This window comes from Mycobacterium sp. NGS68 (genome assembly GCF_059812195.1).
Genome location: NZ_JCALCE010000011.1, coordinates 1 through 114,896, shown reverse-complemented (window position 1 = coordinate 114,896; position 114,896 = coordinate 1). Strand labels below are relative to the sequence as shown.

General features: G+C 69.0%; 106 protein-coding genes, 1 pseudogene and 3 riboswitches (1 of these 110 running past the window's edge). Of the genes and pseudogenes, 42 read left to right on the top strand and 65 right to left on the bottom strand.

What is annotated here, in order from left to right:
• Positions 1-64: the start of a bacterioferritin gene (gene bfr / locus AC5Y5V_RS14455; protein ID WP_499936153.1), read on the bottom strand. Its footprint begins 416 nt before the window's first position; only the first 64 of its 480 coding nucleotides appear in the window; the start codon lies at positions 62-64; the stop codon falls past the left edge of the window.
• A 273-nt stretch (positions 65-337) separates the two neighbouring features.
• On the opposite strand from bfr, the gene AC5Y5V_RS14450 reads away from it, so the two are divergent.
• Complete coding sequence (locus AC5Y5V_RS14450; RefSeq protein ID WP_499936149.1) at positions 338-526, top strand: (2Fe-2S)-binding protein; 189 nt, start codon at positions 338-340, stop codon at positions 524-526.
• A gap of 402 nt (positions 527-928) precedes the next feature.
• Here AC5Y5V_RS14450 and AC5Y5V_RS14445 read toward each other — a convergent pair whose 3' ends face one another.
• Positions 929-1,693, bottom strand: coding sequence for an enoyl-CoA hydratase/isomerase family protein (locus tag AC5Y5V_RS14445; RefSeq protein ID WP_499936145.1), 765 nt, complete (start codon positions 1,691-1,693; stop codon positions 929-931).
• 106 nt (positions 1,694-1,799) lie between these two features.
• Here AC5Y5V_RS14445 and AC5Y5V_RS14440 point away from each other — a divergent pair, with 106 nt between their 5' ends.
• Positions 1,800-2,636, top strand: a complete 837-nt coding sequence (locus tag AC5Y5V_RS14440) for an SDR family oxidoreductase (protein WP_499936141.1) — start codon at positions 1,800-1,802, stop codon at positions 2,634-2,636.
• 54 nt (positions 2,637-2,690) lie between these two features.
• Here AC5Y5V_RS14440 and AC5Y5V_RS14435 read toward each other — a convergent pair whose 3' ends face one another.
• The 3 genes from AC5Y5V_RS14435 to AC5Y5V_RS14425 are packed head-to-tail and all read right to left on the bottom strand — an operon-like array spanning position 2,691 to position 4,787.
• Positions 2,691-3,134 carry a TIGR03618 family F420-dependent PPOX class oxidoreductase gene (locus AC5Y5V_RS14435; RefSeq protein WP_499936139.1) on the bottom strand — a complete coding sequence of 148 codons (444 nt, stop codon included), beginning with the start codon at positions 3,132-3,134 and terminating at the stop codon, positions 2,691-2,693.
• Positions 3,131-3,841, bottom strand: a complete 711-nt coding sequence (locus AC5Y5V_RS14430; RefSeq protein WP_499936135.1) for an EthD domain-containing protein — start codon at positions 3,839-3,841, stop codon at positions 3,131-3,133. Before AC5Y5V_RS14430 ends, AC5Y5V_RS14435 begins: the two co-directional genes overlap by 4 nt.
• A gap of 10 nt (positions 3,842-3,851) precedes the next feature.
• The gene (locus AC5Y5V_RS14425) at positions 3,852-4,787 is read right to left on the bottom strand and encodes a hydrogen peroxide-inducible genes activator (protein WP_499936132.1); all 936 of its coding nucleotides are present in this window, start codon (positions 4,785-4,787) and stop codon (positions 3,852-3,854) included.
• A gap of 108 nt (positions 4,788-4,895) precedes the next feature.
• Here AC5Y5V_RS14425 and AC5Y5V_RS14420 point away from each other — a divergent pair, with 108 nt between their 5' ends.
• Genes AC5Y5V_RS14420 through AC5Y5V_RS14410 form a run of 3 tightly spaced genes read left to right on the top strand, consistent with a single transcriptional unit; the run spans position 4,896 to position 7,316 of the window.
• Complete coding sequence (locus tag AC5Y5V_RS14420) at positions 4,896-5,483, top strand: peroxiredoxin (RefSeq protein WP_499936129.1); 588 nt, start codon at positions 4,896-4,898, stop codon at positions 5,481-5,483.
• The gene (locus AC5Y5V_RS14415; RefSeq protein ID WP_499936125.1) at positions 5,480-6,013 is read left to right on the top strand and encodes an alkyl hydroperoxide reductase; all 534 of its coding nucleotides are present in this window, start codon (positions 5,480-5,482) and stop codon (positions 6,011-6,013) included. Before AC5Y5V_RS14420 ends, AC5Y5V_RS14415 begins: the two co-directional genes overlap by 4 nt.
• A gap of 10 nt (positions 6,014-6,023) precedes the next feature.
• Entirely contained in the window at positions 6,024-7,316 is a 1,293-nt protein-coding gene (locus AC5Y5V_RS14410) for an alpha-amylase family glycosyl hydrolase (RefSeq protein WP_499936123.1), read from the top strand.
• Here the strand turns inward: AC5Y5V_RS14410 and AC5Y5V_RS14405 are convergent.
• Complete coding sequence (locus tag AC5Y5V_RS14405; protein WP_499936121.1) at positions 7,313-7,747, bottom strand: DUF1810 domain-containing protein; 435 nt, start codon at positions 7,745-7,747, stop codon at positions 7,313-7,315. The genes AC5Y5V_RS14410 and AC5Y5V_RS14405 overlap by 4 nt on opposite strands.
• Before the next feature lie 60 nt (positions 7,748-7,807).
• Here AC5Y5V_RS14405 and AC5Y5V_RS14400 point away from each other — a divergent pair, with 60 nt between their 5' ends.
• Positions 7,808-9,025 carry an alpha-hydroxy acid oxidase gene (locus tag AC5Y5V_RS14400; protein WP_499936119.1) on the top strand — a complete coding sequence of 406 codons (1,218 nt, stop codon included), beginning with the start codon at positions 7,808-7,810 and terminating at the stop codon, positions 9,023-9,025.
• Between the two features lie 25 nt (positions 9,026-9,050).
• Here the strand turns inward: AC5Y5V_RS14400 and AC5Y5V_RS14395 are convergent, their stop codons facing one another.
• Positions 9,051-9,284 carry a hypothetical protein gene (locus AC5Y5V_RS14395; protein ID WP_499936114.1) on the bottom strand — a complete coding sequence of 78 codons (234 nt, stop codon included), beginning with the start codon at positions 9,282-9,284 and terminating at the stop codon, positions 9,051-9,053.
• Between the two features lie 169 nt (positions 9,285-9,453).
• Between AC5Y5V_RS14395 and AC5Y5V_RS14390 the strand changes: the two genes are divergently transcribed.
• From AC5Y5V_RS14390 to AC5Y5V_RS14355, 8 genes and pseudogenes are all read left to right on the top strand, one after another.
• Positions 9,454-10,008, top strand: a complete 555-nt coding sequence (locus tag AC5Y5V_RS14390; RefSeq protein WP_499936111.1) for a CGNR zinc finger domain-containing protein — start codon at positions 9,454-9,456, stop codon at positions 10,006-10,008.
• 98 nt (positions 10,009-10,106) lie between these two features.
• On the top strand, positions 10,107-12,428 hold the full coding sequence (gene lon, locus AC5Y5V_RS14385) for an endopeptidase La (protein WP_499936108.1): 2,322 nt from the start codon (positions 10,107-10,109) through the stop codon (positions 12,426-12,428).
• 9 nt (positions 12,429-12,437) lie between these two features.
• Positions 12,438-12,830, top strand: coding sequence for a nitroreductase family deazaflavin-dependent oxidoreductase (locus tag AC5Y5V_RS14380; protein WP_499936104.1), 393 nt, complete (start codon positions 12,438-12,440; stop codon positions 12,828-12,830).
• Between the two features lie 10 nt (positions 12,831-12,840).
• Positions 12,841-13,173 (top strand): TfoX/Sxy family protein, encoded by a 333-nt coding sequence (locus AC5Y5V_RS14375; protein WP_499936100.1) that lies wholly within the window; start codon positions 12,841-12,843, stop codon positions 13,171-13,173.
• Positions 13,174-13,207: 34 nt separating this feature from the next.
• Positions 13,208-13,852, top strand: coding sequence for an endonuclease (locus AC5Y5V_RS14370; protein ID WP_499936098.1), 645 nt, complete (start codon positions 13,208-13,210; stop codon positions 13,850-13,852).
• Positions 13,853-13,859: 7 nt separating this feature from the next.
• Positions 13,860-14,585 (top strand): annotated as a pseudogene (locus tag AC5Y5V_RS14365) (DUF72 domain-containing protein).
• Between the two features lie 24 nt (positions 14,586-14,609).
• Positions 14,610-15,842, top strand: a complete 1,233-nt coding sequence (locus AC5Y5V_RS14360; protein WP_499936095.1) for an NAD(P)/FAD-dependent oxidoreductase — start codon at positions 14,610-14,612, stop codon at positions 15,840-15,842.
• Between the two features lie 118 nt (positions 15,843-15,960).
• Positions 15,961-16,302 carry a hypothetical protein gene (locus AC5Y5V_RS14355; protein WP_499936091.1) on the top strand — a complete coding sequence of 114 codons (342 nt, stop codon included), beginning with the start codon at positions 15,961-15,963 and terminating at the stop codon, positions 16,300-16,302.
• A gap of 36 nt (positions 16,303-16,338) precedes the next feature.
• Here AC5Y5V_RS14355 and AC5Y5V_RS14350 read toward each other — a convergent pair whose 3' ends face one another.
• Positions 16,339-18,438: an NAD-dependent epimerase/dehydratase family protein gene (locus AC5Y5V_RS14350; protein WP_499936088.1), complete on the bottom strand. Its 2,100-nt coding sequence runs from the start codon at positions 18,436-18,438 to the stop codon at positions 16,339-16,341.
• A 127-nt stretch (positions 18,439-18,565) separates the two neighbouring features.
• A complete protein-coding gene (locus AC5Y5V_RS14345; RefSeq protein ID WP_499936086.1) occupies positions 18,566-20,053 on the bottom strand; it encodes an acetyl-CoA acetyltransferase in 1,488 nt (495 codons plus the stop codon).
• 202 nt (positions 20,054-20,255) lie between these two features.
• Between AC5Y5V_RS14345 and AC5Y5V_RS14340 the strand changes: the two genes are divergently transcribed.
• Genes AC5Y5V_RS14340 through AC5Y5V_RS14325 form a run of 4 tightly spaced genes read left to right on the top strand, consistent with a single transcriptional unit; the run spans position 20,256 to position 25,002 of the window.
• On the top strand, positions 20,256-21,104 hold the full coding sequence (locus AC5Y5V_RS14340) for an SDR family oxidoreductase (protein ID WP_499936084.1): 849 nt from the start codon (positions 20,256-20,258) through the stop codon (positions 21,102-21,104).
• A gap of 43 nt (positions 21,105-21,147) precedes the next feature.
• On the top strand, positions 21,148-23,517 hold the full coding sequence (locus AC5Y5V_RS14335; protein ID WP_499936080.1) for a phosphoketolase family protein: 2,370 nt from the start codon (positions 21,148-21,150) through the stop codon (positions 23,515-23,517).
• 45 nt (positions 23,518-23,562) lie between these two features.
• Positions 23,563-24,237, top strand: a complete 675-nt coding sequence (locus tag AC5Y5V_RS14330; protein WP_499936078.1) for an MOSC domain-containing protein — start codon at positions 23,563-23,565, stop codon at positions 24,235-24,237.
• A 30-nt stretch (positions 24,238-24,267) separates the two neighbouring features.
• Positions 24,268-25,002 carry a CPBP family intramembrane glutamic endopeptidase gene (locus AC5Y5V_RS14325; RefSeq protein WP_499936076.1) on the top strand — a complete coding sequence of 245 codons (735 nt, stop codon included), beginning with the start codon at positions 24,268-24,270 and terminating at the stop codon, positions 25,000-25,002.
• A gap of 6 nt (positions 25,003-25,008) precedes the next feature.
• On the opposite strand, the gene AC5Y5V_RS14320 is transcribed toward AC5Y5V_RS14325, so the two are convergent.
• The 6 genes from AC5Y5V_RS14320 to modA all read right to left on the bottom strand — a co-directional run bounded on the left by AC5Y5V_RS14320 (position 25,009) and on the right by modA (position 30,376).
• Positions 25,009-26,010: a zinc-binding alcohol dehydrogenase family protein gene (locus tag AC5Y5V_RS14320; RefSeq protein WP_499936073.1), complete on the bottom strand. Its 1,002-nt coding sequence runs from the start codon at positions 26,008-26,010 to the stop codon at positions 25,009-25,011.
• A 27-nt stretch (positions 26,011-26,037) separates the two neighbouring features.
• The gene (locus AC5Y5V_RS14315) at positions 26,038-26,337 is read right to left on the bottom strand and encodes a GlsB/YeaQ/YmgE family stress response membrane protein (protein WP_499936436.1); all 300 of its coding nucleotides are present in this window, start codon (positions 26,335-26,337) and stop codon (positions 26,038-26,040) included.
• A gap of 88 nt (positions 26,338-26,425) precedes the next feature.
• Entirely contained in the window at positions 26,426-27,637 is a 1,212-nt protein-coding gene (locus AC5Y5V_RS14310; RefSeq protein ID WP_499936071.1) for an alanine and proline-rich secreted protein Apa, read from the bottom strand.
• 88 nt (positions 27,638-27,725) lie between these two features.
• Positions 27,726-28,823: a sulfate/molybdate ABC transporter ATP-binding protein gene (locus AC5Y5V_RS14305; RefSeq protein ID WP_499936069.1), complete on the bottom strand. Its 1,098-nt coding sequence runs from the start codon at positions 28,821-28,823 to the stop codon at positions 27,726-27,728.
• A complete protein-coding gene (locus AC5Y5V_RS14300; protein WP_499936066.1) occupies positions 28,820-29,614 on the bottom strand; it encodes an ABC transporter permease in 795 nt (264 codons plus the stop codon). Before AC5Y5V_RS14300 ends, AC5Y5V_RS14305 begins: the two co-directional genes overlap by 4 nt.
• 6 nt (positions 29,615-29,620) lie before the next feature.
• Complete coding sequence (gene modA / locus AC5Y5V_RS14295) at positions 29,621-30,376, bottom strand: molybdate ABC transporter substrate-binding protein (RefSeq protein ID WP_499936064.1); 756 nt, start codon at positions 30,374-30,376, stop codon at positions 29,621-29,623.
• Between the two features lie 169 nt (positions 30,377-30,545).
• On the opposite strand from modA, the gene AC5Y5V_RS14290 reads away from it, so the two are divergent.
• The 3 genes from AC5Y5V_RS14290 to AC5Y5V_RS14280 all read left to right on the top strand — a co-directional run bounded on the left by AC5Y5V_RS14290 (position 30,546) and on the right by AC5Y5V_RS14280 (position 33,724).
• A complete protein-coding gene (locus AC5Y5V_RS14290; RefSeq protein WP_499936062.1) occupies positions 30,546-31,223 on the top strand; it encodes an SDR family oxidoreductase in 678 nt (225 codons plus the stop codon).
• 50 nt (positions 31,224-31,273) lie between these two features.
• The gene (locus AC5Y5V_RS14285) at positions 31,274-32,191 is read left to right on the top strand and encodes an LLM class F420-dependent oxidoreductase (protein WP_499936060.1); all 918 of its coding nucleotides are present in this window, start codon (positions 31,274-31,276) and stop codon (positions 32,189-32,191) included.
• A gap of 141 nt (positions 32,192-32,332) precedes the next feature.
• On the top strand, positions 32,333-33,724 hold the full coding sequence (locus tag AC5Y5V_RS14280; protein ID WP_499936058.1) for an NAD(P)/FAD-dependent oxidoreductase: 1,392 nt from the start codon (positions 32,333-32,335) through the stop codon (positions 33,722-33,724).
• On the opposite strand, the gene AC5Y5V_RS14275 is transcribed toward AC5Y5V_RS14280, so the two are convergent.
• On the bottom strand, positions 33,721-34,137 hold the full coding sequence (locus tag AC5Y5V_RS14275; RefSeq protein ID WP_499936056.1) for a PaaI family thioesterase: 417 nt from the start codon (positions 34,135-34,137) through the stop codon (positions 33,721-33,723). The two genes, AC5Y5V_RS14280 and AC5Y5V_RS14275, sit on opposite strands and share 4 nt — an antisense overlap.
• A 383-nt stretch (positions 34,138-34,520) precedes the next feature.
• Here AC5Y5V_RS14275 and AC5Y5V_RS14270 point away from each other — a divergent pair, with 383 nt between their 5' ends.
• The 8 genes from AC5Y5V_RS14270 to AC5Y5V_RS14235 all read left to right on the top strand — a co-directional run bounded on the left by AC5Y5V_RS14270 (position 34,521) and on the right by AC5Y5V_RS14235 (position 46,240).
• Positions 34,521-34,937, top strand: a complete 417-nt coding sequence (locus tag AC5Y5V_RS14270) for a BlaI/MecI/CopY family transcriptional regulator (RefSeq protein ID WP_499936053.1) — start codon at positions 34,521-34,523, stop codon at positions 34,935-34,937.
• A gap of 14 nt (positions 34,938-34,951) precedes the next feature.
• Positions 34,952-35,902, top strand: coding sequence for a M56 family metallopeptidase (locus tag AC5Y5V_RS14265; RefSeq protein WP_499936051.1), 951 nt, complete (start codon positions 34,952-34,954; stop codon positions 35,900-35,902).
• A gap of 105 nt (positions 35,903-36,007) precedes the next feature.
• Positions 36,008-37,477, top strand: a complete 1,470-nt coding sequence (gene gnd / locus AC5Y5V_RS14260) for an NADP-dependent phosphogluconate dehydrogenase (protein WP_499936049.1) — start codon at positions 36,008-36,010, stop codon at positions 37,475-37,477.
• A gap of 20 nt (positions 37,478-37,497) precedes the next feature.
• On the top strand, positions 37,498-38,934 hold the full coding sequence (locus AC5Y5V_RS14255; protein ID WP_499936046.1) for a GuaB1 family IMP dehydrogenase-related protein: 1,437 nt from the start codon (positions 37,498-37,500) through the stop codon (positions 38,932-38,934).
• Positions 38,935-39,064: 130 nt separating this feature from the next.
• Positions 39,065-40,441: a hemolysin family protein gene (locus AC5Y5V_RS14250; RefSeq protein WP_499936043.1), complete on the top strand. Its 1,377-nt coding sequence runs from the start codon at positions 39,065-39,067 to the stop codon at positions 40,439-40,441.
• The gene (locus AC5Y5V_RS14245) at positions 40,438-41,490 is read left to right on the top strand and encodes a hemolysin family protein (protein WP_499936039.1); all 1,053 of its coding nucleotides are present in this window, start codon (positions 40,438-40,440) and stop codon (positions 41,488-41,490) included. Before AC5Y5V_RS14250 ends, AC5Y5V_RS14245 begins: the two co-directional genes overlap by 4 nt.
• A 269-nt stretch (positions 41,491-41,759) precedes the next feature.
• The gene (locus AC5Y5V_RS14240; protein ID WP_499936434.1) at positions 41,760-43,961 is read left to right on the top strand and encodes a malate synthase G; all 2,202 of its coding nucleotides are present in this window, start codon (positions 41,760-41,762) and stop codon (positions 43,959-43,961) included.
• A gap of 68 nt (positions 43,962-44,029) precedes the next feature.
• A complete protein-coding gene (locus AC5Y5V_RS14235) occupies positions 44,030-46,240 on the top strand; it encodes a substrate-binding domain-containing protein (RefSeq protein WP_499936036.1) in 2,211 nt (736 codons plus the stop codon).
• A gap of 19 nt (positions 46,241-46,259) precedes the next feature.
• On the opposite strand, the gene AC5Y5V_RS14230 is transcribed toward AC5Y5V_RS14235, so the two are convergent.
• Positions 46,260-47,126: an alpha/beta fold hydrolase gene (locus AC5Y5V_RS14230; protein WP_499936034.1), complete on the bottom strand. Its 867-nt coding sequence runs from the start codon at positions 47,124-47,126 to the stop codon at positions 46,260-46,262.
• A 40-nt stretch (positions 47,127-47,166) separates the two neighbouring features.
• On the opposite strand from AC5Y5V_RS14230, the gene AC5Y5V_RS14225 reads away from it, so the two are divergent.
• A complete protein-coding gene (locus AC5Y5V_RS14225) occupies positions 47,167-48,030 on the top strand; it encodes a haloalkane dehalogenase (RefSeq protein ID WP_499936032.1) in 864 nt (287 codons plus the stop codon).
• An 18-nt stretch (positions 48,031-48,048) separates the two neighbouring features.
• Here the strand turns inward: AC5Y5V_RS14225 and gcvP are convergent, their stop codons facing one another.
• The 12 genes from gcvP to AC5Y5V_RS14165 all read right to left on the bottom strand — a co-directional run bounded on the left by gcvP (position 48,049) and on the right by AC5Y5V_RS14165 (position 61,518).
• A complete protein-coding gene (gene gcvP, locus AC5Y5V_RS14220; RefSeq protein ID WP_499936029.1) occupies positions 48,049-50,859 on the bottom strand; it encodes an aminomethyl-transferring glycine dehydrogenase in 2,811 nt (936 codons plus the stop codon).
• Positions 50,860-50,898: 39 nt separating this feature from the next.
• Positions 50,899-51,016, bottom strand: a riboswitch (glycine riboswitch).
• Positions 51,017-51,114: riboswitch (glycine riboswitch) on the bottom strand.
• Between the two features lie 103 nt (positions 51,115-51,217).
• Positions 51,218-51,844 (bottom strand): MerR family transcriptional regulator, encoded by a 627-nt coding sequence (locus AC5Y5V_RS14215; protein ID WP_499936027.1) that lies wholly within the window; start codon positions 51,842-51,844, stop codon positions 51,218-51,220.
• Between the two features lie 251 nt (positions 51,845-52,095).
• Positions 52,096-52,590 carry a bifunctional nuclease family protein gene (locus AC5Y5V_RS14210; RefSeq protein ID WP_499936025.1) on the bottom strand — a complete coding sequence of 165 codons (495 nt, stop codon included), beginning with the start codon at positions 52,588-52,590 and terminating at the stop codon, positions 52,096-52,098.
• 119 nt (positions 52,591-52,709) lie between these two features.
• Entirely contained in the window at positions 52,710-53,468 is a 759-nt protein-coding gene (gene ftsR / locus AC5Y5V_RS14205; RefSeq protein WP_499936023.1) for a transcriptional regulator FtsR, read from the bottom strand.
• Positions 53,468-53,929, bottom strand: coding sequence for a glycogen accumulation regulator GarA (garA, locus tag AC5Y5V_RS14200; protein WP_499936021.1), 462 nt, complete (start codon positions 53,927-53,929; stop codon positions 53,468-53,470). The genes ftsR and garA overlap by 1 nt, the downstream gene beginning before the upstream one ends.
• 185 nt (positions 53,930-54,114) lie before the next feature.
• Complete coding sequence (gcvH, locus tag AC5Y5V_RS14195) at positions 54,115-54,513, bottom strand: glycine cleavage system protein GcvH (protein WP_499936019.1); 399 nt, start codon at positions 54,511-54,513, stop codon at positions 54,115-54,117.
• 27 nt (positions 54,514-54,540) lie between these two features.
• Entirely contained in the window at positions 54,541-55,368 is an 828-nt protein-coding gene (locus AC5Y5V_RS14190; protein WP_499936017.1) for a DUF881 domain-containing protein, read from the bottom strand.
• Complete coding sequence (locus AC5Y5V_RS14185) at positions 55,365-55,697, bottom strand: small basic family protein (protein WP_499936015.1); 333 nt, start codon at positions 55,695-55,697, stop codon at positions 55,365-55,367. Before AC5Y5V_RS14185 ends, AC5Y5V_RS14190 begins: the two co-directional genes overlap by 4 nt.
• A gap of 52 nt (positions 55,698-55,749) precedes the next feature.
• A complete protein-coding gene (locus AC5Y5V_RS14180; protein ID WP_499936013.1) occupies positions 55,750-56,676 on the bottom strand; it encodes a DUF881 domain-containing protein in 927 nt (308 codons plus the stop codon).
• A complete protein-coding gene (locus AC5Y5V_RS14175) occupies positions 56,669-57,268 on the bottom strand; it encodes a CDP-alcohol phosphatidyltransferase family protein (protein ID WP_499936011.1) in 600 nt (199 codons plus the stop codon). The genes AC5Y5V_RS14180 and AC5Y5V_RS14175 overlap by 8 nt, the downstream gene beginning before the upstream one ends.
• 104 nt (positions 57,269-57,372) lie before the next feature.
• A complete protein-coding gene (secA2, locus tag AC5Y5V_RS14170) occupies positions 57,373-59,820 on the bottom strand; it encodes an accessory Sec system translocase SecA2 (protein ID WP_499936009.1) in 2,448 nt (815 codons plus the stop codon).
• Positions 59,821-59,874: 54 nt separating this feature from the next.
• A complete protein-coding gene (locus AC5Y5V_RS14165; RefSeq protein WP_499936006.1) occupies positions 59,875-61,518 on the bottom strand; it encodes an acetolactate synthase in 1,644 nt (547 codons plus the stop codon).
• Between the two features lie 68 nt (positions 61,519-61,586).
• Here AC5Y5V_RS14165 and AC5Y5V_RS14160 point away from each other — a divergent pair, with 68 nt between their 5' ends.
• On the top strand, positions 61,587-63,506 hold the full coding sequence (locus tag AC5Y5V_RS14160) for an ABC transporter ATP-binding protein/permease (protein ID WP_499936004.1): 1,920 nt from the start codon (positions 61,587-61,589) through the stop codon (positions 63,504-63,506).
• Between the two features lie 105 nt (positions 63,507-63,611).
• Here the strand turns inward: AC5Y5V_RS14160 and AC5Y5V_RS14155 are convergent, their stop codons facing one another.
• The 3 genes from AC5Y5V_RS14155 to AC5Y5V_RS14145 form a co-directional block, all read right to left on the bottom strand.
• Complete coding sequence (locus tag AC5Y5V_RS14155) at positions 63,612-65,111, bottom strand: FAD-binding protein (protein ID WP_499936002.1); 1,500 nt, start codon at positions 65,109-65,111, stop codon at positions 63,612-63,614.
• Entirely contained in the window at positions 65,108-65,614 is a 507-nt protein-coding gene (locus AC5Y5V_RS14150; RefSeq protein WP_499936000.1) for a VOC family protein, read from the bottom strand. The genes AC5Y5V_RS14155 and AC5Y5V_RS14150 overlap by 4 nt, the downstream gene beginning before the upstream one ends.
• 134 nt (positions 65,615-65,748) lie before the next feature.
• Positions 65,749-66,453, bottom strand: a complete 705-nt coding sequence (locus AC5Y5V_RS14145) for a TetR/AcrR family transcriptional regulator (protein WP_499935997.1) — start codon at positions 66,451-66,453, stop codon at positions 65,749-65,751.
• Between the two features lie 111 nt (positions 66,454-66,564).
• Between AC5Y5V_RS14145 and AC5Y5V_RS14140 the strand changes: the two genes are divergently transcribed.
• On the top strand, positions 66,565-67,011 hold the full coding sequence (locus AC5Y5V_RS14140; protein ID WP_499935995.1) for a nitroreductase family deazaflavin-dependent oxidoreductase: 447 nt from the start codon (positions 66,565-66,567) through the stop codon (positions 67,009-67,011).
• Between the two features lie 3 nt (positions 67,012-67,014).
• Here AC5Y5V_RS14140 and AC5Y5V_RS14135 read toward each other — a convergent pair whose 3' ends face one another.
• Together AC5Y5V_RS14135 and AC5Y5V_RS14130 are read right to left on the bottom strand one after the other, a co-directional pair.
• Entirely contained in the window at positions 67,015-67,692 is a 678-nt protein-coding gene (locus AC5Y5V_RS14135) for an Rv1815 family serine proteinase (RefSeq protein WP_499935993.1), read from the bottom strand.
• Positions 67,693-67,767: 75 nt separating this feature from the next.
• A complete protein-coding gene (locus AC5Y5V_RS14130) occupies positions 67,768-68,742 on the bottom strand; it encodes a sterol desaturase family protein (protein ID WP_499935991.1) in 975 nt (324 codons plus the stop codon).
• Between the two features lie 81 nt (positions 68,743-68,823).
• On the opposite strand from AC5Y5V_RS14130, the gene AC5Y5V_RS14125 reads away from it, so the two are divergent.
• Positions 68,824-69,741, top strand: coding sequence for an alpha/beta hydrolase fold domain-containing protein (locus tag AC5Y5V_RS14125; RefSeq protein WP_499935989.1), 918 nt, complete (start codon positions 68,824-68,826; stop codon positions 69,739-69,741).
• Positions 69,738-70,937, top strand: a complete 1,200-nt coding sequence (locus tag AC5Y5V_RS14120) for an NAD(P)/FAD-dependent oxidoreductase (RefSeq protein WP_499935987.1) — start codon at positions 69,738-69,740, stop codon at positions 70,935-70,937. The genes AC5Y5V_RS14125 and AC5Y5V_RS14120 overlap by 4 nt, the downstream gene beginning before the upstream one ends.
• A gap of 243 nt (positions 70,938-71,180) precedes the next feature.
• Here the strand turns inward: AC5Y5V_RS14120 and AC5Y5V_RS14115 are convergent, their stop codons facing one another.
• From AC5Y5V_RS14115 to fdxE, 25 genes are all read right to left on the bottom strand, one after another.
• On the bottom strand, positions 71,181-71,885 hold the full coding sequence (locus tag AC5Y5V_RS14115) for an MgtC/SapB family protein (protein WP_499935984.1): 705 nt from the start codon (positions 71,883-71,885) through the stop codon (positions 71,181-71,183).
• Between the two features lie 97 nt (positions 71,886-71,982).
• Positions 71,983-72,297, bottom strand: a complete 315-nt coding sequence (locus AC5Y5V_RS14110) for a DUF732 domain-containing protein (RefSeq protein WP_499935981.1) — start codon at positions 72,295-72,297, stop codon at positions 71,983-71,985.
• Positions 72,298-72,302: 5 nt separating this feature from the next.
• Positions 72,303-73,691 (bottom strand): PPE family protein, encoded by a 1,389-nt coding sequence (locus AC5Y5V_RS14105; protein WP_499935979.1) that lies wholly within the window; start codon positions 73,689-73,691, stop codon positions 72,303-72,305.
• Positions 73,692-73,716: 25 nt separating this feature from the next.
• Positions 73,717-74,016: a PE family protein gene (locus tag AC5Y5V_RS14100; RefSeq protein WP_499935977.1), complete on the bottom strand. Its 300-nt coding sequence runs from the start codon at positions 74,014-74,016 to the stop codon at positions 73,717-73,719.
• 34 nt (positions 74,017-74,050) lie between these two features.
• Positions 74,051-75,307: a PPE family protein gene (locus tag AC5Y5V_RS14095; protein ID WP_499936432.1), complete on the bottom strand. Its 1,257-nt coding sequence runs from the start codon at positions 75,305-75,307 to the stop codon at positions 74,051-74,053.
• A gap of 606 nt (positions 75,308-75,913) precedes the next feature.
• Positions 75,914-76,240 carry a DUF732 domain-containing protein gene (locus tag AC5Y5V_RS14090; protein WP_499936427.1) on the bottom strand — a complete coding sequence of 109 codons (327 nt, stop codon included), beginning with the start codon at positions 76,238-76,240 and terminating at the stop codon, positions 75,914-75,916.
• Positions 76,241-76,280: 40 nt separating this feature from the next.
• Positions 76,281-77,684, bottom strand: a complete 1,404-nt coding sequence (locus AC5Y5V_RS14085; protein ID WP_499935975.1) for a PPE family protein — start codon at positions 77,682-77,684, stop codon at positions 76,281-76,283.
• 12 nt (positions 77,685-77,696) lie between these two features.
• Positions 77,697-78,962: a PPE family protein gene (locus AC5Y5V_RS14080; RefSeq protein WP_499936424.1), complete on the bottom strand. Its 1,266-nt coding sequence runs from the start codon at positions 78,960-78,962 to the stop codon at positions 77,697-77,699.
• Positions 78,963-79,028: 66 nt separating this feature from the next.
• A complete protein-coding gene (locus AC5Y5V_RS14075; protein WP_499935972.1) occupies positions 79,029-79,328 on the bottom strand; it encodes a PE family protein in 300 nt (99 codons plus the stop codon).
• A 682-nt stretch (positions 79,329-80,010) separates the two neighbouring features.
• Positions 80,011-81,180: a PPE family protein gene (locus AC5Y5V_RS14070; protein ID WP_499935969.1), complete on the bottom strand. Its 1,170-nt coding sequence runs from the start codon at positions 81,178-81,180 to the stop codon at positions 80,011-80,013.
• 14 nt (positions 81,181-81,194) lie between these two features.
• Positions 81,195-81,494: a PE family protein gene (locus AC5Y5V_RS14065; protein WP_499935967.1), complete on the bottom strand. Its 300-nt coding sequence runs from the start codon at positions 81,492-81,494 to the stop codon at positions 81,195-81,197.
• 270 nt (positions 81,495-81,764) lie between these two features.
• Positions 81,765-81,940, bottom strand: a riboswitch (M-box (ykoK) riboswitch).
• Positions 81,941-82,040: 100 nt separating this feature from the next.
• Complete coding sequence (locus AC5Y5V_RS14060; protein ID WP_499935965.1) at positions 82,041-83,249, bottom strand: PPE family protein; 1,209 nt, start codon at positions 83,247-83,249, stop codon at positions 82,041-82,043.
• Between the two features lie 12 nt (positions 83,250-83,261).
• A complete protein-coding gene (locus tag AC5Y5V_RS14055; protein WP_499935963.1) occupies positions 83,262-83,384 on the bottom strand; it encodes a hypothetical protein in 123 nt (40 codons plus the stop codon).
• Between the two features lie 415 nt (positions 83,385-83,799).
• Positions 83,800-85,632, bottom strand: coding sequence for a type VII secretion AAA-ATPase EccA (eccA, locus tag AC5Y5V_RS14050; RefSeq protein WP_499935961.1), 1,833 nt, complete (start codon positions 85,630-85,632; stop codon positions 83,800-83,802).
• Positions 85,629-86,828, bottom strand: coding sequence for a type VII secretion protein EccE (eccE, locus tag AC5Y5V_RS14045; protein ID WP_499935959.1), 1,200 nt, complete (start codon positions 86,826-86,828; stop codon positions 85,629-85,631). The genes eccA and eccE overlap by 4 nt, the downstream gene beginning before the upstream one ends.
• 13 nt (positions 86,829-86,841) lie before the next feature.
• A complete protein-coding gene (gene mycP, locus AC5Y5V_RS14040; RefSeq protein WP_499936422.1) occupies positions 86,842-88,677 on the bottom strand; it encodes a type VII secretion-associated serine protease mycosin in 1,836 nt (611 codons plus the stop codon).
• On the bottom strand, positions 88,655-90,166 hold the full coding sequence (eccD, locus tag AC5Y5V_RS14035) for a type VII secretion integral membrane protein EccD (RefSeq protein WP_499935957.1): 1,512 nt from the start codon (positions 90,164-90,166) through the stop codon (positions 88,655-88,657). The genes mycP and eccD overlap by 23 nt, the downstream gene beginning before the upstream one ends.
• Positions 90,167-90,340: 174 nt before the next feature.
• Positions 90,341-91,243, bottom strand: a complete 903-nt coding sequence (locus tag AC5Y5V_RS14030) for an ESX secretion-associated protein EspG (RefSeq protein ID WP_499935953.1) — start codon at positions 91,241-91,243, stop codon at positions 90,341-90,343.
• An 86-nt stretch (positions 91,244-91,329) separates the two neighbouring features.
• Complete coding sequence (locus AC5Y5V_RS14025) at positions 91,330-91,614, bottom strand: WXG100 family type VII secretion target (RefSeq protein WP_067928241.1); 285 nt, start codon at positions 91,612-91,614, stop codon at positions 91,330-91,332.
• Positions 91,615-91,664: 50 nt separating this feature from the next.
• Positions 91,665-91,961 (bottom strand): WXG100 family type VII secretion target, encoded by a 297-nt coding sequence (locus AC5Y5V_RS14020; RefSeq protein WP_499935948.1) that lies wholly within the window; start codon positions 91,959-91,961, stop codon positions 91,665-91,667.
• Positions 91,962-92,256: 295 nt separating this feature from the next.
• Positions 92,257-92,556: a PE family protein gene (locus AC5Y5V_RS14015; protein WP_499935946.1), complete on the bottom strand. Its 300-nt coding sequence runs from the start codon at positions 92,554-92,556 to the stop codon at positions 92,257-92,259.
• Between the two features lie 384 nt (positions 92,557-92,940).
• A complete protein-coding gene (locus AC5Y5V_RS14010; protein WP_499935943.1) occupies positions 92,941-94,164 on the bottom strand; it encodes a PPE family protein in 1,224 nt (407 codons plus the stop codon).
• A 35-nt stretch (positions 94,165-94,199) separates the two neighbouring features.
• Positions 94,200-94,499 carry a PE family protein gene (locus AC5Y5V_RS14005; protein ID WP_499935941.1) on the bottom strand — a complete coding sequence of 100 codons (300 nt, stop codon included), beginning with the start codon at positions 94,497-94,499 and terminating at the stop codon, positions 94,200-94,202.
• Between the two features lie 161 nt (positions 94,500-94,660).
• Positions 94,661-95,893, bottom strand: a complete 1,233-nt coding sequence (locus AC5Y5V_RS14000; protein WP_499935939.1) for a PPE family protein — start codon at positions 95,891-95,893, stop codon at positions 94,661-94,663.
• A gap of 445 nt (positions 95,894-96,338) precedes the next feature.
• Complete coding sequence (gene fdxE / locus AC5Y5V_RS13995) at positions 96,339-96,533, bottom strand: ferredoxin FdxE (protein WP_499935937.1); 195 nt, start codon at positions 96,531-96,533, stop codon at positions 96,339-96,341.
• Positions 96,534-96,700: 167 nt separating this feature from the next.
• Between fdxE and AC5Y5V_RS13990 the strand changes: the two genes are divergently transcribed.
• Positions 96,701-97,897, top strand: a complete 1,197-nt coding sequence (locus tag AC5Y5V_RS13990; protein ID WP_499935935.1) for a cytochrome P450 — start codon at positions 96,701-96,703, stop codon at positions 97,895-97,897.
• Here AC5Y5V_RS13990 and eccCa read toward each other — a convergent pair.
• Both eccCa and eccB read right to left on the bottom strand, forming a co-directional pair.
• On the bottom strand, positions 97,887-102,047 hold the full coding sequence (gene eccCa, locus AC5Y5V_RS13985) for a type VII secretion protein EccCa (RefSeq protein ID WP_499935933.1): 4,161 nt from the start codon (positions 102,045-102,047) through the stop codon (positions 97,887-97,889). The genes AC5Y5V_RS13990 and eccCa overlap by 11 nt on opposite strands.
• Positions 102,044-103,564 (bottom strand): type VII secretion protein EccB, encoded by a 1,521-nt coding sequence (gene eccB, locus AC5Y5V_RS13980; protein WP_499935930.1) that lies wholly within the window; start codon positions 103,562-103,564, stop codon positions 102,044-102,046. Before eccB ends, eccCa begins: the two co-directional genes overlap by 4 nt.
• 299 nt (positions 103,565-103,863) lie before the next feature.
• Between eccB and malQ the strand changes: the two genes are divergently transcribed.
• From malQ to AC5Y5V_RS13960, 4 genes are all read left to right on the top strand, one after another.
• Positions 103,864-106,017 carry a 4-alpha-glucanotransferase gene (gene malQ / locus AC5Y5V_RS13975; protein WP_499935928.1) on the top strand — a complete coding sequence of 718 codons (2,154 nt, stop codon included), beginning with the start codon at positions 103,864-103,866 and terminating at the stop codon, positions 106,015-106,017.
• A 19-nt stretch (positions 106,018-106,036) separates the two neighbouring features.
• Positions 106,037-106,504 carry a nuclear transport factor 2 family protein gene (locus AC5Y5V_RS13970; protein WP_499935925.1) on the top strand — a complete coding sequence of 156 codons (468 nt, stop codon included), beginning with the start codon at positions 106,037-106,039 and terminating at the stop codon, positions 106,502-106,504.
• Between the two features lie 115 nt (positions 106,505-106,619).
• A complete protein-coding gene (locus AC5Y5V_RS13965) occupies positions 106,620-108,368 on the top strand; it encodes a molybdopterin-dependent oxidoreductase (RefSeq protein WP_499936419.1) in 1,749 nt (582 codons plus the stop codon).
• Positions 108,369-108,429: 61 nt separating this feature from the next.
• Positions 108,430-108,723 (top strand): LapA family protein, encoded by a 294-nt coding sequence (locus AC5Y5V_RS13960; protein ID WP_499935922.1) that lies wholly within the window; start codon positions 108,430-108,432, stop codon positions 108,721-108,723.
• 21 nt (positions 108,724-108,744) lie between these two features.
• Here AC5Y5V_RS13960 and AC5Y5V_RS13955 read toward each other — a convergent pair whose 3' ends face one another.
• From AC5Y5V_RS13955 to AC5Y5V_RS13945, 3 genes are all read right to left on the bottom strand, one after another.
• A complete protein-coding gene (locus tag AC5Y5V_RS13955; RefSeq protein WP_499935919.1) occupies positions 108,745-109,110 on the bottom strand; it encodes a hypothetical protein in 366 nt (121 codons plus the stop codon).
• Between the two features lie 22 nt (positions 109,111-109,132).
• On the bottom strand, positions 109,133-109,561 hold the full coding sequence (locus AC5Y5V_RS13950) for a type II toxin-antitoxin system Rv0910 family toxin (RefSeq protein ID WP_499935915.1): 429 nt from the start codon (positions 109,559-109,561) through the stop codon (positions 109,133-109,135).
• 88 nt (positions 109,562-109,649) lie between these two features.
• On the bottom strand, positions 109,650-110,210 hold the full coding sequence (locus tag AC5Y5V_RS13945; protein WP_499935912.1) for a hypothetical protein: 561 nt from the start codon (positions 110,208-110,210) through the stop codon (positions 109,650-109,652).
• A gap of 220 nt (positions 110,211-110,430) precedes the next feature.
• On the opposite strand from AC5Y5V_RS13945, the gene AC5Y5V_RS13940 reads away from it, so the two are divergent.
• Together AC5Y5V_RS13940 and AC5Y5V_RS13935 are read left to right on the top strand one after the other, a co-directional pair.
• Positions 110,431-112,305, top strand: coding sequence for a DUF4407 domain-containing protein (locus tag AC5Y5V_RS13940; RefSeq protein ID WP_499935909.1), 1,875 nt, complete (start codon positions 110,431-110,433; stop codon positions 112,303-112,305).
• A gap of 173 nt (positions 112,306-112,478) precedes the next feature.
• Positions 112,479-112,919: a DUF6941 family protein gene (locus AC5Y5V_RS13935; protein WP_499935906.1), complete on the top strand. Its 441-nt coding sequence runs from the start codon at positions 112,479-112,481 to the stop codon at positions 112,917-112,919.
• A gap of 11 nt (positions 112,920-112,930) precedes the next feature.
• Here the strand turns inward: AC5Y5V_RS13935 and AC5Y5V_RS13930 are convergent, their stop codons facing one another.
• On the bottom strand, positions 112,931-114,157 hold the full coding sequence (locus tag AC5Y5V_RS13930; protein ID WP_499935903.1) for a cytochrome P450: 1,227 nt from the start codon (positions 114,155-114,157) through the stop codon (positions 112,931-112,933).
• 194 nt (positions 114,158-114,351) lie between these two features.
• Here AC5Y5V_RS13930 and AC5Y5V_RS13925 point away from each other — a divergent pair.
• Positions 114,352-114,896 (top strand): TetR/AcrR family transcriptional regulator (locus tag AC5Y5V_RS13925; protein ID WP_499935900.1); only part of this gene is annotated, 545 nt, incomplete at its 3' end.

Sequence of the window (114,896 nt, the reverse complement as noted above, 5' to 3'; positions counted from 1 at the left end):
TGGCGGTCAATTCGCTGGTCAATTGCTCGTTGAGCAGGCGCAGAACATCCGGATCACCTTGCATGTCCACTCCTCGGCTGTGGGGGCGTAGTTGTGCTGCGGCAGGTGGGCTGGGCTGGAGCACCACCGCGCCGGTCGGGCTGCAACCGACGTGCCGGGTTCAAATCTAGTCCAGTGGGAGTCGGCCGGCGCGATGATTCCTGTCCGGTCGGCGCGTCACGGACCGGCAAAGTTTCGGGCGCGGGTCGTTACTTAGGTTAGACTCCACTAATCTACTTAGGTTAGACTCCACTAACATGCGGCCCGTTCGGTTCGTCGTCGTCACCCAGGGGTTTTGATGTACGTATGCCTGTGCGTCGGGGCCACCAACCACACCGTTTCCGAGTGTGTGGCGCGGGGGGCGTCGACGTCCAAGGAGGTTGCCGCGGCGTGCGGTGCCGGTGCGGACTGCGGGCGCTGCCGGCGCACGCTGCGGGCGATCATCGCCGCCGCGGCCCAGCTCGAGCAGGCCGTTCCAGCGGGCTAGTTGCCCGGTGCTCGCCGCGACACTTAACCTACGCACACGACGCGCCGGGACGGGTGTGCGTGGATTAAGTTTCGAGCCGCTCGCCGGCGGGCGGACGCCGCCGTCGCCGCCTCGTCGCCGCGACACTTAACCTGTGCACACGACACGCTGGGACGGGTGTGCGTGGATTAAGTTTCGAGCCGCTCGCCGGCGGGCGGACGCCGTCGTCGCCGCCTCGTCGTCGCCTGCTCGCCGCGACACTTAACCTAGGCACACGACACGCCGGGACGGGTGTGTGTGGATTAAGTCTCGAGCCGCTCGCCGGCGGGCGGACGCCGCCGTCGCCGCCTGGTCGTCGCGAGGTCGTCGCGACACTTAACCTAGGCACGCGACACGCCGGGACGGGTGTGCGTAGTTTAAGTCTCAGCGCGGGACGGCCCGGCCCTGGTTGAAATCCGCCAGCGCGGCGGCATTCGCCTGTGTCCCCATCAGCTCGGCGAAGTGCGCGTTTTCCCGGGTGGTCGCGGCCAGGATCTCCGGACGGACCGGTTCGACGATCGTGTGCTTGACCGCCATCAGGCTCGAAATCGGCCGGGCGGCGAGCACTTCGGCGTGCCGACGGGCTTCGGGCAGCAGCTCGTCGGGTTCGCAGACCCGCCACACCAGGCCCATTCGAAGCGCCTCGGCGGCGTCGACCCACTCCGAGGACATCAACAACCACGCCGCGTTCTGCCGGCCCACCAGCTGCGGCAGCAGGTACGACGACGCCGCCTCGGGCGCCACACCGAGGCTGGTGAACGGGCATTTCAGGCGCGCGGTTGACGACATGAAGGCCAGGTCGGCGTAGCCGAGGATGGTCGCGCCGATCCCCACGCCGACGCCGTTGACCGCGCAGATCAACGGCTTGGGGAACCGGCCTAGCGCGTCGATCAGGCCGGGGAAGCCGTACTTGCCGGGGGTGAAGTTCGGGTCGGTGATGCGGGCCTGCATCTCGGCGAGGTCGGTACCGGCGGAAAAGCCGCGGCCGGTGCCCGTCAGCAGGACGACCGCGACCTCCGGATCGTCGGCGGCGTCCAACAGGGCCTGCGCGGTGGCGTCGTAGAGGGCCTCGTTGAAGGCGTTGAGGGCCTCGGGCCGGTTGAGCGTGAGGGTGCGCACCCGGTTCTGGTCGTCGATCTGCAGCATCACGAGTTGCCAACCTATCACCGCCGAGCAGACGCAAAAGCCCCCATTTCGTGCCGAAATGAGGTGCTTTTGCGTCTGCTCGGCGGCCCGCGGTGAGGTAGGAAAAGGTATGTCGCAATATTTGAAAGACAAGGTCGTCATCGTCACCGGCGCAGGCAGCGGGTTCGGCAAGCTGATTTCCGAGAAGTGCGCCGCCGGGGGCGCGAAAGTCGTCGGCGTGGACGTCAGCGCCGAAAACCTCAACCAGGTGTTCGACGGCATCCGGGCCGCCGGCTTCGAAGGCACCGCCCAGGTCGCCGATGTTACCGACATCGGCCAGGTCAAGGCGGCGGCGCAGCACGCCGTCGACACCTACGGCGCGATCGACGTGATCGTCAACAACGCGGGAGTGATGCCGCTGGCGTTTTTCGCCGACCACGAACGCGCCTGGGAGAAGTGGCACAAGGCGATCGACATCAACATCAAGGGCGTCGTGAACGGCATCTCGGCCGTCTACGACACGATGATCGCGCAGGGCCGGGGGCAGGTCGTGAACATTTCGTCCATCTACGGCAACGCCGGAACCGAAGGCTCCGGCGTGTACAGCGCGACCAAGGCGGCCGTCGATGTGCTTTCCGACTCGTTGCGGGTCGAGGCCCAGGGCAAGATCAAGGTGACCACGGTCAAGCCGACGGGCGTGCTGGGCACCAATCTCGCCAGCGGCGTCGTCAACGAGGCGGCGGCCGTCGGCATCGCCGGGCATAAAGCCGCCCAGTTCTTCGAGAATGTCGCCGGTCTGCAGAGCGGGGGCCTACGGCCTGAGCAGACCGACGTGGACTCGGTGCAGTACTGGCTGATCACTCCCGACGACCTGGCGAACGCGGTGGTGCACGTCATCGATCAGCCCTGGGGAATCAACCTGAGCGACATCACCGTGCGGGCCAGCGGCGAAAACTACATCTACTGACCCCGGCGAGCATTTCGGGCCGAAATAGGGGGCTTTTGCGTCTGCTCGGCACATTTAGCCGTTGCTGTACACCCGGGTCGGGGCGATCAACACGACGGCCCTACGCTCGGCGGCCATCACCCGGTCGTACTCGTCCCAGTCGTCGTGGGTGCCGCCGGCGGCGGTGAACACCTCGCGCAGCAGCAGCCGCAACCGGTCAGGCTCGGCCAGCCAGGGCGCGGCGTCGTCGGGGCCGGCCAGCTCCGCGCGGCCCTCGACCGTCGCCCACTGCCAGCCCTTCTTGAACGTGACGGCCAGGGGCGGCCGCGCCCGCAGATTGGCGAGCTTGACCTTGCCGTAGGTGGTGAACCCCAATACCTGTTCGCCGCTGTCCGGATGCGGCAGCAGGCCGACGTTGACCAGCGACGCCTGCACGGTCCCGTCGGCGCGGACGGTGGATACCACCGCCAGGCCGCTTTCATCCGCGGCCAGCGCCACCGCGTCGTCGAGTGTGGTCATGTGCTCGCCCCTTCGAACGGTGTCTTGAACACGTAGCGGCTGGTCGGCACCGTGTCGATGTTCTCGTTGGCGCCGAATGCGGTGGTGCTGGCGATCATTCGGCCCAGCCGGTGCTGCAGGTCCGCGTCGTCCGCCGCGCCGAAGAACGCCTTGAGGTCGGTGACCGCCTCGTCGGGGAACAACTCCTCGACGATCCCCGCGATTCCCGGGGCGTCCGGTGTGAGGGCCCGGACCACCCAGTTCTGGGTGTAGCCGAACGTCGACTGGGTCTCGATGGCCACCGGTGTGTGGTCGCGCTGCCAGCGGGTCAGCCAGGTGTCGAGGTCCATACCGTCCGGGCGGCGCAGCAGCGCGATGTTGGCTAAACCCGGTGTGCGCGCACCGGATTCGGTCGTCGGGCCGGGCAGCGGGACGGACTCGGTCACCAGGTAGGCGCTGAGCCGTTCGCATTCCGCGGCCAGCACGCCCAGCGCCGCCGTTGCCTGTTCCCCGTAGCACTGCTGGGTCCACAGGCTCACGATCGCGGCCACCGGCGGGTCCAGCGTCGTCAGGGTCATCAGCGAGTGGCGCACCGCGCCGTCGCGCACGTTGATGGTCAGACCGCGCACGCCCAGCGCCAGCAGCTCCTCGGCGACCGGTCCGCGTTGGCGGGCGCACCAGTCGTCGGCCGCCTCGGCGCGCCGCAGCACGGCGATTACCTTCTCCATGAAGCTGAACTTAACGCGTCAGGCGCACGGGTTGTTCGGCGCTGACCAAGTCTCCGATCGCCGCGGCGAGCCGCCGGTAGGCCTCGTCGCGCCCGCTGGACGTCCGGAACACCAGCCCGATGCGACGCCCCGGCCGGGGCGCGGCGAACCGCGCGAGCCCGAGCCGGCTGCGCGCCGACTCCACCGACACCGCGCTCTCGGGGATCAGCGTGACCCCCAGTCCCCCGGCGACGCACTGCACGGCGGTCGCCAGCGAGGCCGCCCTGGTGTCGGCCAGTTCGGCCTGGACCCCCGCCTGCCGGCAGAAGTCGAGCGCCTGGTCACGGAGGCAATGGCCCTCGTCCAGCAGGAGCAGCGGCAGTTCCGCGAGCACCGCGGACTGCACCCGGCGCCTGTCGGCCAGCGGGTGGCCGACGGGCACGGCCAGCACGAAATCCTCGTCGTAGATCGCCACCTCGGTGACTCCGGTCGAATCGGCCGGCAATGCGATCAGCGCCGCGTCCACGGAGCCCTCCCGCAGCATCGTCAGCAGGTCCTCGGTCCGGTCTTCGATCACCCGCAGCGTCAGGTCGGGCAGGCGGCCGGCAAGCCCCGCCAACAGCGTCGGCAGTACGTAGGGGGCCACCGTTGGTATCAGGCCCAGCCGGACGGTGCCGTGCAGCGGGTCGGCGATCCCCGCGGCGGCCACGCTGAAGGCCTCCGCCGCCTCCACTGCCGCCCGTGCCAGCGGCAGCAGCTGGGCGCCTTCGGCCGTCAGGAAGACTCGGCGTGTGGATCGCTCGACCAGGCGGGCGCCGAGGCCCAGCTCCAGCGCGGCCAACGCCTGCGACAGCGTCGACTGGCTCACCTCGAGAGCCGTTGCCGCACTGCCGAAATGCTGCCTGTCCGCCACCGCGACGAACGCCCGCAGCCCGGCCAGGGTGGGCTGGTAAGTCTTATCGGTCATGCCTATCAGTCTAGTGGGACAAATCACCTTTACTTCATAGCGGGCGCAGAGCACCATGGGAGAAGACCATATTTCTTGATTGAATCCAGAATCCGATAAAGGAGCGATATGTCCCTGTTGACGATTGGCGACCAGTTCCCGGCCTACCGCGTGACCGCGCTGATCGGGGGCGACCTCTCGCAGGTCGACGCGCAGCAACCCGGAGACTACTTCACCACGGTCTCCAGCGACGACCACCCCGGCAAGTGGCGCGTCGTGTTCTTCTGGCCCAAGGACTTCACCTTCGTGTGCCCGACGGAGATCGCGGCGTTCGGCAAGCTCAACGACGAGTTCGAGGACCGCGACACGCAGGTGCTCGGTGTCTCGATCGACAGCGAATTCGTGCACTTCCAGTGGCGCGCACAGCATGAGGAGCTCAAGAAGTTGCCCTTCCCCATGCTCTCGGACATCAAGCGCGAGCTCGCGCAGGCCACCGGGGTGCTCAACGCCGACGGGGTCGCGGACCGGGTGACCTTCATCGTGGACCCCAACAACGAGATCCAATTCGTCTCCGCGACAGCGGGATCCGTCGGCCGCAACGTCGACGAGGTGCTGCGGGTGCTGGACGCCTTGCAGAGTGACGAGCTGTGCGCCTGCAACTGGCGCAAGGGTGACCCGACGCTGAACGCCGGTGAGCTGCTGAAGGCCTCCGCATGAGCGTCGAAAATCTCAAGGCCGCGCTGCCCGACTACGCCAAGGACCTCAAGCTCAACCTGGGCTCGATCACCCGCAGCACCGCGCTCACCGAGGAGCAGCTGTGGGGCACCCTGCTGGCCAGTGCCGCCGCGACGCGAAATGCGCAGGTGCTGGCCGAAATCAGCGCCGAGGCGGGCGACTACCTGTCCGCCGAGGCATACCAGGCCGCGCTGGGCGCGGCGTCGATCATGGGCATGAACAACGTGTTCTACCGCGGTCGCGGCTTCCTCGACGGCCGTTACGACGACCTGCGCCCGGGGCTGCGGATGAACATCATCGCTAATCCCGGTGTGGACAAAGCGAACTTCGAGCTCTGGAGCTTCGCGGTCTCGTCGATCAACGGCTGCTCGCACTGCGTGGTCGCCCATGAGCACACGCTGCGCGAGGCCGATGTGAGCCGGGAGGCCGTTCTGGAGGCGCTGAAGGTCGCGGCCATCGTTTCGGGGGTGGCCCAGGCGGTCAGCACCGCGCAGGCGCTGGCCCCGATCTAGCCTGGAGGCCATGCCGTCCTGGATTGAGCACGCGATCTGGTGGCAGGTCTATCCGCTGGGCTTCGTCGGCGCGTATCCCGCCGACCAGCCGCCGCAGCCGGGTGAGCATCGGTTGCGGCGGCTGGTCGGCTGGTTGGATCACGCCATCGAACTGGGCGCGTCCGGCATCGCGCTGGGCCCGATATTCGCCTCGCGCACCCACGGCTACGACACCACCGACCACTACCGCATCGATCCCCGGCTCGGCGACGACGCGGACTTCGACTACCTGATCGCGCAGGCGCGTGCCCGCGGCCTGCGGGTGCTGCTCGACGGCGTGTTCAACCACGTCGGCGCGGACTTCGCCCGCCACCGCGAGGCGCCCAACGACGACGCGGCGGCCCGCTGGTTCCGCGGGCGCCCGGGCCACTTTCACACCTTCGAAGGCCACGCCGGGCTCATCACCCTCAACCACGACAACCCCGAAGTGATCGACTACACCGTCGACGTCATGTCGCACTGGCTTGACCGCGGCGCCGACGGCTGGCGGCTGGACGCGGCTTACGCCGTGCCGGAAGCGTTTTGGGCCGCCGTGCTGCCCAGGGTGCGCGAGTGCCATCCCGACGCCTGGTTCGTCGGCGAGCTGATCCACGGCGACTACGCCGCGGTGGTGGACGGCGCCGGCTTCGACTCGGCCACCCAGTACGAGCTGTGGAAAGCGATCTGGAGCAGCCTGAACGACGGCAACTTCTTCGAGCTGGACTGGGCGCTGCAGCGACACAACGAGTTTTTGTCCCGATTCGCCCCGCTCACCTTCATCGGCAATCACGACGTCACCCGCATCGCCAGCCGCCTGCAGCGGCACGAGCACGTGGCCCACGCCCTGGTGATCCTGCTGACGGTCGGCGGGGTGCCCAGCGTGTACGCCGGCGACGAGCTCGGGTTCCGCGGCGTCAAGGAAGAGCGGTTCGGCGGGGACGACGCGGTGCGACCGGAGTTCGGTGCTCCCCCGCTGCCGCTGGACGAATCCGGCGCGCGGACGTGGGCGCTGCACCAACACCTCGTCGGGCTACGTCGCCGGCACCCGTGGCTGCACGCCGCGACGACCACCGCCGAGCAACTCGAGAACCGGCAGTACGTCTACCGGACCCAGCGCGGCGACGACGCGCTGCTGGTTGCCCTCAACATCGGCGACGAGCCGATGCGCGTGCCGCTGGGTACCGCCGGGGCGTACGTGCTGGCCGGATCGGCGGCGCCGCCGCAGGAGCTCGTCGACAAGGTCGTGGTCGAGGCGCACGGTTGGCGGATCCTGCGGCCCGCCTAACGCTTGAGCTGCGCCACCGTCACCGGGTCGTGCTCGCCGCTGTAGTAGCGGGTGAGCAACGCGAGGAAGTCCTCATTGTCCTCGGTGGCGCAGGAGAACAGCGTCATCGACGAACACAGCTTGAGGTCGTCGGGCGAACCGAAGATCTCGTTGATCGAGCGGCCCTGCACCTGGTTGACCAGTCGCGCGCACTCGTGCAGCCGCGGCCCGAGCACGTCATGCCGCAGATACGCGGCCGCCTCCTCGAGCGAGGAGATGCCGTAGCGCGCCGCCATCGAACTGTGGCCCAGCCCCCGTAGTTGCGGGAAGACGAACCACATCCAGTGGCCGAGCTTGCGTCCGGCGCGCAATTCTTCGACCACGTCGTGGTAGATCGGCGCCTGCGCGTCGACGAAACGGTCCAGGCCAAAAGGGTCGCTTGCCGATTTCATATCTCCACGGTTGCACACTGGTTAGATAACGCAGGTCAGCACCGGTAGAGACGGGATGCAATGGCGGTCAAACGACAGGTGCCTAAGGTCCGCGACCTGGCACCGCTAATCCAGTTCAAGCGGCCCGAGTTCAATCGCACCAAGCGCCGCCTGGACGCCGCACTGACGATCGAGGACCTGCGGCGCATCGCCAAGCGGCGCACCCCCAAAGCGGCGTTCGATTACACCGACGGCGCTGCCGAGGACGAACTGTCCATCCAGCGCGCTCGGCAGGCCTTTCTGGACATCGAGTTCCACCCGACGATCCTGCGCGACGTCAGCACCGTGTGCACGGGCTGGAACGTCCTGGGCCAGCCGGTGGTCTGGCCGTTCGGCATCGCGCCCACCGGGTTCACCCGGCTGATGCACACCGAGGGCGAGATCGCCGGCGCCCGGGCGGCGGCCGCGGCGGGCATCCCGTTCGCGATGTCCACGCTGGCCACCAGCGCGATCGAAGACGTGGTGGCCGCGGCGCCGCAGGGCCGCAAATGGTTTCAGCTCTACATCTGGCGCGACCGCGAGCGTTCGATGGCGCTGATCAAGCGTGCGGCCGATGCGGGTTTCGACACCATGCTGGTCACCGTCGATGTTCCGGTCGCCGGCGCCCGCCTGCGCGACGTCCGCAACGGCATGTCGATTCCGCCGGCGCTGACGCTGCGGACCGTCCTCGACGCGCTGCCGCACCCACACTGGTGGTTCGACCTGTTCACCACCGAGCCGCTTTCCTTCGCCTCGCTGGACCGCTGGCCGGGCACCGTCGGCGACTACCTGAACACGATGTTCGACGCCAGCGTGACGTTCGACGACCTCGTCTGGATCAAGGAACAGTGGCCCGGCAAACTCGTCGTGAAGGGGATTCAGACGCTGGATGACGCCCGTGCCGTCGTCGAGCGCGGCGTCGACGGCATCGTGCTGTCCAACCACGGTGGTCGGCAACTCGACCGGGCGCCGGTGCCGTTCCGCCTGCTTCCGACGGTGGCTCGCGAACTGGGTAGGGACACCGAGATCCTGATGGACACCGGCATCATGTCGGGCGCCGACATCGTCGCCGCGATCGCGCTGGGGGCGCGGTGCACGCTGGTGGGCCGCGCCTATCTGTACGGGCTGATGGCCGGCGGCGAGGCGGGCGTCCAACGGGCGATCGAGATCCTGCAGGGTGGTGTCGCCCGGACCATGGCGCTGTTGGGTGTCAACTGCCTCGAAGAGCTGTCGCCTAAGCACGTGACCCAGTTGGGCTGACGCGGCGTTGGGTTAGAGCGGTCGGTCAGCGGTCCTGCGAGTGGTTCGCCTGGCCGGCCAGCGCGGTCCATAAACCGCGGTCCAGCTGCGTCCGGAGACCCGGGCTCTGGGCCGGGGGCGTCTCCTGGCAGCCGCAGCTCAGCTGGGTGAACGGGTTCACGTGGGTTTCCGACGGGGCCGGGTCTGCGCCGGTCGGCGGCGCCACCACGACGAATGAGCCGAGCACGAAGGCCCCGCTCATCAGCAACTTCGCTATCACGTCAAGACCCCTTCCGCCGCCCCACCACCGTAGAGAAGGCCGGTGGTTACTCGCCGAATGCGCGCGGGCGTGTCGTTCACTTTTCGTTCACTTTACGTTCACTCCACCGTCAGGGGAAGCGCGACTGTAGGGTGTAACCACATTGGATGGTTACTTACTGCTTGAAACGGTGAACTTTCGGCATCTCGGCGGCCGCGTATGCCTGGACTTCGTCGGCACGCTGACACACCGGGGCGGCGCGAAGGCCGAAGAATTGTTGACGGACCCGCCGCGCCTGTCGGAATGGGCCACGCAGGCCGGACTGGTGGACGCCGGTCTCGCGGTCACGCGCGACGACCTGTCCGTCGCCGTCGCCCTGCGCGAGGCGGGCTATCGGGTCGTTTCCGCGCGCCTGCTCGGTGGCCGGCCCGACGCCGCCGACGTCGACCTGGTCAACGAGTGGGCGTCGCGGCCGCGCCTGACGCCGCATCTGCGTCTGGACGGCTCGGTAGGCCGGGCCGGCTCGGCGTCGCAGCTGTTCGCGACGCTGGCCGCCGACCTGGTGGAACTGCTGGGCGGACCCGACATCGCGAAGGTCAAGCAGTGCTCCCACCCCGGCTGCACGCTGTTCTACGTCGACGCGTCGCGGGCGCAGAACCGGCATTGGTGCGGCATGCGCTCCTGCGGTAACCGCGCAAAAGTCCGGGCGTTTCGCGCCCGCCAGCGCGCGGCCGCACAGCCCTAACCGCCGAACAGGCTGGCCGCAGTCGGCGGGAGGCCCGTCGGGAACAAACCGGGACCCCCCAGGGTTGAGCGCAAGAGACTTAACCTTGGGAGGACTTAGTGGCTGAAGCCAAGTCAGTGCCGGTGTTGTTCATCACCGACACCATTGTTTTGCCCGGCATGGTGGTGCCGATCGCGCTGGACGACGCCGCGCGCGCCGCGATCGACGCCGCTCAGGCGAGTGAATCGGGGCAATTGCTGATTGCGCCCCGCCTGGAAGACCGGTATCCGACACACGGCGTGATCGCGAAGATTCTGCAGGTCGGGCGCATGCCTGGGGGCGGCACCGCGGCAGTAGTGCGCGGCGAGCGCCGGGCGCACATCGGCGCGGGCGCCAGCGGCCCGGGTGCCGCGTTGTGGGTCGAGGTGACCGAGATCGCGGACCAGGACGTGACCGACGAAGTCAAGGCGCTGGCCGCCGAGTACAAGAAGCTGCTGCTGGCCATGCTGCAGCGGCGCGAGGCCTGGCAGATCGTCGACCACGTCAACAGCCTGACCGACCCGTCGGCGCTGGCCGACACGGCCGGCTACGCGTCCTACCTCACCGACGTGCAGAAGCGGCAGCTACTGGAGACGGCCGACGTGGCCGATCGGCTGCGCGTGCTCATCGACTGGACCGGATCGCACCTGGCCGAGGTCGAGGTCAACGACAAGATCGCCGAGGACGTGCGCGACGGCATGGAGAAGACGCAGAAGGAGTTCCTGCTGCGTCAGCAACTGGCCGCGATCCGCAAGGAGTTGGGCGAGGGTGAACCCGACGGCTCCGAGGATTACCGCACCCGGGTCGAGGCCGCCGACCTGCCCGACAAGGTCCGCGAGGCCGCGCTGCGCGAAGTCGGCAAGCTGGAACGCGCGAGCGACCAGAGCCCGGAGAGCGGCTGGATCCGTACCTGGCTGGACACCGTGCTTGACCTGCCCTGGAACACCAGGACCGAGGACTCGACGGACCTCAAGGCGGCGCGGGAGATCCTCGACGCCGACCACCACGGGCTGGATGACGTCAAGGACCGCATCGTCGAGTACCTGGCCGTGCGGGCCCGTCGCGCCGAGCGCGGGCTGCAGGTCGTGGGCGGGCGCGGCTCCGGCGCCGTGATGGTGCTGGCCGGTCCCCCCGGCGTCGGCAAGACGTCGCTGGGCGAGAGCGTCGCACGGGCGCTGGGCCGCAAGTTCGTCCGCGTCGCCCTGGGCGGCGTGCGCGACGAGGCCGAGATCCGCGGGCACCGGCGCACCTACGTCGGCGCGCTGCCGGGCCGCATCGTGCGCGCCATCGGCGAGGCCGAGTCGATGAATCCCGTTGTGCTGCTGGACGAAATCGACAAGGTCGGCTCCGACTACCGCGGCGACCCCAGCGCGGCGCTGCTGGAGGTGCTCGACCCCGCGCAGAACCACACCTTCCGTGACCACTACCTGGATCTGGACCTGGACCTGTCGGACGTGGTGTTCCTGGCCACCGCCAACGTGATCGAGAACATCCCGTCGGCCCTGCTGGACCGCATGGAGCTGGTGCAGATCGACGGCTACACCGAGGACGACAAGGTGGCCATCGCCCGCGACTACCTGCTGCCGCGGCAGCGCGAGCGCGCGGCGCTGGGCGACGACGAAGTGACGGTGACCGACGCCGCGCTGCGCAAGATCGCCGCCGACTACACGCGTGAACCGGGTGTGCGGCAGTTCGAGCGGCTGCTGGCCAAGGCGCTGCGCAAGGTGACCACGAAGCTGGCGGAGACCGATGAGCCGATCACGGTCGACGAGCCGGACCTGGTCGGTTACCTGGGCCGGCCGCGGTTCACGCCGGAATCGGCGGAACGCACGGCGGTGCCGGGCGTGGCGACCGGTCTGGCCGTCACCGGCCTGGGCGGCGATGTGCTCTACATCGAAGCCGGCGCCACCGACGGCGAGCCGGGATTGCAGCTGACGGGTCAGTTGGGCGACGTGATGAAGGAGTCGGCGCAGATCGCGCTGTCCTACGTGCGCTCGCACGCCGACGAGTTGGGTGTCGATCCGACGACGCTGGACCGGCGCATCCACGTGCACGTGCCGGCGGGCGCGGTGCCCAAGGACGGCCCGTCGGCCGGTGTGACGATGGTGACCGCGCTGGTGTCGATGGCCACCGGGCGCCAGGTGCGTTCCGACGTCGGGATGACCGGCGAGGTCACGCTGAACGGCCGGGTGTTGCCGATCGGCGGTGTCAAGCAGAAGCTGCTGGCCGCCCAGCGTGCCGGACTGTCAACGGTTTTCATTCCGGCCCGCAACGAGCCGGACCTGGATGACGTGCCGGCCGAGGTCCTGGACGCGCTGACGGTCAAGCCGATGACGGATGTCGCGGAGATCGTCGCGCAGGCGCTCGAGTCCGCAGGGGAGGCGGCCAGTCTGGTCGCCTGAGGGCGCTGCATGTTGAATGGACCCGTGAGTCTGAAACGACAGCTGGTCCACAGCGTGCAGCGGCGGCTGGTCAATCCGATCGGTAGACAGCTACCGGTGACGATGCTGGAAACCAAGGGCCGCAAGTCCGGGCAACCGCGGCACACCGCCGTAGGCGGCAAGGTGATCGACAACCAGTTCTGGATGGTTTCCGAACACGGCGACCATTCCGACTACGTCCGCAACATCAAGGCCAACCCGTCGGTGCGGGTGCGCATCGACGGCCAGTGGCGCAGCGGAACCGCGCACCTGCTGCCCGACGACGACGCGCAGGCGCGGTTGCGCAGCCTGCCGCGACTCAACAGCGCGGTCGTGCGCGTGATGGCCAGCGACATGCTCACCGTTCGCGTCGACCTGGACTGATGTAGGACCTGTGCCCTACGACCAAGACCTGGCCGACCGGGTCCGCGAATTGCTCGGCCCTCGGCGCGGAGTCGAGGAGAAGCGGATGTTCGGCGGCCTGGCCTTCCTGATCAACGGCAACATGTCGGTGTGTGTCAGCGGCCAGGGCGGGCTGATGATACGGGTGCCGCCGCAGGACACCGACACGCTGCTGGAACGCGCCCACGTCAGCCCGATGGTGATGGCCGGCCGGCAGACGCGGGGCTGGTTGCGTGTGGCCGTCGGGGGCCTGAAAACCAAACGCCAGCTTGTGGGTTGGGTGAATCGCGGCGTCGACTTCGCGAGCGGGCTGCCGCCCAAGTAGTTTGCCGCCGCGCGCGTCGGGTACGCGGTGGATCATGAGCAAGTCGGTCCCAGCCGAGCAACTGACGAGTCGGCTGCTCAAGGTCGCCGGCACCACGTACGCGACCGAAGCGGGTATCCGGATCGCCGACAAGCCGATGCCACTGTTCCAGCTGCTGGTGCTGTGCATGCTGGCCAGCAAGCCGATCGACGCGGCGACGGCCATGCGCGCGGCGCGCGAGCTGTTCGACGCCGGCCTGCGCACACCGAAGTCCGTGCTGGCCGCCGACCGGCGCACCATGATCAGCGCGTTCGGCCGGGCCCACTACGTGCGCTACGACGAAAGCTCGGCGACCCGGCTCACCGACATCGCCGGGCACGTCCGCGACGAGTACGGCGGCGACCTGCGCGGCATCGCCGAGCGCAGCGACCGCGACGTCGCGGCGGCCAAGCGAATGCTCAAGGAGTTCAAGGGAATCGGCGATACCGGCGCCGACATCTACCTGCGCGAAGTCCAGGACGTCTGGACGTGGGTGCGGCCTTACTTCGACGACCGGGCCACCGCGGCGGCGAAGCGGCTCGGCCTGCCGGCCGCCCCCGCCAAGCTGGCCGCGCTGGCGCCGCGCTCCAACGCGCGGTTGGCGGCCGCCTTGGTGCGGGCCTCGCTGGACGACGACGTGCGCGAGCGGGTGACCGCTTGAGACGGCGGTGACGCTGCGGATAGGCACGTCGGGGTGGTCCTACGACCACTGGGTCGGCGTGCTCTACCCGCCGGGGCTACCACAGGCCAAGCGGCTGGCCCGGTATTTTGACACGTTCGACACGGTGGAGCTGAACGCGAGTTTCTACCGCTGGCCCAAGGATTCGACGTTCGCCGGGTGGCGCGATCGGCTGCCGGAAGGGGCGACGCTGACGGTCAAGGCGCACCGCGGATTGACCCACTACCGCCGGTTGTCCTCCCCCGAACCCTGGATCGAAAGGTTCGAACGGTGTTGGCAGATCCTGGGCGACCGACACGGGGTGCTACTGGTGCAGTTGCATCCACAGCAGGAACGCGACGACGCCCGGCTCGACGGCTTCCTGCGCGCCATGCCGCCGTCGATCCGTGTCGCCGTCGAGCTGCGGCACCCGTCGTGGAATGACCCCGCGGTGTATGCGCTGCTGGAACGACACCGCGCCGCCTACGTGGTGATGAGCGGCCCGGGGCTGGCGTGCGTGCCGCGGGCCACCACCGATTTCGTGTACCTGCGGATGCATGGCCCGGATCATGACGCCATCTATGCGGGCAACTACTCCGGCGAGGAGCTGAGCCAGTGGGCCGCGCGGATCCAGCGATGGCGGCGCGACGGCCTCGACGTGTGAGTGTACTTCAACAACGACCTCGGCGGCCACGCCGTCCGCAATGCGCTTGAGCTGCGCGAACTCTCGAGCTGAGGCGCCGGGCGTAGGCTGGCCTCCATGGCGAGCTCAACCACATTCGTCATCGTCGGCGGCGGACTCGCCGGGGCCAAAGCGGTAGAGGCGCTGCGCAACAACGACTTTGACGGACAGATCGTTTTATTCTGCGAAGAGGATCGGCTGCCCTACGAACGACCTCCGCTGTCCAAGGAGTATCTGGCGGGCAAGAAATCGCTCACCGACTTCACCGTCCAGACCTCCGACTGGTACCGCGAACACGACGTCGACCTGAGACTGGGCAATCGGGTCTCGTCGCTGGATCCGGCCGCGCACACCGTCGGGCTGCCCGACGGCAACACGTTCGTTTACGACAAGCTGCTGCTGGCGACGGGATCGGCGTCGCGGCGCCCGCCGATACCCAGGTCCGTCGCCGGCGGCGTGCACTACCTGCGCACGTTCGGTGACGCCGCCGCGCTGAATTCCGTGCTGGCGGAAGGGAGTTCGCTCGCCGTGGTGGGCGCCGGATGGATCGGGCTGGAGGTGGCCGCCAGTGCCCGCCAGCGCGGCGTCGACGTCACCGTCGTCGAGACCGCCAAACAGCCACTGCTGGCCGCGCTCGGCGAGACGGTCGGCGAGGTTTTTGCCGGCCTGCACCGCGAACACGGGGTGAACCTGCGACTCGAGGCGCAGGTCGAGGAGATTTCGACCCAGGCGGACCGGGCCACCGGGCTGCGGCTCGGTGACGGCTCGACCGTCGCCGCCGACACCGTGCTGGTGGCGGTGGGCGCGAAGCCCAACCTCGAACTCGCCGAACGGGCGGGACTGGCACTGGCCGAAGGCGGGGTGGCCGTGGACGCGTCGCTGCGCACCAGCGACCCCGACATCTACGCCGTCGGCGACATCGCCGCCGCCGAGAATCCGCTATTCGGCACGCGGATCCGCACCGAGCACTGGGCCAATGCACTCAAGCAGCCCGCGGTGGCCGTCACCGGAATGCTCGGCACGCCAGGCGAATACGACGAGCTGCCGTACTTCTTCACCGATCAGTACGACCTCGGGATGGAGTACGTCGGCTACGCCCCGCGGTTCGAGAAGGTGGTGTTCCGCGGCGACGTCGCCGGCCGCGAATTCGTCGCGTTCTGGCTCGACGGCGACAACCGGGTGCTGGCGGGGATGAACGTCAACATCTGGGACGTGCTCGACGACGTCAAAGCCCTGATCCGGTCGAAGACCCCGGTCGACGCGCAGCGCCTGGTCGACCCGCGGTCACCGCTGGCCGACCTGCTCAGCTAGGCAGCCGCGCACGAACCTCGCCGGAAATCATGTGATTTCCGATCGGCCGAGTAACGGGCGCTATGGCGGAACCTCGGACTCATAATCGGACCTGTAGCCGAACAGGGAGATCTTCGATATGCCCGGTGTCATCCGTATCCATCACCCTACGGCCGGCCCCTGGCTCGGCCGCGAAACGTACAAGGTGCACGTCGACGGCTACCTCATGGGAGACGTACACGCGGGGGGAGAATTCACCGTTCCCGCATGGGCGGGACGTCACGTCGTCCGGCTGACGATCGGCGATCGTCGCAGCCAGGACGTCGAGGTCTACCTGTCAGAAGGCGGCGTGGTAGACCTCGACTGCCGCCCGAGCTGGTTGCAGCAAGTGTTTTCGGGCCGCTACGCGTTGCCTTTCCGGAGCCCATATATCAAGCTCACGGCCCCCAGCCCCCAACCACCGCCCACCGCCGATGCCTAGTTCGGGCAGACGAACCGGTCGGGGGTCAGATCCGGCTCAGCCAGGTTCGCCGGGCGCCCAGGCCCCGTCGATGACGTCGGGCGGGGGCTGCGCCTGCAGGCGGTCCCGCTCGGTGCGACGGCGCTTGATCCGTAGCCGCGCGTCGGCCGGCATGGTGACCACTTCGTCGCAGGTCAGGTAGAACACGTCGGCGACGACGTCGATCACGTCGGCCGCCACCGCCCGAGATCCCGCTTCGCGCAACGCCATCCGGAGCTCGTGCGTGAAGCGCAGGGTGGTGTCGTGGGCCAGCTCCCGCGAGCCGCGGGCGCTGTCGGCGAACCGCCGGGCCAGCGTCGACGGCGGCGCCGGTGCGGCCGGCGAACCCGCGGCCTGCGCGACGGCCATCAGCAGCGCGGCCGGATTGTCGGCGAACATCGGGTTCTCCAGCTCGGCCTCTCCGGGTCCGCGGTGGCCGATCCGGCCGAGGGCCGCGTCGAAGTTGCTTGCGGTATGCGGGAACAGCACGCGCAGGCTGTCCAGGTCGCCGGAGCGGGCCAGCGCCAGCAGCTGAACGTCCCGGCGCAACACGTCCGCAAGCGCCGCGATCTCGGCGGCGACCCGGTCGCTCTCCATGATCGTGCTCACGCCGGAAACGTGGCCGCCCGCGCTGGTGTGCTGCAACGCCGCGGCGGTCACGCCGCTGTCGATCACCCACAGCGCGGTCAGGATCCAGCCCTGGTGGATCCGGTCCCGCAGCAGCGGGATGCGGACCTGCAGGCCGGCGTCGGACAGCGCCGCCAGCTGCGCGGTGTCCAGGTGCTCGGCGGCCGCGGCCGCGCTGTAGGCCTGCGTGTCGGCCCGCAGATGCCGCAGCAGGGCCAGCGATCGCGCCGCGACGACGGCCTTGGCTACCGGCTTGAGCGGCCCGCCCGCCAGTTGCGGCCGGCCAAACGGCAGCAGCTCGGTGGCCTGCTGCTGGTCACCCAGGGTGCGCTGGGTGACGGCCTGCCGGTCCCAGCCGGGCAGCTGGGTGGCGGCCACGACGTTGGCCGAAACCCCGACGTACGGGCGGTGGCCGAACACGGCGATGGCCCTGCTCCCCCACTCGTCGCCGACCACTCCACCCAGCGCCAGCACCTGCCCCATCACCGCACTGGCCGCACGCAGGCCGCTGAGCTGGACGTCCAGCGTGATCGGCGTCAGGGGGCCGGGCAGTGCGTCGGCCAGGCTCGTCGCGCTGAATACCGGGAAACGCGGGTCGATCCGATCGTCGAACTCGCCCTCGAGCCCGTCGGGTGCGGCCGACCGCAGCTCGTCGGACGGCTCGGCCCGCGGCACCGGCTCCACCGGCAGCGCGAGCTGCCCCGACTGGTAGGTGGCGCCCGCAGCGTCGAGTCGGCGGCCCACCAGCCCGCGCCCGGTGTCGAGGACCGCCTGGCTCGCCCACCAGCCGAATTCGAACGGCCAATGCTCTTGCGTCGCAGCGACATCCAACATCGGAAACAGGTCGGGCCAGGTGCGGACCCGGTGTACCCGCGAGCGCGGGTCCACCGATCGCAGCAGCCGCCACGCGGTGACCATGTTGATCGTGTCCGGGCTGGCCAGGTCGACGACGCCGGTGCGGTCGGTGTCCACCGCGGCGACCAGGAAGCGGACCAGGTCGTCGAGGTGCAGGACCCGCATCGGCCGCTCGGAGACCTTGGTGCGCAGGAGGGTGGCCACGGTGCGGCACACCATCCAGTCGAGCTGCCGCCCGACCGGCGGGGCGATGCGGACCACCAGGCTCGGCGCCCAACTCGTGGACACCAGCGTCTCGGCCGGCCGGTACATGTCCGGACGTCCCGCGGCCTGGGAGACGAAGAGCAGTCGGGCCCCCGCGCGGGCGGCCGCGTGGGTGACGTACGCGACGCCGTTGATGCCCGCGCCGCCGGGCGCAGTGGTGTCCACCGGGGCCAGGTGGATCACCGCGTCGGCGTCGTCGGCCAGGTCATGCAGGACGGGATGGCTGAGCGGGGCGCACACCAGGTCGACCTGGGCGGGCAGGTGATCGTGCGGGCGCTGCGCGATGCCGCTGACCGTGTGGCCCGCCGCGATCAGGTGCCGCGCCAGAAGCCGGCCGACGGCTCCGGTGGCTCCGGTGAGCAGAATCCGCACCCCGATTCACCTCCCACTATTCGACAATAGGCACCTTTGCCCGATTCGCAACGTTTGTGCCGGTGGTGTCAAAATTCGCTCGCGCCGAGCTGACCAGGCTGAGCTGAGCAAACGGCGGTAGCCAGGCCTACCCCAGCGTCGCGGTGCCGTCGGCGTTGACGGTGATCTTGGCGCCCGCGATGTCTTCGCTGACCGTGGCCGCCGCGGCGGCCGGATCGGCGATCACCGCCAGGGCGCGCGCGTCCTCGGGGGTGCGGACGGCGACGAACGCCCGTTCGGGCTCGCCGTCGCGGCTGAACGGCGTCGTCCAGGACTCGACGGTGCCGACGCCCGCCCACTCGACCGCACCGTCGCGGGTGGGCTCGCGGTCCACCGTCGCCTGCACGTCCTCCCAGCCGAACGCTTCCGCCAGCGGCTCGGTGCCGTAGACGCCGAAGCTGTGCTTGGTCAGGTATCCGCCGTTCGCCGTGATCAGGCCGCGGCGCCCGGGGTTGGCCACCAGCAGCTCGGCCATGGTGGCGATGGAGTGCATGACGTAGTTGCTCCACGGGCCGCCGGCGAAGGTCAACCCGCCGGTGACCGTCAGCGGGCGGGCCGGATCGTCGGTGGCCAGCCCCAGCTCGGCGGCCGCGACCTGGACGGCCGACGGGAAGCACGAGTACAGGTCGACGTAGTCGACGTCGTCGATGCGCAGGCCCGCCAGTTCGAGGGCGCGCGCGCCGCCGATCCGGATGGCCGGCGACCGGTGCAGCTCGGCGCGCTCGGCGATGGCGGAGGTGTCGTGCGCGTCGGTTCCCGCATGCGGGTACACCCAGCGCTCTCGCGGGATCTGCAATCGCTCGGCCTGCTCGACGGAGGTCAGGATCAGCGCGGCGCCCTGGTCGACCATGTTGTTGGAGTTCATCAGCTTGGTGTAGGGCCAGCTGATCATCCGGTTCTGCGGGCCGGGCTGCGCGATCTCCTCTGCGGTCACCGGCTTGCGGATCCAGGCGTGCGGGTTGGCCACGGCCACGGCGTTGAAGCGGGCCCAGAGGTGGGCGATGCGGCGGCGGTGATCCTCGACCGATTCGCCGTTGGCGATGCGCAGTGCCTGCTCGAACAGCGGGTAGACGAACGCCGGGAGGCTCAGGTTGATCCGGATCTCCGCCTCACCGGCCATCGGGACGTCGTCGCCGGACACCTCGGCCATCGGGACCGACCCGTCCTGGGCCGTCCACTCCAGTTTGCTGCCTTTGGCCCGCAGCCCTTTGCGGGTGCGCCAGGTTTCGGCGCCCGCGAGCAGCACCACACCGGCGCGACCCCGCTGGATGTCCAGGCACGCCTGGTTCACCAGCGACTGAGGCACGTTGCCGCCGACCGGCGTGTACAGCGTGGTGAATTCGCCGGCGCCGATCCGTTGGCCGAGCAGCAACCCGGGGTCGCGATATTGCGCCGACAGGATGTTGACCACCCGCACGGCGTCCACGGCTTCGAGGATGCGCGGCTCGCCCGCCTTCCGCGCCGCGGCGACCATCAGGTCGACGGGTTCCACGGATCGCGCCTGCGGGTCGATCTCGTCGCGGTAATTGACCTGGCCGTAGCCGATCAACACCGGCGTCCTTGGGTCGGCTGGCATGGATCGAACCTAGCGTGGGCAGGTGCCGGGCCGCGCGGCGCCCGGCGAACGTGCAGCTAGCCGCACGCTCGGTCGCCGGCGTGCGGCTCGGTGATGGCGCCCGTCGAACGTGACCCGGTGATTGCGCGGCGTGCCCGCTCGTGCTGTGCTTACCGGACACCGCAAGTTGACACCCGTCAAGGCGCATCGCGAAGGGACGAAAATGGCAGACACCGCATCGCTCGGGCTCAAGGTCTCCGGCAAGGTCGTCGTGATCACCGGCGGTGCACGGGGAATCGGCCTGGCCACCGCGACCGCCCTGCACAAACTGGGTGCCAAGGTCGCGATCGGCGACGTCGACGAGGCGACGGTCAAGGAGTCCGGCGCCAACCTCGGGCTCGAGGTCTACGGCAAACTCGACGTCACCGACCGGGAGTCGTTCTCGGACTTTCTGGACCAGGTCGAGCGCCAGCTCGGACCGATCGACGTGCTGGTCAACAACGCCGGCATCATGCCGGTCGGCCGGATCATCGACGAGCCCGACGCGGTGACTCACCGGATCCTCGACATCAACGTCTACGGCGTGATCCTGGGCAGCAAGCTGGCCGCGGAGCGCATGGTGCGCCGCCGCAGAGGTCACGTGATCAACGTCGCCTCGATGGCCGGGGAGATCTACGCCGCGGGACTGGCCACCTACTGCGCCAGCAAACACGCGGTGGTCGGCTTCACCGACTCGGCGCGGCTCGAGTACCGCAAAGACGGGGTCAAGTTCTCGATGGTGAACCCATCGTTCGTCAACACCGAGCTCATCTCGGGCACCCAGGGCGCCAAAGGGTTCAAGAACGCCGAGCCCGGCGACATCGCCGACGCGATCGTCGGGCTCATCGCGCACCCCAAGCCGCGGGTGCGGGTCACCCGGGCCGCCGGCGCGATGGTCGCGTCGCAACCGTTCATGCCGCGCGTTTTCCGTGAGGGCCTGAATCGCATTCTCGGTGGCGAGCACGTCTTCACCGACGACGTTGACGTCGAAAAACGCCGCGCCTACGAGGCTCGCGCACGCGGCGAGGAGTGACGCCGTCAGGCGCCGTTCACCCGGAACGCGGACAATCGGGCAGATGAGCCCAGAAACCGAGACTGTGCCCGCAACCCTTTCCGACGACGAACTGGCCCTCATCGACGCGTACTGGCGAGCCGCCAACTATCTCTCCGTCGGTCAGATCTACCTGCTGGACAACCCGCTGTTGGCCGAACCCCTGGCCGCGGAGCACGTCAAACCCCGGCTGCTGGGGCACTGGGGCACCACGCCCGGACTGAACCTGCTTTACGTCCACCTGAACCGGATCATCCGCGACCGCGACGCCAACGTCATTTACATCACCGGGCCCGGCCACGGCGGTCCCGGGCTGGTCGCCAACGCCTACCTCGAAGGCACCTACAGCGAGGTGTACACCGGCATCGGCGAGGACACCGAGGGCCTGCGCCACCTGTTCCGCCAGTTCTCCTTTCCCGGCGGGATTCCCAGCCACGTCGCCGCCCAGACGCCGGGGTCCATTCACGAGGGCGGCGAACTCGGCTACGCGCTGGTGCACGCCTACGGCGCGGCGTTCGACAACCCCGATTTGGTGGTTGCGTGCGTGATCGGCGACGGCGAGGCCGAGACCGGACCGCTGGCTGCCGGCTGGCACTCCAACAAGTTTCTCAACCCGGCCGTCGACGGCGCCGTGTTGCCGATCCTGCACCTCAACGGCTACAAGATCGCCAACCCGACCGTGCTGGCCCGCATCCCGGAGGCCGAGCTGGAAGCGCTGCTGCGGGGCTACGGCTACCGGCCGATCACCGTCACCGGCGACGACCCCACCGCGGTGCACCGGCAACTGGCCGCCGCGCTGGACGACGCGTTCGACGACATCGCCGCCATTCAGCGCGCAGCACGCGACGGCGAGAGGTCGGAGCGGCCGGTGTGGCCGATGATCGTGCTGCGCACGCCCAAGGGCTGGACCGGGCCGAAGGAGGTGGACGGCCAGCGGGTGGAGGGCACCTGGCGCTCGCACCAGGTGCCGCTGGCCGGGACGCACGAGAACCCGCAGCACCGCGCCCAGCTGGAAGAGTGGCTGCGCAGCTACCGCGCCGAGGAGCTGTTCGACGAGCACGGCGCCCTGCGGCCGGAGCTCAAAGCGGTTGCGCCGCAAGGTGATCGGCGGATGAGCGCCAACCCGCACGCCAATGGCGGGGTGCTGCTGCGCGACCTGGACCTGCCCGACTTCCGCGACTACGCGGTGGAAGTGAAGGCGCCGGCCGTCAGCACCCACGAGGCCACCCGCTTGCTGGGCACCTTCCTGCGCGACGTCATCACCCGCAACCTCGACAACTTCCGGCTGATGGGTCCCGACGAGACCGCCTCCAACCGGTTGTCGGCCGTTTTCGAGTCCACCGACAAGGTGTGGCTGTCGGCGACCGGCGCCGACGATGATCACCTGGCCCCCGACGGCCGGGTGATGGAGGTGCTGTCCGAACACCTGTGCCAGGGCTGGCTGGAGGGCTATCTGCTGACCGGGCGCCACGGCCTGTTCAACTGCTACGAGGCGTTCGTGCATATCGTCGACTCGATGTTCAACCAGCACGCCAAGTGGTTGTCCACCAGTCGCGAGCTGCCCTGGCGGCGCCCGATCGCCTCGCTGAACTACCTGCTGAGCTCGCACGTGTGGCGGCAGGACCACAACGGCGCCTCCCATCAGGACCCCGGGTTCATCGACCTGGTCGCCAACAAGCGCGCCGAGGTGGTCCGCGTCTACCTGCCGCCGGACGGCAACACGCTGCTCTCGGTGGCCGACCACTGCCTGCGCAGCCGCAACTACGTCAACGTGATTGTCGCGGGCAAGCAGCCCGCGCTGGCCTACCTGTCGATGGACGAGGCGATCACGCACTGCACCCGCGGGCTCGGGATTTGGGAGTGGGCCAGCACCGCCGCCGGGGAGCCCGACGTGGTGCTGGCCTGCGCCGGGGACGTCCCGACGCTGGAAACCCTCGCCGCCGCCGACATCCTGCGGCGCGAGCTGCCCGACCTGCAGGTGCGGGTGATCAACGTCGTCGACCTGATGCGGCTACAGCCCAGCTCCGAGCACCCGCACGGGTTGTCCGACCGCGAATTCGACGCGCTGTTCACCAGTGACAAGCCGGTCATCTTCGCCTACCACGGCTATCCCTGGCTCATCCATCGGCTCACCTACAGCCGCACCAACCACGCGCAGATCCATGTTCGCGGCTTCAAGGAGCGCGGCACCACGACGACGCCGTTCGACATGGTGATGCTCAACGACCTGGACCGGTTCCACCTGGTGATGGACGTGATCGACCGGGTCGACGCGCTGGGCAGCCGGGCCGCCATGTTGCGCCAGCGGATGGCCGACGCCCGGCTGGCCGCCCGCCTCTACACCCGCGAGCACGGCGAAGACGACCCGAAGATTTCCGGCTGGACCTGGGAGTAGCGGTCGCAGGGTCGTCACCCGCGTAACCCGCGCTACCCTGTGCGGATGCCGGAGGTCTTGTCGGTCAATGTGGCTGGGCCGCGGGAAAACCCCGATCCCCGCGGGCAATCGAACATCACCGGCATCTACAAGACAGCGACCGCCGAGGCGGTCACGGTGCGCGCCCCCGGGCCGATGCACGGCGGGCTGGGCAGCGGCCTCGTCGGCGACACCATCGGAAACCCGAAGGTCCACGGCGGCGACGACCAGGCCGTCTACGCATACGCCCGTGAGGATCTCGAGGACTGGGAAACCACGCTCGAGCGCACGCTCACTGACGGCATGTTCGGGGAGAACCTCACGACGCGTGGCATCGACGTCACCAACACGCGGATCGGAGAACGCTGGCGCGTCGGCACCGACGGCCTCCTCCTCGAGGTCACCGGACCCAGGACGCCGTGCCGGACGTTCGCCGCGTTCCTGGACGTCAACCACCTGATCAAGACCTTCGTCCAGGCCGGCAAGCCCGGTGCCTACCTGCGGGTGATTCACCCCGGGACGGTGCGCGCCGGCGACGAGATCACCGTCGTACACCGACCCGACCACGACGTGACGGTCCAGTTGGCCTTCCGCGCCCGACTGACCGAACCGGAGCTGCTGCCGAAGCTGCTGGCGGCCGACGCGCTATCGGCGGAGCTGGCGGCCTACGCGCGCCGGCGGCTCGCGTCCAATGGACGTTGAGCAGTGTCGCCCGCAGGTAGACTCGCGGGGATGCCTGCACACGCCCAAGCCGCGCCTCGGATGGACCGGCTCCGTCTCCACGTCGACATCGCCGTGGTCGTCGTGGTGCTGGTGCTGACCAATTTGGTCGCGCACTTCACCACCCCGTGGGCGAGTATCGCGACCGTGCCGGTGGCTGCTGCCGGGCTGGTGCTGTTGGTGCGCTGGCGCGGTCTGGACTGGGCCGACCTCGGTCTGGGTCGTGCGCACTGGAAGACCGGATTGGGCTATGCGCTGGCCGCGGTGGCCGTCGTGCTGTCGGTGATCGCGGTGGGCGTGCTGCTGCCGATGACCCGCCCGATGTTCCTGAACCACCACTACGCGACGCTGTCCGGCGCGCTGATCGCCTCGATGGTCATCATCCCGCTGCAGACGGTGATCCCCGAGGAGCTGGCGTTTCGCGGCGTGCTGCACGGCGCGCTGGATCGGGCCTGGGGCTTTCGGGGTGTCGCGCTGGCCGGCTCGCTGCTGTTCGGGCTGTGGCACATCGCCACGTCGCTCGGGTTGACCAGCAACAACGTCGGCTTCACCCGGCTGCTTGGCGGCGGGTTCTTCGGCATGCTGGCCGGGGTGACCATGGCGGTGCTGGCCACCGGGGCAGCCGGGTTCGTGTTCAGCTGGCTGCGTCGGCGCAGCGGCAGCCTGATCGCGCCGATCGCCCTGCATTGGTCCCTGAACGGAATGGGCGCCCTCGCGGCCGCCCTCGTCTGGCACCTGTCCAGTTGACCAGCTCTACACCAGCAACACCGCCGCGCCGGCGATTCGGCCGGAACTGAGGTCGGTGAGTGCCCGATCCGCCTCTCCGAGCGGATATTCCGGGGTGGTGACCTCGATGCGATGGCTTCCCGCGAAGTCGAGGAAGGCGCGCGCGTCGGCGCGGGTGTTGGACGTGACCGACCGGACCTGACGCTCCTGGAACAGGTGCCGCTGGTAGTTGAGCGCCGGGATGTCGGACAGGTGGATGCCTGCAATGGCCAGGGTGCCGCCCCGGTCCAGCGCCTCGAGTGCGGGCAGCACCAGGTCACCGACCGGGGCGAACAGGATCGCGGCATCCAGCGGCACCGGCGGGGGGTCGGCGGCGCCCTGGGCCGACGCGGCGCCCAGCGCCAGCGCCAGTTCGCGGGCCTCGGCCCCGCGGGTCATCACGTGCACCTCGGCACCCTGCGCCAACGCGACCTGCGCGGTGATGTGCGCGCTGCCGCCGAAGCCGTAGAGGCCCAGCCGCCCGCCGGACGGCAGCTCGGCGCGCAGCAGGGAACGGTAGCCGATGATGCCGGCACACAGCAGCGGGGCCAGCTCGCTGTCGCTGTAGCCATGGGGCAGATGGTGGGCGAAAGCCGCCGGGACCGTGGCGAACTGGGCGTATCCGCCGTCGGCGTCCCAGCCGGTGTAACGGGACTGCGGGCAGAGGTTTTCGTCGCCGCGCTCGCAGTACTTGCACACCCCGCAGGTGTGGCGCAGCCAGGCGATGCCTACCCGGTCCCCGACGCTGAAGTCGCCGCCAGCTTCGGAGCCCACCTCGAGGACCTCCCCCACCACCTCGTGGCCGGGGGTCACCCGCTCGCGGTGGACGGGCAGGTCGCCCTCGGTGACGTGCAGGTCGGTACGGCAGACTCCGCATGCGCGGACCGCGACCAGCAGCTCGGACGGCGCCGGACGGGGTACGTCGGTGGTGACTCGCTCGAGCGGGCCGGTGTTCATCGGGCCGGGCCGACGCACCTGCCACGCGGTCATCCTCGTGACGGTCACCGCCGCGGCCGACTAGCGCCTACGCACCAGGCCGACGATCCAGAGCAGGATCACCGACCCGAGCAGTGCGGTGAAGAAGGTGTACCACCTGTGGCCCTGAGCCGGATGAAAGCCGATCCACTCCAGCAGCATGCCGCCGATAAATCCGCCGATCACACCGATGACGATGTTCAGCAGGATCCCCGCCCCGCCGCCCTTCACGATCTTGCCGGCGATCCAGCCGGCGAGACCGCCGATGATGATGTAGGCCAGCCAACTCACGGCCGTGGGCGGAGCGAACGCCAGATACTGGGCAGCGGCCATGACATTCAGCACGGTCTCCTCGCAATCTCGAGCCCTCGAGTGTGGCGCTTATGGACCGATTCTAGGATCCCGTCCGCGAGCGTCACACTCGGCGGTGCTACGCCGTTTGGGTCCGGGGCCCCGGCGTCGGCGTGGGGCTGACTTCCCCAGCCGGAGCGGGAGCGGGCGCGGGGGCCGGTGACGGCGCTGCAGGTGCGTTGGGCACGGGTGTCGGCACTTCGTTCGGAGCCGGGGCCGGTACCCCGCCCGGAGCCGGCGCACCACCCGGAGCCGGCGCGACGTTCGGGGCCGGCGCGCCGCCGGGAGCGGGAGCCGGTGCGCCGCCTGGAGCCGGCGCCGGGGCGCCACCCGGAGCGGGAGCCGGAGCCCCGCCCGGCGCGGGAGCCGGGGCGGGAACGCCTCCGGGAGCCGGAGCCCCGCCCGGCGCCGGCGCGCCTCCGGGAGCCGGAGCCCCGGCGGGCGGCGGAGGGGGTACGCCCAGCCCGCGAATCGACTCAGCCAAGGCCTTGGCCGCTCCCTTGTCGACCGGGTCGTTTGCCGTCCCGAGCCAGACCACGAACCACCGCTGCGGCGGTCCGGCGTTGGGTGTGTTGGCCGCGGGCGCACCGACTACGCCGGTCCAGATCTGGCCGTTCGGCTTGCTCGGGTCGGCGAATTTGACCTCGTAGTACGACGCGCTGCCGGACGCCCCGGCGAGCGGGATGGCTTCCTGATTGATCCGCGTGCCGGCGTAGGGCATGAAGAATTCACCCATGTCCGAGCCCAGCCGGACGGCGGCCTTGGGGTTGGTGGCTTCCGCGCTGGCATAGAGCTTCTGGTCCAGCCGCCCTAGCACGATCCGCGTGTCGTTGGCGACCGGTGGTGGCTGCCCGGGCATCGGCGGTTGTCCCGTCGTCTTGCTGAGCAGCGCGGAACCGTAATCGAGGTGGGAGGCGTCGGACTCGACCCAGCCGGGCGGCAGCACGAAGCTGAAGCCGCCGACGGGGTTGTCGATCCGGCCGACGTTCGGGTCCGGCGGCGGCACCGGGTCGCCCGCCGGCGGGGGCGGGGGCACGCCGGGGTCGCCTGGGGGCGGTACGCCCGGCGCGGGCGGCGCGGGGTTGGCGGGCGGCGCGGGGTTGGCCGGCGGCGCGGGGTTGGCGGGCGGCGGCACCCCCGGGGAAGCGGGAGGCGCGGGTACGGGCTCCGGATCGGCGTTCGCGATTGCCGGCAAAGCGATCGTGAAGGCGCTGGCGCTGCTCATCGCGGCGATCGCCAGCGTCGCCCAGAGCCCTTTGCGGCCTGTCGAGTTCGGGTCCACCTCATTCATGGCGACGAACCTACCGTGTTACGGCCGCGAAGCAAGGAAGGCCTGCTGGCGATGCGGTGCGGTGTTCGCGATGTTGCCAATGCGCAACTCACGGATGCCGGTGCCCGTCAGGCGCCGGGTACAGCGTCACCTCGTGGGCCTTGATGCTGAACCAGACCCGCTCGCCCGGCGTCAGCCGCAATTCTGCCGTCGCCTCGACGGTAATCTCAGCGGTCAGGCCGGGTGCGCCGTCGGGTTGCTCCTGGCCGCGCACCAAGACCGCGGACCCATGGGTATCCAGCTCCGCCACGGTCACCTCGACGGTGTTGCGGGGGCTGCCGTGCGGCGGTTCCCGGTACACCGCGACCGACGTGGGGGCGAACACCGCGACCGCCACCCGCCCTTCGGCCAGATCGACGCCGGCCGGCGGGTTCGGCGCACCGTACAGGCGGACCCCGGACCGGGCCTGCAACGACCCGTCCGGGCCGACGGTCCCGGTGACCAGGTTGACGCCCGCGATGCGGGCCCCGAAACGGCTGCGCGGCGCGGCGAGCACCTCGGGGACCGGGCCGATTTCGGCGATCTTGCCGGATTCGAGCACCAGCACCCGATCGGCCAGCGTGAACACGTCGAGCAGGTCGTGCGTAATCAGGACCACCGGGCAGCCGCTGCGGCCGACCACGCGGCGCAGCACCGCGCGGATCGCGGCGGCCGCGGCGACGTCGAGGCCGGTCAGTGGCTCGTCGAGCAGCAGGGCATCGGGTTCCGCGGCCAGCGCCCGGGCGATCGCGACGCGCTGAGCCTGGCCGCCGGACAGCTGGCGCGGCTTGCGGTCGGCCAGCTGCTCGGCGTCCACCTCGCGCAGCCAATCCAGCGTCGTCCGGGACGCCTCGCGAGCACCACGCAACCCGAATGCCACGTTGGCGGCCACACTCAGGTGCGGAAACAGCAGCGGATCCTGCAACAGCAGCCCCACCCGACGGTCGTTGGTCGGCACCGCAACCCCGGCCGCGGTGTCGGTCAGCACGCGGTCCCCCAGCCGCACCAGCCCGGCGTCGGGCCGCACCAGCCCGGCGATCACGTGCAGGGCGGTGGACTTGCCCGCGCCGTTGGGGCCGAGCACGGCGAGCACCTCGCCCGCGGCCACCGAGAACTCCACGTCCAACTGCCGCTCCGCCACGACCGCGCGCAGGTGCAACTGGGTCATCGCGCGTCCGTCCCGGTCAGTCTGCGGGTGCCCAGGCCCAGCACCACCACCGCCGCTACCGCCACCAGCAGGATCGACAACGCCACCGCCGCGTCGGCGTCGCTCACCCGCTGCAGGTAGATCTCCAGCGGCAGGGTACGGGTGACCCCCTGCCGTGACCCGGCGAACGTCAGCGTCGCGCCGAACTCCCCCAGCGACCGCGCGAACGCCAGCACCGCGCCCGACGCCAGGCCCGGCAGCAGCAGCGGCAGGGTGACCCGCCACCAGACCGTGCCGGGGCGCGCACCCAGCGTCGCGGCCACCACTTCATAGTCGGAGCCCGCCGTGCGCACCGCGCCCTCCAGCGAAATCACCAGAAACGGCAGCGACACGAACGTCTGCGCAAGCACCACGGCGGTGGTGCTGAACGCGACGCTGATACCGGCGGCCTCCAGGTACTGCCCGATCAGCCCCAGCCGCCCGAACGCGTAGAGCAGCGCGATGCCCCCCACCACCGGCGGCAGCACCAGCGGCAGCAGGATCAGCGGGCGCAGCAGCCGCACCGCCCGCGATCGGCTGCGGGCCAGCACGAGCGCCATCGGCACCCCCAGCAGCACGCACAGCGCGGTGCTGGCCGCGGCGGTCTTGAGGCTCAGCAGCAGCGCCGTCTGCGACGAGGTGCTGGTGATCAGCGACCAGAAGTGCGGCCAGTCGACCTTGACCGCGATCGCCAGCAGGGGCAACGCGACGAACGCCGTGCCCACGGCGGCGGGGAGATACACCCACCGGGGCAGATCCGTTGGCCGGTGCACGATCCGTCAGGGCTTCGCGAAGCCCGCCCGGGCCAGGATCTGCTGACCCGCCTCGGAGGTGACCATCGCGACGAACTTGCGGGCCAGTACGGCCTGCGGCGCCTTCTTGAGCACCGCGATCGGGTAGACGTTGACCGCGCCGACGGCCTCGGGAAAATTCACCGTCGCCACCTTGTCCCCGGCGCTGCGGGCGTCGGTGACATAGACCAGCGCGGCGTCGGCCTGCCCGGTGGTGACCTTGTTCAGGGCGTCGGTCACGCTCGGTTCCTCGCTGACCGGAGCCAGGTGGACGCCGGTGGAGGCCTCGACGCGATGCGTCGCCGAGCCGCAGGGCACCGGCTGCTGGCAGATGACGACGGAGATCCCCGGCCGGGTGAGGTCGGCGAAGGAGGCGACCTTCTTCGGGTTGCCTGGGGCGGTCACGATGACCAGCGTGTTGGACGCGAAGTTCGTGGGCTCGCCGGCCAGCAGCGCCGCCTTGGCGACTTTGTCCATCTGCGCGGTGTCGGCCGAAGCGAACACGTCCGCGGTGGCGCCCTGGGTCAACCGGGTCGCCAGGTCCGAGGAGCCGCCGAATTCGAATTCGACGCTGCTGCCGGGATTGTCGGTCTTGAACTGCTGACTCAACTGGGTGAAGGCCGGCTTCAGCGACGCCGCCGCGAACACCACGACCGACGACTCCGGGGTCTTGGGTGTGCAGCCCAACAGCCCTGCCACCAGGACCGTCCACAGCAATCCGGCCCGTACCGCGACGCGACGCATTGGGTAAACGTAATCGTTATCCAAATCCTCCGCGCGTCGCGGCGGTGCGGCGTTTCGTCAAATAGCTACTGTCCAGTAACATGTACCGGAGTCGACGCCATAACACGCTGCGATCCCAGGCCATCGGTTCTGCCAGGGTGCTGGGTTCAACGGTGAACACGAGGAGGTCATGGCTGTGGAGGTGCTGGTCACCGGGGGCGACACCGATCTGGGGCGGGTAGTCGCCGAAGGCTTTCGCGAGGACGGTCACAAGGTAACGCTCGTCGGCGCACGTCGCGCCGAACTCGAGGTCGTCGCCAAGGAACTCGACGTGGACGCGATCGTCTGCGACACCATCGACCCGGCCAGCCTCGCCGAGGTTCGCGGGCTGTTCCCGCGGCACCTCGACACCATCGTCCACGTGCCGGCGCCGCGCTATGACGCCGGCGACCCCCGCACCTACACGCTGTCCGACACCGCCAACGCGTGGCGCAACGCGATGGACGCGACGGTGCTCTCGGCCGTGCTGACCGTCCAGGCCGTGGGCGACCACCTGCGGTCCGGCGGCTCGATCATCAGCGTGCTGGCTGAGAACCCGGCCCCCGGCAGCGTCGACGCCTCGATCAAGGCAACGCTGTCGAGTTGGGTCGCCGGCCAGGCGGAGGTTTACGGCACCCGCGGGATCACCGTCAACGCCGTCGCGTGCGGACGCAGCGCGCAACCCGGCTACGACGGTCTGACTCGGACCCCGCCATCCGTCGCCGCCGAGATCGCCCGGCTGTCGCTGTTCCTCACCACCCCCGCGGCGCGCCACATCACCGGCCAGACCATGCACGTCAGCCACGGCGCGCTCGCCCAATTCGCCTGACTCCCAAAGGGCCTGGCTGAACCGCCGGGCGGATCGCTACGGTGGAGGCCGTGGCTATTCAGCTCGGATATCAGATTCCCAATTTCTCCTACGGCACCGGGGTGGAGAAACTCTTCCCGACGGTGATCGCGCAGGCGCGTGAGGCCGAATCGGCCGGATTCGATTCGGTGTTCGTGATGGACCACTTCTACCAACTGCCCATGCTGGGGTCGCCCGACCAGCCGATGCTCGAGGCATACACCGCCCTGGGTGCGCTGGCCACCGCGACCGAACGCGTGCAACTGGGCACCCTGGTGACCGGCAACACCTATCGGAACCCGACGCTGCTGGCCAAGGCCGTCACCACGCTGGACGTGGTGAGCCAGGGTCGGGCGATCCTGGGCATCGGCACCGGCTGGTTTCAGCTCGAGCACGAGCAGCTGGGCTTCGAGTTCGGCACCTTCACCGACCGCTTCAATCGGCTGGGCGAGGCGCTCGAGATCATCCTGCCGATGCTCAAGGGCGAGCGACCGACCTTCTCGGGCTCCTGGTACCACACCAAAGAGGCGCTGGCCAACCCGCGCTTTCGCGAGCACATTCCGCTGATGATCGGCGGCAGCGGCGAGAAGAAGACCATCCCGCTCGCGGCCCGCCACTTCGACCACCTCAACGTGATCACGGGGTTCGACGAGCTGCCGCGCAAGATGAAGGTCGTGCAGCAGTCCTGCGAGGAAATCGACCGCGACCCGGCCACGCTGGAGACCAGCATGCTGATCACGGTGCTGCTCGACGAGAACGTCAAGCCCGACCAGGTTCCCGCCGAGATGACCCAGCGCATGGTGGCGGGCAGCGCCGAATCCGTCGCTGACCAGATCAAGACAAAGGTGATCGACGCGGGAATCAATGGCGTGATCATCAACATGCCCTTCTACACACCGGGCATCGTCAGCGCCGCCGGTGAGGCGCTGTCGCCGTTGGTTGGCCTGTAGCGGGGGCCACCCGCCGGCGTCGATGTGGCTGATCGCACACGCTCACGCCTGGGTTCTGGGGATCGGTTTGACTACGCTGGATTGTTGGAATAGCTAACTGAAGTCCCACGTCAAACGAGCCTCGTCAGGAGCAGCGGTTCCATGAACCCCAAGCCAGAAAACCCAGTTGAGCCCAAGCGCCGGCATCGCGTGGTGATCATCGGGTCGGGGTTCGGCGGACTCAATGCGGCAAAGAAACTCAAGCGCGCCGACGTCGACATCAAGCTCATCGCCCGCACCACCCACCACCTGTTCCAGCCGTTGCTGTACCAGGTGGCCACGGGCATCATCTCCGAGGGTGAGATCGCCCCGCCAACCCGTGTGGTGCTGCGCAACCAGCGCAACGTGCAGGTGCTGCTCGGCAACGTCACGCACATCGACCTGGACAACCAGACCGTCGTCTCCGAGCTGCTCGGGCATAGCTACGACACCCCTTACGACAGCCTGATCATCGCGGCCGGCGCCGGCCAGTCCTATTTCGGCAACGATCATTTCGCCGAATTCGCGCCCGGCATGAAGTCGATCGACGACGCGCTGGAGCTGCGTGGCCGCATCCTGAGCGCTTTCGAGCAGGCCGAACGCTCGAACGACCCGGAGCGGCGCAAGAAGCTGCTCACCTTCGTCGTGGTCGGTGCCGGCCCCACCGGCGTCGAGATGGCCGGCCAGATCGCCGAATTGGCCGAATACACCCTGAAGGGCGCGTTCCGGCACATCGACTCCACCAAGGCCCGGGTAGTCCTGCTCGACGCGGCACCCGCCGTGCTGCCGCCATTCGGGGACAAGCTCGGTCAGCGCGCGGCGGCGCGGCTGGAGAAGCTGGGAGTCGAGATCCAGCTGGGCGCCATGGTCACCGACGTCGACCGCAACGGCATCACTGTCAAGGATTCCGACGGCACCGAGCGGCGCATCGAATCGGCGTGCAAGGTGTGGTCCGCCGGCGTGCAGGCCAGTCGGCTGGGTCGGGACCTCGCCGAGCAGTCCGCGGTGGAACTCGACCGGTCCGGCCGGGTCCAGGTGCTGCCCGACCTGTCCATCCCCGGTCACCCCAACGTGTTCGTCGTCGGCGACATGGCCGCGGTGGAGGGCGTGCCCGGGGTCGCCCAGGGCGCCATCCAGGGTGCCAAATACGTCGCGACGACGATCAAATCCGAGCTCGCCGGGGCGAACCCGGCCGAGCGTGAGCCGTTCCAGTACTTCGACAAGGGCTCGATGGCCACCGTGTCGCGGTTCTCGGCGGTCGCCAAGATCGGGCCGCTGGAGTTCAGCGGCTTCATCGCGTGGCTGATCTGGCTGGTGCTGCACCTGGTGTACCTGATCGGCTTCAAGACCAAGATCACCACGCTGCTGTCCTGGACGGTGACGTTCCTCAGCACCCGCCGCGCCCAGCTGACCATCACCGATCAGCAGGCCTTCGCGCGAACCCGGCTCGAACAGCTGGCCGAGCTCGCCGCCGAGGCGCACGGTTCGGCGGTGACCCAAAAAGTGGCCAGTTAGTCCGCTTCGAGATTCTGTAGCCGCACCTGCCCGCGCGCGACGACGCGCTCGTCCCCGTCGGTGATGGTGACCAGCCACAGCTGCTGGCGCCTGCCCCGGTGGATCGGCTCGGCCTTGCCGAACACGGTCCCCGCGCTGATGGACCGCAAAAAGTCCGTGTTGTTGTTGACGCCGACGACGTGGCCGCCGCCGCGGGTGGCCAGCCACGTGTAGGCGGCCACGCTGGCCATGCTCTCGATGATCGAGCAGTAGACACCGCCGTGCACCAGGCCCATCGGCTGCAACAACTGCGGCGTGACCTCGAGTTGGGCGCGCGCGCCGTCGGGCGTCAGTTCGGTGAACCGCAGCCCCAGCACGCCGTCGAATGACGAGGTGTAATCCGACGAGATGGTCTGGTCCGATGTCACGTTCATGTGTCTACACCATCACCGGCGAAGGCCGTGTTACCAGGCCAAATAAACAGGCGAGCCCCGTGCAACGTAGGCACGGGGCTCGCCGATCGAGTAGACCGGGGGTCGCTGCAGCCCTCAGGACTCCCGCTCGGTCATTGTTTGCTCGACCGGATTCAGCATAGGCAAGGCTGCCCTAATTTCGCAAGAGTTTATTGGGTAGTGTTGTGGGCGTGTCGCGGTCCAAGGCCCCGGATGGGGCGCTGTTACGTGTGTCACAGAACTGCCCAGGCAACGGCGTAGCCAGTGACTTACGCCGACAGACCGGGCCCCGCCCGGCTTCGGATACGACCGCCGGTAGTAAGCCGGAGTACGCTTTATCCAAGGCTGATGGAGATGATCGAAATATGGCCAAGCTGACTCGGCTGGGGGACCTGGAACGCACGGTGATGGATCACCTGTGGTCCAGCCCGGAACCCCAGACCGTCCGCCAGGTGCACGAGGCGCTGTCCGCACGGCGCGACCTCGCGTACACCACCGTGATGACGGTGCTGCAACGCTTGGCGAAGAAGAATCTTGTCTCGCAGATTCGTGACGACCGGGCGCACCGGTACGCCCCCGTGCACGGCCGTGACGAACTGGTCGCGGGTCTGATGGTCGATGCCCTGGCCCAGGCCCAGGACTCCGGGGACAGGCAGGCCGCGCTGGTGCACTTCGTCGAACGGGTGGGGGCCGACGAGGCCGACGCTCTTCGCCGGGCACTCGCGGAACTGGAAGCAAATCAACGCAATACGCCATCTGCTGGCGCGACTGCGGAGGACTAAGGGAGACTAGCAGCGTGTCTGCGCTGGCCTTCACCATCCTTGCGGTGCTGCTGGTCGGTCCGATACCGGCACTGTTAGCCCGCTCGAAATGGCCGCTGCGCGCACCACGCGCCGCCATGGTGCTGTGGCAAGCGATCGCGCTGGCCGCGGTGCTGTCGGCATTCAGCGCCGGAATCGCGATCGCCAGCCGGCTGCTGATGCCCGGTCCCGACGGGCGGCCCACCGCCACAGTCGCGGACGCCGAGGGCCGGCTCGGGTGGCCGCTGTGGACGGCCTACATGGCGGTTCTCGCCCTGACGGTGCTGGTGGGTGTGCGATTGGCGGTCGCCGTCGTGCGGGTCGCCATCGCGACCAGGCGCCGCCGCGCCCACCACCGCATGGTGGTCGATCTCGTCGGGGTGGGACACGGCTCGGCGCTGGGCCAGCCCTGCACCCGCACCCGCGACCTGCGCGTCCTGGACGTGGCCCAACCGCTCGCCTACTGCCTGCCCGGCGTGCGCAGCCGGGTCGTGGTCAGCGAGGGGGCGTTGAACACGCTCAGCGATGCCGAAGTCGCCGCCATCCTCACCCACGAGCGGGCCCACCTGCGCGCGCGCCACGACCTGGTGCTGGAAGCGTTCACGGCCGTGCACGCGGCCTTCCCGCGGCTGGTCCGCAGCACCAGCGCGCTGAGCTCGGTGCAACTGCTGGTCGAGTTGTTGGCCGACGACGCCGCGGTGCGCGCCGCGGGCCGCGCTCCCCTGGCCCGGGCGCTGGTCGCCTGCGCCTCCGGGTGGGCGCCGTCGGGCGCGCTCGCCGCCGGTGGGCCCAGCACGGTGCTGCGGGTGCGAAGGCTGTCCGGGCGGGGCAACAGCCTGGCGCTGTCGGCGGCCGCTTACCTGGCCGCGGCCGCCGTCCTGGTGGTGCCCACGATCGCGCTGGCGGTGCCGTGGCTTACCGAACTGCAGCGGCTGTTCGGCATCTAGCGTCACAGCGACACACCTTGCGGTGTCGACCCCGGCTCACCTGTGCCACAGTGTGTCTGACCGGATCCGCCGACAAGGCCACGAGGCCATACCGAAAGGCAGGACATGAGCTCGTCGGAAACGAAGACTGCCCACCAGGCCGGCCAAGCCCAGATCGGCGTCACGGGTCTGGCCGTGATGGGTTCCAACCTCGCGCGGAACTTCGCGCGTCACGGCTATACCGTGGCGCTGCACAACCGCTCGGTCGCCAAGACCGACGCGCTGCTGAAAGAGCATGGCTCCGACGGCGACTTCGTCCGCAGTGAAACGATCCCCGAATTCCTTGCGGCACTGGAAAAGCCGCGCCGGGTGATCATCATGGTCAAGGCCGGCGACCCCACCGACGCCGTGATCAACGAGCTCGCCGACGCGATGGAGGAAGGCGACATCATCATCGACGGCGGCAACGCGCTGTACACCGACACCATTCGTCGGGAGAAGGCGATGCGCGAGCGCGGCCTGCACTTCGTCGGCGCCGGGATCTCCGGCGGCGAGGAAGGCGCGCTGAACGGGCCGTCGATCATGCCGGGCGGCCCGGCCGAGTCGTACGAGTCGCTGGGTCCGCTGCTCGAGGAGATCTCCGCGCACGTCGACGGCGTGCCCTGCTGCACGCACATCGGGCCCGACGGCGCCGGGCACTTCGTCAAGATGGTGCACAACGGCATCGAGTACTCCGACATGCAGTTGATCGGCGAGGCCTACCAGTTGCTGCGCGACGGCCTCGGCAAATCCGCGGGAGAGATCGCCGACGTGTTCGACGAGTGGAACTCCGGCGACCTGGACAGCTTCCTGGTCGAGATCACCGCGCAGGTGCTGCGGCAGAAGGACGCCAAGACCGGCAAGCCGCTGGTGGACGTCATCGTCGACGAGGCCGAGCAGAAGGGCACCGGCCGCTGGACGGTGAAGTCGGCGCTGGACCTCGGGGTGCCGGTGACGGGCATCGCCGAGGCGGTGTTCGCCCGCGCGCTGTCGGGTTCGGTGCCCCAGCGCAAGGCGACCACCGGCCTGGCGTCGGGCGACCTCGGCGCCAAGCCGTCGGACGGCAAGCAGTTCACCGAGGACGTCCGGCAGGCGCTGTATGCGTCGAAGATCATCGCGTACGCGCAGGGCTTCAACCAGATTCAGGCGGGCAGCGCCGAATACGACTGGGACATCACGCCCGGGGACCTCGCGACCATCTGGCGCGGCGGCTGCATCATCCGGGCCAAATTCCTCAACCGCATCAAAGAGGCCTACGACGAGGACGCGGATCTGCCGTCGCTAATCGTGGCGCCCTACTTCCGCAGCGCGATCGAGGCCGCCATCGACAGCTGGCGCCGCGTCGTGGTGACGGCCACCCAACTGGGTATCCCGATTCCAGGATTCTCGTCGGCGCTGTCCTACTACGACGGCCTGCGCACCGAACGGCTGCCCGCCGCGCTCACCCAGGGGTTGCGGGACTTCTTCGGCGCGCACACCTACGGTCGCATCGACGAGGACCCGGGCAAGAAGTTCCACACCCTGTGGAGCGGAGACCGCAGCGAAGTGCCGGCCTGACGGGGCCGCCGAAGGATGCAATGAAATTCCTCAACGGGCATCGGCCCGCGTACGACCTGACCTACAACGACGTCTTTATCGTGCCGAACCGCTCCGACGTCGCGTCGCGGTTCGACGTCGACCTGTCGACGGCCGACGGCTCGGGCACCACGATTCCCGTGGTGGTCGCCAACATGACCGCGGTCGCCGGGCGCCGGATGGCCGAGACGATCGCGCGCCGCGGCGGCCTCGTGATCCTGCCGCAGGACCTGCCTATCGACGCGGTGCAGCAGACGGTCGACTTCGTCAAGAGCCGTGACCTGGTGCTGGACACCCCGGTGACGCTGACCGCCGACGACTCGGTGTCCGACGCGATGGCGCTGATCCACAAGCGGGCGCACGGCGTCGCGGTGGTGCTCTTCGAGGGCCGCCCGATCGGGTTGGTGCGGGAGTCGTCCTGCGTCGGGGTGGACCGCTTCGCCCGGGTGCGCGACGTCGCGGTCAGCGACTTCGTCACGGCCCCGGCGGGCACCGAGCCGCGCAAGATCTTCGACCTGCTCGAGCACGCGCCGATCGACGTCGCGGTCCTGACGCACCCCGACGGCACCCTGGCCGGGGTGCTCACCCGCACCGGGGCGATCCGCACCGGCATCTACACCCCCGCCACCGACGCCCGGGGCCGCCTGCGAATCGGCGCGGCCGTCGGCATCAATGGCGACGTGGGCGGCAAGGCCCGGGCGCTGGCCGAGGCCGGGGTCGACGTGCTGGTCATCGACACCGCGCATGGGCACCAGGTCAAGACGCTCGACGCGATCAAGGCCGTCGCGTCCCTGGACCTGGGCGTGCCGCTGGCGGCGGGCAACGTGGTGTCGGCCGAGGGCACCCGCGACCTGCTGGGCGCCGGGGCGAGCATCGTCAAGGTCGGCGTCGGCCCGGGCGCCATGTGCACCACCCGGATGATGACCGGCGTCGGCCGGCCGCAGTTCTCTTCCGTGCTCGAATGCGCCGATGCGGCAAGGGAACTCGGCGGTCACGTGTGGGCGGACGGCGGCATCCGGCATCCGCGGGACGTGGCGCTGGCGCTGGCCGCCGGGGCGTCGAACGTGATGATCGGATCATGGTTCGCCGGCACCTACGAGTCCCCCGGCGACCTGATGCGCGACCGCGAGAACCAGCCCTACAAGGAGAGCTACGGCATGGCCTCCAAGCGGGCGGTGGTCGCCCGCAGCGGCGCGGACAGCCCGTTCGACCGCGCCCGCAAGGCGTTGTTCGAGGAAGGCATCTCGACGTCGCGGATGGGCCTGGACCCCAACCGCGGCGGCGTCGAGGACCTGATCGACCACATCACCTCCGGCGTACGCAGCACCTGCACCTACGTCGGTGCCGCGACCCTGGCGGAGCTACACGAGCGCGCCGTCGTGGGGGTGCAGTCCGCGGCCGGCTTCGCCGAGGGGCACCCGCTTCCCACCGGCTGGTGATTGCCGTCCGCTGCCCGGCGGACGTGTTCGCTACCATGTGAACTCAAGTCGCCAGCAACGCGCTGCGCGGGCCGCAATTGTCGAGAAGCGAAAGGCATGACGTGCCACAGGCACCCTTCGGGGCTGGGCCGTGAACGCCTCCGCCGCTGTCGGCAGCGTGCTGGCCATCGGGCTGCTGATCTTCGGGACGGCGGTGTTCGTCGCGGCCGAATTCTCGCTGACCGCGCTGGACCGCAGCACGGTCGAGGCCAACGCCCGCAAGGGCGGCCGCAGCGACCGGTTCATCCAGCGCGCGCAGCACAAGCTGTCGTTTCAGCTGTCCGGCGCCCAGCTGGGTATCTCGATCACCACGCTGGTCACCGGTTACCTGACCGAGCCGATGATGGCCAACCTGCCGCATCCCTGGTTGGACGCTCTCGGGGTGTCGGACCCGATGGCCGACGCGATCACCGCGTTCATGGCGTTGGTGATCGTCACGTCGGTGTCGATGGTGTTCGGCGAGCTGGTGCCCAAATACCTCGCGGTAGCGCGCCCGTTGCGGACGGCCCGCGCGGTAGTCGGGGTGCAGTTGGCGTTCTCGCTGCTGTTCACCCCCGCGATCCGGTTGACGAACGGGGCCGCGAACTGGATCGTCCGCAAACTTGGCATCGAGCCGGCCGAGGAGCTGCGGTCGGCCCGCTCGCCGCAGGAGCTGCTGTCGCTGGTGCAGACCTCGGCCCGCAGCGGTTCGCTCGATCCAGCGACGGCCTCGCTGGTGCGGCGGTCGCTGCAGTTCGGCACCCTGACGGCCGAGGAGCTGATGACGCCGCGGTCCAAGATCGTGGCGCTGCACACCGACGACACGATCGCCGACCTGATTGTTGCCGCCGCGGAGTCCGGGTTCTCCCGCTTCCCGATCATCGACGGTGACCTCGACGAGACGGTCGGCATGGTGCACGTCAAGCAGGTATTCGACGTCGCGCCCGCCGATCGGGCGCGCACGGCGGTGACCACGCTGGCCAGGCCGGTGACGGTGGTGCCCTCCACGCTGGACGGCGACGCGGTGATGGCGGAGATCCGTGCCGACGCCCTGCAGACCGCGCTGGTGGTCGACGAGTACGGCGGCACCGCGGGCATGGTGACCCTCGAAGACCTGGTCGAAGAGATCGTCGGCGACGTCCGCGACGAGCACGACGACGCGACGCCGGACGTGGTGGCCGCCGGCAACGGGTGGCGGGTGTCGGGCCTGCTGCGCATCGACGAGGTGTCCGCCGCCACCGGGTACCGGGCGCCGGAGGGACCGTACGAGACGATCGGCGGGCTGGTGCTGCGCGAGCTCGGCCACATCCCGGGGGCGGGCGAAACCGTCGAGGTGCCGGCGCTGGACGCGGACGGCCTGACGGACGATTCGGTGCGCTGGCAGGCGACGGTGGTACAGATGGACGGCCGCCGGATCGACCTCCTCGAGTTGACCGAGCTGGCCCACCAACCCGGCGCTCATCCTTCCGGATCGGGACCGCGGCGATGATCCACGAGGTGCTCAAACTGGTGCTGGCGGTCGTGCTGATCGCCGCCAACGCCTTCTTCGTCGGGGCGGAGTTCTCGCTGATCTCGGCCCGTCGCGACCGCCTGGAGGCCCTGGCGGAACAGGGCCGGGCCAGCGCGATCACCGTGATCCGCGCCGGCGAGCGGCTGTCGTCGATGCTGGCCGGCGCGCAGCTCGGCGTCACCGTCGCGTCGCTGCTGCTGGGCCGCATCGGTGAGTCGGCGGTCGCCGGCCTGCTGCGCGACTCGCTGGAGCTGACCAGCATGCCGCCGGCGCTGGTGCACACCGTCTCGTTCGTGGTGGCGCTGGCCCTGGTGGTGACGCTGCACGTGCTGCTGGGCGAGATGGTGCCGAAGAACATCGCACTGGCCGGCCCGGAGCGCACGGCGATGCTGTTGGTTCCGCCCTACCTGGTCTACGTGCGGGCGGTCCGGCCGGTGATCAGGTTCTACAACTGGTGCGCGAACGCGGTGCTGCGCGCGGTCCGGGTGCAGCCCAAGGACGAGATCGACAGCACCGTCTCCACGGTCGAGCTGTCCGAGATGATCGCGGAATCGGTGTCCGAGGGGCTGCTGGACCAGGAGGAACACACCCGGTTGACCCGGGCACTGCGGATCCGCACCCGGGTGGTCGCCGACGTCGCGCGCCCGCTCGCCGACATCCGCGCGGTGCCGGTCGCGAGCGCGGGCAGCGGCCCGACCGTCGGCGCCGTAGAGCAGGCCCTGGCCCAGACCGGCTACTCCCGGTTCCCGGTCGTCGGCGCCGACGGCGAGTTCATCGGCTACCTGCACATCAAGGACGTGCTGACGCTGGGCGACGACCCGCACACCGTGATCGACCCGGGGCGGGTGCGCCCGCTGCCGCGCGTGCAGCGGTCGCTGCCGCTGGCCGACGCGCTGTCGCGGATGCGTCGCAACAACAGCCACCTGGCGCTGGTGACCGATGGGAACGGCGCGCAGGCTCAGGTGGTCGGGATGGTGGCGATGGAAGACCTGGTGGAGGACTTGGTCGGCGCGATGCGCGAGCGCTGACCTGCGGGTGAGACCGTATGATCTGTGCGGCTGTGGGTACCCCCAGGGAACTGGAGACCCCGGCTACAGCGTTGCCAGCAGAGGACTTCAGCCGTAGCCGTCCGGCCGTCGGCGAAGCTGTCAGCGCGGCGTGACCTGCAGTTGCGGGTCGGCCGGATACGCTCGTCGGGCTACTGGTCGGTAGTCTGGCGACATACCAAATCAGGCCCAGGTGGCGCCGGGTTGGAACACCAGCAGGGCTTTTATGGAGGAGAACCATGACTGAACGCGTGGCTGATCGTGTCACCACGGGCAACTTGCGCGTCGCCCGGGTGCTCTACGATTTCGTGAACAACGAGGCCCTGCCCGGCACCGGCATCGATCCGGACAGCTTCTGGGCCGGCGTCGACAAGGTCGTCACCGACCTCACCCCGCAGAACCAGGATTTGCTGAACCGCCGCGACGAGTTGCAGGCCCAGATCGACCGCTGGCACAAGCAGCGGGTCATCGCGCCGCTGGACCAAGCGGCCTACCGCGAATTCCTCACCGAGATCGGTTACCTGCAGCCCGAACCGGACGACTTCACGATCACCACGTCCGGCGTCGACGACGAGATCACCACCACGGCCGGCCCGCAGCTGGTGGTGCCTGTGCTCAACGCGCGGTTCGCGCTGAACGCCGCCAACGCCCGCTGGGGCTCCCTCTACGACGCGCTCTACGGCACCGACGTCATTCCCGAGGACGACGGTGCGGAGAAGGGCTCCGGCTACAACAAGGTCCGCGGCGACAAGGTGATCGCCTACGCGCGCAACTTCCTCGACCAGGCCACTCCGCTGGCGTCGGGCTCCTGGACCGACGCGACCGGTTTGAGCATCGTCGACGGGCAGCTGAAGGTCGAGCTTGGCGGTGACGCCGGCACAGAGTCGACCGGCCTGGCCGACCCGGAGAAGTTCGTCGGGTACTCCGGCGAGCTCGGCGCCCCCAGCTGGTCGGTGCTGCTGGTGAACAACGGCCTGCACATCGAGATCCAGATCGACCCGGAGTCGCCGATCGGCAAGACCGACGCGGCCGGCATCAAGGACGTGATCCTGGAGTCCGCGATCACCACGATCATGGACTTCGAGGACTCGGTGGCCGCGGTGGACGCCGACGACAAGGTGCTCGGCTACCGCAACTGGCTGGGCCTGAACCGGGGTGACCTGGCCGAAGAGGTCGCCAAGGGCGGCGAGACGTTCACCCGCACGCTCAATCCCGACCGCACCTACACCACCCCCGACGGCTCCGGGGAGCTGACGCTGCCCGGCCGCAGCCTGCTGTTCGTCCGCAACGTCGGGCACCTGATGACCAACGACGCGATCGTGGACAGCGAAGGAAACGAGCTTCCGGAGGGCATCCAGGACGCGCTGTTCACCGGCCTGACGGCCATCCACGGGCTCAAGGCCGGCGACGACAACGGTCCGCTGGTGAACAGCCGCACCGGCTCGGTCTACATCGTGAAGCCCAAGATGCACGGGCCCGAAGAGGTCGCGTTCACCTGCGAGCTGTTCAGCCGCGTCGAGGACGTCCTGGGCCTGCCGCAGGCCACCCTCAAGGTCGGCATCATGGACGAGGAGCGTCGCACCACGGTCAACCTGAAGGCGTGCATCAAGGCCGCCGCCGACCGGGTGGTGTTCATCAACACCGGATTCCTGGACCGCACCGGCGACGAGATCCACACCTCGATGGAGGCCGGCCCGATGATCCGCAAGGGTGCGATGAAGAGCACCACGTGGATCAAGGCCTACGAAGATGCCAACGTCGACACCGGCCTGGCCGCGGGCTTCGCCGGAAAGGCGCAGATCGGCAAGGGCATGTGGGCGATGACCGAGCTGATGGCCGACATGGTCGAGCAGAAGATCGGCCAGCCCAAGGCCGGTGCCACCACCGCCTGGGTGCCGTCGCCGACGGCGGCCACGCTGCACGCGATGCACTACCACCAGGTGGACGTGTTTGCGGTGCAGAAGGAGCTCGAGGGCAAGACCCGAACCACCATCGACGAGCTGCTGACGGTTCCGCTGGCCAAGGAGCTGGCCTGGGCGCCGGAGGAGATCCGCGAGGAGGTGGACAACAACTGTCAGTCCATCCTCGGCTACGTGGTGCGCTGGATCGACCAGGGCGTCGGCTGCTCCAAGGTGCCCGACATCCACAACGTGGCGCTCATGGAGGACCGCGCCACGCTGCGGATCTCGAGCCAGCTGCTGGCCAACTGGCTGCGTCACGGCGTGATCACCGCCGAGGACGTCCGGGCCAGCCTGGAGCGGATGGCCCCGCTGGTGGACGAGCAGAACACCGGTGACTCGGCCTATCTGCCGATGGCGCCGAATTTCGACGACAGCATCGCCTTCCTGGCCGCTCAGGAGCTGATTCTGGAAGGCGGGCAACAGCCCAACGGTTACACCGAGCCGATCCTGCATCGCCGTCGTCGGGAATTCAAGGCACGCGCCGGTGCGTGATTTCCGCCTGACCAGCGGAGACACTGCACGTATGAGACGGCCTCGACCGAAGGGACGCGTACACCGGTATGGGTAGGCACAGCTTGCCGGACGACCCGGAAGATGCCGCCGACGAGCCGTCGGAGGGGTCTTTCGGCGACGATCCGTACCGGGACGACTACGAGCGCTACGACGACCTGGGAGGTATGGACGGCCCAGACGACGCCGATGAGGTGGCCGCGGGTCGGCACAGCGGCCAGACGGCGGAGCCGTCGGCGACCGAGCCGCATGAGACGACGTTCGACGACGACGTGTGGTCCGACGACTACGACGACGCGGACGAGGATCAGCCCCTGGTCTGGGAGACGCGTCCGGCGGCCGCCGAGGCCTATACCGAGGAGGCCTACACCGAGGAGGCCTACCCCGGTGGAGACGACGTGGCACCCGCCGCGGCCGACGAGTATCCGGACTTTCCGCCGCGACAGGCCGGTCCGCCGACGCTGACCCCGCCGCCGCCCGCGCAGCCCCCGCCGCCGCTGTACACCGCGGGCCACCGGGAAGCCGGCGAGTGGCGTGGCGGCCACCGCAGCGCAGGCGGCAGGCGGGGCGTCAGCATCGGGGTGATCGTGGCGCTCGTCGCGGTCGTCGCGGTGGTGGGCGTGTGGATCCTGTGGAACTTTGTCGGCGACGCGCTGTCGCACCGCTCGCACAGCGCGGCGGCCCGCTGCGTGGGCGGCAAGGAGACGGTCGCCGTCATCGCCGACCCGACGATCGCCGATCAGGTGCGGGAGTTGGCCGACAACTACAACTCGACGGCGGGGCCGGTCGGCGACCACTGCATGTCGGTGAGCGTCAAGCCCGCTGACTCCGACACGGTGCTCAGCGGCTTCGCCGGCAAGTGGCCGTCGAACCTGGGCGGTCAGCCGGCGCTATGGATTCCGGGCAGCTCGATCTCGGCGGCCCGACTCGTCGCGGCGTCCGGGCAGAAGATCGTCAGCGACAGCCGTTCCCTGGTGACCTCGCCGGTGCTGCTCGCGGTCCGACCCGAACTGCAGAAGGCCCTCGGCAATCAGAACTGGGCCGCGCTGCCCGGCCTGCAGACCAACCCGAACTCGCTGGCCGGCGTGAACATGCCGACCTGGGGATCGCTGAAACTTGCCCTGCCCAGCGGCGGTAACGGCGACGCCACGCTGCTGGCCGGGGAGGCGGTGGCCGCCGCATCGGTGCCCGCGGGCGCCCCGCCCACCCAGGGCACCGGCGCCGTGCGCACCCTGATCGGCGCGCAACCGAAGCTGTCGGACGCCTCCCTCGGTGAGGCGATGAACGCGCTGCTCAACTCGGGTGACGCGGCGGGCGCGCCGGTGCATGCCGTGATCACCACCGAACAGCAGGTGTTCGCGCGTGGCCAGTCGCTGTCGGACGCCAAGAACAAGTTGGCGGCGTGGCTGCCGCCCGGTCCGGTGGCGCTGGCCGACTATCCCACCGTGCTGCTCAGCGGCTCATGGCTGTCGCGCGAACAGACCGAGGCCGCCAGCGCGTTCGCCCGGTTCATGCAGAAGCCCGAACAGCTGTCCAAGCTGGCGAAGGCGGGGTTTCGCGTCAACAACGTCAAACCCCCGAGCAGCCCGGTCACCAGCTTCCCCAACCTGCCCGCGGCGCTGGCGGTGGGCGACGATGCCACCCGCGCGAACCTGGCCAACGCGCTGAGTTCGCCGTCGGCCGCGGTGGCGGCGACCATCATGCTCGACCAGTCGCTGCCCAACGACGACGCCGGAAAAACGCGGCTGGCCAACGTGGTGGCGGCGCTCAGCGACAGGATCAAGGCGATGCCGCCGAGTTCGATCGTGGGCCTGTGGACTTTCGACGGTCACGAGGGCCGGTCCGAGGTGGCCGCGGGACCGCTCGCCGACCAGGTCAACGGCCAACCCCGCTCGGCGGCGCTCACAGCCGCCCTGGACAAGCAGTATTCGTCCAACGGCGGCGCGGTGTCGTTCACCACGCTGCGGATGATCTATCAGGAGATGCTCGCGGGTTACCGTGCCGGCCAGACGAATTCGATACTGGTGATCACCGCTGGGCCGCACACCGACCAGACCCTCGACGGGCCGGGGCTGCAGGAGTTCATCCGCGGGGCGACCGACAAAGCCAAGCCGATCGCGGTCAACGTCATCGACTTCGGCGGCGACCCGGACCGGGCGACGTGGGAGGCGGTGGCCCAGCTCAGCGGCGGCAGCTACCGCAACCTGGCCACGTCGGCCTCCCCCGACCTGGCCGCCGCGGTGAACACGTTCCTCAGCTAACCCTGTCTGCGCGCGGGGCCTATTCGACCAGCAGCGACAGCGCGGCGTCGGCGTAGGCCTTGGGGTCCTCGACCTGCGGGTAGTGCCCCAGACCGGGCAGCTCCACCACCGGCGCGGCGGGGCGCAGTTCGCGCAGCCCGTCGAGCACGTTGGTGGTGGCCACCGGGTCGCCGAGGCCCCACACGAACCCCAGCGGCTTGGGCCAGTCGCGCACCGCGCCGTGCCAGCGTTGCGCGTAGCGCACCCGCTCGTCGAGGTAGCTGATCAGCAGGTGCGCGATGCGGTGGCCGTCGTTGTAGCACAACAACTCCCACTGCGCGTCGGCCTCGTCCGCCGACAGCGGATGGTCGGACGAGAACAGCCGGCCGAAACCGCGCTGGAAACCGCGCCGATTGACCAGCCGGGCCGCGACGGGACCCAGCGGGCCGCGCAGCACCTGCTGGATCGGCCGCAGGCTGGCCCGGTCCAGGATCACGCTGCCGTTGCTGAGCACCGCCCGTTGCAGCTCGAACGGCAGCCGGCCGTCGAGGTCGCGGGCCAGCAGCTCGGTGGTCACCGAGGTGCCCATGTCGTGGGCGAGCGCCACCACCGGGCCGGCGCCCACCTCGGCGACCACCGCCTGCACCAGGTCGGCCTGCTCCAGCAGGCTGTACCGATGCGGTCGCGGCTTGTCGGACAGGCCGTAGCCGAGAAAGTCCAGCGTCACCCAGGCCCGGCCGGCGAGGTGCGGCAGCACGCCGCGAAAGTCGAACGAACTCGACGGAAAGCCGTGCAGCAGTAGGACAGTCGGCGAGTCGCCCGATTGCGAGCGGACGAACACCCGCCCGGCGTCCGTCGCAATCCAGCGGCCTTGGTCGCGCCACTCGTGGGCGCTCAGTGATGTCACACATCGGGCATACCATCGACAGCGCGATCAGAGGAGAGCAATGCGAATCGATTTCACGCCCGATCCCCGGCTGTACCCGTTCGAGTCTCGCTGGTTCGACAGCTCGCAGGGGCGCATCCACTACGTCGACGAGGGTGACGGCCCGCCCCTGCTGCTCTGCCACGGCAACCCGACCTGGAGCTTCCTGTACCGCGACATCATCGTCGCGCTGCGAGACCGGTTCCGTTGCATCGCTCCGGACTATCTCGGTTTCGGGCTGTCGGATCGCCCGTCGGGGTTCGGCTATAAGGTCGACCAGCACGCCCGGGTGGTCGGCGAGTTCGTCGACCACCTCGGCCTCGACGGCTACGTCAGCATGGGCCAGGACTGGGGCGGGCCGATCAGCATGGCCGTCGGCGTGGATCGCGCCGACCGGGTGCGCGGCGTCGTGCTCGGCAACACCTGGTTCTGGCCCACGGACGTCCTGACGACCAAGCTCTTCAGCCGCGTGATGTCCACTCCCCCAATGCAGTACGCGATCCTACAGCGCAATTTCTTCGTCAACCGCTTGATGCCGTCGGCGACGACGCGGCGGCTCGGCCCGGTGGTCATGGAGCACTACCGAGCGGTGCAGCCCAACGCCGAGGCGCGCCGGGGCGTCGCCGAGCTGCCCAAACAGATCCTGGCTGCGGAGCCCCTGCTGGCGCGGCTGGCCCAAGAGGTGCCGGAGAAGCTCGGCGGCAAGCCTGCGCTATTCGTCTGGGGCATGAAGGACTTCGCCTTTCGCCCCGGCCCTTCGCTGCCGAGGATGCGGAAGGCGTTCCCCGACCACGTCCTCGTCGAGCTGCCGCAAGCCAACCACTTCATCCAGGAGGACGCGCCCGACGAGATCGCCGCGGCCATCGCCGACCGTTTCGGCCGGTAGGGCATGATCCGGTCGCCGCTACGCGAACGCCTCTACCGGCGGGCACGAGCAGACCAGGTTGCGGTCGCCGTAGGCGCCGTCGATGCGGCGCACCGGCGGCCACACCTTCGGCCGGAAGCCCGCGCCCAGCGGATACGCGGCCTGTTCACGCGTGTACGGGTGATCCCACTCGGTGACCAGCAGGCACTCGGCGGTGTGCGGCGCCCCGCGCAGCGGGTTGTCGTCCACCGGCCACTCCCCCGCGCCCACGCGGTCGATCTCGCCGCGGATGGCGATCATGGCGTCGCAGAAGGCGTCCACCTCGGTCAGGCTCTCGCTCTCGGTGGGCTCCACCATCAGCGTGCCGGCCACCGGGAAACTCATCGTCGGAGCGTGAAAGCCGTAGTCCGCCAGACGCTTTGCGACATCGTCGACGGTCACGCCGGTCGCCTTGGTGATACCGCGCAGGTCCAGGATGCACTCGTGGGCGACCATGCCGTTCTCGCCCGTGTAGAGCACCGGGAAGTACTCGTCGAGGCGGCGGGCGATGTAGTTGGCCGACGCGATGGCGGTCAGCGTCGCCGCCCGCAGGCCGCCGGCGCCCATCATCCGGATGTAGGCCCAGCTGATCGGCAGGATCGAGGCCGAACCGTAGGGGGCCGACGACACCGGATGTCCCGCCGGCAGTTCGGGCGCATAGGGGTGGCCCGGCAGGAACGGCGTCAGGTGCGAACGCACCGCCACCGGCCCGACGCCCGGGCCGCCGCCGCCGTGCGGAATGCAGAACGTCTTGTGCAGGTTCAGGTGGCTGACGTCGCCGCCGAACTTGCCCGGTCGGGCCAGGCCCACCAGGGCGTTGAGGTTGGCGCCGTCGACGTACACCTGGCCGCCCGCGTCGTGCACGGCCGCGCAGATGTCGGCGATGTCGTGCTCGTACACGCCGTGCGTGGACGGGTAGGTGATCATCAGCGTCGAGAGCCGCTCGGCGTGCTCGCCGACCTTGGCGCGCAGATCGTCCAGGTCGACGTCGCCGTTGTCATGACAGCCGACGACCACCACCCGCATGCCCGCCAGCGCCGCCGACGCCGCGTTGGTGCCGTGCGCGCTGGACGGGATCAGGCAGATGTCGCGGTGCGGTTCGCCGCGGCTGGCGTGGTAGTCGTGGATCGCCAGCAGGCCCGCGTACTCGCCCTGTGAGCCCGCGTTGGGCTGCAAAGACACGGCGTCGTAGCCGGTGATCGCCACCAGCCAGCTCTCCAGGTCGGCGATCAGGCGGCGCAGTCCCGGGGTGTCGGAGGCCGGCGCGAACGGATGCTGACGCGCGAATTCCGGCCAGGTGATCGGCTCCATCTCGGCCGCGGCGTTGAGCTTCATGGTGCACGATCCCAGCGGGATCATGCTGCGGTCCAAGGCGATGTCCTTGTCCGCCAGCGTCCGCAGGTAGCGCATCATCGCCGTCTCGGTGCGGTACTGCGTGAAGGCGGGATGCGTCAGGAACTCCGACGTGCGCACCGCGATCTCGATGCCGGCCGACGCACCAGCCACCACCCCGAAGGCGTCCAGTACGGCCGCGACGTGGGCGTCGGTGGTGGCCTCGTCGCACGCGACGGACACGTGGTCGGCGTCGACGCGCCACAGGTTGATGCCGTTGGCCTTGGCCGCGGCCACCACCTCGTCGGCCCGCTCCGGGACCCGGGCGAGCACGGTGTCGAAGAAGGCGTCGTGCACCAGCGCATCGCCGAGGCCGGCCGCAATGGCCTCGGCCTGGGCGTGCACCCGGCGGGCTATCGCGGTCAACCCCTCGGCGCCGTGGTAGCTGGCGTACATCGCGGCCATCACCGCCAGCAGTACCTGTGCGGTGCAGATGTTGCTGGTGGCCTTGTCGCGGCGAATGTGCTGCTCGCGGGTCTGCAGCGCCAGGCGGTAGGCGTCGCTGCCATCCACGTCTTTGGAGACCCCGACCAGGCGGCCCGGCAGCTGGCGGGCGTGTTTGGTGTGCACGGCCAGGTAGCCGGCATGCGGGCCGCCGAATCCCATTGGCACGCCGAAGCGCTGCGTGGTGCCGAACGCGGCGTCGGCGCCGATCTCGCCCGGCGGGGCGATCAGCGTCAGCGCCAGCAGGTCGGCGCCGATCGCGATCAGGGCGCCGCGATCATGGGCCTGCGCCACCAGGGCGGACCAGTCGGTGATGCGTCCGCTGGCGCCGGGCAGTTGCGTGACGACGCCGAAAAATTCACCGTCGGGCAGGCCGTCACGCAGGTCGGCGGTGACGATCTCGATCCCCAGCGGCTTGGCGCGGGTGGCCAGCACCGCCGCGGTCTGGGGGAACAGGTCGCTGTCTACGGCCAGCCGGTTCGCGCCGCCGCGCGCGGCGCGATGCATCAGGGTCATCGCCTCGGCCGCTGCGGTGCCCTCGTCGAGCATCGACGCGTTGGCGATTTCCAGGCCGGTCAGGTCGCTGACCATGGTCTGGAAGTTCAGCAGCGCCTCCAGCCGGCCCTGGCTGATCTCGGGCTGATACGGCGTGTACGCCGTGTACCAGGCCGGGTTCTCCAGGATGTTGCGCAGCAGCACCGGGGGCGTGAGCGTGTCGTAGTAGCCCTGCCCGATCATCGACACGGCCACGGTGTTGGTGTCGGCCAGCGCGTGCAGCTCGGCCAGCGCCTCGGTCTCGCTGGCGGGCGGCGGCAGCGCGTCCAGCCCCGGTGCGACCCCGTCGGTGAGCTTGTCGAGGATGCCCGACGGGACCGCCTTGGCGGCCAGCTCGTCGAGCGAGTCGACCCCGATGACGGTGAGCATGGCCTCGACGGCCTGGTGGTCGGGACCGATGTGCCGGTCTGCGAACGACATGGCGAACTCCTGACAGCAAGAGAGGACGAATGAGCGGCCCTCTCCCTCTGTCTTCACCCGTTCACCGGGCGCCTGAGAGATTCGGTGCCGCTGGCCGGCGCCTTTCCCCATCGGCGGGCGAAGGTCGCTGGACCGTCACCGCTTTCCAGAGGCGTCGTTGTCCTACGCGGTCCTGGGGCCTGAGAGGTTGACGGAGAGGTATTGCTCCTTCGGCGTCCATGACTGGCGATCACGGAACTCTCCCGCGCAAGTGCGACGCGAGGTCCAGTCTACTGCCCTGCGCGAGCGCGCGCCGATGCACACCGACACGCCGTCGCGGGCGTACATTTGCGCACGCTCGCCGGCAGGAAGGAGTGCGTCAGCCGATCTTGCGGTCGCGGTGCTTGCGGCGCGAGGCCAGCTCGTCCTCGGGCGCGGCGATCGACTCGCCGCCGTCGGCGCGCTCGCCGGGGAAGTCGGCGATCACGCCGGTCAGCTCGCGCATGGCGCCGGAGACGGCGATGCCGAACACGCCCTGGCCGCCCTGCAGCAGGTCGACGACCTCCTCGGCGGACGTGCACTCGTACACGCTGGTGCCGTCGGAGAACAGCGTGATGTTGGCCAGGTCCTGGACGCCGCGCTGGCGCAAATGGTCGACGGCGACCCGGATGTTGTGCAGCGAGATGCCGGTGTCGAGCAGCCGCTTGACGATCTTGAGAACCAGGATGTCCTTGAACGAGTAGAGCCGCTGGCTGCCGGAGCCCGCCGCGCTGCGGATCGACGGCACCACCAGGGAGGTACGGGCCCAGTAGTCCAGCTGGCGGTACGTGATGCCGGCGATCTGGCAGGCGCTCGGCCCCCGGTAACCCACCAGCTCGTCGGGAACCGAGTCGTCGGGGAACAGCCCGGGCTGGACGGGTGCGGCCGCCGCGGTGACGCTGCGGCCATCCGCCGCGTTCGCGGGGTCGGAAAGGTCCAGCTGCCCTTGACGTGGCTGCTCGCTCACGGTGGTTCCTCTCGCCGATCGCGCTCGTGTACTAGCTGCGTCACTGGCTGCCCCCGGCAGCCACATTCGCTCAGGCCCGAGTGCTAGTGAGCATACGCTTTCCACCGGCTGCCGTGGCCCGAGATCATCTTCAGTGTCTGGAAAAGTATGGCGGTCGTCGCGCCCGGTGGCCGCTTATCCGCGAGGCGTGTCGACAAAGCCAAACCAGATGAGACGGATCCGTAACGTTCCCGACGGGTCTGGTTACCCGGTCAGGTGGCCTTGAAATCGTCCGGAGACACGCTGTCGAGAAATTCCTTGAACTTCTCCACCTCGTCCTCGCGGACGGCGCTGCCGGACTCCTCGTCGCTCTCGTCGGGGATCAGCAGGCCGGCCTGGGCGAGCACCGCCTCCTCGACGTAGATCGGCACGCCGACCCGCAACGCGATCGCCACCGAGTCCGACGGACGGGCCGACACGGTGATGTTGCGATCGAAGATCAGGTCCGCGTAGAAGGTGCCCTCCTGCAGGTCGACGATTCGCACTTCCTTCAGCGAATGTCCAAGCGCAGCAATGAGATCCCTGATCAGATCATGGGTCAGCGGCCGGGGCGGCTCGACCCCCTGCTGCTCGAGTGCGATGGCGGCCGCCTCCGACTGCCCGATCCAGATCGGCAGGTACCGGTCGCCATTGGCCTCGCGCAGCAACAGCACCGGCTGGTTCTGCGGCTGCTCGACACGAATGCCGACAACACGAACTTCACCCATCTGTGTCTGCCCTCCGCACATGCCGCCGTGTCCGACTCAGAGCCCGATGCTTGGTCGTCAGCGGCCACCGACAAGACCAGTCTTCGCCGAACACCAAGCTGTCGAAGGAAGTCTAGTCCTCAGCGGTGAAGAAGGTCGCGAACCGCCGACTTGATCAACGATGTATGCAATGTGATGGCGAGCGCGGCGACCTCGCGGGCCAGCTCGTCGGCGCGGTCGCGGGCGCCGGCCTTGCCCGCTTTGACGAGCGGACCGGCGATCTGTGCGATCAGATCGGACTGCCGGTCGGCCGCCGAGCGGAACGCGCGCAGATGCCGTGGCTCCACACCGTATTCGGACAGCGCACGCGCGCATTGCAGGATCACGACGGCATGTTCGTCGAAGAATCCGCCCTGCCCGGTGGTGATGACTCCGGCCTTGAGCAGCGCCGTCAACAGCTCAGCGTCCGCTCCCGACCGTTCCAGCAGGTCTTCGCGGCTGAGCCGGACCCGGGTGGGTGCCTCCGCCTTGAGGGCCTTGAGATCGGAGCCCGGGCCCGATCCCCCCGACTTGCCGTCGGCCACCGACACCAATCGCGGTACGCCGTAAGGCGATCCGGCCGAGGGCAGCTCGCCGTCCGGCTGGGCGTCCAGCTGTGCCCGGATCACTTTGAGCGGCAGGTAGTGATCGCGCTGCGCGGTGAGAATGAAACGGAGCCGCGCACAGTCGTACGCGGTGAACCGGCGATAACCCGACGCGGCGCGCTGCGGCGTCACCAGCCCCTCTGCCTCCAAAAAGCGGATTTTGGAGATGGTGACATCGGGGAAATCCGGCCGTAGCAGGTCTAGGACCGCCCCGATCGACATCCCGGCAACCGCCGGGCTATCGGGTGCGCTCACTAGCCTCCGGTTCCCCCGTCGTCGCCCTTGGGTCCGGTCAGGAACACCAAGCGGAACTTGCCGATCTGTACCTCGTCACCGTTGGCCAGGACCGCAGAGTCCACCGGCTCGCGGTTCACGTAGGTGCCGTTGAGGCTGCCGACGTCGACGACCTGGAATTCGTTGCTGTCCAGCCGGAATTCGGCGTGCCGGCGGCTCACCGTGACGTCGTCGAGGAAGATGTCGCTGTCGGGATGCCGCCCCGCGGACGTGATGGCCTGGTCGAGCAGGAAGCGCGACCCGGCGTTGGGCCCCCGCTTGACCACCAGCAGCGCCGAACCCGCCGGCAGGCCTTCGACCCCCGACACGGTGCTTTCAGAGCCCGACTGTGCGGGAGCGTCCAGTTCGTTGAGGAAGTCGGCCCGAAAGACGGAAGTCGTCTCCACGGTGACTTCGTCAGAAGTCTGGTCGTTGTCTGTCACCCGCTGCTCCTTACTGGCTGCTGTGGCATTGTCCGACGGAATGCTGCCTTCTCGATACCTAAATGCCGCTCAAATTTTCTGAACAACCCTAAACATCAATGTGTCGACCGTACCGTGCACCGATCGGCAATGTGGCCCTCGACCGCAAGATCTTCGCGCGGCGCTGGCTGGCACATTAGCAACCGTCATTCGGTCAGTGTGCCGCGGTAGGCCTCTGCGTCCAGCAGCGCCGCGAGCGCCGGCTCCAAAGCCGCCGCGTCGGACACCTGAATATCCAGCAGCCAGCCGTCGCCGTACGGATCGGAATTCACCAGCTGCGGGCTGCCGTCCAGCTCGGTGTTGACCGCGGTCACGGTGCCGGACAGTGGCGCATACAGGTCCGAGACCGACTTGGTGGACTCCACCTCGCCGAACGACTCGCCCCCGGACACCTCGGCGCCGACGTCGGGCAGCTGCACGAAAACGACATCGCCCAAAGCCGATTGCGCGAAGTCGGTGATGCCGACCCGCACGGTGTCGTCCCCGCTACGGCGAACCCACTCGTGTTCGGCGGTGTAGTGCAGATCGGACGGGATATCGGTCACGGAAAATCCTGTTCTGTTCGGTTGGGCTCACTTGACGGGCTGAGCGTATTGGCGGGGTTTTGGTTGCCGCAAGGTGGTCACCTCGACGCGGTCGGACTGCTGCACGCTCATCCGGGCGCCGACGCGCTTGACGCTGTCCTCGGCGCCGCCGGGGATGTTCATCGCCGCGGCCAGCGTCGGCGGATCGCCTATCGCCAGAAGCGAATACGGTGGCGACAGCGCCTTGCCGTCGATCGTCAACGAGCCGGGGTTGCCCGCCACCCAGGTATCCACGCCGACGCGAACCGATTGGTGCGGATCGTTGATCTGGATGGCCTCCGCACCGGCCGCGCGCAACTCGTTGATGACGTCCAGCATGGTTTCCGGTGCCACCCCAGGACCGAAATCGTCGATCTTGACGACGACGCCGGGCCCGGTCGCGCCGACGGCGCCGACCAGGATGGACAGCGCCGCCAGCCGGGCCTGGGCGCTTTCGATGGCGGCCTGGTCGGTGTTGCCGGACGCCTTCATCTTGTTCAGGGTGTCCTGCAGTTCGGTGACCTCGGTTTCCAGCGTCGCCTCGCGTTGCCGCAGCGAATCCAGCAGCACCAGCAAATCCGCGGGACGGGCGGTGTCCAGCGAGTCACCCGACTTCGTCTGGCGCAGCTGGGTGACGATCGCGATGCCCAGCATCAGGCATAACAGGACGGCCAGCGCGCCGAACACCAGGCGGGAGCGGCCGCCACGCAGCCCGGTCCGGCGCACCCGCCCGATCTCGGGGCGCGGGCGGTCCGCGGGCAGTTCGTGACGCCCGTGCTCGACGGGGGGTTCGGTGGCTTCCGGAGGTTCCGGAGGTTGCTCACTCACCGGCGTCACGCCCCGAACAGCCGGCGCCGCAGGGCGGCGGCGTTGCCGAAGATCCGGATGCCCAGCACCACGATGATCGCGGTGGACAGCTGGGTGCCCACACCCAGCTGGTCGCCGACGTAGACGATCAGCGCGGCCACCAGGACGTTGAACACGAACGACACCACGAAGACCTTCGGGTCGAAGATCCGCTCGAGGTAGGCCCGCAAGCCGCCGAACACCGCGTCGAGGGCGGCGACCACCGCGATCGGCAGATAGGGCTGGACGACCTCGGGCACGGCGGGATGGAAAATCAGGCCGAGCACGATGCCGATCGCGAGCGCCGCAATACCGATCATGCTGGCCGGATTCCCGTCTCGTCGGGCACGAGGGCTTCTCTCACTTGGGGTCTCACTTGGGCCCAATCTTTGTGGCGAACTTGACATCCCGGATGGCTCCGGCAGGCAGCGACAGGCGGTCAGAGGCGTTGACGCTCACCCCGACGCCGTAGGAGGCCTCCAGCAGCCTAAGACGGTGCAGTCCGGGGCTGTTCTCGAACATGTCGCGCATGCCGTGCGGCGGCCCCACCGCCAGGATGGTGTACGGGCTGCTGGTGGGGTTGTTGTCGACCAGGATCGCGCCGCCGGCCTGCCGGATGGTCACGTTCGGGCCGATCCGGGCGCCGCCGACCGAAATGGCCTCCGCTCCGCTGGCCCACAGCGAGTTGACGACCAGCTGCAGGTCACGGTCCAGGATGATCTGCCGGCTGCCGTTCACCCGCTGCTTGGACACGTCCGAAAGGTTCGGGCCCACACCGGGATCGGTCACGGTCACGGTCAGCCCGGGACCGACGACCGCGGTGCTGGCCGCGGCGAGGCTGAGCACGTCGAGCTGGGTCAGCAACCGTTGGCCGATGGCGTTGTCCGCCAGCACGAGCCGCTGCAAGTCGTCGACCTGCGACGCCAGCGCGCTGCGGCGCTGGGCCAGCTTGCCGGCGGTGGCCTGCGTCGACCGGACGCTGGCCGCCAGCAGCTGCTGGGCGGTGCGCACTCCGGGCGCCACCGACCGGGCCTGCGCCACCGCGGCGGCGAACACCGTCGCGACCAGCATCGCCGCCAGCGCCTGCCAGAACCAGCCGAAAACCCGCGCGCGCTTGCTGGGCGGACGGTCGGTGCGGCTGCGTTTCTCGGCAGCAGCGGCGTATCCGGGGTCCAGGTGCTCCGACAGCAGCGCCCGCAGCAGCGACGGCACCGGGATCAGCTTGGGCCGCGACGCCGCGTGGGCGCTGCGGCCGGCGTTGGGGTCGTAGCCGCCGAGCAGCCGATCGCGTTCAGGCATCGCTACCCGCTTTGACCCGGGGCAGCTGCCGCAGCACCAGCGTCATCTGCACGATGTAGAGGACGAACGCCCACAGGTACATGTACAGGCCCCAGCCCAGAAAACCCCAGCCGAAGGCGCCGACCACCCGGCTCCACAGCGCGTGCCACTGCCCCAGCAATACCAGCGGAAAGCCGGACATCAACGCGAAAGTTGCCGCCTTGCCGACGTAGGTCACCGGCAGCGCCGAAAGGCCGCGACTGCGCAGCAACGGCAGCGTCAGGGCCAGCAGGCCATCGCGGGCGAGCAGCGCGATGACGAACCACCAAGGCACGATCCGGGCGACCGCCATGGTGATGGGGACCGTCACCATGTACAGGCGGTCGACCGCCGGGTCCAGCAGCACGCCGAGCCGCGACGACTGGTTGAGCGTCCGGGCGATCTTGCCGTCGGCCCAGTCGGAGACACCGCTGAACATCAGGATCCCGACCGCCCAGCCGTTGGCGTGCGCGACGAGCAGCAGGTAGATGAAGACCGGGATGAGCACCAGCCGGATGGCGCTGAGGACGTTGGGCACTGTCAGCACTCGATCGGGCGGGTGCACGGCCTCCATGAGCCGTGACCTTAGCCCGGTGGCGATGCGGTCCGCACCGCGGATCGGTGCGCGGCCCCGCGACCTGCGCCGACGCGGTTCGCCGGATGTACCGAAGCGAGCCGCTAGCGAAACACCCCGGGCAGGCTGAGCGTCGACAGCGTGTCATCCGACAACGGGTTGTCGTTGACCATATACGTCCACGTCGACGTCGGTCGCGCCAGCTTGGAAAGATCCAGCCCCTGCTCGTCCTCGAGCACGTTCGCGGTTTCGAACGTCTGCTGTGCGGCCTCGATCGCGTCGGCGGCCAGCGAGGCGAAGGCGTCGACGGCCAACCTGTGGAACTCGTCCAGCGGGTTCTGCCGGCCCAGCGCGCGCAAGTGGATGCTTTCGCGGATGTCGGCCAGGTACGCCAGGTGATCGGCCCAGCCGCGGTCCAGGTGATACAGCATGATCAGGCGGCAGATCTTTTCCAGGCGCGCCTCGGCTTCTTTCTTCTCGGCGTCCTTCTCGGCCTTCTTGGCTTTGTCGTCCTTTTTGGTCTTGTCGTCCTTTGCGGTCTTGTCGTCCTTTGCGGTCTTGTCGTCCTTGTCGTCCTTTGACAGCGCCTTGACCAGCTCCTCGTAGCGGTCCGGCGCCAGCTCGGCGAGTTCCTCACGCGCAGTCGCGGTGCGCAGCAACGTGTCTCGGCGATCCACGATGATGGCGCGCTGCTGCGCGATCAACTGGTTGTAGCGCCAGGTGTTCGCGTGGACGTCGAGCATCCGGCCCTCCGCGACCCGCTGGGCGTGGTCGAGCATCCCCGCGGCCTTGGGGCTGACGATCCGGCCGTCCCCCGTTTCCGGGTCGGTCTCCATCGGCAGCTTGTTGCGGTCGAGGTTGGCCGCGACGACGTCGTCTTCCCAGCTGGAAAAGAACACCGAGGACCCCGGGTCGCCCTGCCGGCCGGCGCGGCCGCGCAGCTGGTTGTCCAGCCGCTGGGTGTGGTGCCGTCCGGTGCCGACCACGTGCAGCCCGCCAAGCTCGGCCACCCGGTCGTGATCGGACTCGTCGGACCCGCCGAGTCGGATGTCGGTGCCGCGCCCGGCCATCTGCGTCGACACCGTGACCACGCCGTACTTGCCGGCCTCCGCGATGACCTGCGCCTCCTCGGCGTCGTTCTTCGCGTTGAGCACCACCGCGGGGACGTTGCGGCGCAGCAACCGCTCGTGCAGCTCTTCGGATTCGGCGACGTCGCGGGTGCCGACCAGCACGGGCTGGCCGGTCTCGTGCACCTCGGCGATGTGGTCGACGATCGCGTCGTTCTTGGCCGCGGCGGTGATGTACACCCGGTCGGACTCGTCCTCGCGGACGTTGGGGGTGTTCGGCGGTATCGGCGAGACCCCGAGCTTGTAGAACTGGCGCAGCTGCTCGCCGGCGGCCAGCGCGGTGCCGGTCATGCCGCACACGGTCGCGTAGCGGTTGATCAGCGCCTGCACCGTGATGGTGTCGAGCACCTCACCCGTCTCGGTGGTCTCGATGCCCTCCTTGGCCTCGACGGCGGCCTGCAGGCCGTCCGGCCAGCGCTGCAGCTGCGCGATGCGGCCGCGCGAGGAGTTGATCAGGTGCACGGCGTCGTCGCGGACGATGTAATGCACGTCGCGCTGCAGCAGCACATGCGCGTGCAGCGCGACGTTGACCTCGGTCAGCGTGGTCCCGACGTGTTCCTCGGAGTACAGGTCGATGCCGCCGAGCGCCTTTTCGACCTTGCGCGCGCCGGTCTCGGTCAGGTGCACGTTGCGGTTGTCGGAGTCGGTGTCGTAGTCCTCGTCCGCCGCCAGCTCCCCGACGAGCTTGATGATCTCCAGCCGCGGCGTCTCCCGGTGACTGGTGCCGGCCAGCACCAGCGGCACCAGCGCCTCGTCGACCAGCACCGAGTCGGCCTCATCGATCAGCGCCACGTCGGGATTCGGCGAGACCAGGTCCTCGACGTCGGTCACCAGCTGGTCGCGCAGCACGTCGAAGCCGATCTCGTTCACCGAGGCGTAGGTGATGTCGCAGCCGTAGGCGGCCCGGCGCTCCTCGCTGGTCGACTCGCCGGTGATCCAGCCGACCGTCAGCCCCATGGCCTCGATCAGCGGGCCCATCCACTCGGCGTCGCGGCGGGCCAGGTAGTCGTTGATGGTCACGACGTGCACGTGCCGGCCGGCCAGGGCGTAGCCCGCCGCCGCGATCGCGCCGGACAGCGTCTTGCCCTCGCCGGTGGCCATCTCGATCACGTCGCCCGCGAGCATGCGCAGCGCCCCGAGCAACTGCACGTCGAACGGCCGGAGGTCGGTGGCCCGCTTGGCGGCTTCCCGCGCGATCGCCAGGAACTGCGGGATGTCCTCGGAGGCCGCGAGATCGTCGAGGTTGAGCAGCCCGGCCGCCTTGCGCAGTTGCGCGTCCTTCAGATCGGCGGCTTCCTCGTCATACTCCGCGGAGGCGGTCACCTCGGCGAGGGAACGGGATTTGTTCTTCTCCGTGCTGGCGCCGAGCAGTCGCCAGAATCGGCTGCTGACTCGGCCAGGTTGGCTGCGGGTGGTCTTCGGCACAGGTCAACGGTACGCGAGCGGGGCGACCGATCCGTCGGGCCGTTAGGCCAACACTCAAGCCAGGTTGGAGCGCCGCGGATAGGCGATGCTCGGGTCGGTCAACACGTTGACGACGGCGGGCTGTCCGCTGGCGAACGCGCGCTCCAGCGCGGGGCGCAGCTCGCCGGGGGCGGCCACCAGCTCGCCGTGGCCGCCGAGGGCGCGGACCACCTCGTCGTAGCGGGTGCCGGGCCGCAACTCGGCCACCACCGAATAGCCGTACAACGCCTCCATCGGGTGCTTTTCCAGCCCCCAGATCCCGTTGTTGCCGATCACCGACACCACCGGCACGTTGTGCCGGACCAGCGTGTCCCACTCCATGCCACTGAACCCGAAGGCGCCGTCGCCTTGCAGCAGCACCACCTGGCGGTCCGGCCGGGCCAGCTTGGCGGCCAGCGCGTAACCCGGCCCGGAGCCCAGGCAGCCGAATGGGCCACTGTCCAGCCAGCAGCCGGGCTGGTAGCTGTCGATCATGCGGCCGGCATAGGAGCCGAAGTCGCCCGCGTCGATGATGACGACGGCGTCGCGGTCCAGCATCGGCGCCAGCTCGGCATATACGCGCATCGGGTGCAGCGGGATGCGCTCGTCGGCCAGTTCGCCCTTCTCCAGGTCGCGCGCGGCCGTTTCCACCGTCCGCAGCTGATCGATCCAGGCCTGCGGGTCGGTGTCGCCGTCGGCGCCCAGCGCCGACAGGATCGCCGTCAGGTCGCCGTAGAGACCGGCCGCGATCGGCCGGGCGTGTTCGCGCTCGGGCCGGGCACGGTCGGCCACCACGATCTGCGTCTGCTCGCCGAACACCTTGCCGAAACCTAGGCGGAAATCCATCGGCACGCCGACGACGAGCGCAACATCCGCCTCGCCCAACGCTTTTCCGCGAGCCCGCGAGAAGGCCAACGGGTGGTCGGCGGCGACGACACCGCGGGCCATCCCGTTCATCAGCACCGGGATCCGCCGCTGTTCGGCCAGCGCCAGTAGCGCCGCCTCCGCGTGGCCCCACCAGACGTTGGTGCCCGCCATGATCACCGGCCGCTCGGCGGCCGCCAACAGGGCCGCCGCCCGGTCCAGCGCGTCGCCGTCGGGCGCTTCGGCAGCCGGCAGGTCGGTCAGAGCGCCGGGGCGCGCATCATCTTCGGCCATCGAAAAGACGTGATCCATGGGGAAGTCGACGAATCCGACGCCCGACGGCGCGGTGACGGCCGCCCGCAGGGCGTCGTCGACCAGTCGGCCCGCCGCCTCGGCCGACTGCGCGGTGGCGGCGAACCGGGTCAGCGGCGCCACGAACGGCACGTGGTCGATCTCCTGCAGCGACCCCATCCCCCAGCGCAGCGCGGGCGCCCGCCCGCCGAGCACCAGCAGCGGCGACTGGTTCTGCTGCGCGGCGGCTATCGCGCTCATCCCATTGGTGACTCCCGGACCCGCCGTCAGCGCGGCCACCCCCGGCACCCGGGTCACCTTCGACCAGCCCTCGGCCGCGAAGGCCGCGGTCTGTTCGTGACGGGTGTCGATCAGCCGGATCCCCTCGTCGCGGCAGCCGTCGTAAATGGAGAACAGGTGGCCGCCCGACAGGGTGAACATCGTGTCGATACCGCTGGCGCGCAGTCGACGGGCAATCAGGCGGCCGGCGTGCACGGTCTGGCTGGGTGGAGCGTCGGTGCTCATGGCGGCAGCCTATCCGGCACCCCTCCGGTACCTTCGCGGGGAAGCACGCCCGCCTGTGAGGAGTCGTCTTGGAACGCAAGCCGTTCGAGCCGTCCATCGACTGGTCCGCCGCGGCCCTGGATTCCTTCCGGTGGCTCGCCGTCGCCTGGCTGATCAGCGCGGCCTGCGTCGTGCTCACGTTGGTCGTGTTCCGGTATTCGACGGTGTGGGGCCGCCAGTTCTGGCGGATCAGCGGTGGCTACTTCACCGGCCGGCACGCGGTCCGGGTCTGGCTGATGCTCGGGGTGCTGCTGCTGTTGGTGCTCTCCGCCGTGCGGCTGGACGTGCTGTTCAGCTACCAGGGCAAGGACCTCTACGACTCGCTGCAGACCGCGTTCGAGGGCATGGGGGCGGACAACACGAAGCTCTTCCAGTCCGGCAAGCACGGCTTTTACATGTCGCTGGTGCATTTCAGCGTGCTGTCCGCGATCTTCATCGGCCGCCTGCTCGTCGACATCTACCTGACCCAGCGATTCATCATCGCCTGGCGCATGTGGCTCACCGCCCACCTCACCGACGACTGGCTGAACGGCAAGGCCTACTACCGGGACCTTTTCATCGAGAAGCCCATCGACAACCCCGACCAGCGCATCCAGCAGGACGTGGACATCTTCACCGCCGGTGCCGGCGGCACGCCGAACAACCCGTCCAACCAGTCGCAGCAGATATTGCTGTTCGGCGGCGTCCACGCCGTCGCCTCGGTGATCTCGTTCACCGCCATCCTGTGGAGCCTGTCCGGGCGAGTCGAAATGTTCGGCGTCGGGATTCCGCGCGCGATGTTCTGGATCGTGCTGGTGTATGTGCTGGTCGTCACCGTCGGCGCATTCTGGCTCGGGCGTCCCCTGATCTGGCTCAGCTTCAGCAACGAGAGATTCAACGCGGCGTTCCGGTACGCGTTGGTGCGGCTGCGCGACGCCGCCGAGGCGGTCGGTTTCTACCGCGGCGAGCGCGTCGAGCGGGCGCAGTTGTGGCGGCGCTTCACCCCGATCATCGACAACTACCGCCGGTATGTCCGTCGGGCCGTCGCGCTGAACGGCTGGAACTGGTCGGCGGGCCAGTTGATCGTGCCGCTGCCGTGGCTGGTGCAGGCTCCGCGGCTGTTCCGGCGCGAGATCGGCCTGGGCGACGTGGGCCAGACGTCGAGTTCGTTCGGCCAGATCCAGAACGGGTTGTCGTTCTTCCGCGACAACTACGACAAGTTCGCGCCCTACCGCGCGGCGATCATCCGGTTGCACGGGCTGGTCGACGCCAACGAAAAGGGCCGAGCGCTGCCGTCGGTGCTGGTCACGCCCAGCGCCGACGCGGTCGTCGAGCTTGCCGACGTCGAGGTGCGCACACCGGCCGGCGACCGCTTGATCGACCCGGTCGACGTGCGACTGGACAGCGGCTCGTCGCTGGTGATCGTCGGGCAATCGGGCTCCGGCAAGACGACGCTGCTGCGCAGCCTGGCCGAGCTGTGGCCGTACGCCTCGGGAACCCTGCGCTGCCCGGCCGGCGACAACGAGACCATGTTCCTGTCACAGCTGCCGTATGTGCCGCTGGGCACGTTGCGCACGGTGGTCTGCTACCCGAATTCGCCCGACGGCATCGCCGACGACCTGCTGCGGGAGACGCTTTCGCGGGTCGCGCTCGCGCCGCTGAGCGAGCGGCTGGACGAGGAGCGCGACTGGGCCAAGGTGCTCTCCCCGGGCGAGCAACAACGCATCGCCTTCGCCCGCGTCCTGCTCACCAAGCCGAAGGCCGTCTTTTTGGACGAAAGCACGTCCGCTCTCGATGAGGGGCTGGAGTACGCGCTGTACCAAATGCTGCGCACCGAGCTGCCGGATTGTGTCGTGGTCAGCGTCAGCCATCGTCGCGCGGTCGAATTGCTGCATGACCGGCAGCTGGAATTGCTGGGCGGCGGCCAATGGCGCCTGGGCCCGGTGGACGCGGAGCCGGCGCCGGTCTAGGGCCCCCGTCGAGGAGGGCGCCGGCCCGTCCCGAGCCCGCGTCGGTGGCGTCGAGCCTGCGGTGAGGGCGTGGTTTTCGCCGCTCTTCCCGCCGCCACCGCAGACTCAGGGTGCCGGCGCCGTTGCTGCGGCAGCCGCGTGCGCACCGGCGCGGCGGCCGAAGAACGAGCCCTCACCCAGCTGCGTGCCGCTGGCGTAGCCCTTGCCGTCCTGGGCGATGTTGGACGCGCACGCCCCGACCGCGTACAGCCCGGGGACGACGGTGCCGTCGGCGCGCCGCACCTCGCCGTCGACGCTGACCGTCAGGCCGCCGATGGTGAAGCCGGAGTACATCGCCCGCCCGAGCGACATGTCGAACACCGCCCACGGGCCATTGGCCTGCGGCGCAACGTATTCCGGCTGCTTGTGGAAGTCCGGATCCTCGCCCTTGGCCGCGAACTCGTTGTAGCGGTCCAGCGTCGCCGCGAGGTTGCCCGACGGGATGCCCAGGGCCTCTTCCAGTTCGGCGATCGTTTCGTAGCCGTCGAGGAACTTGATCAGTGGCATGGCGGGCATCTCGGTGTGCGCCTCGTCGACGATCAGGTAGGCGGTCTGCTCCGGCTGCTCCAGGACGAACGCCGACGTCCGCGAATGGTAGGAGTCCTCGGCGACGAACCGCTTGCCGTCCTTGTTCACGATCACCCCGGTCAGCAGGATTTCGGGCGGATAGGCCGCCGCGGTGATGAACAGCTCGTCCATGTCGCGGGTGGCCCCGCCCGCCGACACGCCCAGCCGGATACCCAGCCCGTCGTCGTGCGGGTTGCCCAGGATGTATGGCGCCACCAACCCGTGGTGTTTGGTGCGCCGGGGCTGACCCAGCGCGGGGGTGTGCTCGGCGACCATGTCCGGGTTCATCGCGAAGCCGCCCGCGGCGATGACGACCGCCTTGGCCTTGACCGCGCCGGTCTCGCCGAAGTGCTTCCAGGCAACGCCGACCACGGCGCCGTCGTCATCGACGACGAGGTTCGTCGCCCCGGTCTCGTAGCGGATCTGCACGCCGAGCTCGTCGGCGCGTTTGACCAGCAGGTCGATCACCATCTTGGCGCCGCCCAACTCGCCGGGCACCGGCACCGAGTGGCCGCGCGGTGCCGGCACCGCCTGCTCGCAGAACGGCCACACCTTTTCGTTGCCGGTGTAGCTCAGGCCTTCGGTGCCCGGCGGGACGACGACTTTGCCGGGGTAGAAGCTGCGCTCGAACTCGAAGCCCAGCGCCTCGAGCCAGTTGAAGTGTTCGACGCTGCCCTCGGAGTAGGCGCGGATCTTGGCGTGGTCGGGTTCGCGCGACGCGGCCACCAGGTACTTGTACATCTCCTCGGCCGAGTCGGGGTGACCCGTCGCCTCCTGTACCGCAGTGCCGCCGCCCAGGTAGAAATGGCCGCCGGCCATCGCGGTGGTGCCGCCGGCCGCGGCGGCGCGCTCGAGCACCAGCACCTGCGCGCCCGCCCCCGCGGCGCTCACCGCCGCGCAGCCGCCGCCGATGCCGAAGCCGATCACCACCACGTCGACGTCGTCCGACCAGGCATCGACCGCGTTCACACTGACCGTCGCTGGTATTTCGGTGCTCACTGCTGCTCCCGTTTGATGTAGTCGTAGAAGGCCTTCAGCTTCGATGGGACGTAGGCGATCTCGAGGAACGGCACGCCCGCCTGCGGCGCCGACACGTAGGCGAACAGGCCGCCGATGCCGCCCGGCATCACGCCCTGCTGGACGACCGGGGCGCCGTCGGCCGCCGCTGCCGCCAGCGCCGCGTCGAATTGGCCGGGGCTCTCGGCCTCCACGCAGATGTGGTGCAGACCCGCCCCGTGATCGCGGAGAAAGTCACTATAGACGTTCTCGCCGCGGACCGGCGAGATCAGCTCCAGCTGCATGTCGCCGAGGTAGCTCAGCGAGATGTGCGCGACGAAGTCGGCGGGCTCGCCGTGGTAGCTACAGCTATCCGGACCAAAGTGCACGTCGGGAATCCGCACCCACTTTCGGACGCCTAACAGGCCGGTGAGGGCCGTTTCGGTGGCATCCAGGTCAGGGGTAACCCAAGCGATTTGTGTCGGCGATTGAACGGGAAGGGTCATCGTCTCGCAGGATAGCCCAGAGTGTGCGCCGCGAAAATGGGCCCGCGGATACTTTGCCGCCGTCGGTGATCGCCGTGGAGTAAAGGCCGGGTGAACACGTTCTAATTCCCTGCCGAGCCGGGTTCTTGTCCGGGTCAGTGCGCGGCGAGCACGCCCACGACCAGCCGAACCTGCGTATCGAATACCGACTCGGGGTTGCTCAGCGTGTCGGCGCCGTACTGGCCGAACACCTCCAGGCTGATCGCGCCCACCACGACGGCCCACAACAGAAAGCACTTCGCGATCACCAGGTCGTCGCCCGGGAAACCGAATTCCTGCCGGATCCGGTCGAAGTCCGCTGACATCGGTTGTGGGACAACATCATTGGTAAGCCTGATGTCGCCGGTGGTGATTCCCGTCGCGATCGCGTCGAAGAATGCGCCGACGACACGGGTGCCCACGCCGACCGTGCGTTCCGGCGGCGCGTGGTATCCGGGCACCGGACTGCCGTACAGCAGGGCCCAGCGGGACGGGTGCTCGACGGCCCATCGCCGCGCGGCCCGCGCGATCGTGAGGACGTCGTCGCCCCACGTGCCGCTCGCGGCGTCCTCGACGGTCTCGCTCGCCGCGCGCGCCAAGTCCACGGCGTCGGCCAGGTCGGAGTACGCGTCGACGAGCAGCAGCGTCAGCAACTCGTCGCGGCTGGACACATACCGGTACACCGCGGAGGACACCATGCCCAGCTCACGGGCCACGGCGCGCAGCGACAGCCCGGCCGCGCCGTGCTCGACCAGGTGGCGGCGGCCGATTTCGACGATGCGCGCCTCGATCTGCTCCCGCGACTCCTGACGTTTGCCCACCGGGCCAGTCTCGCACATTCGAGATCACCGCTCTTGCTTTTCCTGCGGGCCTGTGGCACGGTAAACCTAATCGAGAGCACTGCTCTCTAGACGCCCAGAGAGGACCACACCATGACCACGCGCTACGACGAACCCAACCGGACCGCCCGCGCCGCCACCTCCGTCATCCGCTGGCTCGCCGAGCTGGGCATCAGCATCGCCGGTACCCGCTCGCTGCGCGTCCGGGGCCGCAAGACCGGCAAGGAACGCGCCGTCGTCGTCAACCTGTTGACCGTCGACGGCGTCGACTACGTCGTCTCACCGCGCGGCAACACGCAGTGGGCGCGCAACGTGCGGGCGGCCGGCGAGGTCGCCGTGGGCCCGCGCTGGCACACCCGACGCGCCGCCGTCAGCGAGGTGCCCGACGACGCCAAGCCCGAACTGCTCAGACGCTATCTGGCCCGGTGGTACTGGCAGGTCAAGGACTACGTCTTGGGGCTCACGCCGGAGTCCGGCGTCGACGAACTGCGCGCGGCCGCGCCGTCGATCCCGGTGTTCGCCCTGGCCGCCGCGCGCTAGGCGCTACCCGGCGCCGCCGCCGAGGTCGTCGCGGGACATCTGGGTGACGGTCTGCCACGACACCGCGGCGGGCAGGTCGCCCCAGACGCTGTTGAAGATGCCGACGATCTGGCCCGGACCCCCGTTGGGTGCGAGGTAGATCGGCCCGCCCGAATCGCCCTTCTGGCTGGCGACGCTGCGCGACATGGTGAACCAGCCGTTGTTGACGCTGACGACGGTCCCGCAGGTTTCACCGGTGACCACGCCGAAGTGGCAGACCGGCTGACCCGGCGTCACCGTGCCCGCGCCGGCGTCCAGCGCCCGCCCGCCCGGCAACACGTTGCTGACGGCGACGTTCTCATCGAGCACGATCGTCTCGTAGTCGGCAATCTGCTGGTCGGTAGCCACCGTCGTGCCGGTGGGCGTGTTGTCCCGGAACGCCGCCATGCGGCCGATGGGGTTGTTCGCCCAGTCGAAGACGGGTCCGCCACCCCGACAGTGGCCCGCGGTGTAGGCGATTCTGCGGCCGGTGTCGACGAAGCCCAGGGTGCAGACCTTGCTGCCCTGATGGATCTCCATGCCGGGGAACACCGCCGGCGGATCCGCACTGGCCTTGCCTGGCATCCCCACCGCGGCGGCCCATAGGGCGACGGCCGCGGCACACGTGCGTAAAGCCTTGCGCGGTGTCCTACGAGGCACCATCGGACTCCGATCCGTCGGGGCCGGCCGCAGCGCCGACCAAAGTTTGGACGGCTGCGGCTTAACCATCCTCGACGTTCAGCTTTTCGCGCCGTTCGCCGCTGGCGTTACCTGAACGTGATCAGGCGCAACCGCATCGCTGCCGGCGCGGTCCGCCCGCGGCTGCCAGCCGGGCGGCCCGAAGACGTAGCCCAGGCGGTCGCGCAGGCGGGTGGCCGAGCGCCAGTCGCGGGCGATCGCCACGTACTCGCGGGTCTGCAGCTTCCAGATGTTGAAGGTGTCGACCTTCTTGGTCAGGCCGTAATGCGGGCGGAACTCCTCGGTCTGGAAGGTGCCGAACAGCCGATCCCAGAGGATCAGGATGCCGCCGTAGTTCTTGTCCAGGTAGAGCTGGTCCATCCCGTGGTGCACGCGGTGGTGCGACGGGGTATTGAGGACGAATTCGACGGGTCGCGGCAGCTTGCCGATCCGCTCGGTGTGCACCCAGAACTGGTAGATCAGGTTCAGCGACCAGCTGAAACACACCATCCAGGGCGGAAGCCCCAGCAGCGGCAGCGGCAGCCACATCAGGACCTCGCCGCTGTTGTTCCATTTCTGGCGTACCGCGGTGGCGAAGTTGTAGTACTCGCTGGAGTGGTGGGCCTGGTGCGTGGCCCAGATCAGCCGGACCCGGTGGGCGATGCGGTGATAGCCGTAGTAGAGCAGGTCGACGCCGACCAGCGCGATGACCCACGTGTACCACTTGCCCGGGGAGAGGTGCCAGGGCGCCACGTAGGCGTAGATCGCCGTGTAGAGCAGCAGCGCCAGCGTCTTCCACGCGGCGCTGGTGGCGATGGAGACCAGCCCCATCGAGATGCTGGCCCAGGAATCCTGCCTGAGGTAGGCGCCGGACGACGGCCGTGCCGGGTCGGTTTCGGCGGTCTCCATGCGCGCCAGGCGCCGGGCCGCGGTCCACTCGAGAATGAGCAGCAGCAGAAAGAACGGGATGGCGAACAGCACGGGGTCCCGCATCTCTGCGGGCAGCCCGAGCCAGAAGCCTGTCAGCGCATCCACAGCAGACAGATTACGACCCCCGGCGGGTGCCCGGTGAGCGCCTGAGGGAATACGGCGTCGTCGGGGTACAAACTATCTCTGATGACTAGAAACCGCGGCATGCTCAAGCTCGGTGTCACCCAGCGACTGCTGCGCGCCTCCGGTGTGCGGAACCGGATCTTCCCGGCCGCGAAGCTGGACCAGTGGGCGGCCCACCCGCGACTGCCGTACACCGGTAGCCCTTCGAAGCGGGTGCTCAAGAAGATCGACGTCGTGCGCGACGACCTCAACGGCCGCCCGGTCTACCGCGCAACGCCGCGGCTGACGGACGGCGAGCCGCTCGCCGGTCAAGTGCTGTACCTGCACGGCGGCGCCTACGTGCTCGATCTGATGCCGCACTTCCACTGGCCCGCGATCGCGAAGCTGGCCAACACGCTGCGGCGCACCATGACCGTGCCGATCTACCCGATCGCCCCGGAGCACAGCTACCGCGCCGTGTTCCCGTTCCTGCTGCAGCTCTACCGCCGCATGCTCGAGACCGCCGAGCCGAGTTCGATTGCCTTCATCGGTGATTCGGCGGGTGGCGGGATGGCGTTCGCCTTGTGCCACGCGGTGCGGGACGCCGGGCTGCCACAGCCGAGCGACGCGGTGCTGCTGTCCCCCTGGATGCACGTCGGCTTGCCGGATCCCGACGTGCCCGCGGTCGCCAAGGTCGACCCCTTCCTCAACCTGGACGACCTGCGCGCGGCGGGCATCCGCTACGCCGGCGGCGACCCCCTGGACACTCCCCTGGTCAGCCCCAGCGTCGGGCCGCTCGACGGGTTGCCCCGACTGACGGTGTTCACCGGCACCCACGATGTGCTCAACCCCGACGCCCGGGCCTTCCAGAAGCGGGCGGCCGACGAAGGGCTGGACATCGGCTGGTACGAGCTCGACGGGGGCCTGCACACCTGGATGTTGCTGCCGGGTCACGACGCCGCGGTGGCGGTCGACCAGATCCGTCGGGTGCTCAGCCAGTGACCGACGTGCTGGTGATCGGCTCCGGGTTCGCGGGGCTGTGGGCCGCGCTGGGAGCCGCCAGGCGCCTCGACGAGCTCGGTGTGCCGTCGGGCGCGGTCACCATCACCGTGCTGAGCGCCAAGCCTTTTCACGACATCCGGGTCCGCAACTACGAGGCCGACCTGAGCGCCTGCCGCATCCCGCTGGCCGCCGTGCTGGACCCGGCCGGTGTCGCGCACGTCGTCGCGGAGGCGACCGCGATCGACACCGACGCACGCACCGTCGCAGTCGCGGGCGGCGTCACGTACCGCTACGACCGGCTGGTGCTCGCGGCGGGCAGTTGCGTGCTCAAGCCGGATATCCCGGGCCTGCGGGAATTCGGCTTCGATGTCGACACGTACGACGGTGCACTCGCGCTGCAACATCACCTGCGCGGGCTGGCCGACGGGTCGCCGAGCCCGGCCGCGGCCACGGTGGTCGTGGTGGGCGCCGGGCTGACCGGGATCGAGGCGGCGTGCGAGCTGCCGAGCCGGCTGCGCGCGATGTTCAGCGGCGCCGAGCCGAGGGTCGTGCTGGTAGACCGCAACCCGCACGTCGGCTCCGATATGGGCGCCGCGGCGCGGCCGGTGATCGAACAGGCCCTGTCGGACATCGGCGTCGAGACCAGGACCGGGGTCGGCGTCGTCGAGGTCGACGAGGACTGCGTGGCGTTGTCGTCGGGCGAGCGGATAGCGGCGGCCACGGTGGTGTGGTGCGCCGGCATGCGCGCCAGCCCGCTGACCGAGCAGTTGCCGGTGACCCGCGATCGGCTGGGACGGGTGCCGGTCGACGGTCAGCTCCGCGTGATCGGGGTGCCCGCGGTGTTCGCCGCGGGGGACGTGGCCACCGCCCGCATGGACGACGAGCACGGGTCGGTGATGTCGTGTCAACACGGGCGCCCGATGGGCCGCTACGCCGGCTACAACGTCGTCAGCGACCTGTTCGGCGAGCCGCTGCTGACGCTGCGTATCCCCTGGTACGTCACCGTTCTCGACCTCGGACCGTCCGGCGCGGTATACACCGAGGGCTGGGACCGGCAGGTGGTGGCGCAGGGGGCGCAGGCCAAGGCGACCAAGCAGACCATCAACACCGTGCGGATCTACCCGCCGCTGACCGGCAACCGCGCCGACCTGCTGGCCGCGGCCGCGCCCGACCTGCAGGCCCGCCCCGAGACCTAGCCGACCCGGAGGCGCCCGTTCCCGGTCGGCAGGCATGTGCAGGTTTGCCCGCTTTGCGCGACAAGGTGTCGCTACGAGGCGGGCAAAAAGCCATATGCCCTACTTTCTTGCGGCAGGTGGGACTCGTGAGTGCGAGGCGGGGCGCCGCGTTGAGAGCCCAGGCCGGCGCCAGGGTGCACACAATGCCGGTCGGCGCGGCGCATCGCCGTACATCTGCGCACGCTCGCGAAGCACCCGACGGACCTAGTCCGGCTGCTCGCCGGCGTACCAGTGCACCGCGTAAATGCCGGGCTGCAGCGACAGCTCGGCCACCAGCCGCTCCAGTCGGGCGGGCGTGTGGCCGTCCATCAGCAGGTGCGCGGTCAACGTGGTGTTCTCGCCCTCGCCGCCCTGCCCGGTGTGGATGCCGCGCAGGATGATGTCGTTGCTGGCGGTGTGTTGCACGATCTGCGCACGCGCATACTTGGCGGTCTTGGGCCGGCACACGACGTCCAGCTGGTAGGCCTGCAGGCCCTCGTCTTCCTCGACGGTGTTGTCGTGGTCGATCAGGCGGCCCAGCGGGCGCCCGAACACGTGCACGGCCACCACGGCGCCGGTGGCGATCAGCGCGAACACCAGATGTCCCGATGCGGCCAGCACCCCGACGGCGGCCGAGCACCACAGGGTGGCGGCGGTGTTGAGGCCGCGGACGTTGAACCCCTCGCGCAGGATCACCCCGCCGCCGAGGAAGCCGATGCCGGAGACCACATAGGAGGCGACCCGGGTGGCGCTGGTGTCGTCGGTGACGACGGAATACAGGACGAACAGCGTGGCGCCGGTGGCGACCAGCGCGTTGGTTCGCAGGCCGGCCATCCGCGCGCGCCACTGCCGCTCCAGGCCGATGAGCGCGCCACACCCCATGCCGACACCCAGCCGGAGCGTGAATTCGCCGACGCTCAACGCCTGCATGACATCGCACTTCCTCCCGTTCGCACGACGGAGCGGCAGCTTCGCAGATGCGGGTTAACAGCAGGTGGAGCCAAGGCTAACCGGCGGCGGCGCCGCTTTAGGACTTTGGCGTCAGGTGCTCGGGGCAGTACACGTTCGACGCGAGCGCGGCGAACTTCGCCGCGCCGTCCAGCGTCATGCCGGGATTCTGGTCCTTGACGTCGTTGACCACCTGCAAACCCGTTTCGCCGCGGCGCATCAGTCCGCACACCGCCTGTGCCGAGGCGATGGCCTGCGCCGGGCTGCGGTAGGTGATGCCGGCGTTGTTCAGAGCCGCGATAAACGAGCCGTCGTCCCCCTCCGGCTCGCCGTGCGCGGGCGCAGCGAGCCCGACGGCGGCGACGACGCCGACGAGTGCCACCAGCGTTCTCATGCCCGTCACCGCAGTTGCGAGTCCGGCAGCGTGACCTGCGGCTTGTCGCCCTTGCTCACGTGCACCGCGTGGATGCCGGGCTTGGTCGACAACTGGTCGAGCAGGGCGTCGAGTCCGGCCTTGTCGACATTCCAGTGCTGCACCGAATCAGGCTGTTTCTGCAGCTTGGCGATGACGTCGTCGAGTTTGACGGGCTCGGCGGCCTGCTTTCCGCCTTTGGCGCGCGCGCGTGCGCCGCTGCCGCTGTACACCTGCGCGTTTCCCAGGGCGCCCCCGGTCATGCTGCCCAGCGCCGCCTGGCTGAGGAGGCTGGCCGGCATGCCCGCCGCGGGAGCGGCGCCCAGGCTGGTCGCCGGCAGTGCGCTGGTGGCGAGCCTGATCGCCGGCGTCGCCGACGCCCAGCTCGGTGGCACCGCCAACTTGCCGACCATGTTCGCCTCGCCCACGCCGGCCGATACCGCGCCGGACAGGCTGGCCGATCGCAGCCCCAGTCCTGCCCCCAACGCCGACTTCGGGATGTCGAGGCCCGGGACCGGGGGCTTCCAGAACGTCTTGAACTCGGTCATGCCGAGGTTGATCGGGCTCATGCTGTCGTTGGCCACCGTGCTGAACCGGCCGATGTCGGCGAGGATCCCGAAGGTGAGCTGCCAGGTTTCGCCGGCCAACGGCGACCCCGTCAGGGTGTTGAGCACCTGGTCCCAGAAGCTTATGTAGCCGCGCGACGCGTTGCCGATGGCCTCCAGCAACTGCGTGATGAGGTCGAACGGGAAGGCCGCCGCCGCGTTCGGCGCGGCCGCCGCCGCGCTGGTGCCGCCGGCGACACCGCTGGCCTGGCCCACCGCCGCCGCCTGGCTGGCGAGCCCGGACGCGTTCGTGGTCTGCGGCGGGTCGGTGAACGGTGTCAGCCGGGAGGCGGCTGCCGACGAGCTGGCGTAGCCGAACATCGCGGCGGCGTCCTGCGCCCACATCTCGGCGTATTCGGTCTCGGCGGCCGCAATCGCGGCGGTGTTCTGCCCGAAAATGTTGGTGGCCACCAACATTGCCAGCTGCGCGCGGTTCGCGGCGATCTCTGCCGGGGGGACGACCGCCGCGAACGCGGTCTCGTAGGCACTCGCGGCGGCGCCCGCCTGGCTGGCGGCCGACCTGGCCTGCGCCGAGGTGGCCGACATCCATGCCACGTAGGGCGCCGCGGCCGCGGCCATCGCGACGGCCGAGGGGCCGGTCCACGCCTCGTTGGCGAGGCCCTCGACGATCGAGCCGTACGAGGCGGCCGTGGACTGCAACTCGGTCGCCAGGGCTTCCCACGCGGCGGCCGCTGCCAGCATCGGCCCCGCGCCGGGTCCGGCGTACATCTCACCGGAGGTAATCTCCGGTGGTTGGAACGCGAAACTCATTGCCCCACCTTCCCTTTGCCTGCCGCTAGCCGGCGGCTGCGGCGTTGGCGGCTTCCGTGGCCTCGTACGAACCGGCGCTCGTGGCCAGGGCGTTCACGAACATCTGGTGGATCGCCGCCGCCTGCGCGCTGACGGCCTGGTACATCTGGGCGTGCGCGGCGAACTGCGCCGCCGTCAGCGCCGAAACCTCGTCCGCGGCAGCGGGAATGACGCCGGTGGTCGGGGCCGCGGCGGCGGCGTTCTCGGCGTCCATCGCGGCGCCGATTCCCTGCAGGTTGCCGGCCGCGGCCGCCAGCGCCTCCGGTTGTGCCGTCACAAATGACATCTGTTCTGCTCCTTGTTATTTGGGCGTCGAGTGGTCAGTCCGCCGGGACCACGATGATCGTGGAGGTGGTGGCAATGTCGTCCGCGACGGCGCCACCGGTGGCCTGCGTGCCGTTGCTCACGGTGCGCATCGTGGCGCCCGCGAGCGCGCGTCCCGCGAGGCTGGCCATGGCCATCTCGCCGAACACACCGGTCTCGGTCACCGCCGGGGCCGCCGCGGCCGCGTCCAGCCCCGCGCCCGGCAGCACCGACGCGACCGTCCGCATCACCGGGGCGGCCGAGACCCAGCCGCGCGGCACCGACAGCGAGCCGACCAGCGTCGAGCGGCCGATCGATGCCGCGACTCCCCCGGGCCCGGGCTCCGGGGTCACCAACGACACGTAGCCGCCCCGCAGCGGCGCCAGGCCCCCGGCGGGGGTCTTGCCGCTGAGCAGTTCGGCGACGCCCGGACCGTTCTGCGACAGACCCAGGATCTGCAGGGACAACAGCCACCAGCCGCCGGGCAGGATGATCGCCCCGATCGGGCTGTAGGCGCCGGTGATGGCCGCAAACAGGGGCCGCAGATTCGACACGATCGGATAGATGGCGTCGATGATCGTCGCCGCCGGCGTCGCCGCCAACGGGTTGGCCAGGGCGCTCGTCGAGCCGAGGCTTTGCAGCATATTGGGCACCAGGTTGATCAGCTGCGATATCTGCGACTGGATGTCCGCCGCGGGTGCAGCGGCGGCCTGCGCCACGGCCGCGGACTGGCTGGCCACCCCGGCCGGATCGGTGGTCTGCGGCGGCTCGGAGAACGGCGTCAGCTGCGTGGCGGCCGCCGACGATCCGGCGTAGGCGTACATCGCGGTAGCGTCCTGGGCCCACATTTCCATGTACAGGGCCTCGGTGGCCGCGATCGCCGCGGTGTTCTGGCCGAGGATGTTGGTGGCGATCAAGGTCATCAGCAGGGTGCGGTTGGCTTCGATCACCGGTGGCGGCACCGTCGCCGCAAAGGCCGTCTCGTACGCAGCGGCCGCGACCCTGGCCTGCATCGCGGTTTGCTCCGCCTGCGCCGCGGTGGCTGTCATCCACGCCACGAACGGCACCGCCGCGGCCGTCATCGCCATCGCCGCGGGCCCCTGCCAGGACCCGACGGTCAACCCCTCGATGTTCGCGCCGTAGGCCGCCGCGTGGGAATGCAGTTCACTCGCGACGGTGTCCCAGGCCGCCGCGGCAGCCAACATCGGCGCCGGGCCCGGGCCCATGTACATCCGCCCGGAGTTGACCTCCGGCGGAAGCGCCGCGAAGTCCACAAACACGCCTTTACCTCCCCGTCCTCAAGGCCGTCCGCAAGCCCGTCCGCAAGCAACCGTGAGCGTGTCGGTCGCGTCCGCGGCCTGCGACGAAACCGGGTCCGCCCTCGCCGCGGCCACCCGCCGTTCGGCGCCAGTCATGAGCCGAAAGCCCTTCGGCGCCAACAGGAATCACATCGGCAGCCGGAGCGATATCGGCCCCGTTATCAGCAATCATGATGCTCCCGGCGGTCGCCGGCTGCCCCCGGCCGTCGCCAGCGGCTCCCCCTGTCCGCCGCCGAGGGCACGGGCTACCTCACTGGTGACGACGTGAGAAACCCTGCCGGCGGCGATGGTTGGGCGGCCTTCCGTATTCCCTCCGATTCCTTGGTTGGCCGCCATGGTAATCACGGGCATTTGGGCGTGCTGGCAAATCTGTGGAGTTCATATGAAATCCATCAGATCGGTCGGTGACTCGGTGCCGTGCGGCGATCATCGCGCGGCCCGTACCAGGAGCGGCGCGGTCGAGGTGACCGGGGCGTGGCGCTAACTGATGCGCGCCAGGTTATGCGGTTGCTGCGCTACCGAACGAGGAAGCGGCTCAACGTGCTGAGCCGTAAACGACTGCTATGCCTTGGAGAGTTGGTTGGGGCAGTAGAACTGCGCCGCGATCACGGCGAACTTGCTCGCGTGCTCCATGGTGATAGCAGGATTGTGGGTCTTCAGATCGTGGACGACTTCGAGCCCCGATTCACCGTTGTTCAGGCAGGTGCACACCGCCTTGGCCGACGTGATCGCCGACGCCGGGTTGCCGAAGCCGATGTCGCTCTGCTGCAGCGCGGCGATGAATCCGTTGTCGTCGCCGGCGGGTTCGGGGGCCGGGTCGGCGTAGGCCGGCGCGGCGAGGCCGATCACGGCGGCCACGCCGAGTAGCGCAAGGTGCATTCTCACAATTGGTCCTCCCAACGGCTGCCGCGTCGAATCGTGCTGTCTGTCAACCCAACTGCGCATCGGACGGCACGACTTGAGACTTGCTTTTCAGATGCACGGCGTGGATTCCGGGTTTCTTCGCCAGTTGCTCGAGCAGGCTGTCCAGGCCCTCCTGGTCGACGCTGTGGTGCTGCACGCTTTCGGGCTTCTCCGAGATTTGGGCTACCAGGCGCTTGAGCTTCTCCGGCGAGGTCGCGTCTTTCAGGTCCTTGATCGGGGTGAGCCGACCTCGGACGCGGGTACCCGACAGCGCGCTGGGTGCCCCGGCGCCCAAGGCACTGCCGAGCATGCCGGCCGCGGACATCGAGCTGAACAGGCTCGCCTCGCCCAGCGCGGCCGCCGGCACGGCGTCCGCCCCTGCCTCGGACAAGGCCGCGGCGACCATCCTGATGTCCGGCGTGGCTGCCGCCCAGCTCGGCGGGACGGTCAGCTTTCCGACCAGTGTGCCGCGTCCCCAGTCCGCATGCACCGGGTTGGTTGCGCCGGTGAGCCAGCCCCGGCCCCAGTGCGGCGTCAGGCCGCCCCCGAGCAGGTCCTTCGGGAGCAGCCCGCCCGCCGCCGCGTGCGGGGCGAACTTCAGGAATTGGGATGCGGGGAAGTTGACGAGCAGACCGATGTCGTTGAAGCCCGTGGTGAAGCCCAGGGGCGTCTTGATCGCGTTGTAGACCAGCGCCAGCGACGATGCCGCGCTCGGTCCGAAGAGGGAATTCAGCAGACCGTTGATCGTTTGGGTGTAGTCGGTGCTGAGGTTCGCGCCGACCTGCAACGCCCAGGACAGCGGGTTGGGAATCGACGTCAGCGACGACACCGCCGATTGGACGCTGCCGGCCGCGGTCGCGGCGGACTGGGATACCGCGGCGGCCTGCCCCGCCACCCCCGCCTCGTTGGTGACCTGCGGTGCGGCGGTGAACGGCGTGACGTTGCTGGCGGTCGCCGAGGAGGCGGCGTAGCTGTTCATGGCCAGCGCGTCCTGAGCCCACATCTCGCCGTACTGGGTTTCGGTCGACGCGATCGCGGGCGTGTTCTGGCCGAAGATGTTGGTCGCCACCAGTTGCGCCAGCAGGCTGCGATTGGCGGCGATTTCCGTCGGCGGGACGTGCGCGACGAACGCCGTTTCGTAGGCGGTGGCCGCGGCGGTGGCCTGCGTGGCGGCCTCGGCGGCTTGCGCGGCGGTGGACTGCATCCACGTCAGGTAGGGCGTGATCGCGGCGGTCATGCTGATCGCCGACGGGCCGATCCACGGCCCGCTGGTCAGGCTGGACACCACCGACGAGTACGAGCCGATGGTGGATTGCAGGTCGGCGGCCAGCGTTTCCCACGCCGTCGCGGCAGCGCGCATCGAGCCCGAGCCCGGTCCGGCGTAGATCCGCCCCGAGTTGATCTCCGGTGGAAGCGTTGCGTAGTACATGTCGACTTCCCCTTAGTCCTCGAGCGCCGGGAGCACGATGATCGTGGCGGCGGCGGGATCGGCCTCGACGACGCTGCTCATCGCGCGCGCCATGCCCCCGCCCCCGGACCCGAAAGTGGTTGCGCCGAGACCCCGTCCGGCCAGACTGGACAGGGCCATCTGGCTGAACATGCTGCCGTCGGCGTCGGCCATCGCGGCCTCGGGTAGAGCCGCCAGGTTGTTGGGCAGCGCCGAGGCGAGCAACCTGACCTCCGGGGCGGCCTGGGTCCACCCCTGGGGCACCGACATGCTGCCGACCAGCGCCGCACGGCCCATCGAGGCGGATGTCGCGCTGCCGGTCAGGCTCGCGCCGGGCATGTGTGCGGGGAGGTCGCTGGCCAGCGGGGCGAGCGCCCCCGCGATGGGTTTGGCGGGTCCGAAGAAGGACTGCAGGCCCTGCCCGTTCTGGGCGTACGCATAGACCTGCCCGAATGACAGGAACGGGCCACCGGGTATCGACGAGAGACCCTGCAGTGAATATGGGCTCGATACCAGCGTGGACATGATGGTGTTCCAGTTGGTCAGGTCGGAGGTCAGGCTGGTCGGCAGCGAAACGTTGGCCAACTGCGGTATGTCGAGCCCTGACAACAGATTTCCCGCACCGCCGGCCTGCCCGGTGTTGCCGAGCGTCGTTCCCAGGTGCTGCAGCATCGTGGGCACCGAGTTGATCAGCTGGGACAGCTTCGAACCGATGTCCAACCCGGTCGAGGCGCTGGTCTGCGAAACCGCGGCGGATTGCAGGGCGGTGCCCGACGTGTTGGTGGTCTGCGGCGGCTCGGTGAACGGGGTCAGCTGCGACGCGCTGGCGGAGGAACCGGCGTAGGCGTACATCGCGGCCGCGTCCTGGGCCCACATCTCCACATAGTGGGCTTCGGTGGCCATGATGGCCGGGGTGTTCTGCCCGAAGATATTGGTGGCGACCAGCGCCGCCAGCAATGCCCGGTTCGCCGCAATCACCGGCGGGGGCACCGTGCCGGCGAAAGCCGTCTCGTAGGCGGCCGCGGCCAGTTTGGCCTGGGTGCCCGCCACCTCGGCCTGCGTGCCCGCAGCGTTGATCCAGGCGACGTACGGTGCGGCGGCGGCGGCCATCGTCATCGCGGACGGACCCGTCCAAGGGCCCGCCGCCAGGCTGCTCACCGTGGACCCGTACGAGGCCGCCGTGCTCTGCAAATCCGCCGCCAACTCGTCCCAGGCCGCCGCTGCGGCCAGCATCGGCCCCGATCCGGCACCGACGTACATGCGGCCGGAGTTGACTTCCGGCGGAAGCGCACCGAAATCGACAAACACTCCTGATTCCCCCGGTTCCTAGGTCGCAGCGGCCGCGTTCGCCGCCTCGGTCGCCGCATATGACGCCGAGCTGGTCGTCAGGGCGGTCACGAACTGCTCGTGAATCGCCGCCGCCTGGGCGGCCATCGCCTGAAACATCTGGGCGTGCGCGGCGAACTGTGCCGCGGTGAGCGCCGACACCTCGTCGGCCGCGGCGGGAATGACGCCGGTGGTCGGGGCGGCCGCGGCCGCGCTTCCGGCATTCATCACCGAACCGATGCCCGTCAGACTGCTGGCGGCTGCTGCCAGCGCCTCCGGCTGGGTGGTCACAAACGACATGTCTTACCCCTTTCGACGATGTAGTCAGGTTGTAGCTCGGCCCTATTTCGAGTTGCGGGACGGCCACCGTAGCGATTCGGAAATTGTTATATCGTCCACGACTCTGGCGCAGCGCTTTCACGTGGTGACCAGCCTGCATTGAACTTATTCACGATGCGTTCCCGGCAGGTAATCATCATGTAAACAGAAATATCACTGCGGTCGAGACCGGGTGTGAGATCTTTGTTTAATTTTGGTTGTGGACACACGAAAATGCCAGGTCACAGGCTTGTCTAGCACATGACCGGCTGTTGGCTTTATTGTTTGCTCTAAATCCGGCGGGCCGGAATTTACCCCTTATTGGACTGTCGTTGAAATAGTCAAATTACGGGTCAAGGAAAATCGCACCCATAATCTCGTCGTGACAGGCAACCGAGACGAGATATCCGGTTCCCCGCCGCCTCGACACCGTCGAATCGGTTGGCAATTGGCATACTCTCTCCCAACGAATTTCACCAAGAATACATATGCGCTACTGCAGAAAGCCTGCAGCGACGCTGCGAGTTCGCTGGGAAACGGGCGGGAGCGGCCCCGCGGCCCGAAACCGCCGGTCAGGGCGGGGGTCAGGGCACCGCCGCGGAGCCCGCGTCGGCCCCGCGACGGCACGAAAAGCCAACGCCGAGAGCCGGATACACCGTCGAGGTCAGCCGGCGGCAGGCGGGCGCGCGACGAAGTTCGGGCGGAAGCCGTACTGGGGCATGGCGCGGCCCGAACCCTGGGCGCCCACGCCGCCGAACGGCACTCCGGGCATGCCGGCCGCACCCTGCGGCGCGATCATCGGCGTGCCCCCCAGTGCGGACCCCAGCGGGCCGTGTACCGGCGCGGCGGCGGTCCAGCCCGGCGGCACCGACAACGTGCCCACCGCGGCCGACTTGCTCAAACCCGCCGACACCGCGCCGCCGAGCCCGCCCACCCCGCCCACGCCGACGAACGGGCTGGTCAGGGCGCTCGCTGCGTCCCCAATGGCACCCCCGACGACACCGGCATTCGCGCCGTTGCCGGCGAGGCCGATCAACGACGAGAGCGCCGTGACCGGCGCCATGCCGAGCCCGGATGACGCCACCGTGTTCCAGAAATTGGAATTCAGCCCCAACACATCCCAGATGCCGTTGCCGCCGGAAGACGTCCCCGTGGATCCCGCTCCGACCGTCGACGCGAGTTGTTGCAGGGACGTGGGTATCGCGGACATCAGCTGGGACAGCGTCGACTGCTGGTTGCCCGCGGCCACCCCGCTGGCCTGAGCGACCGCCGCCGACTGCGCGGCCAGCCCACCGGAGCTCGTGGTCTCCTGCGGCTGGGCGAACTGGGTGAGCTGGGTGGCCGTTGCCGTAGACGCGGCGTAGCCGTACATCGCCGCGGCGTCCTGGGCCCACATCTCCGCGTACTGGGCCTCGGTGGCCGCGATCGCGGCGGTGTTCTGCCCCAGGATGTTGGTGGCCACCAGCACGGCCAGTTGGCTGCGGTTGGCGGCGATCAGCGGGGGCGGCACCGTGGCCACGAACGCGGCCTCGAACGCGCCGGCGGCGGCCTCGGCCTTGGCCGCGGTCTCTTCGGCCTGCGCGGCGGTGATGTCCATCCACTCCACGTACGGGGTGGCCGCGCCGGCCATCGACGCCGACGCCGGACCATGCCATTCCTCGCCGGTCAGCGCGGCCAGCACCGAACCGTAAACCAATGCGGTCGAGCGCAACTCGGCGGCCAGCCCGTTCCACGCCGACGCGGCGGCCAGCATCGGGGCCGATCCCGGCCCCGCGTACATCCGTGCGGAGTTGACTTCGGGCGGAAGCATCGCGAAATCCAGTGCGGCGGTCATCGTTTGCCTCCCCTTCAGCGGGCAGCGATCGCGTTGATGGCCTCGGTGGCGGTGTAGGACTCGGCGCTGGCACCCAACATCGCGACGAACATCTCGTGGATGGCCATCGCCCGGGCGCCCGCGGCCTGGTACATCGCGCCGTGGGCGTTGAATTGTGTTGCCGCCAAGGCCGATACCGGGTCCGCTGCGGCGGCGGGCAGAGCGGTCGTCGCGGCGGTCGCGGCCATGTTCTGCGCGGCCATCGCGGATCCGACGGCGTTCAAGTGGCCGGCGGCGGCGGCCAGCGCTTCTGGATGCGCAACTACGAACGACATTGGGCTTCTCCTTGTCGGAAAGGGGACCCGGGCGCTGGATTTACGCAGTCCAACAGCACGCATCCGCGCAGCGGAAGCGTGAAGTCTTTTGCGGCGTAAGCCGATTCAGACTGTGGAAGGGGTGCCGGGGTCGGATCGCAACGAAATGGTCAGCGGTCTGGAATACGGACTATCACCAGGACTCATTTCGCTCTCACCTCCTCTCGGCCAGGGCACACGGGGATGCCATGTGGTGTACGCGAGGTTGAGGGCCCGACAAACAAGCCGGGCGCGGCACCCCTCTCGTCAGAGCTTTGGCACCACACGGCGTATCCGACTCCGTGGAGCCGGAAGCCACTTGGGCTCAACCCTTAAGCCGGGAAGAGCTGTCCTGACCCTGGGCGTCTTTCGACGTTCGAGGTCAGTGGCCTGTATCCGTGTAGACGCCTCACCTAGCGAGGTGCATACAGAGGCTATGGTGGCACTCACATCGTTGTGAGTCAACTCAGCTGCAACCCGAGCGCGATTGCGTCGTCACCAAAAGGCCGGGAAATGACCGAGATCCGGCTACCCCGCGGCGGGCGGATGCGACATCACGGTGAGGCGGAAGCCGTACCGAGGCCCGTTGCCCCAGTGCGATCCGGCTCCGCGCCCCACCGGAAAGCCGGGCATGCCGGGTGCGCCGGCCGCGCTCCCCTCCGGAACCGCGGCGCCGTTCCAGCCGCCGCCGGGCAGCGCCACGCCGGCGTGGTTCTCCACCTGGGCCACCGCGGACCAGCTCTGCGGCACGGACAGCCGCCCGACCAAGGCGCCCTGATGCACCCCGGCCGACACCGTGCCGGCGTTCATGCCGGACAGGCCCGACGGCACGGCCAGCGCAGAGCTCAACGACGCGTTGGGTGGTGAAATCAACGGCGTCCACACGGCGTTCCCGGTGCCCGCGCCCATCGGCGGGAGCGCGGTGGTCTCCGGTGCGCCGCCCAGCGCGACGGCGTTGATGTCGGCCATCGCCGCGGTGACCGTCTGCTGGATTATGGCCGGGTTGGTATAGCCGCCCGAGATGATCCCGTTGAAGAAGTTGGAGTTCAGGAAATCCCACGTCGGGTCGTCGGCCGCCAGCGGCGATGTGAGGGACTGCAACGCGTTGGGAAGCGCGGATGTCAGCTGGTTCAGCGTTTGCTGCACACCGCTGGCAGCCGCCGTGTTGCCGGACTGGGAGACCGCGGCGGATTGGGCGGCCTGTCCGGACGGGTTGGTGGTCTGGGGCGGCTGCGAGAACGACGTCAGTTCGGCGGCCGCCGCCGAACCGGCGGCGTAACCGTACATCGCGCCCGCATCCTGTGCCCACATCTCGCCGTATTCGGCCTCGGTGGCCGCGATCGCGGCGGTGTTCTGGCCGAGGAAGTTCGTCGCGACCAGCAACATCAGCTGAGCGCGGTTAGCCGCGACCACCGCCGGCGGCACCGTCGTGGCAAACGCGACCTCGTAGGCCCCCGCGGCCGCGGTTGCGTTCGCGGCGGTCTGCTCGGCCTGCGCCCCGGTGCTGCTCATCCAGGCCATGTACGGGGCGACCGCGGCCGCCATCGTCGCAGACGCCGGCCCCAGCCAGCCTTCCTCGGTCAGGCCCGAAATCACGGACAGATAAAAGGATGCCGTCGATTGCAGCTGCTCGGCCAGGCCGCTCCAGGCCGAAGCGGCGGCCAGCATCGGCGCCGAGCCCGGCCCCAAATACATACGTGCGGAATTGATTTCCGGAGGTAGTGCGCCAAAGTCCATCGCCGCCGACCCCTAACGAGCCGCGGTAGCGTCGGTGGCTTCGGTGGCCACTTGGTGGACGGGCAGGCGGTCGGCGCCGTTCGGTGCGCCGCCGGCCGCCGCCAGCGAAACTGATTGTGTCACTGCAAAAGACATCGGACTTCTCCCTGTCGGTCCCATCGGATAGTCCGACCCGGTTACGGGCCCTGGCCGCCGCGTTGGCGTCGCGGTGCGGCGCGGTGTTGGGTACGCGGCGCCCGCCGAATTCAGACGGTGAAATGGCGCCGTGACCGGATCGGAAAGAAACGGTCAACTTCGTACAGCCACAGTCGGTCAGGCCAGCCGTCCCACCTCCTGTCATGGTCCGCGCACCCGGGGCAGCGCCGCAGTTGCGCAGATCGGGGTGCGTCATCCCAGCAAAGCGATTTGCCAGTCGCGACGCCCCTCTCGTCGGAGCTTCGGCACCGTCAGCGTAGCGGGCCGAGGCGACGCCCGAAGGCAGTTGCGGCCAACGGCCTTCGCCCGATTCGACGAGATACGAACGCCGCACCGCACAGCGGCGCGGCGGCGGCTAGTCCGACTTCTTCTCGGCAACCGCGGCGCTCAGGCCTGCGAGCAGGTCCTCGCCCGTGAGCGCCTTGAACCGCAGCAGTTGGTCCGCGCTGAACTCGGTCAGGTCGCTGGCCAGCACCGCGTCCAGGTCCTCGTCGTCCAGCCGGAAACTGCGGTGGTCGCGCGCCTTCTCCACGACGTTGCGGACGAAGCCCGCATTGCCGAGCGTGTCGATGCCCCGGATCAGGTCGCCGTCCTCGGAGTAGGTCTCGTCGTTGTAGAACCTGCTGTACGACGGCAGCAACACCTCGGCCTCCGCGTCGGTGATGACATCCTCGTTCTCGTTGCCCATCAGTTTGGTGAGCGCGATCAGCTCTTCGGGGGTATAGCTGTAAAACTCGATCACGGTCGAAAACCGCCGTCGCAGACCCTGATTCACTTCGAGCATCTTTTCCATCGCCTTGGCGTAGCCGGCACCGAACACCACCAGCTCGTCGCGATGATTCTCCATGTACAGCAGCAGCGTGTTGATGATCGCGTTGCCGTACGGGTCGCCCTGGGAGTAGCCCTTCTCATGCAGGGTGTGCATCTCGTCGAAGAAGACGGCACCGCCCAGTGCCCCCTCGAGCATCTCTTCGGTGTTCTTCTCGGCGTCGGCCATGTAGCGGCCCAGCAGTTTGGTCCGGCTGGTCTCCACCACCACCGGTTTGCGCAGCACGGTAAGCCCGCACAGCTGCTTGCTGAAGGCCCGCGCGACCGAAGTCTTGCCGGTCCCCGGCGGCCCGAGCAGCAACGTGTGCCGCGACGTCACCGGCACCGGAAGCCCCATCTTGGCGCGCGCCAGGTTCACCTTGGTGGTGGACTTGATGAGTTTGATTTCCTTCTTGGCCTGCTCCATGCCGAGCATCGCGTTCAGCTCGGCGTCGCCCTCGGCCAGGTATTTCGCGGCCGCCTCGGCGTGCCGGGCGGCTTCGGTCTGCGCGCGGGTCGGCGCGCTGTCCGGATCCCACGGATCGGTGCGGGCCTCGATCGTTTCCGGGTCGGTCAGCACCAGCCGGAAGTTGGGGTTGTCCAGGGCCTCACGGGCGGGCGTGAACTTCGGGTCCCGCGAGTACACCCGGCGCAGCAGCTCGATGGCCTCGTCCTCGCGACCGACGTGGCGCAGGCACATGCCCTGGGTGTACAGCGCGATGTTGGCCGCCCCCGGCACCCGGTCACCCTCGACGGCCTCCGAACCGCGGCGGTATGCCTCCTCGAAGACCCCCAACGACGCCAGCGCCGTCGTGGCCATCGCGGCGCCCGCGGCCTTCAGCTCGGGATGACGCCACGGCGTCGCCTCCGGGAACTGGACCAGCACGTCCGGCCAGCGCTTGGTGCGGAAGTACAGCACGCCGCGCACATAGCTGACCAGCTCGGCGTCGAACGGATGGCGCGGCTCGACCCCGTCGAGCAGGTCGGCCGCCTCCTGGTAGCGCTTGGCCTCGGCCAGCACGGCGGCGTACGCACAGGTCAGTGAGTCGACGCTGGTCACCGCCAGCCGCAGGAACAGCCCGTCGGAAACCTCGGGCCGGAACTGCAGATCCGTGACGCCGAGACGACGGGTCTCCCAGCCGAACGTCCTTACCGCCGCCCAGGCCCCGGCGAGCACGTCGATGCCCTGATCACCGGCCAGGATCCGGGCCAGCCAGGCGTCGCACATCCCCGGGTCGAGGTTGGTGGCCGTGGTGAACATCTGCGACGCGACCTGCGGGTTGTGGCTCGGCTGTAGGCCGTTGACGGAAATTCCCGACGCCAACAATCCGGCGACCATCGCATTGCGGGCGTCTTCGGCGTTTGATTGCGGGCGGGTCATCGCCCTGCAGGCAAGCTCGTCGAGCCCTCCTGCGCCTGGCCCAGCTCGAACATCACTTCGTCGTGGTCACGCACACCCCGGCTGGGCAGCGACAGCCGGGCGCGCAGCGACGGGGTCGGGAGGCTGGCCCGCACCGCCGCCAGCTGACGGCCGGTGAGGCGGTTGAGGCCCGCGGCCAGCTCCTTGGGCAGCTTGCCGTCGGTGTGGTAGCGCACCCACGCCGAAACCTGCGGCCGGCCGCCGCGGCTGGTCAGCCGGATCGTGAGCACGGTGGCGTCGGTCTCGGCCTCCCACAGCGCGTCCAGCGTCTCGGTGTCGATGTCGGCCGGCGTCACCCAGAAGCTGGTGGTGTAGCCGTTGAAGTGCTTGAGGTGGCGCCAGCCGGGGCGGCTCCAGGTCGGCTCCAGGTCGGCCAGCACCGCGGCGTCGACCTCGGCGAGTTCGTCGGCCGTCAGGGGGCGGGCCGCGCAGGTTTGCCCGTCGAGGTCCTGGGTGAGCCGCTCGGTGGCTGCCACCAACGTGGAGGCCAGCGAATCGCGAACCGCGACCGCGGGGACGTTGCGCTGCGGGTTCATCCGCAGCACCAGCCAGGTCTTGCGCTGGTACGAGTCGGGCTGATCGTTGAGATCCTCCCACTCCTCGGGACCCCAGTCGTCGAGCTTGGACAGCTTGGCCGCATTGCCCCCGCGCCGCACCTTGAGCGAGACGATGTCAATGCTGTCGAGGTGAATGTCGAACTGGCGCAATCCTTCAGCTACCGCCGCCACCGGGAGGGCGGCCGACGGCGACGTCCGGTGCCGGTGCCGGCCCGGCGCTTCCTCGTCGCCGCTGTCCACCGCGATCACCGCAACCAGCCGGCCCTGGTACTCGCGCACCCCGACCGTGTCGCGCCCGAAGCGGCGCGCGTGGTCGATCGCGGGCGTGCACCCCGCCGCCAGTGCGGTCCCGGGGTCAGCGGACCAATCCCACACCCACGCGGCCAGGGCCGAGGCCACCGTGATGCCGTGGTAGCTGACCAGCGACAGCAGCGTCACCAGCGCCGCGATGCCGACGCCCACCCAGAACGCGACGTGGTTGTCGCCCTGCCACGACTTCGGCGCATGGCTGGCCAACAATAAGATCAAGATGTCGACCAGGAATACCGCGGTGACCCGCGGCCATGACAAAGCCAACCCCAACTTTCGCTGAGCCTTCATTACCGCTCCGCCCTTATTGCTGCTTCCGCGAACGCCGCATCAACGTCGCCGTACCAAACACCGCGCCAGCTATCAGCAGCGCACCGGTCAAGCCACCGGCGGCCACCCACACCGGCACCATATCGCGAGGAGGGTGCGGCGTGGGCAGGTTCAGCGGCGCCGATAGCTGGGTCGGCGGCTTTGCCGGCCCTTCGGGTACATCCCAGGTCAGGGCCGCCACGGGGTCGATCACACCGTGCCCGACCACGTTGTCGACACCACGCGCCGGCGGCCGCGCGGTATGGATCAGCCGGTTGATGACCTGGTACGCCGAGAGCTGCGGGAATTTGGCGCGCACCAGCGCGGCCACCCCCGACACGATCGCGGCCGAGAACGTGGTGCCCGATACCGGCAACAGCGCGTTGTCCGGCCCGTCGATCGCGTTGATCAGGCCGTCGTCGCGCGGCGAGAGCCCGACCACGTCGGTTCCCGGCGCGGCGATCGAAACCCAGGGGCCGGAGACGCTGGATTGCATGGGCGTGCCATTGCTATCCACCGCGCCGACCGTCAGGACCCCGTAGTCGCTGAACCAGGACGGCGTGACGACGGTGGTGACGCCGTTCCAGCCGCGCGGGTCGGTGGGCTGCAACGGGTCAGGCGCCGGGTTCTGCTTGCAGTCCTTGGACCCGGTGTCGCCCGCGGCGGCCACGATGACGGCGTTCTTGTCGACGGTCGCATAGTGCACCGCGGCGCCCAGCGTGCGCTGGTCGATCGGGTTGCGCGCGCTGATGCAGGTCACCGACGAGATGTTGATGACCTGGGCGCCCATGTTGGCGGCGTGCACGATCGCGCGCGCCATCGTCTGGACGCTGTCGATCTTCTGGACCGTCTGCGGGTCCTCGTCGCCGGTGTAGGGATCCTTCAGTCCGAACGCGAGGCTGGTCTGGCGGATCGAGATGATCTCGACGTCCGGGGCGATACCACTGAACGCGTCCGGCGGTGCCGCGGCCGGGGCCGGCGGTGCCGGGGGCGCCGGTGGCGGCGGTTTGGGCGTCGGGTCCAGCGGGATGGGCCACTTGACGCCGGTGACGTGTCCGCCGCCCGAGTGACCGGGCACCGTCACCGTGCCGCCGCCGTGATTGCCTGCCGGGGCCTGACCCGGTCCGGGGCCCGGTCCCGGGTTCGGTCCGGGAGCCTGGCCCGGCGCCTGCGCCGGTGGGGGTGGCGCCGGCGCAGGCGCGCCGAACGGCGGTGGCGGTCCGTTTTCCTGCGTCGGCGGCACCATGGTGATCGTCTGTGGCAGCGGCGACAGCGTCACCGTCTGTGGCGGCGGCGCTTTCGGCGGCGGCTCGGTGGTGGGAATCGTGACGGGCTTGCGCGGCGCCGCCGGCGGGCCGGCCGCGCCGTTCGCCGGAGCCGCGCCGATCATCGACGCAACGATGGTGCCGTGGGCGTCACAGTCCGACAGCCCGTCGCCGCCGGGCATCACGTAGTCGCCGCCGGGGATCAGGTGCGGGAACCTGGGGTGCGGGGTCACGCCCGTGTCGATGACGGCGACCTTCACCCCGGCGCCGCGGCCGAACGCCCAAGCCTCCGACAGGTTGAGCATCTCCATGTACTTTGGCGGCATCCGGAAATCGGTGCCCGGGACGACCCCGACCTCGATGCAGTAGTTGTTCTGCTTCATCGGCGCCGGGGGCCCGGGCGGGGTGTCCGGCGGCACCGCGCCCGGATCCATCGGCGGAGGCGTGATCGCGGCTGCGGGCGGCAAGCCCGCTAGCGCACCAGTAGTGAGCAGCATCGCGGCGGTGGTCGCTCGCGCGACGCGACCACGCCACAACCGCCCGCTAGCGGTACCGAATCGCTGCATAGACATTCATCAACCACAGTGCCAGAGGGAAGATCGGCATCAGGCACAGGTATTCGATCCATTCCACGAACTTGCGGAACAGCGGGCTGTAGATGGTGTTCGGCACGACCGCCGCGGCCGTCAGGCCCGCCGCGGGCAGCAGCACGAGGATCGCCACCCCGATCGACACCGACAGCGGCGACGACAGCACCAGCACATACCGGCTGACCACGGCGGCCACTACGACGACGGCCGTTCCGGCCAGGATGATCGCCTGCCAGCGGTCGACGTACGAGCGGCCGCGCAGCATCAAGAAGCCCGCGACGAACCCGCTCAGCAACAGCGGGAGCCAGCGCTGGAACGTGTGCGGGTCGGACAGCGCGGTCAGCGACGCCACGACGAGCACGCCCAGACCCACCAGCAAGCCGGTCAGGAACGACCTCGCGCGCTCGGCCTGCAGCAGCACATCGCGAACCGACGCCGGACCCTCCAGGACCGGCGGGCCGCCATCGGTGCGCACGACGGTGGTCGGCAGGTCGGGCCGGGCCTCGAAGACCCACCGACTGGTGGCCGACGGGAACACGGGCAGCCGGATGCCGGCCAACCGGCGGGCCAGCGCGGGCGCCGCGTGGTAGCCGATCACGCAGGTCAGCACCACGCAGGACAGCAGCGTGACGGCGCTGGTCATCGCGACCATCCGCGACAGGCTGGCGATCGTCGTCACCGCCGCAACGGTGACGATCGCGGTGTAGAGGCCCAGCCGACGGCCGGTGAACCGCAGGATCAGCATCGCGGTCACGGTGAGCACGCCGAAGCCCAGCAGCGCCTGCGGGGACCCCAAGGGCCCCGGCGGTGCGGAGCCGGCCGCCACGGCCAGCGACGGCAGCGCGCTGATCAGGATGATGTCGCCGACGCGGCGGTCCTGGTCGGTCTTGGCGCGCATCAGCAGCAGCACGGCAACGGCCACCACCAGCACGGCGGCCACGGCGGCGAAGATGCTCGGCAGCACCGAGTTGTGGTGCCAGCGGTACCAGCCCAGCAGCGCGGAGGCGAGGAACACGCCCGACGCCACCATCGTGGCGCCCACCTGCACCGCCATTACCGGGTCGATCGCGGCGAATCGTTTGCTGAGATTCGCCGAGACCGCGGTGGAAATGTGCTCGATGACTTGTGAGCGGTGCTCGGTGTCCGCGATGAAGCGAATCCAGAGTCGGTCGCCGTCGTAAACGTCCTGCTCGGTCAACGACTGGGTGGCCCGCAGGGGCGAGCCGTCGACCAGGCACAGGGCCCATCTCCCGCGCCCGGTGGTCTCCAGCGGCGACTCGCCGAGCTCCCGGAGCCGGCTGTTGACCACCTTCAGCAGCGGGTCGGTCATCAGCGAGACTGGCGCGTTGGCATCCAGCAAAACGCCGATCTGGACGCCCTCGCCGGCCATGATGCCCACTACGACAGCCCGTGGCTGTGCGACACCCTCAATGTCAGCCTGTGGCATGTCAGCTACCGCGGTCATAGCCTTGCACCCCCTGCCAATTCCGAATTCATCTGGTTTGCCCTCGCAGTTAATAGTTCAGGTAACGACGGTTTCAGCTTTGCTGCTGATTCTAGAGAAGAATGACGCGTTCGCATCTCGAGAGTATTTTATGTTCAAACACGTTGCCGAATCCCGCATCTCGTTACGCGGCTGTTAAACCCTGCTGTGAGTCTTCCACTCGCCGTACGGCAATGTGTCCAGCACCGTCTTGACGCCTACCTGCACCAACTGCGGAGTCGCCGGGCAAATCGCCAGCCACGCCTCCCCCGAACCCGCGGTGCGGGCCTGCTGGTAGAGCGCGATGCGGCCGCCGGACCCGTCCTTGAGCGACAGCACCGAGGCGCTGGGACCCTTCGCATCGTCGCGGTACTGCCGCGCATACACGGCGACCTCGGCCGCCGGGTCGGAAAGTGCCTGCCCCAGGGCGGCCACGGTCGCGGCGCTGATGCCCATGCGGCGCAGGTCGCCACCCGAAAACACGTTGAATCCGGACTCCTGCCACGACTTTGTGGCCTCGAGCATCTCCTCCAGCGGCACGTTGACCGCGTTGATCGCCGCCGGTTCGGCGTGGTGGATCGATTCCAGGCCGTCCATCACCAAGGCCGCGATCGAGGCGCTGTCCGACACGGCGACGTCGTCGACCGTGATGTCGCTGCCAACCCGAACCGCGGACACCCAGTGCTGGCCTCGGCGCGCCAAAACCACCCGAAACTCGTTGTCGGGGATGTCGCGCGACCCGGGCGGGGCGTCTTCGTCTTCGACCACGCCGTAGAGCAGCTTGCCGCGGGAGAGCAGCGCGACGACCTCGAGGTCGGGCGCGGCGAGGACCCGCATCCGGGTCGCGACTTGCTCGTTCACCTCGTCGTTGACGACGATGCCCTGCTCACGCATGATCGCCATCCCGGGGTGCTCGTTGAGCCAGTCATTGTTGTCGGTAGACACATAGGGCCGGCACCGGAGTTCCGGCGCTACGTGCCGAATGTCCAGCAACGCCTGGAGCATCCAGAATCCGTCGACGTTGACGGTGATGTCGGTGCGGGTGCTCTGTTGATCCATCAGTTACCTCATGGGTTGACGTGCTCGGACACTGCAGGGCGCGGCAGCACACCGCAATGGTGTACTGCCGCGCCCGAGGTTAGTTGTTAGGCCCAGCTGGACCCGACGGCACTGTCCGTGCTGGCCATGTTGCTGCCGGCCGACTGGACCTTCTGGCCGTGCGAGTTGGCCTGCTCGTAGATCACCTGGAAGTTGCGTCCCAACTGGGTGATGAACTCCTGGCAGGCCACCGAACCAGCGCCACCCCAGAAGTCACCGGCAGCCAGCACATCGCGGACGATGGCCTGGTGCTCGGCTTCCAGCGAAGCGGCCTGGGCACGGATCAGGGCGCCGTGGGCATCCACGTCGCCGAACTGGTAGTTGATTGTCATATCGGTGTTCTCCTAACGATTGAAAGGTTACGCAGCGTCGGCTGTGACCGCTAGCTGCTGAGGATCTGCTGCGACGCCTGCTCTTGCTGCTCGTAGTTGTTGGCGTCGCGGATCAAGCCGTCGCGCACACCGTGCAGCATGTTCACGATGTTGCGGAAGGCCTGATTCATCTGACCCATGGTGTCGTAGGAGGTCGCCTGGGCGGTGCCACTCCAGCCGGCACCGGCGATGTTCTGCGACGACGCCCACATGCGACGGGCCTCGTCCTCGACGGTCTGGGCGTGGGTCTCGAAACGACCAGCCATGGCCCGCATCGCGTGCGGGTCCGTCATAAAGCGTGTTGCCATATTGAATGTCTCCTCAGTTACTTGATTGCTTGCAATTGTCGTGCTGGAAGGCGATGGCCGGACTGGTTACGCGACCGCGCAACAGCCCAACCGAAAACTAATGAACGCTCCCCCTCTCATCGGTGCCGGTGCCACCGGCCGTTCCAACACGGCTGAGCAGACATGAAGCCTTAACGTTGGCGTTCGATTGCCGAACTGCTCTTACCGTCCCGGGCGCTTCCTGGCCCAGCAGTCGATCCCCGAGATCACCGACTGCTGGGGGGTTGCCGTCGCAACCCATGCCATGCCGGACTGGTTAGCCGGCAGCGGCTGCGTTGGCGGCCTCGGTGGCCGCGTATGAGCCGGAACTGGTCGTAAGGGTGTTCACGAACATCTCGTGAATCGCGGCGGCCTGTGCGCTCACCGCCTGGTACATCTGCGCGTGCGCGGCGAACTGCGCCGCGGTCAGGGCGGAAACCTCGTCGGCCGCAGCGGGCACGACCCCCGTCGTCGGGGCGGCCGCGGCAGCGTTCTGCGCGCTCATGGCCGAACCGATCCCCTGCAAGCTCCCGGCCGCCGCAGCCAGTGCTTCTGGCTGCGTGGTCACGAACGACATGTTGCTTCCTCCTCGATCGAATTGATCAGCAACCGCTCTCTGGCACTGAGACTAGATGACTCCGTGGCCGCAGGCTGGTTTCCAACGTTACCTGTTTGCAAGTGTTCACGGGGCAACATCAAAAATTCACCTTCGGTAACGGCAGAGTAACAGCGCCGGCCCCGCCGCTGAGCCCGGCGCCGGGCATCTTGCGGTGCGCGGTGCTCCCCCACGAAAACGCCGTTGAGCTGCGCGTTCGTGGCGCCCGACCGGGGTCGCAGCGACATAAAATCTGACCGCGCGAAGCCGGCCCCGATGAGACCCGAGCGGACGTGGCGGGCGCTTTGCCCCGCAAATGGCGTTCCTGCAAAGTTGCCACCATTTTGCTGCATGTTCGATGTGTGGCTATCCGGCGGGCATGGGCCGGGCCATGACGGTGGGTTTGAACCCGTACCGCGGCCCCGCCCCGGCACCGCGGCCGGAGCCGAGGCCACCGACGGGCATGCCACCGAGCACATTGCCGGCCCCGGACTCGCCGGCGGTGATGGGCTCGCTGATCGCCTGGACCGCCGGCCGCACCGTCGGCGTTGTCGTCGTTCCGCTCCAGGAGGACGGCACCGCCAGGTGCCCGACGTGGGATGCGTTGCCCAGACCGGCCGCCACCGGGTTGCTGGCGGCGGCGCCTGCCGCTGCCGGGATCCCGGGCGGCTTGGGCGCTGCGGCCGCCGCCGCGGCCGGGGCGTTGAGGAGCCCCGCCGATTTGGCGACCTGAGTGAAGGAGTTGCCCATACCAACGCTGAAGTACGGCAGACCCTCGGTGTTGTACAGGAAGCTTGCGTACGGCTGCAACCCGTTCAGGAAGGCCCCCATGTTTGCGGGCAGTACCGTCTGCCCGGTCATCAAGAACCAGATCTCGGACAGGATCGGGAATTGCGTCGCAAACTGCGACACCAATTGCTGGGTGCCGCTGGGGGTGGCCAGCTGGCCCAGCTGCCCGGTGACCTGGTTGAGGAAGTTTTGCAGCGTGCTCTGGATCGATGCCGCCGACTGGGACTGGGCGGCGGACACCGCCGCGGCCTGGGTACCGGTACCGGCGGAGTTGGTTATCGTCGGCGCCGGGTTGAACGCCTCGACCTTGGAGGCCGTGGCAGAGGACGCGGCGTAGCCGTACATCGCCGAGGCATCCTGGGCCCAGAACTCCAGGTATTGGGCTTCCAGCTGCGCTATCACGCCATTGTTCAGGCCAAAGAGGTTGGTCTGCTGCGCCTGGGTCAGCGCCGCACGGTTAGCCGCGATCAACGGTGGCGGCACCACTGACGCGAACGCGGTCTCGAAAGCCCCGGCCGCCGCCTGAGCCTGCGCGGCGGATTGCTCGGCTTGTGCGGCGGTGCTGCTCATCCAGGTCACGTACGGCTGGACGGCGGCGGCCATCGTGGCCGAGGCCGGACCCATCCACTCCTCGCTGGCGAGCTGCAGTACCACCGTCTGGTAGCCCTGCGCCGCCGAGGTGAGTTCGGCGGCGAGCGCGTTCCACGCCGACGCCGCAGCCACCAGGGACGACGCCCCGGGGCCCGAGTACATCAGCGCGGAGGTTATCTCGGGCGCGAGCCCGCCAAAGTCGAGTGCCATGCTTTATTCCCCTTTGTCCCGCTTGTCGCGCGTCGTCATCCCGCCGCGGCCGCGTTGGCGGCCTCGGTGGCCGCGTACGACCCGGAGCTGACGCCCAAGGTGTTGACGAACATCTCGTGGATGGCCGCGGCCTGGGCGCTGACGGCCTGGTACATCTGGGCATGCGCGGCGAACTGCGCGGCCGTCAGTGCCGAGACCTCATCCGCGGCCGCCGGCACCACACCCGTCGTCGGGGCTGCGGCCGCCGCATTCTGAGAGCTCAACGCCGAGCCGATTCCCTGCAGCGTGCCCGCCGCCGCCGCCAGTGCCTCGGGTTGCGTGGTCACAAATGACATCGGATTTCCTCCTGAATAACCTTCCGGCACATGGCCTTCGGGATAGGTTGTGGATAACGCTAATTCAATTGCTCGCCGCAGCGCGCCATGGCTGCGAGTCGATTACTGCCGGACAACTGCTGTTCACTTGTTGATCACCCTCGCTTCACTGTGGACACGTCTTAACCCGCTGACGGTGGGCGGGTCAGCACGGCGTAGCGGAATCCGTACCGGACGCCCAGGTTGCCCGTGCGTTGAGCGCCGCGGCTCCCGGCGAGCGGCACTCCGCGCAGGGCGGCGTTGACACCGTTCCCCGCGGCCCCCTCGCCCGGTGAGGCGAGGCCGGCGCTCACCGTCTTTGCGGCGCTGCCCTCCGCAACGCCGGGTGCGCCGGTCCAACTGGCCGGGACCGACAGCCCCCCGATCCTGGTCGCCGACGACAGGCTCGCCGTCGCCGCGTGCGGCGAAGCCCAACCGCCCGCGTGCAGCGCGGCGAACTGCGGCGTCGGGTACCAGGCACCACCGGCACCGGCCGTCGTTCCCAGGCCGTTGAACGTCTGCTGCCAGATGGACGTGCCGAAGTTCGCCAAGCCCACCCCGAAGTAGGCCTGCAGCAGCCGTACCACCGTGGTGTACTGGGCCGGAGCCAGCCCGAGCCAGTTGTTGCTCGGAGTGGGTAGCCCCTCGGTCAGCAAGTTGTAGACGGTGTTGGAGATCAGGCCGCCGTTGGTCGCCGCGGTCGACGTGGCGGCCTGTTGCGTCACCTGGGGCACGGCGACGCTGGAGAGCAGCTGCGGGATGGTCGTAGCAACGGACTGCGCGGAGTTGCCCGCCGGCGCGGCCGTGGCTTGGGCGACCGCGGCGGATTGGCCGCCGGCCGCGCTCGGGGTGGTGGTAGCCGGGGGGTCGGTGAACCGGGACAGCGTGGTGGCGAGCGCCGACGTGGCGGCGTAGCCGTACATGGCGGCGGCGTCCTGGGCCCACATCTCCATGTAGTCGGCTTCGGTCGCCGCGATGGCCGCGGTGTTCTGACCGAAGAAGTTCGTCGCGATCAGCGTCATCAGCAGGACCCGGTTGGCCGCGATCACCGGCGGCGGCACCGTCATCACGAACGCGTTCTCGTAGGCGGCGGCGGCCGCGCGGGCCTGGGTCCCCGCCTCCTCGGCCTGCGCGGACAGCGCGCTCATCCACGCCACGTACGGGGTGACCGCGGCCAACATGGCCCGCGATGCCGGACCCAGCCACGGGGAGCTGGTCAGCTCGTCGATAGCTGACGTGTAACCCGATGCGGCAGAAGCCAATTCGGCCCCCAGCCCATCCCAGGCAGAGGCAGCGGCCAGCATCGGTCCGGAACCCGGCCCGCTGTACATCCGGCCCGAGTTGATCTCGGGCGGCAACGCTCCGAAGTCAAACACCACCCCTCCTCAACCGCCTCGCTGGGCGGTCTCGGCGTTCGCCGTAGCTATCGCACACATGCAGCTGCGCTGCTGCCGTTCCAGTAAGTTCTTTGGCCCGCGGTTGTCGCCGAGCGGCCCGACAAGTGCCGGGCGGTCATCGTTCACCGGAGGTAGGAATCATTCGCAGCTAATGCCTTCTGCCCCGATATCCCTTCGGTGTCTCAAGTCCGCGAGCGACACCTCGTTTGTGACCGATTCGCCGCTCACCAGAGACTCTAAGGGGCGAAACAGGGCTTGGAAGCCGACGACGCCAACTATTCATTCCCCGCAAACTGTTGTTAAGCCAGCGTTTAGGCTGGCTTTCAGCCGACCGTCGGCGACCTGCGGAAATGGCGTTCGGCGCCGAGTAATGCGCGCCACATATATGAAAGGTATGGACGCCGGAACCGGGCCCGCTGCGGGGTCAGTCGTCCTCGAGAATCAGGGCCATCTCGGGGCAGGACGCGACGCCGTCGCGAGTCAGCTGTTCATCCTCGGGGCGCACCCGGTGTTCTTCGAGGATCGAGTAGCCCGACTCGTCGATCGGGAACAGGTCCGGATCCACCGCGTAGCACTGGGCGTGTCCCACGCATCTGGACTGCTCGAGACGAACCTTCACTGGCGGTGTCCTCTCTCGACGGCGGCGGGCCGGCGTGCCGCGGATTGCGATCCCGTCATCGAATATGCCTCAGTCGCCGGATTGGTGGGCGCATTACGGGCGTGCCATATTGGGAGCCGCCACCACCGCATACCGGTCTGCAGACCAGAAGGAAGATCGCGCACCGCATGAGCACGCTGGGCTCCCCCTCCTCACCGGGCCGGACTGAGGCGTTTTACCTACCGCGGCTTGAGTATTCGGAGCTGCCGTTGGCCGACGACCGTGGGGTCGGATGGAAAAAGCTGCGCGACGCCGGGCCCGTGGTGTTCATGAACGGCTACTACTACCTGACCCGACGCGAGGACGTGCTCGCCGCGCTGCGCAATACCGCGGTTTTTTCGTCGCGAGTGCTGCAGCCGCCGGGCAGCCCGCTGCCGGTGATCCCGCTGGCGTTCGATCCGCCGGAGCACACCCGCTACCGCAAGATCCTGCAGCCGTACTTCAGCCCGCACGCGCTGAGCAAGTCCCGGCCGGTGCTTGTGCGCCACGCCACCGAGATGATCGCCGCCCTGGCCGGCCGGGGCGAGTGCGAGGTGATGGCGGATTTCGCGGATCTTTACCCCTTCCAGGCGTTCCTCGACCTTTACGGTCTGCCGGTGGCCGACCGTGACCGGGTGATCGCCTGGAAGAACGCCATCGTCGGTGACCAGCCGAATGTCAGCTACGCCGATATCGAGCAGGCCCAACTGGCGCTGTTCGAATACCTCACCGAGGCCATCGCGCAGCGCCGCGAGAACCCTGGCTCGGACATGCTGTCGCAGGTGATGACCGGTGGCGGCGACTTCACCGACATCGAGCTGCTGGGCATGAGCCACCTGTTGATCCTGGCCGGCCTGGACACGGTGACGGCGGCGATCGGCTTCTCGCTGTTCGAGTTGGCGCGCCGGCCGCAGCTGCGCGAGGAGCTCCGCGAAAACCCTAGGCAAATACGGGTCTTTATCGAGGAGATCGTCCGCCTGGAGCCGTCGGCGCCGGTGGCGCCGCGGATCACCACCGACTTCGTCAACGTCGGCGGCATGACGCTGCCGCCCGGGTCTCAGGTGCGGCTGTGCATGGCCGCGGTCAACCGCGACGGCAGCGACGCGACGTCCACCGATGATCTGGTGATGGACGGAAAGGTGCACCGGCACTGGGGTTTCGGCGGCGGCCCGCACCGCTGCCTGGGCTCGCACCTGGCGCGCATCGAGCTGACGGTGATCGTGGCCGAATGGCTAAGGCAGATCCCCGACTTCGATCTGCCCGCCGACTACGTGCCCCAAATCGATTTCCCGTCTAAGACGTTCGCGCTCAAGGCGTTGCCGCTGCGCTGGACCCCTACCGCTTGACCTCGGTCGCTGCCACCTGCACGAAGACACCGGTGTCCTCGGCCATCAGCAGGCCTCGGCCGCGGGGCAGCGGTCCGCCCTTCATCTTGCCGCGGATGAAGCCCTCGTCCGGGTCGGCGTCCATCACCAGCAGCGGCGCGTTCGCCTGGTGCAGGGCCCGCAGCATCGGGTCGCTGCCCGCCGAGGACCAGCCACCGAAGGTGCGGGTGACGAGCACGTGCAGGCCCACGTCCGCGGCCCTGGTCACCCAGGCCGCGGCCTTGTGCAGCGGCGAATCGAAGCCCGGCGGTAATTGCTGAATGTCGTCGACGATCAGGAAGATCTCCGGACCGCTCCACCACGACCGCGACAGCAGCTCCTCGGCGGACAGGCCCGGTGGTGGTTCACGACTGGCCAGCAGTGCCGACAGGTCGTTCATCATGGCCGAGACGCCGTCCAGGTTGTAGGCGAACTTCTCCACGTAGTCGGTGCCCAGCGCGGTCAGCAGCTGACGGCGCGGGTCGACCAGCCAGACCTGCGCGGACGGCTTTCCGGGGGGCGGCGGCGGTGCGGTGCTGGCGCCCGGTGCGTAGACCCGGCCGATCTCGGACATGATGGTGGCCAGTGTCGTGGTGCGCCCACATTCGCGTCGGCCGGTCACCATCAGGTGCGCGTTCTCGGCGAAGTTGAGGTACACCGGCGCGAGGTCCAATTCCGAGATGGCCCAGGCGATCCCGCCGACGCCGACGCCCTGGCGGGTATCGCGCGCGGCGAGCTCGCGCACCTGCTGCACGCCGAACCTGGCCGGCAGCCGGCGCACCGGCGGAGCGTGCCCGCTGGCCAGCCTGCTGACCGCCGCGACCACGCTATCGGACTCGAAGACCTTGTCGGACGTGCTGCCCAGCGCGGGCCGGGCCACCAGCGTGTGCAGGCCCGCCTGCGGGTCGGCGTCCAGCCGGACGTAGTTGACCGCGACCATGCCGCGCCCCGGCTTGACCGGAACCTCCTTGGCGAACCGCGACCGGACCAGCTTGGCGTCCTCCACCGCGGCCAGGCGCAACTCGACGCGGGAACCGAAACCGCTGCGCACCGGTGGCCGCAGCTCGGATTCGCGGTCCGCGCTGACCACCACGTGCACCCCGAAGGAGGGGCCCTGGTTGATGATCACGTTGACCTGCTCGATCAGCACCTCGTTCTCTTCGGCGAGGGCCCGGTAGTTGTCGATCACCAGGTAGACGTCGCCGAACCCGTCGTTGGGCACGGGGCCGGGCTCGCCGCCGAACTTGCGCCGCCGGAATACCTCCATGGACGCGATGCCGTATTCGAGGAAGCTGCGCTTGCGCTCGCGGACCAGGGCCAGCAGTTCGGCGACGGTGCGCCGCACGCCGTAGGGATCGGTGGGGCCGGCCACCTCGCCGACGTGCGGGAGCTGCGCCACCGTGGTGAGCGCGGTGCTGCTGTAGGCCAGGCAGTAGAACTGCACCTGCTCCGGCGTGTGGGTCAACGCGGCCGAACAGATCAGGGTCTGCAGCGCCGTCGTCTTGCCCGAACCGCCGGCGCCCAGGATCAGCACGTTCGCACCCGGCCCCGACGTGTCGACCGCCCACGGCGGTTGGTCGTGCTTGAACGGACGGTCGATGATCCCGATCGGGAACGTCAGATCCCGGGCGGTGCCGTAGTCCTTCTGCCACGGGCGGCCGAGGAAGCGGTTCACCAACTCGTCGATGGCGATGGGCTGGGTCAGCGGCGGTTGCCACAGCCGGTACGGCTCGAAGTTGATCCGGCGCAGCTGCTCGATGATCACCGTGCCGACCTTCGGCGTGCGGATGCCCTCTTCCTCTTCCTCTTCGAGCTCCTCCACGAGGAGGGCCTCGCCATTGGAGTGCACGGGTTCGGGGTCGGGTCCCGCCTCGGCGACCTCGAGGGGGGTGAATGAGTTGGTGAACAACTGCGGGCGCACGTAGTCGATGCTGTGCACCAGCACCGGCGCTTCGTCGCCGTCGACGGTGATGCCCCGGGAGTAGTAGTCGCGCCACAGGAACTCGGCCTGGAACCGGATGATGTCCTCGAGGCTCTTGCGGAAGTACCCCAGGCCCGCCTGGGCCGGCAGGTTCACCGCGTTGGGCACACCGGCGGCCTGCGCGGCCCCGGCGGTGCGTGCCTTCAGCACCAGGCGGTAACCCATGTTCTCCATGAGCTTCTCCGCGCGGCTCTCGATGGTCTGCGACGCCATCATCAGGTGGATCCAGTAGGCGCGGCCCTGCCGGCCGATGGAGTCGAGCACGTCGACCGCGGTCGGCATGATGCGGAACCACTCGTAGAACTCGTCGATGACCACCACGAGCATCGGCAGCGGCGGCATGTCCTGCCCGCGCGCACGCATGCGCGACCGCACCGAGTTGTACTCCTTGGCGTCGTCCACGCCGGCGCTGTCGCAGACGGCCTTGCGGCGGGCGATCTCGCCCCACAGCGCGTCCAGGAACCTCTCCATCAGCGCCTGGTCCTCTTCGAGGTCGGTGATGATGCGCGAGACGTGCGGCACCCCGGCGAACGGCTTGACCGCGGACCCACCCTTGAGGTCGGCCAGCACGAACTGCAGCTCCTCGGGCGGGTGGCCCAGCATCAGCGACTCGATCACGGTACGCACCAGCGTCGATTTGCCGGAACCGGTGGTTCCCGACATGACGCCGTGCGGGCCGTCGCCGCCCTCGTCGAGGGACTTCATGTCCAGGAACAGCAGCTCGCCGTTGTCGGAGCGGTTACCGAACGGGGCGCGCAACCGGGAGCGGCCCATGGTGTCGGTGCGCTTGCCCCAGAGCGCCTGGAAGTCGATCTCCGACGGGTCGTCGATTCCGTAGTAGGACAAGATGTCCCGGGCGCCGATCTGGGTGACCCGCTGACCGATCTCCTCGTAGGCCTCGGCGAGGCGCCAGCGCGCCAGCTTCTGCGCGAACTCTTCGGACTCCGCGACGCTGAAGTGGTCGGTGAGCGCGAAGAACCACGGCTTGTCGTCGATCACCATCCAGGTGTCGCGGTCGCGGGGCAGCGCCTCGATCACGCCCTTGTCGTCGAATCGCAGGGTCCGCTCCGGGATCGAGGTCCACATCGAGGCGCCGGTCAGGTCGAAGAACGTCACCCCGTCCACGCCCTCGGCGCTGATCACGTACTCCCACTGGGGATCGGTGACGTCGGCGATGATCACGTGGTGCGGCGTCGGGCACTGCGCCGACGAACTGGCGTGGCGCGGCGTGAAAGAGCCACGGCCGGCGAACAATTCGGCCTGCTCGGCGGCGAACTCACGCACCGAGCTGTAGACCATCCGGGCGTTGCCCGCGGCGTCCTGCCGCCGGGGGTCACCGAAGTGCGGAAGCCACTTGACCCAGTCCCACTCCTCCAGGTTGGAGCTGACGACGATCATCTGGACGTGGTCGGGCCCGTGCGAAAAGGCAAGCTCGCACATGATCGAGCGCATCAGTCCCACGACCTGCTCGCGATCCCCGATCAGCGAGTACCAGGGCTCCACCAGCAGCGAGATCATCTTCGGCAGGTTGTAGACGACGCTCTGGTAGCGGCCGAACTCCTGCAGAGCCTTACCGGTCACGGGCTCCAGCTCGATGTCGGTCGGCATGTTCTGCGGCTCACCCCAGGTCACCTCGGGCCGGGTCATGCCCACGCCCACCCGGACGACGCCGAAGTTGAGGTCCTTGCCGTCGGGCTTGCGCTCCCACATCCGCGACGATCCGATGGCGGCCGACAGGGTGCTGGGCGCCGGGTGGAACCACCGGTAGTTGGCGTCCATGCTGTCCGCCGACTCGTGTGCCGTCTCGCGCAGCATGTCCAGCATCAACATGAACTGGGCACGCATGGCGTCCAATTTCGGCCGGCTCATCTGCTGCTGGCCGCCGAACCGGCCGCCGAACATCATCATCATCATGCCGCCGACCATGAAGATCGGGAAGATCGAACCGGCGCCGCCGAACACGTGCGAACCGCTGGCGAACGTCATCGCGACCATGCCGCCCAGCAGGCCGATCACCACGACGCCGACCACGATGAGCCACCACGGCTTGCCCTCAGGCGGCGGAATGCTCAGCGGGGTGGGTAGGACGATGTTCTCCGGCTTGATTACCGGAGGCCGCTCAGGCGTCGGCCGTGCAAAACCACGTTTCACTTCGGTACCACCAGTTCTTGAGGTGTCATGTCCATCGGTAGCGTGTCGTGTTCCACCAGCGCATCCGCGCGGGACAGCGTCGGCCCCTGCGGCAGCAGCCGCAGCGCCACCCACGGCGCCAGGCTCGGCTGCAGGGTCAGGCCCAGCGCGTCGCGGGCCTCCTTGGTGTCGTCGACCCCGAACCGCGCGCCGGCATCGGTGATCCACCACAGCGACTCGGCGGTTTGCGCGCCCGGGTGGTTGCCCGTGACGGCGACGAAGTTGCCGTAGTTGTTGGCGAAGTAGACCTGGTCCGCCTCGCGTCCGGTGGTGTCGGCCTTGACCAGGGACACGACCTTGTTCAGCTTGTTGGCAGGCACGGGGATGGTGGGGCCGGAGACCACCTGGACGCGGGCCCGGTTCTCACCGTTGGTCCGCTCCCACCACCAGCACGTCGACGGGTTCTCCCGGATGTCCACCACTTCCAGCGGGTTGTCCGGGTACGACGACAGGTCCAGCTTGTTGACCACCGGCATCTTCGCCAGGGCCGCGGGTTGCACGGTCATCGGCTTGCCGCCGCCCGGGCCGCCCGCGTTCTGCAGGATCTGGGCCACCAGCGGCGGAAGCGTCTGCACGCCTTCGGTCAGCACCAGCGAATACTGCTGCGGGCCACTGATCTGCGGCGTGACGAGGATGGTGCCGACGGGGCCCGGCGCGTTCGGGAACGTCGCCGCCCCATTCACGTTCGGCACCTCCGGCACCACCAATTCGGGGCCGACCGGCAGCGCGTCGTACAGCGCGCGGCTCATCGGCCGGGCCTGGCTGACCTGCTCGGGCGTCAATCCCAGGGGCAGCAGGACCGCGCGGTTGGTGGGGTCCACCCGGGACCGCCTGCCCTGCCGGATCACCCACGCATCCCCGCCGTAGCTGAGGACCACCGCGTCCGATCCGTTCAGCACCCGCCGGTGGCCGGTGAGTTCGGGGGTTCCGTCGATCACCGTCACCGTCACGCCCTGCGGCGACCCGATGCCGGTCGAGGTGGCGACCGTGTCGCACACCAGCCAGGACGACGACGGCGGGCTCTTCGGCGCGAACGACGTCGGGGCGCCCGGGATGCCGACCAGCGGACCGTGCGGCAGGGTGGCGATCTGGCTGCCCCGGACCAGGTGCGGGTTGTCCGGGCGCCCGGTGATCAGCCGCGCCGACGCGAGGTTCAGCGCGGGGTACAGCCGGTCACCGACCCGCACGTACAGCGCGCCGGAATCACGGTCGGCGATGATCGGCGACTCGTTGAGCTGCCCGGACGGGTTGATGAAGGACCACAACAGCGCGCCCAGGCAGATGACCAGCGCCGCGGACACCGACGCCACCACCGCCAGAATCTGGCGGCGGCCCGGCTCGACCTCCATCCGGACGCGCCAGCGGGTCAAGGCCATTGCCGTACGCCGCGCCAGGAACTGATAGCCGGTTACCTGGGTCCGCGTCGACAACCCGAGGCCGTACCCCGTCCCGCGCCGCCCGCGACTCTCTTCCGCCACGTCTATTCACCATCCGGTCTGGTAGAGCGCCTGGATTCTGACCAGTGCGCAAATCACATCGACAACCGTAAGGCACCTACACAGACCTCGCCACGCGATAGCGCGCACCCACGCGCGCACATCAAGTGGCGCACACCGATGAGCTGCCACTTTGTCTGTCCCCGCGGCTGTCTCCCCGAGGCGCAGCATGCCTTCAAATGGCATGGTAGCGATCCGCGGCCGACTCGGCCTGTCGAAATGCGCAAGACGCGGACGACCCGCGTCGCGGGGCGCCGGATCCGACCCGCAAGATTGGCGGCATGAGTGAGCTCGCGCCCTCGCTGGTCGAACTGGCCGGACGGTATGGCATCGCGACCGGCTACTCGGACTGGACCGGGCGGTACGTGCCGGTCCCCGAGGCCACGCTGGTCGCGGTCCTGGCGGCCTTGGACGTCCCCGCGGCGACCGAGCAAGAGCGTAACGCGGCGCTGATCGCGCAGGCGCGGTCGTACTGGGCGCGGGCGCTGCCCGCGACGGTCGTGGCGCGCTCCGGTGCGCCGACGCGGTTCTGGGCGCATGTGACGCACGGCCATCCCGCCGAGGTGTGGCTGCGCCTCGAGGACGGCACCGTCGTGAGCGGCCCGCAAAGCGGTGTGCGTCAGGTCGACAACTTCACCCCGCCGTTCGATCTGGACGGCCGCTGGGTCGGCGAGGCCAGCTTCGTGTTGCCCAATGACCTGCCGCTCGGCTACCACCGGATTGCGCTGCGGTCGGACGACGCGGAGACCAGCACCGCGCTCATCGTGACGCCGGATTGGCTCGGGCTGCCGGAGCGGCTCGGCGCCCGCCGCGCCTGGGGCCTGGCGGTTCAGCTCTACAGCGTGCGGTCCCGGCAGTCGTGGGCCGTCGGCGACCTCACCGACCTGGCCGACCTGGCCGTGTGGTCGGCCGCGCGGCACGGCGCTGACTACGTGCTGGTCAATCCTCTGCACGCGGCGAGCCTGACGGCTCCGATCGAGCCTTCGCCGTATCTGCCGACGTCGCGGCGATTCGTCAACCCGCTGTACCTGCGGGTGGAGGCGATCCCCGAGTTCGCCGACCTGCGCGGCCGGCGACAGGTCCGGCGGCTGCGGTCTGACGTGCAGCGCCGGGCCGATGCGCTCGACGCGATCGACCGGGACGGCGCATGGGCGGCCAAGTGCGCGGCGCTCGAACAGCTGCACCGGGTGCCGCGGTCCGCGGGCCGTGAGCTCGCCTACGGCGCGTTCCGGGAGCGCGAGGGGCAGGCCCTGGACGACTTCGCCACCTGGTGCGTGCTGGCCGAGAAGCACGGCGACGACTGGCACCGGTGGCCGGCATCGCTGCGTCACCCCTCGGCCGAGGGTGTCGCCGCATTCCGCAAGAAGAACGCGCGGGCCATCGACTTCCACCGCTGGCTGCAGTGGCAGCTCGACGAACAGCTCGCCGCCGCGCAGTCACAGGCGGTCCGCGCCGGAATGGCGCTGGGCGTCATGCACGACTTGGCCGTCGGCGTGCATCCCAACGGCGCCGACGCGTGGGCGCTGCAGGATGTGCTGGCGCTCGGGGTCACCGCGGGCGCGCCGCCGGACGAGTTCAACCAGCTCGGGCAGGACTGGTCGCAGCCGCCGTGGCGGCCGGACCGGCTCGAGGAGCGGGAGTACGAGCCGTTCCGCGCCCTGATCCGGGCGGTGCTGCGGCACGCCGGCGGGGTGCGCATCGATCACATCATCGGGCTGTTCCGGCTGTGGTGGATCCCCGAGGGCGGACCGCCCACCCAGGGCACCTATGTGCGCTACGACCACGACGCGATGATCGGCATCGTCGCGCTGGAGGCGCACCGGGCCGGCGCCGTCGTCGTCGGCGAGGATCTCGGCACTGTCGAACCGTGGGTGCGGGATTACCTCTTACTCAGGGGCCTGCTGGGCACCTCGATCCTCTGGTTCGAGAAGGATCGGGACGGAGGCGGTCCCCTGCCGGCCGAACGCTGGCGGGACTATTGCCTGTCCTCGGTGACCACCCATGACCTGCCGCCTACCGCCGGATATCTGGCCGGCGACCACGTGCGACTGCGGGAGTCGCTGGGGCTGCTGACGCGGCCGGCGGCCGAGGAGCTGGAGTCCGACCGGGCCGAACTCGCCGCCTGGATGGCCGAACTGCGCCGGGTCGGGCTGTTGGAAGAGGGTGCCGAGGACGATCCCGAGCGGGTGGTGCTGGCTCTCTACCGCTACCTGGGCCGGACTCCGTCGCGGCTGTTGGGGGTCGCGCTGACCGACGCGGTCGGCGACCGGCGGACCCAGAATCAGCCGGGCACCACCGACGAGTACCCCAACTGGCGGATTCCGCTGACGGGCCCCGACGGCCGCGTGGTGATGCTCGAGGACGTGTTCACCGATCGGCGGGCGGCCGATCTGACCGAGGCCGTCCGCGCGCAGAGCGCCCCCGCGGCCGAGTGAGACGGCGTTGAATCAAGCGATGACCCTTTCGGCGTCCGACCGGGCGGACCTCAGTGATCTGGTGCACCGGTATGCGGCCAACGTGGACGATCGCCGATTCGACTCTGCGGCAGATCTTTTCACTCCCGAAGCCGAGTTGATCCTGCCGGATCCGCCGACCGCGCTGACCCCGATTCAGCCGCATCGGGGCAGGCCGGCCATCGCCGCGGCGGTCGCCGCCGTCGGCGCGCTGCTGCGCACCGAGCACGCGATCGTCGGCGAGGTCTACGACGAGGGCGGCCCGGCCGCCGCGCGCGGACGCATCACGTGCATCGCGCACCATTGGAACGAACGCAACGGCGAGCTGGTCGACGTGGCCTGGCATCTGCGCTATGACGACGAATACGTGGCGACCGACGCGGGCTGGCGGATCGGCCGCCGCGCGTTGACGATCAACGCAATCGAGACCCGGCCGGTCCGCCGGGTACTGCCGCGAGAGCCCGCCTGATGACAGGTGTGGATAATCGGTAATTTTTACAGTTGCACTGGTATATATTTGGGAGGTGACAATCCCCGAATGTCCAGGTGCCGACCCACGCACCGCTTCCGGCTCCCTGTCCACGATGGCGGGCACACCCCTGGTGTCCATCCCGGACTACCGCAATGAGATCCATGAGGCCGAAGACAGCATCGACGTCGAAACCTATGGCGGCGGGTTCGACCTCACCCGTCGGGCCACCGCGCCGCGGCTGCGGGTGGGCCGCGACAAGTGGTTCAACCTGCTGTGGCTGATTCCCATCGGTTTCGCGTTGCTGGTGGCCGCGGTGGCCATCGGCAAGGGCCTACACAACATGCCGGCGGTGCAGGCGTTCATCCAGCGTCACCCGGGGACCGAGACCCATTCCGGCGCCACCCCCGGCCTGCCCGCGTGGATCGGCTGGACCCACTTTTTCAACCTGTTCATGATGATGTTCATCATCAGGACGGGGATCCAGATTCTCTGCGACCACCCCCGGCTGTACTTCAGCCGCAACGCCACCCCCGGCAAAGACGAGTGGCTGCGGGTGGGCCCGCCCGTCCCGGACGATGAGCTGTGGACGGCGAACTCCGACACCGTCGCATTGCCGCCGCAGCTCGGCCTGCCCGGCTTCCGGCACTCGATTGGGCTGGCTCGCTGGTGGCACCTGGGCATCGATGTGTTGTGGCTGCTCAACGGCGCGGTGTTCTACGTGCTGCTGTTCACCACCGGGCAGTGGCGACACATCGTGCCGACCAGTTGGGACGTCTTCCCCGATGCCGCGTCGGTCGCGGTCCAGTACCTGTCACTGAACTGGCCGGAGGACAACGGCTGGGTCGCCTACAACGGCATGCAACTGCTCGCCTACTTCACCACCGTCTTCATCGCCGCGCCGGCCGCGCTGATCACCGGCCTGGGCATGTCACCGGCGCTGTCGCAGCGGGTGCACTGGCTCAGCAAGCGGTTGAGCATCCAGCACGCACGCTCCCTGCATTTCCTGGTGCTCGTGTACTTCCTGTTCTTCATCTTGGCGCACGTCACGCTGGTTTTCGCGACCAGCGCGCTGCGTAACCTCAACCACATGTTCGCCGCCCGCGACGACAACGGCTGGATGGGATTCTGGATCTTCGCCGCCGCCATGGTGGTGACGGCCGTCGCGTGGGTTTGGGCCACGCCGTTCACGATTCGCCATCCCCGCGTGGTGCAGCGGGTCGGCTACGCGCTGGTCGGGCCGTTCCAGCGAATTCTGGAACAGTTGGATCCCAAGCCCGGCGCCTTCACCGAGAAGGACATTTCCCCGCACCACTGGCGCAACGGCCGCCTGCCGGAGACCGTCGAATACAAGGAACTCGAAAAGGACGACTTCGTCGACTGGCGGCTCAAGGTCTATGGCCTGGTCGAACATCCCACCGAGTTCTCCCTCGACGACTTGAAGGCGCTGCCCTACCACGACCAGATCAGCCAGCACTTCTGCATCCAGGCCTGGTCGGGCGTCGCCAAATGGGGTGGCGTGCAGATGAAGACGATCATGGACATCGTCAAGCCGCTGCCCGAGGCGAAGTGGGTGGTGTTTTATTCGATGGGCCTCGGTGCCACCGGCGGGATCTACTACAACGCGCACCACATCGGACAGATGGACCACCACATGACGATGTTGGCCTACAACATGAACGACCAGCCGCTCCCCTACATGCACGGCAGGCCGCTGCGGCTACGTAACGAATTGCAGCACGGATTCAAGCTGGTCAAGTGGATCAAGGGCATCGAGTTCGTCGCGGATTACGCCGACATCGGCAGTGGTTACGGCGGGTACAGCGAGGACCACAAGTACTTCGGGCGGCACCAGACGCTCTAGGTTTCGCGGGCCGCCAACTCGAAATCGTTTTCCCAGAGGGCGTTTCGGGTAGCCCACGCCCATGGGTGACGCCGACGACGCGAAGGACGACGCAGAGGACCACGCAAAGGGCGACGCAAGGGACGACGTAGCCGACGCGGAAAAGGCGCCCAGGATCGTCGTTCTGGTGGCCGCCGCGGTGGTATTCGTGGTCGGTGTGGCCAATTTCGCCCTGGGCCAGGTCGGTCTCGGCGTAGCCGCGGTCAGCGTCGGCCTGCTGGTAGTCGGGGCCGGCTTGAGCTGGCTTGCCATGGAGCGCAGGCGCATTCGCGAAGCGGACCGGAAGTGGTGGACCAACCACCCGGCGCGGCGATGACAGCGCCCAGGTACTCGGACCCTATTGAGTGGGGCAGAGCGAGGTGACCCAATCGTCAAGGATCTTGTGGTTCGTCGTGTAGCCCGGGTCCTCGAAGTGCGCACCGCCGGTCCCGACAAAGTGCTCGATGGCTGCCTTGACCGCTGCCGGCGGCCGATAGCCCTCGAGGGTGTCTGCGGCGCTACGCGCCGCGTCGGTGTTGGACGCCGCCAGCAGATCGACGTTCGCTTCGTTGACCCCACCACAACGGCGGGAGTCCAATGGGACGACCGGCGCGACGGGCGCTACCGCGGGTGCGCCGGCCAGGGATGGGGAATGGCCGCCCGAACAGCCTGTCAACAATGCTGCGCCGAGCACGACGGCGGCAGTCGGCCAGCATGCCGCCATGAACACCTCCCGCGGCGAAAGGTTACTGCAGGGCCGCGAGGTTGTGCACCGACTTCTCCACGTCGGAGCGCAGCACCCGGGCCACCAGCTTGCCGATCCGCCCGCCCAGCAGACCGCCCTTCAGCTCGGCGACCAGGTGGAAGGTCGAGCCGGGGTCGTCGTCGGTGACGCTCATCGACACCGCGAGGCGGATGCCGCCGCGGCCGCGGCCCTGTAGCTCAATCGAATTCGGCTCGTCGTAGTGGGTGATGGTCCAGTAAATGATGTTGCGGAAACCCTTGACCTTGATCAGCGACGCGATGCAGGTGCCCTCTTCGATCGTCTCGGGAACCTCGCCGCGCCACCCCCCGAAAATCGTCATCCACTCGTCGAATCGGCGCAGGTCGGACGCCAGTTTCCAGGCGGACGCCGGGCCCAGGTCCGACGACGTCGAAACGTCTACTCGTGCCATCTCTCCAGCCGCATCTGTTGGGTATCAATAACAGCGCGACGAAACGCGCTGTCTGCCTTTAATACCCGCGTGCGACGAGCCGAAACCCTCAACCGTCCCAGGTGGTGTCCAGCTGGTGGGCCACGTCGATCACCTGCGCGGCCTGTGACTGCGGCGAGTCGATTTCGTCGGCGACGTAATGGGCGATAAAGCGGCGGATCTCCCCGTCGACGCCGGCGAGGATGCGCAACACCTCACCGCGAATGGACTTGGACGACACGTTGACGGTGATGTCGGAGGGCCGCGGTTTGGCCACGTCGACGATCAGGACCAGCGGCATGGCCGCCCGCGCGGTGGCCTTCAGCGCGATGTCCCCGGTGACGGTGAACCGCTGCTTGTCGAGCCGCAAGTCGAGCAGCAGGTCGATCGACAGGGGGATGTGGATGACGAAGGTGATGCTGTCGCCGAGGCGCCGCGTCACTCGCGGCTCTTTGACCTTGACGTTTGCGCTTACTTTCGCGATCCCCCCGGGGCCCTGGGCGATGGGTTCCATGGCGAACTCGGTGCCGGCGAAATCGTCCAATGCGGCGGCGACGCGCTCGGGGGTCACGGCGTACTCGAAAAACCTACGGCCGAACTCTTCGTAGGTGACGTAGTCGTAGTTTTGCATAGATTCATACCGTCTCACGTTCCCTGCCCATATGGTCGCTGAACCGCCCGCGTCGTCGAAATTTCGCGCTGAGCTGCTCACCCATACCTCGGCAGGCCGCGGCGTGTGGGATTGGTCGCCCCGCGGGGCCGTTGTGAAGAACGCCACAAGCGGCCGGTTCGATTCGGTGTGTCGGGTGGCCACCTGCCAGGCTTGGACAAACTGGAGGTGTTGGAATCTCATGCGCGCGCATGAATTTACTGATTCGCCCTCGGCGGCATCCAGGGTAGAGGAATCGCTGACCTGGCTCGGCGGTGGGCACTGGCGCGAGCTCGGTGAGCGTCACGAACGGTCCACTTACGCCGTCGCGGGCGCCGTCGTACTGTGCGGAGCCATGCTGGCCTCGCTCGTGTCGGGCCTGGCGGTCGCCGCGGCCACGGGATGGCCGATCTGGTCCGTCGTCGGGCCCGCCCTGCTCTTCGGCCTGCTCGTCGGCGCGGTGACCCGCGGCGTCGCCGGCGGCCCTCGGCGCGGGGTTGCCGGCGTCCTCGGGCGCGCCACGGTCGCGGTTGCGGTGGGTGCGGTGGTCGCCGAGTTGGCGTCGCTCGTCATGTTCTCCGGTGCGATCGACCGTCGTCTCGACGAGCGGGCCTCAGCAGCAGCGGAATCCACTCCGGCGGTGGCGCAGGCGGCGTCCGCCCTGGACCAGAGCCGTCACGCGCGGCTTTCCCTCGACACCGCGGTCGAACAGGCCCGCGGACACTTGGACAACGCGCTGGTCGTGGCTCGCTGCGAATACCACCCCACGCCCGACTGCCCGCAGACCAGGATCACCGGCGTCCCGGGGGCTGGGCCCGAAACACGAACGGCCAATGAGCTTCTCGCCGACGCGCGCCGGGAACTGGACGCCGCGACGGCGACCCGCGAGCGCGAAGCGCCGGCGCTGGACGCCCGCGTCGCGCACGACGAGCAGGCCCTCGGGCAGGCGCGCCACACCGCGACCGCCGGCGCGGGCCGCGGCCTCGGTGCCCGCTGGGTCGCGCTGAACGACCTGACGCTCGCCGGCACCGGCGCGCTGCTGCTGCGGCTGCTGATCATCGCCTGCTGCGCGCTGCTGTACCTGCTGCCGCTGATTCTGCGGCTGTGGCGCGGCGAGACGACCCACGATCGCCACTGGACGGCCCGCGCGAAGCGCGAACGCGCCGAGCTCGAGGCCGACACCGCCATTGCGATCAAGCGGGCCGAGGTTCGCCGCGAGGCCGAAATCATGTGGGCGGAGCACCAACTCACCCAGGCGCGCCTCGCCGTGGAGGCCCAGCTCGAAATCGACCGCGAACACCAACGCCGTCGGGTCATGGAAGCGCTGGAGCCCCCGGAGGCGCCCGTCCGCGCCGTCGCCGAACTGAAGGCGGAGCGTACTTTCGAACCAGTGGAGGAAGACATGTACCTGCCGATCGCCGCTGAAGCCGAAGCCGCCAGCCGTGCAGTCGCCGAATTGCCCGCTGGCGCACCACAAGCCGCGGCCCAGCCCGCGGAGAACCTGCCGATCGCCGCGGCGACCCAAGCCGCGGTCGAGCGCCACGAGGAGCCGGCCGAACGCGCAACCCCGCTGATCCCGTCGATCCCGGACGCCACCCGGGCCGCGGCCCGCTGGATTCGTCCGCTGGTGCCGCCGTTCGTGGCCCGGGTGATCGACAACACCACCCAGCCGCTGCGCACCGCACGTCAGGTGTTCGAAGAGGTCGAGGAGATCGCCTTCTCGCTCAAGCGGACCCGCAAGGTGACGGTGAACACCGAGAGCTCCGACCCGGGGCATCCGGCTCCCCCGCAGCCGGTCGCACCGGCCCCCGAGCCCGCGCCGAACCGGCGCGTCGAGTCGTCGCGGGAGTACGCCGATTCGTGGAATTCCGCGAGTTCCGCGGGTTCGGCGCACGCGGGCAACTATGGTCGCCTGCCCGCCGACGACGGCTACGCCTCCCTGGACCGCGGACCGTCGCACGACCGGGCTGGGGTGGCGCTCGGGTCGCCGGATCGCGCGCGCGAACTGGTCGAGCGTGAGGGCCCGCCCCAACTGCGGCCGCCCGAGGGCCCGCGCGAACTGCCACCCGCGCAGTAGCACCGGCGGGCGTATTATCAGCCGACGGCAGCGTCGGCTGAGCACCACGGCCGCAAGGCGTCTTTCGGGCAACTGCGGACGGATGGGGAGCAGGGCGGCGATCTCGTGACGGCAGCAATAATGGGTCAGCAGTTCGCGGCGACGATCCGACGCCCGATCGTGGCGGCGGCGTCATGAGGATCGGCCTGTTCCTTGCGGACGCGGCGCAGGCCGACCCCCAATCCGGCAAGATCCATGCGCTCGGGCTGGGCTGGCGGCAGTGTCAAACGCCCACGCCCGCTTTCGCTTTGGTGATCATCCTGGACATCGACTGGAGCGAGACCAACCGGCAGCATCAGCTGAAGTGCCAGCTGCTGACCACCGACGGCGAGCCGGTGCAGGTACCGGGGCCCAACGGGCCGCAGCCGATCCTGTTCGAAGCGGCCGCGGAGGCGGGTCGCATGCCGGGGGCGGTGCACGGGTCGCCGGTGCGGATGCCGCTTACCCTCAACATCCCGGCCGGAATTCCGCTGGAACCGGGAATCTACGAGTGGCGCGTCGAAGTCGAGGGCTTCCCGCAGGCGACGGCGGTGGAGGCCTTCGTCGCCATCGGTCCGCCGCTGGGCACCGGCTAGCCGTTCCGCGCTCAGGCCACGGCCAGTTCGAGCCGTTCGAGGCGGCGCACCAGAATGCTCGGCAACCACGGCCCGACGTCGGCGGCCTCGATCACCGACGTGCGCTCCAGCAGCAACCGCAGCACGATCTGCGCCTCCAACCGCGCCAGCGCGGCGCCGACGCAGAAGTGCGCACCCTTGCCGAAGCTGATGTGGCCCTTGCCCTCGGCGCGATCCAGACGGAACTCGCCGGGCGCCTCGAAGTGTGCCGGATCCCGATTGGCCGCGCCCCACAGCAGCAGTAGATGTGAGCCGGCGGCCAACTCCACGCCACCCAGGACGGTGTCGGTGCGAACGTGCCGGTAATGGCCGCGGAATGGCGGCTCGTAGCGCAGCGTCTCCTCGATGAAAGCTCCCAGCAGCCAGGGCTGTTCACGCACCTGCCGCGCAATATCGGGACGGTGCGCCAACATCCAGGCCGCGCTGCCCAACAACGAGGCCGTCGACTCCCCGCCGGCCGCGAACAGCGTCACCATCATCACCTGTGCGGCGACCATGTCCAGTTCACCCGACGCGCAGGCGGCGGCCAGTTCGCCGAGCAGCGTGTCCGGCGGGCCCGCCTGCCCTTGTTTTCGCGCCTCCGCCAGGCGCTCGGCGATGTAGCCGCTGAGTTCCATGACGGCCACGCCGGCAGCGGCCAGCTGTGCCTCATCGACCAGACCTTCGAGCAGCTGGGTGGCGGCGTATCCCCACTTCACGAGCTGGTCGACGTCGGTGTCGGGCACGCCGATGAGCCGGGCCACCACCATCATGGGCAGGCGGTTGGCCATCGCAGCCATCCATTCGATGTGCCCGTCGGCCAGGCGTTCGTTCCACAGCCGGTCGGCAGTCTGGGTCACGAACTGCTCGAGGGCGCGGATCCGCCGCGCCGCCAGGTGACGCACCAGCAGCCTGCGATGGATGGCGTGGGCCGGGTCGTCGGCGGTGGCCAGCACGTGGGTCGGTCCGCCCAGCGGGTCCATCTCGAACGGTTTGACGGTGCCCTCGGCGGTGAAGGTCATGGTCGCGGTCAGATTCGACGAGAAGTCCTGCGGGCGGGCGATGGCGTCGTTGGCCGCCTGCCAGCCGCATACCGCGTAGAACGGGGAGTCGCCGATGCGATGGACCGGGCCCGCGGCGCGCATGCGCTCGTAGAGCGGATAGGGGTCCTGCAGGGTTTCGGTCCCGAAGAACGCGGGAGCATCCTCGACGAGTATCACTTTTTCAGACTGATCGGCAGGTATCCGCACGTCAACGGGCCCGCCACAAGTCGAAATCCGCTGCCGGGCCGGGCCGGGTGACGCCGTCTCACGCCGTGCCCGCGACCAGCGGCTATCATGAGATCGATCGCTACTACTGTCTCAGGTTGAGAAACTACTCCCCCGGTGTCTGCGGTGACGAAGGGCGGTGGCCGGTGCCTCATGACGACTGGCTGGTGGGCGGCGACCGCCGCGCGATGGCCGTCGAACGCATCCATGCCGCCGCCGCCGACCTGATCGCCCAGCACGGGATAGACGCGTTCGACATCGATGCGCTGGCCGCCCGCGTGCACTGCTCCCGGGCGACCGTCTACCGGTATGCCGGTGGCAAGGCCGAGATCCGTGACGCCGTACTCACCCGGGCCGCCGGTCGCATCATCGACGCCGTGCGCTCGGACGTGGAGCGACTGAGCGGGCCGGACCGTGTCGTCACGGCGGTCATCCTGGCGCTCAAGCGAATCCGGTCCGACCCGCTGGGACGGCTGATGCTCGGCTCGATCCGCGCCACCGACGAAATCTCCTGGCTCGCTTCCTCGCCGTTGCTGGCCGGCTTCGCCACCGACATCGCCGGCCTCGCCGAGGGAGACCCAGTGGCCGCGCAATGGCTGGTCCGCGTCGTCTTGTCCCTGATGTACTGGCCCGTCGAGGATGACGACGCCGAACGCAATCTGGTGCAACGCTTCGTGGGGCCCGCGTTCAG

Coding starts and splice junctions, on each gene's coding strand:
- AC5Y5V_RS14450 (WP_499936149.1), top strand. CDS start 338: ATGTACGTATGCCTGTGCGTCGGGGCCACCAACCACACCGTTTCCGAG.
- AC5Y5V_RS14440 (WP_499936141.1), top strand. CDS start 1,800: ATGTCGCAATATTTGAAAGACAAGGTCGTCATCGTCACCGGCGCAGGC.
- AC5Y5V_RS14435 (WP_499936139.1), bottom strand. CDS start 3,134: ATGACCACACTCGACGACGCGGTGGCGCTGGCCGCGGATGAAAGCGGC.
- AC5Y5V_RS14430 (WP_499936135.1), bottom strand. CDS start 3,841: ATGGAGAAGGTAATCGCCGTGCTGCGGCGCGCCGAGGCGGCCGACGAC.
- AC5Y5V_RS14425 (WP_499936132.1), bottom strand. CDS start 4,787: ATGACCGATAAGACTTACCAGCCCACCCTGGCCGGGCTGCGGGCGTTC.
- AC5Y5V_RS14420 (WP_499936129.1), top strand. CDS start 4,896: ATGTCCCTGTTGACGATTGGCGACCAGTTCCCGGCCTACCGCGTGACC.
- AC5Y5V_RS14415 (WP_499936125.1), top strand. CDS start 5,480: ATGAGCGTCGAAAATCTCAAGGCCGCGCTGCCCGACTACGCCAAGGAC.
- AC5Y5V_RS14410 (WP_499936123.1), top strand. CDS start 6,024: ATGCCGTCCTGGATTGAGCACGCGATCTGGTGGCAGGTCTATCCGCTG.
- AC5Y5V_RS14405 (WP_499936121.1), bottom strand. CDS start 7,747: ATGAAATCGGCAAGCGACCCTTTTGGCCTGGACCGTTTCGTCGACGCG.
- AC5Y5V_RS14400 (WP_499936119.1), top strand. CDS start 7,808: ATGGCGGTCAAACGACAGGTGCCTAAGGTCCGCGACCTGGCACCGCTA.
- AC5Y5V_RS14380 (WP_499936104.1), top strand. CDS start 12,438: ATGTTGAATGGACCCGTGAGTCTGAAACGACAGCTGGTCCACAGCGTG.
- AC5Y5V_RS14370 (WP_499936098.1), top strand. CDS start 13,208: ATGAGCAAGTCGGTCCCAGCCGAGCAACTGACGAGTCGGCTGCTCAAG.
- AC5Y5V_RS14360 (WP_499936095.1), top strand. CDS start 14,610: ATGGCGAGCTCAACCACATTCGTCATCGTCGGCGGCGGACTCGCCGGG.
- AC5Y5V_RS14355 (WP_499936091.1), top strand. CDS start 15,961: ATGCCCGGTGTCATCCGTATCCATCACCCTACGGCCGGCCCCTGGCTC.
- AC5Y5V_RS14345 (WP_499936086.1), bottom strand. CDS start 20,053: ATGCCAGCCGACCCAAGGACGCCGGTGTTGATCGGCTACGGCCAGGTC.
- AC5Y5V_RS14340 (WP_499936084.1), top strand. CDS start 20,256: ATGGCAGACACCGCATCGCTCGGGCTCAAGGTCTCCGGCAAGGTCGTC.
- AC5Y5V_RS14335 (WP_499936080.1), top strand. CDS start 21,148: ATGAGCCCAGAAACCGAGACTGTGCCCGCAACCCTTTCCGACGACGAA.
- AC5Y5V_RS14330 (WP_499936078.1), top strand. CDS start 23,563: ATGCCGGAGGTCTTGTCGGTCAATGTGGCTGGGCCGCGGGAAAACCCC.
- AC5Y5V_RS14325 (WP_499936076.1), top strand. CDS start 24,268: ATGCCTGCACACGCCCAAGCCGCGCCTCGGATGGACCGGCTCCGTCTC.
- AC5Y5V_RS14320 (WP_499936073.1), bottom strand. CDS start 26,010: ATGACCGCGTGGCAGGTGCGTCGGCCCGGCCCGATGAACACCGGCCCG.
- AC5Y5V_RS14310 (WP_499936071.1), bottom strand. CDS start 27,637: ATGAATGAGGTGGACCCGAACTCGACAGGCCGCAAAGGGCTCTGGGCG.
- AC5Y5V_RS14305 (WP_499936069.1), bottom strand. CDS start 28,823: ATGACCCAGTTGCACCTGCGCGCGGTCGTGGCGGAGCGGCAGTTGGAC.
- modA (WP_499936064.1), bottom strand. CDS start 30,376: ATGCGTCGCGTCGCGGTACGGGCCGGATTGCTGTGGACGGTCCTGGTG.
- AC5Y5V_RS14290 (WP_499936062.1), top strand. CDS start 30,546: ATGGCTGTGGAGGTGCTGGTCACCGGGGGCGACACCGATCTGGGGCGG.
- AC5Y5V_RS14280 (WP_499936058.1), top strand. CDS start 32,333: ATGAACCCCAAGCCAGAAAACCCAGTTGAGCCCAAGCGCCGGCATCGC.
- AC5Y5V_RS14275 (WP_499936056.1), bottom strand. CDS start 34,137: ATGAACGTGACATCGGACCAGACCATCTCGTCGGATTACACCTCGTCA.
- AC5Y5V_RS14270 (WP_499936053.1), top strand. CDS start 34,521: ATGGCCAAGCTGACTCGGCTGGGGGACCTGGAACGCACGGTGATGGAT.
- gnd (WP_499936049.1), top strand. CDS start 36,008: ATGAGCTCGTCGGAAACGAAGACTGCCCACCAGGCCGGCCAAGCCCAG.
- AC5Y5V_RS14255 (WP_499936046.1), top strand. CDS start 37,498: ATGAAATTCCTCAACGGGCATCGGCCCGCGTACGACCTGACCTACAAC.
- AC5Y5V_RS14245 (WP_499936039.1), top strand. CDS start 40,438: ATGATCCACGAGGTGCTCAAACTGGTGCTGGCGGTCGTGCTGATCGCC.
- AC5Y5V_RS14235 (WP_499936036.1), top strand. CDS start 44,030: ATGGGTAGGCACAGCTTGCCGGACGACCCGGAAGATGCCGCCGACGAG.
- AC5Y5V_RS14225 (WP_499936032.1), top strand. CDS start 47,167: ATGCGAATCGATTTCACGCCCGATCCCCGGCTGTACCCGTTCGAGTCT.
- gcvP (WP_499936029.1), bottom strand. CDS start 50,859: ATGTCGTTCGCAGACCGGCACATCGGTCCCGACCACCAGGCCGTCGAG.
- AC5Y5V_RS14210 (WP_499936025.1), bottom strand. CDS start 52,590: ATGGGTGAAGTTCGTGTTGTCGGCATTCGTGTCGAGCAGCCGCAGAAC.
- AC5Y5V_RS14185 (WP_499936015.1), bottom strand. CDS start 55,697: ATGATCGGTATTGCGGCGCTCGCGATCGGCATCGTGCTCGGCCTGATT.
- AC5Y5V_RS14180 (WP_499936013.1), bottom strand. CDS start 56,676: ATGCCTGAACGCGATCGGCTGCTCGGCGGCTACGACCCCAACGCCGGC.
- AC5Y5V_RS14175 (WP_499936011.1), bottom strand. CDS start 57,268: ATGGAGGCCGTGCACCCGCCCGATCGAGTGCTGACAGTGCCCAACGTC.
- AC5Y5V_RS14165 (WP_499936006.1), bottom strand. CDS start 61,518: ATGAGCACCGACGCTCCACCCAGCCAGACCGTGCACGCCGGCCGCCTG.
- AC5Y5V_RS14150 (WP_499936000.1), bottom strand. CDS start 65,614: ATGACCCTTCCCGTTCAATCGCCGACACAAATCGCTTGGGTTACCCCT.
- AC5Y5V_RS14140 (WP_499935995.1), top strand. CDS start 66,565: ATGACCACGCGCTACGACGAACCCAACCGGACCGCCCGCGCCGCCACC.
- AC5Y5V_RS14135 (WP_499935993.1), bottom strand. CDS start 67,692: ATGGTGCCTCGTAGGACACCGCGCAAGGCTTTACGCACGTGTGCCGCG.
- AC5Y5V_RS14125 (WP_499935989.1), top strand. CDS start 68,824: ATGACTAGAAACCGCGGCATGCTCAAGCTCGGTGTCACCCAGCGACTG.
- AC5Y5V_RS14115 (WP_499935984.1), bottom strand. CDS start 71,885: ATGCAGGCGTTGAGCGTCGGCGAATTCACGCTCCGGCTGGGTGTCGGC.
- AC5Y5V_RS14110 (WP_499935981.1), bottom strand. CDS start 72,297: ATGAGAACGCTGGTGGCACTCGTCGGCGTCGTCGCCGCCGTCGGGCTC.
- AC5Y5V_RS14105 (WP_499935979.1), bottom strand. CDS start 73,691: ATGAGTTTCGCGTTCCAACCACCGGAGATTACCTCCGGTGAGATGTAC.
- AC5Y5V_RS14100 (WP_499935977.1), bottom strand. CDS start 74,016: ATGTCATTTGTGACGGCACAACCGGAGGCGCTGGCGGCCGCGGCCGGC.
- AC5Y5V_RS14085 (WP_499935975.1), bottom strand. CDS start 77,684: ATGTACTACGCAACGCTTCCACCGGAGATCAACTCGGGGCGGATCTAC.
- AC5Y5V_RS14080 (WP_499936424.1), bottom strand. CDS start 78,962: ATGTACGTCGGTGCCGGATCGGGGCCGATGCTGGCCGCAGCGGCGGCC.
- AC5Y5V_RS14075 (WP_499935972.1), bottom strand. CDS start 79,328: ATGTCGTTTGTGACCACCCAGCCGGAGGCGCTGGCAGCAGCCGCCAGC.
- AC5Y5V_RS14070 (WP_499935969.1), bottom strand. CDS start 81,180: ATGACCGCCGCACTGGATTTCGCGATGCTTCCGCCCGAAGTCAACTCC.
- AC5Y5V_RS14065 (WP_499935967.1), bottom strand. CDS start 81,494: ATGTCGTTCGTAGTTGCGCATCCAGAAGCGCTGGCCGCCGCCGCCGGC.
- AC5Y5V_RS14060 (WP_499935965.1), bottom strand. CDS start 83,249: ATGGACTTTGGCGCACTACCTCCGGAAATCAATTCCGCACGTATGTAT.
- AC5Y5V_RS14055 (WP_499935963.1), bottom strand. CDS start 83,384: ATGTCTTTTGCAGTGACACAATCAGTTTCGCTGGCGGCGGCCGGCGGC.
- eccA (WP_499935961.1), bottom strand. CDS start 85,632: ATGACCCGCCCGCAATCAAACGCCGAAGACGCCCGCAATGCGATGGTC.
- eccE (WP_499935959.1), bottom strand. CDS start 86,828: ATGAAGGCTCAGCGAAAGTTGGGGTTGGCTTTGTCATGGCCGCGGGTC.
- mycP (WP_499936422.1), bottom strand. CDS start 88,677: ATGCAGCGATTCGGTACCGCTAGCGGGCGGTTGTGGCGTGGTCGCGTC.
- eccD (WP_499935957.1), bottom strand. CDS start 90,166: ATGACCGCGGTAGCTGACATGCCACAGGCTGACATTGAGGGTGTCGCA.
- AC5Y5V_RS14030 (WP_499935953.1), bottom strand. CDS start 91,243: ATGGATCAACAGAGCACCCGCACCGACATCACCGTCAACGTCGACGGA.
- AC5Y5V_RS14025 (WP_067928241.1), bottom strand. CDS start 91,614: ATGACAATCAACTACCAGTTCGGCGACGTGGATGCCCACGGCGCCCTG.
- AC5Y5V_RS14020 (WP_499935948.1), bottom strand. CDS start 91,961: ATGGCAACACGCTTTATGACGGACCCGCACGCGATGCGGGCCATGGCT.
- AC5Y5V_RS14015 (WP_499935946.1), bottom strand. CDS start 92,556: ATGTCGTTCGTGACCACGCAGCCAGAAGCACTGGCTGCGGCGGCCGGG.
- AC5Y5V_RS14010 (WP_499935943.1), bottom strand. CDS start 94,164: ATGGCACTCGACTTTGGCGGGCTCGCGCCCGAGATAACCTCCGCGCTG.
- AC5Y5V_RS14005 (WP_499935941.1), bottom strand. CDS start 94,499: ATGTCATTTGTGACCACGCAACCCGAGGCACTGGCGGCGGCGGCGGGC.
- AC5Y5V_RS13990 (WP_499935935.1), top strand. CDS start 96,701: ATGAGCACGCTGGGCTCCCCCTCCTCACCGGGCCGGACTGAGGCGTTT.
- malQ (WP_499935928.1), top strand. CDS start 103,864: ATGAGTGAGCTCGCGCCCTCGCTGGTCGAACTGGCCGGACGGTATGGC.
- AC5Y5V_RS13970 (WP_499935925.1), top strand. CDS start 106,037: ATGACCCTTTCGGCGTCCGACCGGGCGGACCTCAGTGATCTGGTGCAC.
- AC5Y5V_RS13965 (WP_499936419.1), top strand. CDS start 106,620: ATGGCGGGCACACCCCTGGTGTCCATCCCGGACTACCGCAATGAGATC.
- AC5Y5V_RS13960 (WP_499935922.1), top strand. CDS start 108,430: ATGGGTGACGCCGACGACGCGAAGGACGACGCAGAGGACCACGCAAAG.
- AC5Y5V_RS13955 (WP_499935919.1), bottom strand. CDS start 109,110: ATGGCGGCATGCTGGCCGACTGCCGCCGTCGTGCTCGGCGCAGCATTG.
- AC5Y5V_RS13950 (WP_499935915.1), bottom strand. CDS start 109,561: ATGGCACGAGTAGACGTTTCGACGTCGTCGGACCTGGGCCCGGCGTCC.
- AC5Y5V_RS13945 (WP_499935912.1), bottom strand. CDS start 110,210: ATGCAAAACTACGACTACGTCACCTACGAAGAGTTCGGCCGTAGGTTT.
- AC5Y5V_RS13940 (WP_499935909.1), top strand. CDS start 110,431: ATGCGCGCGCATGAATTTACTGATTCGCCCTCGGCGGCATCCAGGGTA.
- AC5Y5V_RS13935 (WP_499935906.1), top strand. CDS start 112,479: ATGAGGATCGGCCTGTTCCTTGCGGACGCGGCGCAGGCCGACCCCCAA.